Annotated in this window: 78 protein-coding genes, 6 tRNA genes and 1 pseudogene; 32 read left to right on the top strand and 53 right to left on the bottom strand. The window is 60.8% G+C overall.

Annotation, left to right across the window (positions count from 1 at the left end):
• On the top strand, positions 1–404 hold a 404-nt coding region (locus ACIOU9_RS15160), incomplete at its 5' end, for a hypothetical protein (RefSeq protein ID WP_402697428.1).
• Positions 405–445: 41 nt separating this feature from the next.
• Here ACIOU9_RS15160 and rlmB read toward each other — a convergent pair.
• The 4 genes from rlmB to ACIOU9_RS15140 all read right to left on the bottom strand — a co-directional run bounded on the left by rlmB (position 446) and on the right by ACIOU9_RS15140 (position 4,814).
• Positions 446–1,393 carry a 23S rRNA (guanosine(2251)-2'-O)-methyltransferase RlmB gene (gene rlmB, locus ACIOU9_RS15155; RefSeq protein WP_105658780.1) on the bottom strand — a complete coding sequence of 316 codons (948 nt, stop codon included), beginning with the start codon at positions 1,391–1,393 and terminating at the stop codon, positions 446–448.
• 50 nt (positions 1,394–1,443) lie between these two features.
• Complete coding sequence (gene cysS / locus ACIOU9_RS15150) at positions 1,444–2,895, bottom strand: cysteine--tRNA ligase (protein WP_332499016.1); 1,452 nt, start codon at positions 2,893–2,895, stop codon at positions 1,444–1,446.
• Positions 2,896–2,982: 87 nt separating this feature from the next.
• A complete protein-coding gene (gene ispD, locus ACIOU9_RS15145; RefSeq protein ID WP_402697426.1) occupies positions 2,983–4,209 on the bottom strand; it encodes a 2-C-methyl-D-erythritol 4-phosphate cytidylyltransferase in 1,227 nt (408 codons plus the stop codon).
• 119 nt (positions 4,210–4,328) lie between these two features.
• Positions 4,329–4,814: a CarD family transcriptional regulator gene (locus tag ACIOU9_RS15140; RefSeq protein ID WP_038993823.1), complete on the bottom strand. Its 486-nt coding sequence runs from the start codon at positions 4,812–4,814 to the stop codon at positions 4,329–4,331.
• A gap of 353 nt (positions 4,815–5,167) precedes the next feature.
• On the opposite strand from ACIOU9_RS15140, the gene ACIOU9_RS15135 reads away from it, so the two are divergent.
• Positions 5,168–5,707 (top strand): hypothetical protein, encoded by a 540-nt coding sequence (locus ACIOU9_RS15135; RefSeq protein ID WP_105658783.1) that lies wholly within the window; start codon positions 5,168–5,170, stop codon positions 5,705–5,707.
• 83 nt (positions 5,708–5,790) lie between these two features.
• Here the strand turns inward: ACIOU9_RS15135 and ACIOU9_RS15130 are convergent, their stop codons facing one another.
• Entirely contained in the window at positions 5,791–6,471 is a 681-nt protein-coding gene (locus ACIOU9_RS15130) for a response regulator transcription factor (RefSeq protein WP_105658784.1), read from the bottom strand.
• Positions 6,468–7,682 (bottom strand): cell wall metabolism sensor histidine kinase WalK, encoded by a 1,215-nt coding sequence (locus ACIOU9_RS15125; protein WP_388024205.1) that lies wholly within the window; start codon positions 7,680–7,682, stop codon positions 6,468–6,470. The genes ACIOU9_RS15130 and ACIOU9_RS15125 overlap by 4 nt, the downstream gene beginning before the upstream one ends.
• Before the next feature lie 227 nt (positions 7,683–7,909).
• On the opposite strand from ACIOU9_RS15125, the gene phoU reads away from it, so the two are divergent.
• Complete coding sequence (phoU, locus tag ACIOU9_RS15120) at positions 7,910–8,563, top strand: phosphate signaling complex protein PhoU (RefSeq protein ID WP_133835063.1); 654 nt, start codon at positions 7,910–7,912, stop codon at positions 8,561–8,563.
• A 425-nt stretch (positions 8,564–8,988) separates the two neighbouring features.
• Here phoU and ACIOU9_RS15115 read toward each other — a convergent pair whose 3' ends face one another.
• From ACIOU9_RS15115 to ACIOU9_RS15100, 4 genes are all read right to left on the bottom strand, one after another.
• Positions 8,989–9,291: a DUF4193 domain-containing protein gene (locus ACIOU9_RS15115; protein ID WP_038993831.1), complete on the bottom strand. Its 303-nt coding sequence runs from the start codon at positions 9,289–9,291 to the stop codon at positions 8,989–8,991.
• A 198-nt stretch (positions 9,292–9,489) separates the two neighbouring features.
• A complete protein-coding gene (locus ACIOU9_RS15110; protein WP_105658786.1) occupies positions 9,490–10,236 on the bottom strand; it encodes a phosphoglyceromutase in 747 nt (248 codons plus the stop codon).
• 128 nt (positions 10,237–10,364) lie between these two features.
• A complete protein-coding gene (locus tag ACIOU9_RS15105) occupies positions 10,365–10,682 on the bottom strand; it encodes a DUF2516 family protein (protein WP_105658787.1) in 318 nt (105 codons plus the stop codon).
• 70 nt (positions 10,683–10,752) lie between these two features.
• Positions 10,753–11,910, bottom strand: coding sequence for a trans-sulfuration enzyme family protein (locus ACIOU9_RS15100; protein ID WP_402697424.1), 1,158 nt, complete (start codon positions 11,908–11,910; stop codon positions 10,753–10,755).
• A gap of 147 nt (positions 11,911–12,057) precedes the next feature.
• On the opposite strand from ACIOU9_RS15100, the gene tmk reads away from it, so the two are divergent.
• From tmk to ACIOU9_RS15080, 4 genes are all read left to right on the top strand, one after another.
• Positions 12,058–12,711: a dTMP kinase gene (gene tmk, locus ACIOU9_RS15095; protein WP_402697422.1), complete on the top strand. Its 654-nt coding sequence runs from the start codon at positions 12,058–12,060 to the stop codon at positions 12,709–12,711.
• Complete coding sequence (locus ACIOU9_RS15090; RefSeq protein ID WP_332488258.1) at positions 12,708–13,862, top strand: DNA polymerase III subunit delta'; 1,155 nt, start codon at positions 12,708–12,710, stop codon at positions 13,860–13,862. Before tmk ends, ACIOU9_RS15090 begins: the two co-directional genes overlap by 4 nt.
• Before the next feature lie 23 nt (positions 13,863–13,885).
• Positions 13,886–15,421, top strand: coding sequence for an alpha/beta hydrolase (locus ACIOU9_RS15085; RefSeq protein ID WP_332595262.1), 1,536 nt, complete (start codon positions 13,886–13,888; stop codon positions 15,419–15,421).
• Positions 15,422–15,503: 82 nt separating this feature from the next.
• Positions 15,504–15,575: transfer RNA gene (locus ACIOU9_RS15080), tRNA-Thr, on the top strand.
• On the opposite strand, the gene ACIOU9_RS15075 is transcribed toward ACIOU9_RS15080, so the two are convergent.
• Positions 15,557–15,907: a tyrosine-type recombinase/integrase gene (locus ACIOU9_RS15075; protein WP_402697419.1), complete on the bottom strand. Its 351-nt coding sequence runs from the start codon at positions 15,905–15,907 to the stop codon at positions 15,557–15,559. The genes ACIOU9_RS15080 and ACIOU9_RS15075 overlap by 19 nt on opposite strands.
• Positions 15,908–16,452: 545 nt before the next feature.
• Positions 16,453–16,983, bottom strand: coding sequence for a hypothetical protein (locus ACIOU9_RS15070; protein WP_402697417.1), 531 nt, complete (start codon positions 16,981–16,983; stop codon positions 16,453–16,455).
• An 814-nt stretch (positions 16,984–17,797) separates the two neighbouring features.
• On the opposite strand from ACIOU9_RS15070, the gene ACIOU9_RS15065 reads away from it, so the two are divergent.
• Positions 17,798–18,550, top strand: coding sequence for a YqjF family protein (locus ACIOU9_RS15065; protein ID WP_105658792.1), 753 nt, complete (start codon positions 17,798–17,800; stop codon positions 18,548–18,550).
• A 79-nt stretch (positions 18,551–18,629) separates the two neighbouring features.
• On the opposite strand, the gene ACIOU9_RS15060 is transcribed toward ACIOU9_RS15065, so the two are convergent.
• From ACIOU9_RS15060 to ACIOU9_RS15040, 5 genes are all read right to left on the bottom strand, one after another.
• Entirely contained in the window at positions 18,630–19,472 is an 843-nt protein-coding gene (locus ACIOU9_RS15060) for an aldo/keto reductase (protein ID WP_332595330.1), read from the bottom strand.
• Between the two features lie 68 nt (positions 19,473–19,540).
• The gene (locus tag ACIOU9_RS15055) at positions 19,541–19,990 is read right to left on the bottom strand and encodes a hypothetical protein (protein WP_105662501.1); all 450 of its coding nucleotides are present in this window, start codon (positions 19,988–19,990) and stop codon (positions 19,541–19,543) included.
• Positions 19,991–20,143: 153 nt separating this feature from the next.
• Positions 20,144–20,335 carry a YbdD/YjiX family protein gene (locus ACIOU9_RS15050; protein WP_073707480.1) on the bottom strand — a complete coding sequence of 64 codons (192 nt, stop codon included), beginning with the start codon at positions 20,333–20,335 and terminating at the stop codon, positions 20,144–20,146.
• A 2-nt stretch (positions 20,336–20,337) separates the two neighbouring features.
• A complete protein-coding gene (locus ACIOU9_RS15045) occupies positions 20,338–22,572 on the bottom strand; it encodes a carbon starvation CstA family protein (RefSeq protein WP_388024215.1) in 2,235 nt (744 codons plus the stop codon).
• Between the two features lie 109 nt (positions 22,573–22,681).
• The gene (locus ACIOU9_RS15040) at positions 22,682–23,659 is read right to left on the bottom strand and encodes an NAD(P)H-quinone oxidoreductase (RefSeq protein WP_402697434.1); all 978 of its coding nucleotides are present in this window, start codon (positions 23,657–23,659) and stop codon (positions 22,682–22,684) included.
• A 62-nt stretch (positions 23,660–23,721) separates the two neighbouring features.
• Here ACIOU9_RS15040 and ACIOU9_RS15035 point away from each other — a divergent pair.
• A tRNA-Ser gene (locus tag ACIOU9_RS15035) sits at positions 23,722–23,809 on the top strand.
• A gap of 49 nt (positions 23,810–23,858) precedes the next feature.
• Here ACIOU9_RS15035 and ACIOU9_RS15030 read toward each other — a convergent pair.
• A complete protein-coding gene (locus ACIOU9_RS15030) occupies positions 23,859–25,874 on the bottom strand; it encodes an FAD/NAD(P)-binding protein (RefSeq protein ID WP_402697415.1) in 2,016 nt (671 codons plus the stop codon).
• Between the two features lie 56 nt (positions 25,875–25,930).
• On the opposite strand from ACIOU9_RS15030, the gene ACIOU9_RS15025 reads away from it, so the two are divergent.
• Both ACIOU9_RS15025 and ACIOU9_RS15020 read left to right on the top strand, forming a co-directional pair.
• Positions 25,931–28,018: a prolyl oligopeptidase family protein gene (locus ACIOU9_RS15025; protein WP_402697413.1), complete on the top strand. Its 2,088-nt coding sequence runs from the start codon at positions 25,931–25,933 to the stop codon at positions 28,016–28,018.
• Positions 28,019–28,081: 63 nt separating this feature from the next.
• A tRNA-Ser gene (locus ACIOU9_RS15020) sits at positions 28,082–28,173 on the top strand.
• A gap of 144 nt (positions 28,174–28,317) precedes the next feature.
• Here the strand turns inward: ACIOU9_RS15020 and ACIOU9_RS15015 are convergent.
• Together ACIOU9_RS15015 and ACIOU9_RS15010 are read right to left on the bottom strand one after the other, a co-directional pair.
• A complete protein-coding gene (locus tag ACIOU9_RS15015; protein ID WP_105658799.1) occupies positions 28,318–29,235 on the bottom strand; it encodes a hypothetical protein in 918 nt (305 codons plus the stop codon).
• Between the two features lie 30 nt (positions 29,236–29,265).
• Positions 29,266–31,386 (bottom strand): RecQ family ATP-dependent DNA helicase, encoded by a 2,121-nt coding sequence (locus ACIOU9_RS15010; protein WP_402697411.1) that lies wholly within the window; start codon positions 31,384–31,386, stop codon positions 29,266–29,268.
• Between the two features lie 167 nt (positions 31,387–31,553).
• Here ACIOU9_RS15010 and ACIOU9_RS15005 point away from each other — a divergent pair, with 167 nt between their 5' ends.
• From ACIOU9_RS15005 to ACIOU9_RS14990, 4 genes are all read left to right on the top strand, one after another.
• A complete protein-coding gene (locus ACIOU9_RS15005; RefSeq protein WP_166650881.1) occupies positions 31,554–32,987 on the top strand; it encodes a phosphomannomutase/phosphoglucomutase in 1,434 nt (477 codons plus the stop codon).
• Between the two features lie 12 nt (positions 32,988–32,999).
• A complete protein-coding gene (locus ACIOU9_RS15000; protein ID WP_105658802.1) occupies positions 33,000–33,470 on the top strand; it encodes a hypothetical protein in 471 nt (156 codons plus the stop codon).
• 77 nt (positions 33,471–33,547) lie between these two features.
• Entirely contained in the window at positions 33,548–34,006 is a 459-nt protein-coding gene (locus ACIOU9_RS14995; protein WP_332594999.1) for an Rrf2 family transcriptional regulator, read from the top strand.
• 147 nt (positions 34,007–34,153) lie between these two features.
• Complete coding sequence (locus ACIOU9_RS14990; protein WP_105658804.1) at positions 34,154–35,329, top strand: globin domain-containing protein; 1,176 nt, start codon at positions 34,154–34,156, stop codon at positions 35,327–35,329.
• Positions 35,330–35,397: 68 nt separating this feature from the next.
• Here ACIOU9_RS14990 and ACIOU9_RS14985 read toward each other — a convergent pair whose 3' ends face one another.
• The 3 genes from ACIOU9_RS14985 to ACIOU9_RS14975 all read right to left on the bottom strand — a co-directional run bounded on the left by ACIOU9_RS14985 (position 35,398) and on the right by ACIOU9_RS14975 (position 39,005).
• Positions 35,398–36,480 carry an alpha/beta fold hydrolase gene (locus tag ACIOU9_RS14985; protein ID WP_402697409.1) on the bottom strand — a complete coding sequence of 361 codons (1,083 nt, stop codon included), beginning with the start codon at positions 36,478–36,480 and terminating at the stop codon, positions 35,398–35,400.
• Entirely contained in the window at positions 36,477–37,004 is a 528-nt protein-coding gene (locus tag ACIOU9_RS14980; RefSeq protein WP_105658806.1) for a PadR family transcriptional regulator, read from the bottom strand. The genes ACIOU9_RS14985 and ACIOU9_RS14980 overlap by 4 nt, the downstream gene beginning before the upstream one ends.
• 168 nt (positions 37,005–37,172) lie before the next feature.
• Positions 37,173–39,005: a phosphoenolpyruvate carboxykinase (GTP) gene (locus tag ACIOU9_RS14975; RefSeq protein ID WP_105658807.1), complete on the bottom strand. Its 1,833-nt coding sequence runs from the start codon at positions 39,003–39,005 to the stop codon at positions 37,173–37,175.
• Positions 39,006–39,322: 317 nt separating this feature from the next.
• Between ACIOU9_RS14975 and ACIOU9_RS14970 the strand changes: the two genes are divergently transcribed.
• The 3 genes from ACIOU9_RS14970 (at position 39,323) to ACIOU9_RS14960 (ending at position 40,212) form a co-directional block, all read left to right on the top strand.
• Positions 39,323–39,399: transfer RNA gene (locus ACIOU9_RS14970), tRNA-Arg, on the top strand.
• Positions 39,400–39,458: 59 nt separating this feature from the next.
• A complete protein-coding gene (locus ACIOU9_RS14965) occupies positions 39,459–40,034 on the top strand; it encodes a GNAT family N-acetyltransferase (protein WP_332488285.1) in 576 nt (191 codons plus the stop codon).
• Between the two features lie 101 nt (positions 40,035–40,135).
• Positions 40,136–40,212 (top strand) — tRNA-Arg (locus ACIOU9_RS14960).
• 77 nt (positions 40,213–40,289) lie between these two features.
• On the opposite strand, the gene ACIOU9_RS14955 is transcribed toward ACIOU9_RS14960, so the two are convergent.
• The 6 genes from ACIOU9_RS14955 to ACIOU9_RS14930 form a co-directional block, all read right to left on the bottom strand.
• The gene (locus tag ACIOU9_RS14955) at positions 40,290–41,303 is read right to left on the bottom strand and encodes a LacI family DNA-binding transcriptional regulator (RefSeq protein WP_286134377.1); all 1,014 of its coding nucleotides are present in this window, start codon (positions 41,301–41,303) and stop codon (positions 40,290–40,292) included.
• A 100-nt stretch (positions 41,304–41,403) separates the two neighbouring features.
• Positions 41,404–42,822: a GH1 family beta-glucosidase gene (locus ACIOU9_RS14950; protein WP_402697406.1), complete on the bottom strand. Its 1,419-nt coding sequence runs from the start codon at positions 42,820–42,822 to the stop codon at positions 41,404–41,406.
• The gene (locus tag ACIOU9_RS14945) at positions 42,822–43,709 is read right to left on the bottom strand and encodes a carbohydrate ABC transporter permease (RefSeq protein ID WP_402697404.1); all 888 of its coding nucleotides are present in this window, start codon (positions 43,707–43,709) and stop codon (positions 42,822–42,824) included. The genes ACIOU9_RS14950 and ACIOU9_RS14945 overlap by 1 nt, the downstream gene beginning before the upstream one ends.
• Positions 43,702–44,865 carry a sugar ABC transporter permease gene (locus ACIOU9_RS14940; protein ID WP_332498826.1) on the bottom strand — a complete coding sequence of 388 codons (1,164 nt, stop codon included), beginning with the start codon at positions 44,863–44,865 and terminating at the stop codon, positions 43,702–43,704. The genes ACIOU9_RS14945 and ACIOU9_RS14940 overlap by 8 nt, the downstream gene beginning before the upstream one ends.
• A 96-nt stretch (positions 44,866–44,961) precedes the next feature.
• Positions 44,962–46,290, bottom strand: a complete 1,329-nt coding sequence (locus tag ACIOU9_RS14935) for an ABC transporter substrate-binding protein (protein WP_133835076.1) — start codon at positions 46,288–46,290, stop codon at positions 44,962–44,964.
• A gap of 327 nt (positions 46,291–46,617) precedes the next feature.
• Positions 46,618–48,534, bottom strand: coding sequence for an ExeM/NucH family extracellular endonuclease (locus tag ACIOU9_RS14930; protein WP_332498825.1), 1,917 nt, complete (start codon positions 48,532–48,534; stop codon positions 46,618–46,620).
• 221 nt (positions 48,535–48,755) lie between these two features.
• On the opposite strand from ACIOU9_RS14930, the gene ACIOU9_RS14925 reads away from it, so the two are divergent.
• Genes ACIOU9_RS14925 through ACIOU9_RS14915 form a run of 3 tightly spaced genes read left to right on the top strand, consistent with a single transcriptional unit; the run spans position 48,756 to position 52,480 of the window.
• Positions 48,756–49,538, top strand: coding sequence for an ABC transporter ATP-binding protein (locus tag ACIOU9_RS14925; RefSeq protein ID WP_332503553.1), 783 nt, complete (start codon positions 48,756–48,758; stop codon positions 49,536–49,538).
• A gap of 3 nt (positions 49,539–49,541) precedes the next feature.
• On the top strand, positions 49,542–51,872 hold the full coding sequence (locus ACIOU9_RS14920; protein WP_402697401.1) for a YhgE/Pip family protein: 2,331 nt from the start codon (positions 49,542–49,544) through the stop codon (positions 51,870–51,872).
• Positions 51,869–52,480, top strand: coding sequence for a TetR/AcrR family transcriptional regulator (locus ACIOU9_RS14915; RefSeq protein ID WP_332488299.1), 612 nt, complete (start codon positions 51,869–51,871; stop codon positions 52,478–52,480). The genes ACIOU9_RS14920 and ACIOU9_RS14915 overlap by 4 nt, the downstream gene beginning before the upstream one ends.
• Here ACIOU9_RS14915 and ACIOU9_RS14910 read toward each other — a convergent pair.
• The 4 genes from ACIOU9_RS14910 to ACIOU9_RS14895 form a co-directional block, all read right to left on the bottom strand.
• Positions 52,477–54,090, bottom strand: coding sequence for an ABC transporter transmembrane domain-containing protein (locus tag ACIOU9_RS14910; RefSeq protein WP_402697398.1), 1,614 nt, complete (start codon positions 54,088–54,090; stop codon positions 52,477–52,479). The two genes, ACIOU9_RS14915 and ACIOU9_RS14910, sit on opposite strands and share 4 nt — an antisense overlap.
• A gap of 8 nt (positions 54,091–54,098) precedes the next feature.
• Entirely contained in the window at positions 54,099–55,226 is a 1,128-nt protein-coding gene (locus ACIOU9_RS14905) for a DUF1611 domain-containing protein (RefSeq protein ID WP_402697396.1), read from the bottom strand.
• Positions 55,227–55,453: 227 nt separating this feature from the next.
• Entirely contained in the window at positions 55,454–55,981 is a 528-nt protein-coding gene (locus ACIOU9_RS14900; RefSeq protein ID WP_105658818.1) for a histidine phosphatase family protein, read from the bottom strand.
• Between the two features lie 69 nt (positions 55,982–56,050).
• The gene (locus ACIOU9_RS14895) at positions 56,051–56,836 is read right to left on the bottom strand and encodes a winged helix-turn-helix domain-containing protein (RefSeq protein ID WP_105658819.1); all 786 of its coding nucleotides are present in this window, start codon (positions 56,834–56,836) and stop codon (positions 56,051–56,053) included.
• 614 nt (positions 56,837–57,450) lie between these two features.
• Here ACIOU9_RS14895 and ACIOU9_RS14890 point away from each other — a divergent pair.
• Both ACIOU9_RS14890 and ACIOU9_RS14885 read left to right on the top strand, forming a co-directional pair.
• On the top strand, positions 57,451–58,191 hold the full coding sequence (locus tag ACIOU9_RS14890; protein ID WP_105658820.1) for a response regulator transcription factor: 741 nt from the start codon (positions 57,451–57,453) through the stop codon (positions 58,189–58,191).
• A complete protein-coding gene (locus ACIOU9_RS14885) occupies positions 58,188–59,699 on the top strand; it encodes a HAMP domain-containing sensor histidine kinase (RefSeq protein ID WP_332498820.1) in 1,512 nt (503 codons plus the stop codon). Before ACIOU9_RS14890 ends, ACIOU9_RS14885 begins: the two co-directional genes overlap by 4 nt.
• A gap of 35 nt (positions 59,700–59,734) precedes the next feature.
• On the opposite strand, the gene upp is transcribed toward ACIOU9_RS14885, so the two are convergent.
• Positions 59,735–60,382 carry a uracil phosphoribosyltransferase gene (upp, locus tag ACIOU9_RS14880; RefSeq protein ID WP_105658822.1) on the bottom strand — a complete coding sequence of 216 codons (648 nt, stop codon included), beginning with the start codon at positions 60,380–60,382 and terminating at the stop codon, positions 59,735–59,737.
• A 169-nt stretch (positions 60,383–60,551) separates the two neighbouring features.
• Between upp and tadA the strand changes: the two genes are divergently transcribed.
• On the top strand, positions 60,552–61,028 hold the full coding sequence (gene tadA / locus ACIOU9_RS14875; protein WP_105658823.1) for a tRNA adenosine(34) deaminase TadA: 477 nt from the start codon (positions 60,552–60,554) through the stop codon (positions 61,026–61,028).
• A gap of 94 nt (positions 61,029–61,122) precedes the next feature.
• Positions 61,123–61,213 (top strand) — tRNA-Ser (locus ACIOU9_RS14870).
• Positions 61,214–61,599: 386 nt separating this feature from the next.
• On the opposite strand, the gene ACIOU9_RS14865 is transcribed toward ACIOU9_RS14870, so the two are convergent.
• Genes ACIOU9_RS14865 through ACIOU9_RS14855 form a run of 3 tightly spaced genes read right to left on the bottom strand, consistent with a single transcriptional unit; the run spans position 61,600 to position 63,291 of the window.
• Positions 61,600–61,815, bottom strand: a complete 216-nt coding sequence (locus ACIOU9_RS14865) for a hypothetical protein (protein WP_133835086.1) — start codon at positions 61,813–61,815, stop codon at positions 61,600–61,602.
• A 21-nt stretch (positions 61,816–61,836) separates the two neighbouring features.
• Positions 61,837–62,529, bottom strand: a complete 693-nt coding sequence (locus ACIOU9_RS14860) for a hypothetical protein (protein ID WP_402697394.1) — start codon at positions 62,527–62,529, stop codon at positions 61,837–61,839.
• A gap of 12 nt (positions 62,530–62,541) precedes the next feature.
• Entirely contained in the window at positions 62,542–63,291 is a 750-nt protein-coding gene (locus ACIOU9_RS14855) for a hypothetical protein (RefSeq protein WP_133835084.1), read from the bottom strand.
• A gap of 218 nt (positions 63,292–63,509) precedes the next feature.
• Between ACIOU9_RS14855 and ACIOU9_RS14850 the strand changes: the two are divergent.
• A pseudogene (locus ACIOU9_RS14850) lies at positions 63,510–63,761 on the top strand (tyrosine-type recombinase/integrase); the annotation flags it as partial.
• A gap of 1,272 nt (positions 63,762–65,033) precedes the next feature.
• Here the strand turns inward: ACIOU9_RS14850 and ACIOU9_RS14845 are convergent.
• The 5 genes from ACIOU9_RS14845 to ACIOU9_RS14825 all read right to left on the bottom strand — a co-directional run bounded on the left by ACIOU9_RS14845 (position 65,034) and on the right by ACIOU9_RS14825 (position 68,099).
• On the bottom strand, positions 65,034–66,236 hold the full coding sequence (locus tag ACIOU9_RS14845; RefSeq protein ID WP_402697392.1) for a glycerophosphodiester phosphodiesterase family protein: 1,203 nt from the start codon (positions 66,234–66,236) through the stop codon (positions 65,034–65,036).
• A gap of 97 nt (positions 66,237–66,333) precedes the next feature.
• Positions 66,334–66,876 carry a YaeQ family protein gene (locus ACIOU9_RS14840; RefSeq protein ID WP_402697390.1) on the bottom strand — a complete coding sequence of 181 codons (543 nt, stop codon included), beginning with the start codon at positions 66,874–66,876 and terminating at the stop codon, positions 66,334–66,336.
• A gap of 53 nt (positions 66,877–66,929) precedes the next feature.
• Positions 66,930–67,085, bottom strand: a complete 156-nt coding sequence (locus ACIOU9_RS14835; protein ID WP_332504555.1) for a hypothetical protein — start codon at positions 67,083–67,085, stop codon at positions 66,930–66,932.
• Positions 67,086–67,547: 462 nt separating this feature from the next.
• A complete protein-coding gene (locus ACIOU9_RS14830) occupies positions 67,548–67,802 on the bottom strand; it encodes a hypothetical protein (RefSeq protein WP_402697438.1) in 255 nt (84 codons plus the stop codon).
• Positions 67,803–67,826: 24 nt separating this feature from the next.
• Positions 67,827–68,099 carry a hypothetical protein gene (locus tag ACIOU9_RS14825; protein WP_402697436.1) on the bottom strand — a complete coding sequence of 91 codons (273 nt, stop codon included), beginning with the start codon at positions 68,097–68,099 and terminating at the stop codon, positions 67,827–67,829.
• Between ACIOU9_RS14825 and ACIOU9_RS14820 the strand changes: the two genes are divergently transcribed.
• The 4 genes from ACIOU9_RS14820 (at position 67,983) to ACIOU9_RS14805 (ending at position 70,224) form a co-directional block, all read left to right on the top strand.
• A complete protein-coding gene (locus ACIOU9_RS14820) occupies positions 67,983–68,348 on the top strand; it encodes a histidine kinase (protein WP_402697432.1) in 366 nt (121 codons plus the stop codon). The two genes, ACIOU9_RS14825 and ACIOU9_RS14820, sit on opposite strands and share 117 nt — an antisense overlap.
• Entirely contained in the window at positions 68,333–68,596 is a 264-nt protein-coding gene (locus ACIOU9_RS14815) for a hypothetical protein (RefSeq protein WP_402697387.1), read from the top strand. The genes ACIOU9_RS14820 and ACIOU9_RS14815 overlap by 16 nt, the downstream gene beginning before the upstream one ends.
• Positions 68,593–69,276 (top strand): response regulator, encoded by a 684-nt coding sequence (locus ACIOU9_RS14810; protein ID WP_402697385.1) that lies wholly within the window; start codon positions 68,593–68,595, stop codon positions 69,274–69,276. Before ACIOU9_RS14815 ends, ACIOU9_RS14810 begins: the two co-directional genes overlap by 4 nt.
• A gap of 117 nt (positions 69,277–69,393) precedes the next feature.
• Positions 69,394–70,224, top strand: a complete 831-nt coding sequence (locus tag ACIOU9_RS14805) for a lysostaphin resistance A-like protein (protein ID WP_402697383.1) — start codon at positions 69,394–69,396, stop codon at positions 70,222–70,224.
• A gap of 95 nt (positions 70,225–70,319) precedes the next feature.
• Here the strand turns inward: ACIOU9_RS14805 and ACIOU9_RS14800 are convergent, their stop codons facing one another.
• The 4 genes from ACIOU9_RS14800 to ACIOU9_RS14785 form a co-directional block, all read right to left on the bottom strand.
• Positions 70,320–70,829, bottom strand: coding sequence for a hypothetical protein (locus tag ACIOU9_RS14800; RefSeq protein WP_332727684.1), 510 nt, complete (start codon positions 70,827–70,829; stop codon positions 70,320–70,322).
• A 36-nt stretch (positions 70,830–70,865) separates the two neighbouring features.
• The gene (locus ACIOU9_RS14795) at positions 70,866–71,318 is read right to left on the bottom strand and encodes an NUDIX domain-containing protein (protein WP_332503186.1); all 453 of its coding nucleotides are present in this window, start codon (positions 71,316–71,318) and stop codon (positions 70,866–70,868) included.
• 283 nt (positions 71,319–71,601) lie between these two features.
• The gene (locus ACIOU9_RS14790; RefSeq protein ID WP_402697381.1) at positions 71,602–72,189 is read right to left on the bottom strand and encodes a DinB family protein; all 588 of its coding nucleotides are present in this window, start codon (positions 72,187–72,189) and stop codon (positions 71,602–71,604) included.
• Between the two features lie 337 nt (positions 72,190–72,526).
• The gene (locus ACIOU9_RS14785) at positions 72,527–73,426 is read right to left on the bottom strand and encodes a DMT family transporter (RefSeq protein WP_402697379.1); all 900 of its coding nucleotides are present in this window, start codon (positions 73,424–73,426) and stop codon (positions 72,527–72,529) included.
• A gap of 122 nt (positions 73,427–73,548) precedes the next feature.
• Here ACIOU9_RS14785 and ACIOU9_RS14780 point away from each other — a divergent pair, with 122 nt between their 5' ends.
• Complete coding sequence (locus tag ACIOU9_RS14780; RefSeq protein ID WP_402697377.1) at positions 73,549–74,493, top strand: LysR family transcriptional regulator; 945 nt, start codon at positions 73,549–73,551, stop codon at positions 74,491–74,493.
• Between the two features lie 285 nt (positions 74,494–74,778).
• Here ACIOU9_RS14780 and ACIOU9_RS14775 read toward each other — a convergent pair whose 3' ends face one another.
• From ACIOU9_RS14775 to modA, 5 genes are read right to left on the bottom strand one after another with little or no spacing between them, the layout of a single operon-like run.
• The gene (locus tag ACIOU9_RS14775) at positions 74,779–75,657 is read right to left on the bottom strand and encodes an NTP transferase domain-containing protein (protein WP_402697375.1); all 879 of its coding nucleotides are present in this window, start codon (positions 75,655–75,657) and stop codon (positions 74,779–74,781) included.
• Entirely contained in the window at positions 75,654–76,901 is a 1,248-nt protein-coding gene (gene glp / locus ACIOU9_RS14770; protein WP_400342949.1) for a gephyrin-like molybdotransferase Glp, read from the bottom strand. Before glp ends, ACIOU9_RS14775 begins: the two co-directional genes overlap by 4 nt.
• Positions 76,898–77,650, bottom strand: a complete 753-nt coding sequence (locus tag ACIOU9_RS14765) for an ATP-binding cassette domain-containing protein (protein ID WP_400342951.1) — start codon at positions 77,648–77,650, stop codon at positions 76,898–76,900. The genes glp and ACIOU9_RS14765 overlap by 4 nt, the downstream gene beginning before the upstream one ends.
• Entirely contained in the window at positions 77,647–78,453 is an 807-nt protein-coding gene (locus ACIOU9_RS14760) for an ABC transporter permease (protein ID WP_332499125.1), read from the bottom strand. The genes ACIOU9_RS14765 and ACIOU9_RS14760 overlap by 4 nt, the downstream gene beginning before the upstream one ends.
• Positions 78,446–79,225: a molybdate ABC transporter substrate-binding protein gene (gene modA / locus ACIOU9_RS14755; RefSeq protein WP_400342953.1), complete on the bottom strand. Its 780-nt coding sequence runs from the start codon at positions 79,223–79,225 to the stop codon at positions 78,446–78,448. Before modA ends, ACIOU9_RS14760 begins: the two co-directional genes overlap by 8 nt.
• A 138-nt stretch (positions 79,226–79,363) precedes the next feature.
• On the opposite strand from modA, the gene moaA reads away from it, so the two are divergent.
• Positions 79,364–80,404, top strand: a complete 1,041-nt coding sequence (gene moaA / locus ACIOU9_RS14750) for a GTP 3',8-cyclase MoaA (RefSeq protein ID WP_402697373.1) — start codon at positions 79,364–79,366, stop codon at positions 80,402–80,404.
• On the opposite strand, the gene ACIOU9_RS14745 is transcribed toward moaA, so the two are convergent.
• Both ACIOU9_RS14745 and ACIOU9_RS14740 read right to left on the bottom strand, forming a co-directional pair.
• Positions 80,401–80,961, bottom strand: coding sequence for a DUF6036 family nucleotidyltransferase (locus tag ACIOU9_RS14745; RefSeq protein ID WP_133835083.1), 561 nt, complete (start codon positions 80,959–80,961; stop codon positions 80,401–80,403). The two genes, moaA and ACIOU9_RS14745, sit on opposite strands and share 4 nt — an antisense overlap.
• Entirely contained in the window at positions 80,958–81,554 is a 597-nt protein-coding gene (locus tag ACIOU9_RS14740; protein ID WP_133835082.1) for a helix-turn-helix transcriptional regulator, read from the bottom strand. Before ACIOU9_RS14740 ends, ACIOU9_RS14745 begins: the two co-directional genes overlap by 4 nt.
• Positions 81,555–81,594: the final 40 nt, after the last annotated feature.

The following is an 81,594-nucleotide window of genomic DNA, read 5'->3' as shown; positions in this document are numbered from 1 at the left end:
TTATGTATTCACCAAATAAAAATATTCGGTATCAACAAACTTGGCACACTATTGAGTTCTCAAACAACAAACACTCTCGACACCACAACCACCAAACCTTCGATGACTGCTTCGCTCCGGAGCAACTTTACAAGTTTACCACCAAGTTGACCGTTGTCAACTCGACATTTCAGTCTTGTTCACCCCGCCGTTTCCGTTTCGCCCTTTTAGGCTGTCCGGATCAGCGGCGCGAGATAAAACTCTACACGGGTTCAGCCACGACGCAAAATCGGCCAGTTTCCATGCTTTTCTGCGCAGAATCCCCGGAATCATGCGGATTCCCTGCGGTCCAAGGTGAATATCGCCTAAAAACAACGGAAAATTGTTGTTATGAAGCAGGTCACCCTAATGAAAAGGGGCCATAACTTGCCTTGGCAAGTCATGGCCCCTTCACGGTGCTTGGAGACTACTTGGACTGTCCAGCGCGCAAACGCGATACCTCGTAGAGCGAGATGCCGACAGCCATCGAAGCATTCAGCGATTCCATTGCCGAGTCGATTGGAATCGAAACGATGGCGTCGCAGTTTTCGCGGACCAGCCGGGACAGGCCCTTGCCTTCGGAACCAACCACGATGCACAGCGGGCCGGTAGCCAATTCGAAGTTCGGAAGCTCCATGTCGCCACCGGCGTCGAGGCCGATCACGAAAATGCCAGCAGCCTTGATTTCTTTCAGTGCGCTGGTCAGGTTGCTGCACTTGGCTACTGGTACGCGTACAGCTGCACCCGCGCTGGTCTTCCATGCCGAAGCGGTCATGCCGACGCTGCGTCGCTCTGGAATGATCACGCCGTCTGCGCCGAAGGCCGAAGCCGAACGGACAATCGCACCCAGGTTACGCGGGTCGGTGATGCCATCCAGTGCCAGGAACAGCGGCTGGGTCCGGGTGTATCCCTTGTCGAAGTCCTTGATGGCCTTGGTAGCCAGCTGGACTGCATCCTTGTATTCGTATGGCGGGATCTGCAGGGCCATGCCCTGGTGGATCGCGTCATCGGTCATGCGGTCGAGCTCGGGCTTGGATGCTTCCATCAGCGGGATGCCCAGCTCGGCAGCCAGCTTCAGGGATTCGCGGACGCGGTCATCGACGTCGATGCGGATGGCAACGTGCAGCGCCTTGGCAGGGATGCCGGCGCGCAGCGCCTCAACGACGGAGTTGCGGCCGGTGACGAATTCGGCGTTGACCTTGATGCGGTCGGTTCGGCGGCCGGTGCTGCGCTTGGCGGCCGAGCGCTCAGAGAGCTGCTTGGCACGGTAAGCCTTGTGGTACGGGCGGTCCTCCGCTTTGGGGGTCGGGCCCTTGCCCTCGAGGGAACGACGTCCCTTGCCACCACTACCCTTGGTTGGGCCCTTTTTGTTCATTGGTTCATGTCCTTTAGTTTTGAGTTCGTTGGTGCCGCGCGTGTTCGCGACTAGTTGTCCAGAGTCCAGCGAGCGCCATCGGCCGAGTCCGCCACGGTAATGCCAGCGGATGCCAGCGCATCGCGGATGGCGTCGGAGCGTGCCCAGTCCTTGGCAGCGCGTGCTTCGGCGCGTTCAGCCAACTGGGCCTGGATCAGCTGATCCAGGGCTGCGTGCTCTGCAGAAGATTTCGAGCTTTCATTGCTGCCGGCATCATCCAGGCCCAATACCTGGGTCATGGCCAAGACCTGGCCCAAGGCCTTGGCAGTGGCAGCGTCGTCACGGCTATCCAAGGATGCATTGCCCAGCCGCACGGTTTCATGCAGCGCGGCCAGCGCCATTGGAACGTTCAGGTCATCATCCATCGCGGTGCCGAAAGCTTCCGGAACCCCGGTGGCCACGATCGACTCGGCGACGGCACCCAGGCGGTAGCGCGCATTGGAGATGAAGGTGTCGATGCGTTCGACCGCTGCCCCCGCTTCGGTCAGCGAGTCCGGGCGGTAGTCGAGCATCGAACGGTACTGCGCCTGGCCCAGGAAGTAGCGCACCACGCGGGCGTCGGCCAGCGCGAGCATTTCTTCCGGGGAAATGGTGTTCCCAATGGACTTGGACATCTTCTCACCCTCATAGGTGACCATGCCGTTGTGCATCCAGAAGTTTGCAAAGCCGTGGCCAGCCGCGTTGGACTGGGCCATTTCGTTCTCGTGGTGCGGGAAGCGCAGATCCAGTCCGCCGCCATGGATGTCGAATTCGCTGCCCAGGTACTTGCCAGCCATCGCCGAGCATTCCAGGTGCCAGCCTGGGCGGCCGCGTCCCCAGGGGCTTGGCCAGGAAGCCGTCAGCGGATCGGTGCCCTTGTAGCCCTTCCACAGCGCGAAGTCGCGTGGATCCTTCTTGCCGCGCGGATCCGAATCCGGTGCGTCCTGCATATCGTCGATCTTCTGGCGGGTCAGTGCGCCGTACTGCTCATAGGAGCGCACGTCGAAATAGACATCTCCGGAGCTGTCGGCCGCCGGGTAGGCATGGCCGCGTTCGATCAGCTGTGCAATCAGCTCATGCATTTCGGTGATGTGGCCGGTCGCGCGGGGCTCGTAAGTCGGGCGTTGGACACCCAGAGCCTCGTAGGCCCGTGCGAATTCCTGCTCGAAACGGTACGCCAGGGCGAACCATTCTTCGCGCGGCTTGTAATGGGCATCCGCCTCGAAGTCCTCGGCGAAGGATTTCGCCGACTTCTCCAGGATCTTGTCATCGATGTCGGTCACGTTGCGGACGGTGGTGACGGCAAAGCCGCGGTATTCGAGCCAGCGCACCAACAGGTCGAAGACAATGGCGCTGCGGACGTGGCCCACGTGCGGCATGCCCTGCACGGTGGCGCCACAGTAGTACAGCTTGACTTCGCCTTCCGCCAATGGCTGGAAGTCGCGTACGGATGCTGTTTTGGTGTCATAGAATCGCAGGCTCACGCCTTTAAGGTTATCCGATGGATGCACCCTTTGTACTTCACTTGTGACACTCTCGATGATCGAAGCCCCGCGGTTGCGCCAAGGGGCCTAGCCCGATACCGGGTAGACCAGTGCGGTGGCATAGGCTGTCACGCCCTTGCCTTCCCCCTCGTAGCCCAGCCCGTCGCTGGTGGTCGCAATGACGCTGACTGGGGCGCCGATAGCCTCGCTCAGCACTTTGCTGGCTTCTTCGCGGCGCGCGGCAAAGCGCGGGCGGCGGCCAACGAACTGCACCGCGACATTGCCGATTTCGAATCCCGCCTCCCGCACCAGGCGGGCGGCTTCTGCAATCAGGCTCACACCGCTGGCCCCGGCGAATTCCGGTCGGTCCACCCCGAAGTGCGTGCCCAGATCGCCAATGCCCGCCGCGGAGAACAGCGCATCGCAGGCCGCGTGCGCTACCGCGTCGCCATCGGAGTGGCCCGAAAGCCCGGTGTCTTCCGGGAAGTGCAGTCCTGCCAGCCACATTTCGCGAGTCGGGTCTTCGCTGACCGCGTGAACATCGATGCCGTTGCCGACTCGTGGCAGGATCATGGTTTCTTCCTTTGCGCTTGGGGTGGCCGCGGGCTGGTTCGCCGCGAGCTTGCCTGCCGCGTCGAGATCTCCGGGATAGGTGACCTTCATGGCTTGCTGCGATCCCGGCACCACACGGACTTCGGCTCCGAAAGCCCGCACGATCGACGCGTCGTCGGTAACCTTCTCCAGTTCTGCCTCGGTGCAGCCATCCAGTTGGGCGTGGGCATCGCGCAACAGCTGCGCGTCAAAGCCCTGCGGGGTTTGCACCGCGCGCAGGATGGAACGTGCCGGGGTTTCCTTGATGATTTCGTGCTCGCCGGCGGCATCGAGCTCCACCACGCAGATGGTGTCGGTGACGTTCAGCGCCGGGATGACGGCGTTGCACTGCTCGTCGGCCAGAGCGCCAAGCACTTGTTCATGCAGCTTCGCCGGGGCAAAAGCACGGGCGGCGTCATGGACCAGAATGTTGGTGGCGGCGGAACTGGCTACAGCCAAGCCGGCACGGACCGACGCGGCGCGGCTGGCGCCACCGGGCACGGTGCGCACCTTGTCCCCGTACTGCGCCATGGCCGCGGCCAGGCGTTCGTCCTGCGGCGGGGTAACCACGATGATTTCGGTGATCTGCGGAATTCCCAGCGCCCGGTCCACGGCATGTTCAGCCAGGGATTTTCCGGCCACCTGGACCATCGCCTTGGGAAGGCCAGCGCCGAGGCGGGTTCCCATTCCAGCAGCCACGAGGATCAGGCTTGAGTTATGCACTTCGCTTTGCTTCACAGCGCCCAGCTTATCGTGCCGCGCGGTTCGGCCTTGGCCGCTTTAACGCCAAAAGCCGTGAAACGCTTGGGAGCGTTTCACGGCGATGCGTTACCGGAACGGGGCTAGGCCGAAGCCAGAACCTCGTCCAAGAGGCCTTCTGCCTTGGCCTCGTCCAGATCCTTGGCCAAGGCCAATTCACTGATCAATACCTGGCGAGCTTTTGCCAGCATGCGCTTTTCGCCTGCCGACAGACCACGGTCATTTTCTCGGCGCCACAAGTCGCGGACTACTTCTGCAACCTTGATGACATCGCCGGAAGCGAGCTTCTCGACATTTGCCTTGTAGCGGCGCGACCAGTTGGTCGGCTCTTCGGTAAATTCAGCACGAAGGACATCGAACACATGGTCCAAGCCTTCCTGACCTACCACGTCACGTACGCCAACAAGATCAACGTTCTCAGCAGGAACCTCGATGGTCAGGTCGCCCTGAGCCACCTTGAGCTTGAGATACATTTTCTCTTCGCCCTTGATCTTGCGCATCTTGATCTCTTCGATCATCGCGGCACCGTGGTGCGGGTAGACAACAGTCTCGCCAACCTCAAAAACCATGTGGATAAACCCCTTTCCCACGCCCTAGTCTACCATGTTTGCTATTCCGGATCCTGCGACTGTGCCCCATATAACCGCGAATTCACGCGGAAATGCCTCTTCCACTTGCAAGAGAAACATGCTATGAAGAAGGTAGGGCAGTCGACCGCGCACCAACCCCCTTCCCCGCATCGGTTGTCTACAACTTGTCGAAATGCGTGTGTTGCACGTCGCTAAATCGCGTCTTTGCGTGAAAAACAGCTAGGCTTAGAGGTAATCGTGGTCCAATTTTCGATTGCGCCTGCCCTAGGTGCATTCGATTAAGCAGACCACGAACCGAAGCAACTCATTTTTCTCACCGAGGAGTTAGTGTCGTGATCACCGCACGCATGACCGCTGGACGTCGCATTGCCGCGTCCCTCGCTGTGGCTGCCCTGGCATTCGGTGTCACCAGCTGTGGCGCCATCAACGAGCAGGCCACCAACACCGACTACGCCGCCAGCGATGGCGTCAACGTCGATGTCGCAGACGCAAAGGTCCGCAACCTGATGTTCGTCACCAACAGCGACGACACTGAAGCCCGCCTGATCGGCTCCGTAGTCAACGCCGGCGATTCCGCGCTGACCCTGTCGGTCAAGGCTGACAACGCAGCACCTGTCTCCATCCAGGTTCCTGCAGACGGCACCATCAAGCTTGAAGAAGACAAGAACCAGCAGATCATCAAGAACATGGGCATTGCAGCTGGCGAACACGCCGACTCGGTCTTCACCGTTGCCGGTGAGAACGTGGAATTCAGCGTTCCAGTTGTCGATGGCACCCTGGCTGAATACCGCGACTTCGTACCAGGCGGTGCTGACCAGTCGGTTACCGAGCACCTGATTCCAGAAGAGACCCACTCCACTTCGGGCCACTAAGCTTCGCGCAAGACAAAACAAGAGCCTCGGGCAGAATCGAAAGATTCTGCCCGAGGCTCTTGCCGTATCCGGGCTCTTTGGCTTTAGACCACGAACTTGTAGCCCAGCCCGCGCACGGTCACCAGGCGTTCGGGCACCGCCGGGTCGACCTCGATCTTGGAGCGCAGGCGCTTGACGTGCACATCCAAAGTCTTGGTGTCCCCCACGTAGTCGCTGCCCCAGACGCGGTCAATCAGCTGGCCTCGGGTGAGCACTCGACCGGCGTTGCGCAACAGCATTTCCAGCAGCTCGAATTCCTTCAGCGGCATGGATACCTCGGTGTTGTCGACCGAGACCACGTGGCGTTCCACGTCCATTCGCACCGGACCGGCGGTGACCACATTGCTGATCAGTTCTTCGCCTTCGCCCTGGCGGCGCAGCACAGCACGGATGCGGGCCAGCAATTCGCGGGAGGAGTACGGCTTGGTGACGTAGTCGTCGGCGCCGAGCTCCAGGCCGACGACCTTATCGATCTCCGAGTCCTTTGCGGTGAGCATGATGACCGGGACCTGGCTGTTCAGGCGGATCTGGCGGATCACTTCGGTTCCGGGCTGGCCCGGGAGCATCAGATCCAGCAGCACCAGGTCTGCGCCATGGCGTTCGAACTCGGTCACGGCCTTCAGGCCGTCGTCGGCGATCCGGACTTCGAAACCTTCGCGTTCCAGCAAGTAGGACAGCGGGTCAGAGAGCGATTCCTCGTCCTCAACGATCAATATGCGGGTCATCGGCGTCCTCCTTCACGATCGGACGCATTCGTCTCGATCGTTCGTTCCTTCATCGTCTGGCCGGCAAGCACATTGCTGGTCGCCGGTTCTTCGTCCGCTAGGGGAAGTCTTAGGGTAAATGTGGATCCGTGGCCCGGCTGCGACCACAGCGACACTTCGCCGCCGTGGTTGGCCAGCACGTGCTTGACGATGCTCAGCCCCAGGCCGGTGCCCCCGGTCTGCCTCGAACGTGCGGAGTCCACGCGGTAGAAGCGCTCGAAAACGCGTTCCTGCTCTTCGGCCGAAATCCCGGGTCCCTGGTCGGTGACCGAGATCTGCGCATAGCCATCACGCTGCCGGATGCCCACGCCTACCGTGGTGTTCTCCGGGGAGTAGCGGATGGCATTATCGATCAGGTTGCGGATCGCAGTCATCAGCAGGTCCGCATCGCCCAGGATCGGCTCCTCGAGATGTCCGCCTACGGTAATGGCGATACCCTTTTCCTCGGCAATCAGGTGGCTGCGGTCAACTGCCTCGGCCACGACGCTGTCGATATTCACTTCCTGGCCCTGCACGATGGCATCGGATGCCTGCAGGCGGGAGAGCTCGATAATGTCCTGGACCAGGGCGGCCAGGCGCCGCGATTCCTTGTCCATCCGGGTGGAGAAGCGGCGTACCGCCTTGGGGTCATCGGCAGCCTCGGTAATGGCCTCGGCCAGCAGGCCGATCGCGCCGACCGGAGTCTTCAGCTCGTGGGAAACGTTGGCCACGAAGTCGTTGCGCATCGCTTCGGTACGGGTGATTTCGGTACGGTCGTCGGCCAGCAGGAGAATGTACTCGTCGCCCAGCGGTGCCACGCGCACATGGACAATCAGCTGCCCGGCACCCAGCGTGGAGCGTTGCAGCTCGTACTGGCTTTCGGCAATCACGCCGTCGGCGCGAACCTGCCGCACCAGCGAGAGCAGTTCGTTGTGGACGAGCGTGTGTCCTCGCACCAGTCCGTAGGCATAGGAAGCGGGGTTGGCCCGGACCACCCCGTCGACGTCATCAAGGATCACGAAGGCGCGTCCAATGACCGACAGGACGGCGGCGGCTCCCTCGGGGAGCACGGGTTCGTCGACCTGTGGCAGCTTCGAGGAGCGGTTCTGGGAAAGCCGGAAGGCGATGACGCCAACGATCCCCAGAGCCAGGCCGAGGACGCCGGCTATAAGAGTCGAGATCACTTCGTTCACATCTTTAGACTAGCTTCACCTTTGGGTGGCACCGGCCCTAAATGACGTGATTTAGTCGATTTCGGCGCGCTGTTCACCAAACGTTCACCTTTCGTGGCATATTCGTTAATCACCCGCTGACAAGCTGGAGCAAGACCCTCCACCATGCCACAAAACTGTTTCGGGGCGGTTGGCTGCCACGGCAGTCCACCATCCGGCATGGATACCGACACTCGAAAGGAACTGCTGTGCGTAAGGTATTTCAAGCAGACCTGCAGCAAATTGGCGAAGAACTCATTGAGATGGCCAACCAGGTCGCAACCGCAATGGATCGAGCTTGGGATTCGCTAGCCAACGTCGACGTCGACCTGGCCCAGGAAGTCATCGCAGCGGACGCGAAGATCGACTTCCTGCAGAACCAGCTCGATGAGCGCGCTATCGATACCTTGGCTTTGCAGGGACCGGTGGCCAGCGATCTGCGCATGATCGTCGGTTCGCTGCGCATGAGTGCTTCGCTGGAGCGCATGGGCGACTTGGCACGCCACTTGGCGCAGCTGGCCCGCCTGCGCTTCCCCAACCCGGCAATCCCAGCCAGGATTTCCGACACCTTTGCCCAGATGGCAAAGATCGATATTGACATCGCCAAGGCCGTTGCGCGTTTGCTCGACACCCGCGATCTGCAGATCGCTACCGAAATTATCGAGCTGAATCACCAGCTGGATCGCTTGCACTCCAGCGTCTTCACCCTGGTCGCGGCCGACGACTGGGATGCCAATGCACCCACCACCGTGGACGTATCGCTGACCAGCCGCTACCTTGAGCGCTTCGGCGATCATGGTGTGTCCGTAGCTCGCAAGGTCACCTATCTGGTGACCGGCGAATGGGACCCCACCGAGATCTAGGTCCGCGGACCTAAGATATAAGGCTGCGCCTTGGCGCCTGCCATCCGGTACCACCGGATGGCAGGCGCCATTTTTGCTCTCCAGCTCATTCAGCACTGAAACTGGGTGTCCGGGGTCCGGGAAGCCTTCGCATCGCGGCGCGAACTGGGTACCGTGCCGTGGCCCACGGCCCCGTTGGCATGGCAGTGCTGCGCCTCGTCCGGCCATGCAGCTCCACGCGCTCCCGGTGAGCGCACGTCCAGCCATTGCCCCGGCAGGATGCCAACGGACGCACGACGCAGCGCTGGGCACCCCAGGGACCGCCGTTGGAGTCCGGTCCCATCCGGGGAATCCAGCCCGTTAAACCAGCAGAGGGCAGTCCACCGATCGGTGGACTGCCCTCGCAGGTTGTTGGCGCGCAAGTGGCGCCAGCGTCTAGCGGGCTTCTAGCCTTCGCACTCGACGCAGAAGCCTACATTGCCCTCTTCGCGCACCAGCTGCGAACGGTGGCGAATCAAGAAGCACGAGCCGCAAATGAACTCGTCGTCTTTCTGCGGAATGACCGTAACGGTCAATTCCTCGTTGGATAGATCCGCACCTGGCAGATCCATGCCATCGGTGTGGTCGGTCTCGTCGAGCTCGCGCACCACCGACTTGGCGTCCGGTGCGTTTGCGGACTTCACCGCATCCAGAGAAGCCTTACGTGCTTCAGCAACGTCTGGGCGGACTTCATCGTAATCAGTTGCCACGAATTGCATTCCTAACGTGAGCCATTGAGCCTATTCGAAATAGGAGATTACAGCATACTAATGCCAAAAATACAATCGTGCGCAGTTGTTTCGCTCACAGCCGGATGCTTGGCGTTACCTCGGCGTTAACAAGCGGACGGCGGCATCGCGAACTACTGGCGAGTAGCCAGCAGCCCCGATGCCGCCGAAAAGCGTGTCCTACTTGCGGCCTTGGTTGGCAACGGCCTTGATGGCGTCCGCAGCGGCTGCTGGATCCAGGTAGGTTCCGCCCTTGGTGATTGGCTGGAAGTTGTCATCCAGCTCATAGACCAGCGGGATGCCGGTTGGGATGTTCAGGCCAGCAATGTCTTCATCGCTGATGCCATCCAGATGCTTGACCAGCGCACGCAGCGAATTGCCGTGGGCGGTGACCATGACGGTCTTGCCTGCCGACAGGTCAGCCTTGATGTTGTTCTCCCAGTAGGGAAGCATGCGATCCAGCACGTCCTTGAGGCACTCGGTGCGTGGGGCGGAGTCGCCCAACGCCGCATAGCGCTCGTCGTTGATCTGGCTGAACTCCGAGGAATCATCCAGTGCTGGTGGCGGGGTGTCGTAGCTGCGACGCCATTCCATGAACTGCTCTTCACCGAACTCGGCCAAGGTCTGCGCCTTGTCCTTGCCCTGCAGCGCACCATAGTGGCGCTCGTTCAGGCGCCAGTCGCGGTTCACCGGGATCCACGAACGGCCAGCGGCTTCCAGGGCCAGGTTCGCGGTAACAATGGCGCGGGTCAGCAAGGAGGTGTGAAGCACCTCCGGCTTGTAGCCAGCTTCGGTCAGCAGCTGGCCGCCGCGGGCAGCTTCAGCACGGCCCTTCTCGGTCAGCGATACGTCGTACCAACCGGTGAACAGGTTCTTTTCGTTCCATTCGCTCTGTCCGTGGCGAAGCAAAATCAAAGTGTGGCTCATGTAATCCATCCTAACCAATGCGCAAGCCGGCTCGTGCGAAAGTTAAGGCCCGTGATTAAAGTGCGAAGACCTGCAGTCCGCCAAGATGCGGATGCAGGTCTTCGGGAAAACTTGGTGCCTTGGCACGCCTAGTAGTTGTACCAGCCGCCGCCCTTGCCGCTGACGGCAGGCTTGACGTCCGCGAGGTACACGCAGGCGATGCAGGCGCCGATCAGCTGCAGGAAGCCGATTCCGCCCTGGCTGAAGATGCCAAGCAGTGCCACGGCGGTGCTGGCGACGGTCAGTCCAAGCCAGAACCCCTTGGTGCGCTTGCCTTCCTGGGCGAAACGATCTGCGCCATGGCGCAGGCAATCAACCAAAGCCCAGACGGCGAGCGCAACGATGACAATGCTCAAAGCGATCATCATGTAGTACTCGATTATTTGGGCCATGCGCAACATGTTCATGCTTGTACTCTACCTTTTTGGCGCAAATGATGGGCGCTGTGCCACGCGCGGAAATCAGCGCCCGCGGGCATCAAAGCCGGTCCAGCGCTTGCTGCAGATCGGCCCAGAGGTCTTCCACCTCTTCAATGCCTACTGACAGTCGGATCAGGCTGGCCGGGACGCTGGCCGGCTCCGAAGCGTGGCGGGCCCGACGCTCGGCCAGGGACTCCACGCCTCCAAGCGAGGTAGCGCCGGTGATGAGCTGGAAGGCTTCCAGTACCCGGTCTGCTTCTTCGGCGGTGCTTCCCGCTTCAAAGGCGATCACCGACCCGAACCCGCCCATGAGTTCCGCAGCGCGTGCGTGGCCCGGATCGTTGGGCAGTCCCGGGTAGCGTACGGCCTGCACCTTGGGATGTGCCGCGAGGCGTTCTGCCAGCACCTGGCTGTTTGACTGCGAACGCTGAAGGCGCACGGCCATGGTGCGCACCCCGCGTAATGCGAGGAAGGTATCCATCGGGCCGGCGATCGCGCCATGCAAGGTCCGGTACCCATGCAGGCGGCTGTGGAGCTGCTCGTCGCTGGTGACCAGCGCGCCCATGATCACGTCCGAGTGGCCCGACAGGTACTTGGTCACCGAGTGCACTACAAGGTCGGCACCGTGGACCATCGGCTGCTGGAGCAGTGGGGTGGCAAAGGTGTTATCCACGATGCTCACGACGTTCTTCGCTTTGGCGGCAGCCAGCAGGGTCGGCAGGTCGGCAACTTCCAGCATCGGATTGGTTGGCGATTCCACCCAGAGCACATCGGCCCCCTCCAAGGCAGCGAGCACTTCTTCGGTGTTGGCAATATCCACCGGGCGAATGCGCAGCCGTCCCGCCTCTTGCAGCTCTGCGCTCAACGCCAGCGAACCGTTATAGGAATGCTGCGGCATCACCAGCACGCCGGCCTCTGGCACGATGCTCAGTGCGGCGGCAATAGCTGCCATGCCCGAGGAGAACACCAGGGCAGGCAGCGTTGCCGCTTCGAGCTGGCCCAGTACTTCTTCAAACGGATCCCAGGTCGGATTGGAGAAGCGCGCATATACGCGTTCACCCGGCACCGCCTGGCCTTTGGAGTGGTAGGTCGAGGTGAAGGTCACCGGGTGGTTGACTGGAGCATCGTACCCATGGGCCGGACGCCCACTGGCAACGAGCAAAGTTTTCGGATCCCAGGCCGGATTGGCGCCTGATTCTGCGGTGCGGGGGTTCATGGAAAAAACTCTACGCTTCCTTTGACGCTGCCAGCCGGTGGATTTCACTACATTTCATCTGACTGATCCACCACACTGGGTGCATTTTCGTTGCACATCCTGCCGTTGCAACGCACATCTTTAAATGTCCTTGGATAGGCTAGTGGGGTGAGTATCGAATCGAGTACCCCAACGCGTGGCTTGTTCATCGTTTTTGAAGGCGGTGACGGCGCTGGGAAGTCCACGCAGGTCGCCCTGGCCCAGCAGTGGCTGGAGTCCCGTGGCGCCAAGGTCACCACTACCCGTGAGCCAGGCGGAACCCAGATCAGCGAAGAGCTGCGTTCCTTGGTGCTCGAACACGGCCACGGCGAGATCGATGCCCGTACCGAGGCCCTGATTTACTCGGCGGCGCGTGCCGCCCATGTCCAGCAGGTCATCTCCCCCGCGCTGGAAGCCGGCACCCACATCATCTGCGACCGATTCGTTGATTCCTCGCTGGCTTACCAGGGCATGGGCCGCGCCCTCGGCTTTGATGCCGTCGCATCGATCAACGACTTCGCAACCGGCGGACTGAAGCCGGATGCCACCATCATTCTTGATATCTCCGCCGCGCAGGGACGTGCCCGGCGCATTGCGGCCAGCGGCGGCGTGGAGGATTCGGATCGCTTGGAATCCGAGCCGGATGATTTCCATGAACGCATCCGCAACGCCTTCCTCGACTTGGCGGCCCGTGATCCGCAGCGCTATCTGGTCCTGGATGCCACCGCCAGCGTGGATCAGCTGCACCAGTCGGTTGCGCAGCATTTGGCAGGCTTGCTGTGACCCGGCCAGTCTTCGCAGAACTTGCCGGGCAGGAACGTGTCATTGCCACGTTGACCGCTGAGGTTGATCGCGGCAACCCGACCCATGCCTGGCTGGTCACCGGTCCCCCGGGTTCGGGCCGTACCACCGCGGCGCGGGCTTTCGCGGCAGCTTTGCAGTGCACCCAGGCCCCGGCCGGCTGCGGGCAGTGCGCCAACTGCAAAATGGTCATGAATTCGGAGCACCCGGATGTGTCCTTCGTATCCACCGACAAATTCGAGTACCAGATTGCTGACGTCCGCCATCTGATTACCCGTGCACAGGAAAGTGCTGGCACCGGCCGCTGGCGCATCATCATCATCGAAGATGCCGACCGCATGTCCGAGCGCAGCACCAACGTGCTGCTCAAGGCCATTGAAGAACCGCCCGCCAAGATGATCTGGATCCTGAGCGCCCCGTCTCCTGCAGATGTTCTGGTGACCATTCGTTCACGGTGCCGCGCGGTAAATCTCTCCGTGCCGTCCACCCAGGATGTTGCGGATCTTCTGGTGCGCCGTGACGGGCTGGAACCGGAACAGGCGCTGTTCGCTGCCCGTGTCTCACAGTCCCACATTGGCGTAGCCCGTTTGCTGGCCCGTGACGAGCAAGCACGCATCCAGCGTGAAAAAGTCGTTACCCTGCCGTTGCGCACCACCACCTTGCCGCAGGCGATGGCCGCTGCCGCAGAAATTTCCAAACTGGCCAGCGAGCGTGCCGAGAACATTACCGGCACCGATCTGCAGAACAAGATTGCCCAGCTGCGCCACGCCAACGGCTTGGGTCCAGAGGAGAACATCCCCGCTGGATTGCGTGGACAGTTCAAGGCGCTGGAGGATGATGCCAAGCGATTCGCTCGGCGTGCGGCTTTCGATGCCTTGGACCGTACCCTGACAGACCTGACCACATTCTTCCGCGATGTTTTGAGCATCCAGCTGAAAACCGGAATTGAGCTGATCAACGAGCACCTGCGCGAGCAGCTCGAACGATTCGCAGCGGAACAGTCCAGCGAGAAGTCCTTGGCCCAGCTTGATGCCATCAATGAAACGCGCAGCCGCTTGGCTGCCAACGTCAACCAGCTCATGGCCCTGGAAGCACTCATGACCCGTTTGCTGCCTCAGCCGGGACGCCGTTAACCCATCACAAGGAGACACTAAAAGTGCCTGCACGCTCACCGATGATGCGCTTGGCCGCAGTGGGGACCGCTCTGGCTTTGACCCTGGCCGGCTGCTCTTCCACTACAGCGGATTCGCAGTCCGGCGCATCGGATGCGTCGCAGTCCGCGCCCAACGCCAGTACACCGGAAGGATTGGAATCCTTCTACAGCCAAGACCTCGATTGGGAAGAATGCGGCAGCATCATCGAATGCGCCACCATAGAGGTTCCGATGGACTATGCCGATCCCGAAGGCGAGAGCATTGATCTGGCGTTGAACCGCCGCGCCGTGGACGGGGCGACAGGCAATCTGCTGGTAAACCCCGGCGGCCCAGGCGGATCCGGCCTGGATCTGGTGGCGTCCTCGGTACCAGGCATGTTCAGCGCTGACCTGCAGCGCGCCTACAACGTCATCGGGTTCGATCCGCGAGGCGTGGGAGAAAGCTCCCCGGTCACCTGCCAAAGCGGTGCCGAGACCGACGAGGGACGCCAGGAAAACCTGCGGGCTTGGGTTCCTGAAGACCAGGACGAAATTGTCGAGGATACCGAGGACTACGCAGCTGACTGCGCGTCCAATACCGGCGATCTCCTAGGCCACGTCGATACCGTTTCGGCAGCGAAGGACATGGACGTGATCCGTGCTGTGCTCGGTGATGCACAGCTGGACTACCTCGGTTTCTCCTATGGAACTTTCCTCGGAGCAACCTACGCTGATTTGTTCCCTCGGAATGTGGGTCGCTTCGTACTCGATGGCGCCATGGATCCAACCAGCACAGCTTCGGACCTCACCTTGGCCCAGGCCGTTGGCTTCGAGAAGGAGATCGACGCGTGGCTCGCCAATTGCCTTGAAAGCGGTGAGTGCCCGTTCACTGGAACCGTTGAAGAGGCCAAGGTGCAGCTGCAGCAGTTCTTTGCGCAGGTGGAGAACGAACCAATGACTGCCAGCGACGGGCGTGCAGTGCCGATCATCGACTTCATCAACGGCTTCATCTTGCCGCTGTATGACGATTCCAGCTGGCCCATTTTGACCGATGCGATGAACGCTGCCGTCAACGACGCGGATGTGGATATGATCCTCGGCTTCGCGGATCTCTCGGCGGACCGCGAGGGCGACGGCACGTATGCATCGAATTCCACCGATGCTTTCACCGCCATCAATTGCCTGGACCGTCCAATGGACGCCAGTCCAGAAGCGATGCAGGCCGAAGCAACAGAGTTGATGCGTGCGGCCCCGACCTTGGGCAAGTATCTCGCCTATGGCGGCATCACCTGCGAGGCCTGGGACCACGAGGCCACCGGCAAGCCTGAAGTCCTCGACGCGGAAGGCTCGAATGAGATCCTCGTCATTGGCACCGTCGGCGATCCAGCTACCCCCTACGCATGGTCTGAGGCATTGGCGCAGCAGCTGGACAACGCGACCCTGCTGACCTATGAAGGCCATGGCCACACCGCATATGGACGCTCCAATGAATGCATTACCAAAGCGGTGGATGAGTACCTGATTGACGGCAAAGTCCCCGAAGCCGGCACCCGGTGCTGATTGGGCTTGATGATGTCGTCGCCGTTTTGACGTTCAGACAATTCCTCGGATAAAGTGACGTGGTGCCTGTTTGCAGGTACAGGCCTCCTTAGCTCAGGGGTAGAGCAGCTCCCTCGTAAAGAGCAGGTCGCCGGTTCAAATCCGGCAGGGGGCTCGGCCTAACGCCCTTGTCAGAATCATTATTGATTTTGGCAGGGGCGTTTTTTGCGCCCAAAAACCGTCTTGTGTGTGCAATGTGTGCACATCATCGTTCTTAGTATCCATCCGTTGCGACACCTTAGACGCCGCATTGCGCGAGGCATTCGACATGAAATGGCCGTAAAAGCTACTCGTGACCACAATATTCGAATGCCCCAGTCGCTTTGGAATGATCATCACATCAACGCCAGCTTGCGCCATGAGGGCCGCGTGTTCATACCTCAGTCCGTGCAATGTGGGAGCGGGCGCGCCCGCCGCCACGCGTAGCTTTGCGAAGAGCTCTGCCACGTAGGAAGGGATTCAAAGGTTGGCGGGTAGGCATCGTGAAGACATCGCGTTCTTCAATCTGGCTAATCTTCCAGCATATAAGGGCATCGACTACATCCAAGTCCATCTCAACGGATGACCTAGAAGCATCGGTTTTGACGCTTCCTTGTTCTACTGCCACACCTCGGACTTCAACCCATGAATTTTTGATGTTGATTGATCGGGGTATAGCCCAATGGCTCCACGCGTCGCTGGAGAATGTCAAAGACCGTCGTTAGCAAGGGGCTAGCGCCAATGACTTTGCATCTTTCATCCGCGGAACCCTCGAAAACATTGACGGAACGCGGGCAGCATGACCTGGGCGGCACTCCGAAACGGCCTTCAGGATTACCTATGAGCCGTTAACGCCACTAACAAGACGGTTGGCAAGGCCTACCCGAATCCATACCCGCGCGGCGGGAATTCCTCTACGCAGTTTGTCGCCCAGATACAAAGGATCCAAAACATCATTCGCAACTAACATGAAATCGCCCCCGCCAACGATGGGGGCGATTTTTCGTTTAAATCTATTGCTGGCCTGAGGTCATTTCGAGCCCGTTCTGCTCGTACCTGACTACAACCATTTTCGGGTCCAAATCTAATTTCGAGAGGTCTGCCATGATTTCCTGAGCCGCCATTAGACCTTCACCATCCCATTGAGGATCCCCTGAATAGTTCACTACCAGTTCGCCATTCTTTCCCGGCTCAAATGAAGTGATGTCGTAAAAAGGAACGACAATAGCGTCTGGACAATCGACACCTCGGTATTTCAGCCACTCTTTGCCAAGCTCATTAGCCCATGCTTGCCCTTTGGTTTTAGCTTCGGGCCACTGCCAAGCAATGCAATTTTTATCCCATGCATTTTCGGGCCGACCTGAATCTATAGCGCTTTGCTTTGCCTTCGCAATATCAGCTTCAGATAGCGCAGCAGGTTCGGCACTAGTGGACGCGCTGTGCGTTGCTGTGGCGCTTGGCGTGGCATCTGCCGATTGATTACCCGCAGAGCAACCAGCAAGAGCGAGAGTGGTCACCACAGCAGCGGCAAGCATTTTCTTCACTGGCTATTCCGTCCTTCTGTCATTGACTACAAGCATGATTGCGGCGGCCATGATAACTAGGCTAGACGGGAGACGTAGCCACCACGGCATAGGCAGGAACGCAACAGCCAGGGCAAGTGCGAAAATCATCAACGGTGTCTTTTTCATGCACGCTTCACCTTCAACGCCCGAACTAGGAGGGTACCGCCTATGGCTAAGGCTATGACGCCAGCCGGGAACGAAATCCACCATGGTTCAGGGATGAAGAAAGCGACCGCGCACGTTGCCATAAAGACTAGGGCGAATATTGTTTCTTTCATGCCTGCACTTTCTTCAAACGGTTTTACGGTGAGTCTACATAGAGCACTGGACAGGATAGGAGAGCAACTTCGAAAGACGCTACGCGCTAGCGTACGAACGGTCCTATGACGTGCTGGCTAATGCGTGTGCAAATGTATGCACACACTGCCGGGTAAATTCTGAGATGCCGTGCCCCCACAACCTAAATAGCCTTATATCTAGGCCAAATAGCACCTTGCGGAACACTCAATTATCGCTTTCGTCTTTCTCGTAAAGAGCCGGTCGCCGGTTCAAATCCGGCAGGGGACTCGTTTTCGCAATTTTCAATGGATTTTCATGACTGGTCCCGGGGTCTTCGATTCCCACGCAGTCCATTCTTATCCCGCATCTTGCCCAACGGCGCTTTTGGATATTCAATTAGGCCAGAGCCGGCAAACGATTCTTCACTCCGCGATCAGCAGATCATCGATCCTGGTTCGCGACCGGCAATAGCGGTATAAGCCTTCGACAGCAATTTCCAAGGAATTCCAAACTGATGCAATCCTTGCAGTACTCCCCTGAACCGCCATCGCTAGGCGGCAACGCGATCATGCGCCAACGGTGGAGCGAAGTAGCGTTCCTGCATTGGCGGGTTAGCCCGGATGAGGTGGCGCCGTACATGCCCGAAGGATGCCGGCCAGATATTGTCGCCGGCAGCGCTTGGGTGGGCCTCGTCGCTTTCCAGATGTCGCGCAGTGCGTTCTTCTCCGGTCCTGCGATTCCGTGGTTGGGTGACTTCCCGGAGATCAATGTGCGCCTCTATTCCGTTGATAATCAAGGACGCCGCGCAGTGGTATTCCTGAGCCTTGAAGCATCACGCCTGCTACCTGTGCTCATGGCGCGGGCAGTCTTCGGGTTGAAGTACCAGTGGTCGTCCATGAAGATCCTGAAGAAGGCCGGCACGATCAGCTATGCAACACGGCGCATCGGAAATCCGAGCGCACGTTCCCGCATCGTCGTGCGTCCGGTAGAAGCTTCTGCCAGTGCCGATCCAATTACCCCGGGTTCGCAGACCGCCATCGCGCTATCGGCACAGTGGGCGTTCCACCAGCGGCATCTTGGGCGCACCTTGCACTGCCGGAACCACCATGAACCGTGGCCGCTGCAACCTGCACAACTCGTTGAATTCGACGATGGCCTGCTGCGTGCCGCCGGTTTCGCCACTCTCGCTGATCGAGCTCCTGACTCGGTTCTGTACGCCGAAGGCGTCGATACGCTGTTCGCTGCACCAACCGTACTGGACTGCTAGAGGCCAGGCACAAGGCAGTTGCGGCAGAAGGCTCCCGGTTTCGGAAGAAACCGGGAGCCTTCTGTTCTGCCTAGCTTTTTTACTCGAAGTCGGCGGTTGCCGGGTCAGCCGAGATACGGCCTTCCGCTCCGCGGTCCAGGGTAGCGATGGCAGCCAGATCTTCTTCGTCCAGCTTCACGTTCAGCGATTCGAAGTTCTCGACGATGCGCGATTCGGTGGTCGACTTCGGGATGACCACGTTGCCTACCGCCAGGTGCCACGCGATGACTACCTGCGCCACCGATGCTTCATGCTTCTTGGCGATCTCCACCAGCACTGGGTCGCTGAGCAGTTCGCCGCCGTGGCCCAGCGGGGACCAGGACTGGTGCAGGATGCCGTGCTCGGCCTCGTAGGCGCGCAGCTCGCCCTGCGGGAAGTACGGATGGGTTTCGACCTGGTTGATCACCGGGCGGACGCCGGTTTCGGTGTAGAGCTCTTCCAGTGCTTCCTTGGTGAAGTTGCAAACGCCGATGGACTTGGCCTTGCCGTCCTTCTGCAACTGGATCAGTGCCTTCCAGGTGTCCACGTAGGTGCCGCGCTTGGGCTGCAGCCAGTGGATCAGGTACAGGTCGACGTATTCCAGGCCGAGCCGTTCCAGCGAGGCATCCGCTGCGGCGAGGGTCTTCTCGAAACCCTGGTCCGAGTTCCAGACCTTGGTGGTGATGAAGAGGTCTTCGCGTGGCACGGTGCTGGCTGCAACTGCGCGGCCGACGCCAGCTTCGTTGCCATAGATGCGTGCGGTGTCGATGTGGCGGTAGCCGGCGTCGATGGCCTGGCCAACGACTGCTTCCGCGTCCTCGTCGGCGACCTTCCAGACGCCATAGCCAAGCTGGTCGATGGTGTTTCCGTCAAGGAACTTCAGTTCAGGAATTGTTTGGGTCATGCAACTAATTTAGTCCACTGATGCGCCCTGCGCGGTGGAACACCACGCGAGCGATCGGGAAAACCCAATTATTCGCTGGAAGCGAGCAATTGCACGGCCCGGCTGACGTCTTCTTTCACCAGCATGGCACGATGGCGCACGGCTTCGATATCGATCGGCTTGCCGGCTTCGGCCTGCATGCGCATCATCGCTACGACCTGTGCGGTCGTCGCCAAATCGTTGGCGGCCTTAGTCAGCGAACGATGCGCCGCAGAGGTCAGCTGCGGGATCGTGTCGTCATTGCTCGGGGTGATCCGATGCGCCGCACAGCAAAGCTGGCGCACGGTCGGCAACAGCACAGCCATCTCATTGGCTTCTCGGACCAGCTGGTTGTAAACCTGGTCATCGTTGATGCCCTCTACCACCTGGAAGACCCGGTCCAATGACCGCTGGAAACGGTCATGGGCGCGACGCCAGACGCCCTCGCCAAGTTCGCGAGCAGCAGCACGCTCAGCGCGCAGTCGTGAAAAGAACGCCATTACACTTCTCTGCCGGTGGATTCCGATGAATTACTGGTTCTAGCCTACCGGGATCACCGCAGTGTTCCCGGCAGCGGGGTCGACATAAAACGAAACCGGCCGCGAGCCCCATCCGCTTTCGCCAATGGTTCTCACGGCCGGTACCAGTCGCGTTCAGCAGCAACGCCCTTCAGGATTCTTTTCCTGCCAGTCGGTGTAGTCCTTCCAGAATTCGCGCTCGGTCATTGGCTTGGCGCCAGGATGATTGCGTTCATGGTGTTCCAGGTAGTGTTGGTACTTGTCGGCACCGAGCACCCCGTCGACAAACTTCTTGGCTTGCCCAAGGCGTTCCAACAGCGTCGCCATGGCTAGTGGCCGCCTCGCTGGACTTGGGCTTCGGCAGGGATTTGCTTCCAAGCCTTTTCAAGTTCCTTTTCGGCAGGCGACGAGATCAAGCCGGCGGGTGCGTACATCTTCGATGGCACGGCAGGATCCTCGGTGCTGTTGCCACCACCGCTCTGCTTGGCCTTGGCGGTTGCGACAACCGCCGAAACCAGCACGATGGCGGTCAGTACCAGGAAGACCACGGACAGCCAGCCCTGGACACCGGTGTTGCGGACCACGGCCTCCATGGCTTCGACGCTGCCCGCCGAGCCGAGGGAAGTCTCGCCATTGGCCAGAGCTTCCTTGTAGGCGTTGTGGTTGGCGAAGTAGCCCACCTTGGTATCTGCGGAGAAGATCTTCTGCCAGCTCGCGACGAAGGTGATCACCACGGTGAAGGCCAGCGGCAGAGCCACGACCCACAGGTACTTGAAGTTGTTCTGCTTGGCGATGATGGTCATCACCACGGCCAGCGCTATCGCAGCCAGCAGCTGATTGGCGATGCCGAACAGCGGGAAGAAGGTGTTGATGCCGCCCAGTGGATCTGTCACGCCGAGGATCAGGATGTAGCCCCAGCCGGCAACCATGATCAACGTGCACAGCCACACGCCCGGACGCCACGAGGTGTCCTTGAACTTCGGGAAGAAGTTGCCGATGGTGTCCTGCAGCATGAAGCGTGCAACACGGGTACCGGCGTCAACCGCGGTCAGGATGAACAGTGCTTCGAACATGATCGCGAAGTGGTACCAGAAGCCCATCATCGCGGTGCCGCCGAACCACTGGTGCATGATGTGCGCAATGCCCACAGCCAGGGTCGGAGCGCCACCGGTACGCGAGACAACCGAGCTCTCGCCCACGTTATTGGCAAGTTCGGTCAGCTGGTTTGGATCCAGGCTAACGCCGGCCAAACCCAGCGAGTTCACGAATGCCGCCGCGGTTTCCACCGTGCCACCGGTAGCGGCAGCCGAAGAGTTCATCGCGAAGTAGATGCCGCGGTCGATGGAAATCGCTGCAACCAGCGCCATGATGGCCACCATGGATTCCATGAGCATGCCGCCGTAGCCCAGGAAGCGGGTTTGCTTTTCCTTCTCGACCAGCTTCGGCGTGGTGCCCGAGGCGATCAGTGCGTGGAAGCCCGACAGCGCACCGCAGGCAATGGTCACGAACAGGAATGGGAAGATGTGCCCGGCAACGACCGGGCCATCGGCACGGCCAGCGAACTCGGAGAAGGCCGGAACATCGATTTCCGGGCGGACGACGATGATCGCCACGGCCAGCAGGCCGATGACGCCGATCTTCATGAACGTCGACAGATAGTCGCGAGGAGCCAGCAGCAGCCATACCGGGAGCACCGCGGCGATGATGCCGTAGATGATGATGGCCCAGGCGATGGTGGTGCGATCCAGGTGGAAGAACTCGGCACCCCACGCAGACTCGGCAATCCAGCGGCCGGAAATGATCGCGAACATCAGCAGCACGAAGCCGATGATGGAGATTTCCAGGACCTTGCCCGGGCGGATGAACCGCAGGTAGATGCCCATGAACAAGGCGATAGGGATGGTCAGGCCCACCGAGTAGACACCCCACGCGGACTCGCCCAGTGCATTGACGACCACCAGCGCCAAGATGGCGGTAATGATGATCATGATAGCCAGGGTGGCGATCAGGGCAGCGGTGCCGCCGATCAGGCCCAGCTCTTCGCGGGCCATCTGGCCCAGCGAGCGTCCGCCACGGCGCATGGAGAAGAACATGACGAGATAGTCCTGGACCGCTCCGGCCAGCACCACGCCCACGATAATCCAGATGGTGCCTGGCAAATAGCCCATCTGCGCTGCGAGGATCGGTCCAACCAGCGGACCGGCGCCTGCGATGGCGGCGAAGTGGTGGCCGAAGAGCACGCGGCGATCGGTGGGAACGAAGTCACGGCCGTTATTGACCGATTCGGCCGGGGTGGCCCGGAAATCATCCGGTTTGGCGATCTTGCGCTCGATGAACTTCGAGTAGAAGCGGTAGGCAATCAGGTAGGTCGCAACAGCGGCGAAGACGAACCAGATGGCATTGATGGTTTCCCCGCGCGAGAAGGCGAGAATCGACCATGCGATTCCGCCGACCAGCGCGATGGCAACCCAGATGGCGATCTTGGCGGGGGTCCAACGCTTTTCTTCGCGTTCGGCAACCTCAGGATCGACACCCGCTGGTGGCAAGGTATTTTGGGTACTCAAATCGAGCAACCTCCTAGGAACAGTGCAAGTGATGTGCGCGACCAGCGGTTATTAGGCTAGTCACGCATTAATGACTACTGAGTCACCTTACAACTGGTTTCCCGCTGCTTTAAACCTCTATGACAACTTTTCCCGTATGTTCACCGGAATCGAAGTATTCGTGGGCAGCGGCCAGCTCCGGGAATCCAAAGGCCTTGGTGACGTTCAGTGCCAGTTTCCCCTGTTCCAGCAGCGGCATCACGCGGGTAATGGTCTGGCGAACGATCTCCGCCTTCTCATGCAGCGGGCGGGAACGCAAAGTTGTGCCGATGATCCGCGCCCGCTTGCTCATCAGCAGCCCCAAGTTCAGTTCTCCCTTGGCTCCGCCTTGCAGTCCGATGACTACCATCCGTCCGCCGACGGCGAGCGCCTTGACGTTCTCCCCCAGGTATTTGGCGCCCACGACATCCAGGATCAGATCCACGCCCCTGGCGTCGGTCAGTTCCTTGACGCGTGCAGAAAAGTCCTCTTCCCGGTAGTTGATCCCCTCGTCGGCGCCGAGGGTACGGCAGTAGTCCAATTTCTCTGCCGAGGAAGCGGTGACGATGACGCGGGCGCCAGCGGCTTTGGCGAGCTGTATGGCCATGGAGCCGATGCCGCCGGCTCCGCCATGGATCAACAACGCCTGGTCTTGGCCCAGTCCGCCTTCGATGAAGAGGTTGGAGACCACGGTGGCGGCGACTTCCGGCAACCCGGCGGCTTCGATGCTCGAAACCGTTTCAGGGATTTCGATGAGCAGTTCTGCCGGAACATTGACGTACTGCGCATACCCGCCAGCAGCGAGCAGGGCGGCAACTCGCGCTCCCGGTTTCCATCCGCTGACGCCATCGCCGATCTCCACGATGCTGCCCGAGACTTCCAGCCCGGGGATATCGTTGGCTCCGGGAGGTGGCGGATACACTCCCTTGCGCTGCTGCACATCCGCGCGGTTCAGTCCGAAGGCCTCGACCTTGACCAGCACTTCCCCAGCTGCGGGGACCGGCATTGGCCGTTGGACCAGTTCAAGGACTTCTGGCCCACCGGCACCGTTGTAGATATAGGCGTTCATAACGTCGTTCATGTCCTTCAATTCCTTTCAACAGGGGTTCATGCCGTATACTTTTTCGGGTTGGATGGTTGTCCGAGCGGCCGAAGGAGCTGGTCTTGAAAACCAGTAGGCGGCAACCCCGTCTCATGGGTTCAAATCCCATACCATCCGCGCTTTTCGAGTTTGGCGGGCTGATCCTTGGATCAGCCCGCCAAACTGCTTAATACTGCTCCGCGCTTAATCTTTCGTTGGCGATCAGCCCCGCCAGGCGAGCCACTTCGTTCACTACGTTGGCTGCGTCTTGCAAGGTTCGGGCCGCGGGGTGGCGCAGGTCGCCCGCTTGCGCGGCAATAGCGGTCCCCCACTGCGCTGATGACAATTGCAATCCCAGCACGAATAGCCCGCGGTGCGCCAGCCCATCGCTGTTGACCAGACGGTATGGTTCACCGACCACGTCGAAACCGGATCCAGGCAGGCTTTCGCCTTCCGTGTTCTTCCAAGTGTGCACGCGCGCTACGTGATCTCCCAAGAGCTGCTTTATCAGCGCCGCGTTATTTTGCAGCACGCGGTTACTGGGCATCATCGCTTCGCACATGGTCTTCGCAGTGTGCACCTCCGCATCTACCCAGGGCGAGGATGCGGTGAATTGCTCGGAAACCTCGTCGAAGCCGAACTCCGGGTCCGGACCAAGGAAGGTTACTATCCCGGCGCGCGAAAGCGCCAGCAGCTGTTCAATGCGTTCCAGCGGCGGGCCTGAGGACAGTCCTTCGACCAGTGGCTCGAAGTGCGCTTGGATTTCTTCAATGCGCGACTGCTCGTCGATCACGCCGGAAGCAATCAGCTCCTTGACCAGCATGCGTCCGGCATTCATCGTCATGATGGCGCATGACAACGGGTCTTCTAGCCCGCCGGTGCTGTGCCGGGCATTGCCCACGAGGTAGTCGCGTACTGCCTGCTGGTATTGCTCATCGGAGCTGAACCCGAGTTCTTCAAATGGCCTTGCCAGCTTTGGCACATCGAGCCACTGCAATTGCGGGAACTGCCCGACGAACTTGCGCAGTTCGCTAAGCCACACTTGGCTTCCTTCATGGTGCTCCGCAGAGAGGATCGCTTCGAGCTGATCAACGAATTCTCGCTCATCGAGACCTTCCGGGGCACCATGCGCGCGAGCGCAGGTGCTGTAGTAGGCGAACAAGATGTCCCGGTGCAGTTTGGGCCAAATATGGCGTGAGAACACCAAGGAGGAGGCAGGGTTGGTGGCGCGTGCTTCGGCAAGGCGCCCGATGTGTTCCGGAGCGTCGAAGTAGCGTAGTTCAATTTCATCAGGAATGAACTGCTCCACTACTGGCTTGCCCCAGTAGGGGGTACCTCGGCGCGAAGCTACGATCAGTGCCGGCTCCCGGCCTGAGCCGATGTACTGCAGGCGATGCCCCGGCTCGGTGCTGGCCTCACGGAAAATCCCGCCGCGGCCTGCCGTCAGCTCGGCCATGCCGTCAAAGAAATTCAACCCCAACCCGCGGATCAACGCAGGCTGGCCCTCCTTGAACTGGGAGTAGTCGAGGTCCGCTGGAACATTCGGTGGCAGGTAGGTGGCCCCGGCTTGGGAGGCAGCTTCCTTGAGCTGCTTCTGCCATGGGTTCAGTTCTGCCGGCTGGTGGCCCAAGGCCAGCACCACAGCGTCAGCGGCCAGCTGACGGGTTTCGGCACCCTCCAGGTTACTGCGGAAATCGATCTGATAGGCGTTGCCGACGGGGCGGACCGCAACGACTTCTGCGGCTACATGTTCGATGCTGAAATTCTCGTGGGTGGCAAGTATCGCTGCGCTGCGCTCATACACGTGCTCGAGGTACTCGCCATAGATTGCGCGTGACGGATAGGAGCCGGGTTCAATTTGCCCGATCAGCTTGGCATGCTCATCGGTGAGCTTGCGTCCATCGCCGCGCAGTGCGACGAACTGGCGAAAGCTCAACCCCGGTTCATCGCCCAACCGTTCGGGGGCCACTGTCGGAAATGATGACGGGGTGTTCATCAGGAAATGCTCCGACTGTTTCGGGTTCCACACGTGGCCGGAGCCCGGAGGGAACGGATCAAAGACCGTAACTTTCAGAACGGTGCCTTGGGCCGGGAGTTTCAACGCCAAGTTAGCGAGTCTTTCAACCACGCTCGTGCCGCGTGGGCCTGCCCCGACAAGGGCCAGGCTGAACTCGTTCTTTGGTGTTGCTATCTCGCTGTTCACTCCTCTAGGTTATTACCTTTGGAACAGGGCATGGGCCAGACGCATAGACTATGGCCATGACTGAGCATGATTCTGAGGTTGCAAGCGCTGATCCGTATTCCTGGCTTGAAGGAATTCACGACGAAACGGCACTCGAATGGGTGCGGGATCAGACCCAGCGTACCGAGTCCGAGCTGTACGACGACTCGTTCCATGCCACTGCGGAGCGGATCAAAACGGTCCTGGATGCCCAAGACCGCATTCCCATGGTGACCAAGCGTGGCGATCACTACTACAACTTCTGGCGCGATTCCGCCCATCGTCTTGGACTTTGGCGTCGCACCACTTGGAATTCCTACCTCAGCGACGACCCGCAGTGGGAAATCCTATTGGATCTTGACCTGCATGCGCAGCTGGAAGGCCACGAATGGCATTTCGCTGGTTCAGCACTCCTGCGTCCAGCGGCCGGTGGCGCCTACCAGCGGGCCCTGCTTCGCTTGAGTCCTGACGGCGGCGACCAGGTGCGCATTCGCGAATTCGATCTGGCCTCCAAGAGCTTCGTTGCCGGCGGTTTCGACCTCCCCGTTGCGAAGACCCAAGCCTCGTGGATTGACCACGATACCTTGCTTGTCGGTTCCGCCAGCAGCGAGCAGTTCACGACCCGTTCGACCTACGCGAATACCTTGCGAAGGCTCAGCCGCGGCATGGAGATCGAAGAAGCGCCAATTCTCTTCCAAGTCGATAGAGAACATGTCGCAGCCTTCGGCTACTTCGATTCGACTCCGGGATTCGAACGCGTGGTCACCACTGATGCCATCGACTTCTACAATTCCAATGCCGGTGTCCTCATCGACGGGGAACACCATCTGATCGATGTTCCAACCGATGTGCAGGTCAGCCTGCACCGGCAGTGGGTCCTCTTTGCTCCCCAAACCAATTGGGAGCACCAAGGCCAGAAGATCGCTGCGGGTTCATTGGCTATCGCCCGGTTGGATAGGTTCCTCGAGTCCGGCAGCATCGAGAAGGTTCTCTTCGTCCCGGATGCGCACACTGCGCTGGAATCACTGAGCTTTACCGCCAATTATCTGCTGCTCACCGTATTGCATGATGTGGCTTCGCAAGTGCGCATCATTGATCTGGCAGATCATTTCAGCCAGTCGGACATGCCGCTGATGGATCCAATGCTCAGCGTCTCGGTGGGAGCCGTTGATGATGAGGATCAGGAGCACGGCGATGACTATTGGATGACCATCACCGGATACATTACCCCTACTACCTTGTTGCGCGGCACAGTTGGTTCGGCAGCAAAGGTCGTGAAGAAATCGCCGGATCGCTTTGATGCCGGTGGTTTTGAAGTCACCCAGCATTTTGCGTCCTCTGCGGACGGCACCAGGGTTCCATATTTCCAGGTCGCGGCATCCGACCTGGTCCACGATGGGAAGAACCCGGTGCTGATGGACGGCTACGGCGGTTTCCAGCACAGCATGACTCCTGCCTATGCAGCCGCCATGGGCACCGGTTGGTTATCGCGGCGTACCGTTGAGGGCCGCAAACCGGTATACGTCATGGCCAACATTCGCGGTGGTGGCGAGTACGGGCCGGATTGGCATCGTGCTGCCCTGCGTGAAAAGCGCCATCGTGCCTACGAGGATTTCGCGGCCATCGCCCAGGACCTGGTGGCTCGCCGGGTGACGTCCCGCGCGCATTTGGCCGCGACAGGGCGTTCTAACGGCGGGTTGCTCATGGGCAATATGATCTCTGGCTACCCGCACTTGTTCGGAGCAATTTCCTGCGGCGTCCCGCTATTGGACATGCAGCGCTACACGCAGCTAGCTGCCGGCCATTCCTGGATTGCCGAGTACGGCGACCCGCAGGTTCCCGGGGACTGGGACTTCCTGCGGACTTTCTCCCCCGTGCATCGACTCACCGACCAGCCTCATCCAGCCAATGACTATCCGGCCTCGTTGATTTGGACCACGACTTCTGATGACCGTGTCGGCCCTTCGCAGGCACGCATCATGGCAGCCAAAATGATGGATCTGGGCATTGCCAATGTGCGGTACCACGAGCCACAGGGCGGTGGCCATGCCGGGTCAACGGATAACGAGTCAACCGCCAAAATGCTGGCGACCAGCTACGAATTCCTGTGGCGACAGGTGCGTTAGCTCTCTCGTTTTGGAACACGCGCCCATCTTCGGGTAGGCTAGATTCTGCTGGAAACAGCGGATGGACACGTGCCAGAGCGGCCGAATGGACTTCACTGCTAATGAAGGGTCGGGCTAAAACTCGACCGGGGGTTCAAATCCCCCCGTGTCCGCCAAGAACCCCCTACTCAGGTAGGGGGTTTTTCGTTCATATGGCACTTTTTCGACGAGAACGTTCCGAATACGGAAAATCCCCCGGATTCACCGATTTTTCGGTGGATCCGGGGGATTTTCAAAACTCCAGGACAGCAGTTTCTCCGCTACTGGTCGTCGCGCTTAACGAAGGTCCGCAGCATGTTCTGCACGATATCCTCTGGCAACGAGGTGTGGCGAACAATGATTTCCGACATCCGGTCCAGATCGGTATCGGCGATTGCGTCGAAGAGCGCTTCGCGGTCAGCTTCTGGAAGTTCGGCAGCATCGAAATGCACTGGACCATCCGGGCCCTGGCCTTCAAAGCGGAAGTCTGCAATATTGCCGTTGGCGCTGGCGCCAGACATGGGAGACGTCGCGATCATGCGTTCCAGGTCTTCGACCGGCAGATCCGTATAGCCGTGCAGGATCTTTGCCGCTTCTTCAAAATTGGAATCCCGCAGCATGGAGAATAGCTGGTCGTATTCATTTGCCGGCAGTTGTTCGCTGGAAAATTCGCGGTTCTCGCCATCAAGTTCGAACGCCATCTTGAAGTGCGTAGCACTTGGTTCCTGAAGGGAACTGAACTGCTCGCTCCATTCCTGGGGTACAACCCAAGTGTCATCGGCAGGTGCTGGTGTGGCATCCTCTGCGGCAGTGGCGGCCGCTTCACGATCTTCGCGCTCAACTTGAGCTTCGAGTTTGTCGCTCAAAGCCTTGATCTCGGCATCATCATTCGGCAATTCCTTGGCAGGGGCTGTCTGCGGGTACTTGTCGAGGCTGCGTACTGCAATCACGCAATCCTTGACCGAGTCGCCAGTAGCAGCGCGGAAATCCTTGACCGCGCCCATGACGTCGCCCTTGGCCAGATTGCGGTACACCGAATTGCGTGAAGCATCATCCAGCCTCGCGTTTGCCGCCTGCGCTGCTTCACGGGAAATCGCCTGCGCGATTTGCGCAGTGTTCTTCTTGCGCAGCGCTTGCAGACCGAAGTAGCCCAGGGCAATCACTGCGATGAGGACAACGAGCCAGATGAGAAATTCCATACTTCCAGACTACTTTGTTTAACTGTGCGATTACCCGGCTACGCCCAAAGTGAAAGGCATGACACCCGGTGCGCCGGCGATGCGCAGGGCCCGCCCAGCCATCGCCATGGACCACCGGGAATCAACCAGATCATCAACTAGCAGCACCGGCCCTGGAGCGTCGGCAATGAGCTGTTCGAGCTGCGTTGGAAGTTCAAAAGCATCGGCAACCGCAGCCACACGGAAAGCGGAATTCCCGCCCGGGCCATTCTGTGGTCCAGCACCGCGATATTCGAGCTGCCCCAGGTAGCGCAACCGTCCCACCTCAGCTAGGCCCTGAGCAAGGGAGGTGATCAGCTGGGGACGCTTATTCGATGGCATGGCTACAACGCCCACTGGACGTTCCTCCCAATTCCATTCGGCAAGCACCTTGATGCACGCATCGAACATCGCCTTGTCGATAGGGGAATCGGTGGGGTCGGCAAAGAGCTGGCGCAATCGGTTGCCCCACCCCAGGTCGGTCAGGCGAGCCAGCGCCCGGCCCGTGGCCACCTGCTCGTCAATAGCGATTTTGCCCTTGAGCGTGTACCCCAGCCGGTCCAGTCCCGAAGGGTACAGCTTGCGCGGTTCAATAGGAACTCCCACCCGTCCAAGTGCCGCCTGCGCGCTGTCCTTCGAATCGTCAGGAATATGGTCGTCAAACCAAACGCCAGCGCAGTTGTCGCACCGGCCGCAGGGAGCAGACTGGGGATCATCCAAGGCGTCGGTCAGAAACTGCATGCGGCATCCGCGAGTGTTCTCGTAACTGACCATGAGGTTTTGTTCATGGATTCGGCTCTGCGCCACTCGCTTGTACCGATCGGCATCATAGGTCCATGGCATGTCGGTGCGCATCCAGCCGCCGGCAACACGCTCCACCGCACCATCCACGGCCAGCACCTTCAGCAACAGCTCAAGTGGCGAGCGGCGAAGGTTCACGGCGCTTTCCAGCGCCGGGACGCTCATCGCACCGTCGGTCTTGGCCAAGGCCTCGAGCACCTGGGTGGCGCGTACCTGGTCCGGCATGGAGCTGGTGGCGAAGTATTCCCAAATTTCCGAGTCGTCGGGCCCGGGCAGCAGCAGGACATCTGCGTTGATGCTCCCACGCCCGGCACGGCCCACCTGCTGGTAGTAGGCCACGGGCGAGCTGGGGGCACCGATGTGCAAGACGAAACCGAGGTCTGGCTTGTCAAAGCCCATGCCCAAGGCGCTCGTGGCGATCAGCGCTTTCACTTCGTTATTCTTCAACGCTTGTTCAAGGCGTTCGCGTTCTTCCAAATCGGTGCGCCCGGTGTAGGCAGCAACTTCGTGCCCGGCATCCTTGAGCAGGCGAGCAATATCCTCGGCCGCAGAAACCGTCAGGGTGTAGATAATGCCCGAGCCCTTGAAGTCCTCGATGTGGCTGAGCAACCAGGCTAACTGCATGCGCGGCGAAGCCAGACGCAGGGCACCTAGGCGCAGCGAGTCGCGAGCCAGGGTGCCGCGCAGCGTGAAGACCTCCTCGGTGCCGCCGGCCAGCTGTTCGGCAACGTCCTGGACTACTCGGCTGTTCGCTGTTGCAGTGGTCGCCAAAACCGGGAGGCCCTGAGGCAATCGGGCGATCAGGTCCCGGATGCGGCGGTAATCCGGGCGGAAATCGTGGCCCCAGTCCGAAATGCAGTGCGCCTCGTCGATGACCAGCAGGCCCAAGCGCTGCATCAGCATCGGCAGCTGCTGCTCGCGGAAGGATGGATTGTTCAAACGCTCCGGGGACACCAGCAGCACATCGAGCTCATTGCGTTGCAGCTTTTCGAGGATTTCACGCCATTCGAGCACATTGGCCGAATTGATGGCCGCAGCGCGGACTCCAGCACGCTCCGCGGCCGCAACCTGGTCGCGCATCAATGCCAGCAGCGGGGAAACGATCAGTGTTGGCCCGTAGCCCTGTTCTCGCAGCAGCAGGGAAGCGATGAAGTACACGGCGGACTTGCCCCAGCCGGTACGCTGGACGACCAGTGCGCGGCGCCGCTCGGCCACCAGTGCGCTGATCGCTTCATACTGGCCATCATGGAACTGCGCGTCCGGGTTTTGCACCAGTGCGCGCAGTTTCTGCAGTGCCAGCGTTTTCAGATCCACTTGCGTTGAGCCATCCATGCCTCCAGTATTTCAGTTCCTGCCCACGATTTAGCCCGTGGCGTCCGCTAATTGTGGATGAGCTCTCGCAAGCTGCGGTGCCGGCAGGGGAAAATAGCTGAAATGTTAGGCATTTCCCATCCGCAATCGCCTAGTTCTCAATGATTTGAATCAGTCAAACCGGTAGGCTGAAAGGCGTGAGTGAAGAAATTGATCTTAATCAGAGCTTTAAGGCCTACGACGTACGCGGCGTAGTCGGCGAGAACCTGGATGCCGAAGCAATTGAAGCCATCGGCGCGGCCTTTGTCGACGTCCTGTCCCTGTCCGGCAAGGAAGTACTGGTTGGCGGTGACATGCGCCCGTCTTCCGCAGAATTCGCCCAAGCCTTCGCTCGTGGCGCCACCTACCGCGGCGCCAACGTGATCATGCTCGGATTGATCTCCACCGATGAGCTGTACTTCGCATCGGGCAAGCTCAATGCCGCCGGTGTTGTCTTCACCGCCAGCCACAATCCCGCCCAGTACAACGGCATTAAGATGTCCAAGTCTGGCGCCCGCCCGATTTCTTCGGCTACCGGTCTTTTCGACATTCGCGACCTGGCCCAGCAGTACCTTGACGAGGGACTGCCGGTCTCCGGTGACGCCCCGCAGGGCAGCATCAGCGAGCGCGACGTGCTGGCCGACTATGCAGCATACCTGCGAGAATTGGTGGACTTGTCGGGCATTCGTCCGCTGAAGATCGTGGTGGATGCCGGTAACGGCATGGGCGGCATGACTACCCCTGCAGTTCTTGGGGGTACGGTGCTCGCTGAGCTGCCGCTCGAAATTGTTCCGCTGTATTTCGAGCTGGATGGCACTTTCCCCAACCACCCGGCCAATCCGCTGGAACCGGAAAACCTCAAGGACCTGCAATCCGCAGTACTGGAGCACGGGGCCGATCTCGGCCTGGCTTTCGACGGCGATGCCGACCGCTGCTTCGTGATCGACGAGCGCGGGCTGCCGCTGTCCCCTTCGGCTATCACCGCACTGGTCGCGGTGCGCGAAATCGCCCGTGTGCAGGCAGCTGGCGAAGAGTCCCCGGTGATCATCCACAACTTGATCACTTCCAAGGCGGTGCCTGAATTCGTCGCCAAGTCCGGAGGCGTTCCGGTGATGACCCGCGTAGGCCACTCCTTCATCAAGGCTGAAATGGCTTCGCAGGGCGCGGTCTTCGGCGGCGAGCATTCCGCCCACTACTACTTCCGCGACTTCTACAATGCCGATACCGGCATGCTCGCTGCCATGCATGTGCTGGCCGCCTTGGGCGAGCAGGAACTGCCGCTCTCCGAGCTGGGTGCCGAATACGAACCCTACGCTGCCACCGGTGAAATCAATTCAGAGGTCGAGGACAAGGCAGGTGCCACTGCCCGGGTCGTGTCGCATTTCCAAGACCAGCCAGTAGAAGTGATCACCATGGACGGCACGACCATTTCAGCGGCCGATGGCAGCTGGTGGATCAATCTCCGCCCATCGAACACCGAACCATTCCTGCGTTTCAACGGCGAAGGCCGGACCGCAGAAATCATTGAGCCCATCCGCGATGCCGTTCTGGCTATCGTGCGTGAAAAGAACGTCACCAACTAGCAAAGGGAAGACATGAACCTCGAAGAACTGGATGAGGGCGTCAAGGACGCGCTGAACAAGGTCTTGGGCACCGCCCTGGGCGTGGCCCGCGAACAGCTCGAAGAGCAGGGCGTGTTCCTGCCTTTCGCGATCGCGCTGGAGCCGAAGGAAGAGGAAGACGAGCCGGAGCTGCGCTTGATCGCTGTTCCGCCAACGGATGATCCTGAGGATCCGGAAGCCGACATCGACACCGAAGCCATGGTTGCGGACCTGATGCAGGTGCTGAACCAGCAGGGCACCCACTTCCAGGCGATCGCCGTCGCCTCGGATGTGCTGCTCCAGGAAAACGACCAGGACGCCATCCACATTGTGGCCGAGCACCGTGTCGGTGCGGCCTTGGCCATCGTGCAGCCGTACACCATGCCTGCAGAGCCAGGCGGCGAATGGATCTTCGACGAGCCAGCGGCAGAGTCGGCGGAAGCCATTTGGGCCAACGCGCTCTAGACCGCAGTTGGTGATTCCGGGGTCGGCATAGTCACTATGCTGACCCCGGAATGCTTTTCCCACGTAAAGTAGGAATCATGAAACTCAGTGCCTTCACCGACGTATGCTTGCGAACCGTCATGGTCCTTGCAACGCCCGGCACCGGGCAACTGACCAGCCGCCAGATCGCCGAGTCCGTGGGGGTTCCCTACAACCACGTGGCCAAAGCCGTCCTGGAACTGCGCACGCTGGGAATCCTGCAGGTCACCCGCGGCCGCAATGGCGGCGCGCAGCTGAGCGATGGAGCACTGGATTTTTCCCTCGGCTCACTGCTGCGCAAGTTGGACAAGCGCACCGATATTGTGGATTGCTCCGATCATGACGCGCAATCCAACTGCCCGCTTTCGGGCAACTGCCGCTTGCGGGCAGTCTTCCGGCAGGCTCGCGAAGCTTTCTACGCTTCCCTGGACCCGCTGACCATCCAGGACATCTGCCCGGCATCATCCGCGATGCCCTTCACGGCGCTCCCCTTCCCGACGGTGCGCGCCCTTTCCTGATTCCCCTGCGTCCCCCCGGGGGTCGCATCGCCGATTTCTGTTACGAATACCGGCCGGTGGATTTGCAATCCTTTTCTACTAGGCGTAGAAATGAATCATAAATCTTGTATCTGTAATACAAGTTATCGCCTACGCCAAGGAGACCCGATGCTGTCCACGAAGTCCTTCCCGGTCGTTGAAGCCACGTTGCCAATCATCGCAGAGCGCATTTCCAGCATTACCCCGAACTTCTACAACCGCCTGTTCACCGCGCACCCGGAACTGCTCGACGGAATCTTCTCCCGTTCGAACCAGAAGAACGGCACCCAGCAGCAGGCCTTGGCGGGATCCATCGCAGTCTTCGCAACCTACTTGGTCAAGTACCCGGGCACCACCCCGGAAACCATGCTCGCGCGCGTAGCCCACAAGCACGCTTCCCTCGGTGTCGCCGAGGAGCAGTACCCCATCGTCTACAAGCACCTCTTCGACGCCATCGCCGAAGACCTGGGCGAGGCGCTGACTCCGCAGATCGCCGAGGCCTGGACCGAGGTCTACTGGCTGATGGCCCACGCGCTGGTCAAGATCGAGAAAGGCTTGTACGCGCAGCAGGCCAACGCCGAGATCTACACCCCGTGGAAGCTTGTCGAGCGCATCGAAACCGGCGTTGATTCGGTCTGCTTCAGCTTCGAGCCAGCTGACCGGACCCCTGCCACCGTCGCCAAGCCGGGCCAATTCGTTTCGGTCCGCATGCCGATGGCCGACGGCCTGCGCCAGGTTCGCCAGTACACCTTGAGCGGCGACATCGAGCGAACCGACCGCCGCACCGTCACGGTCAAACTGGATGTGAACGGCGAATTCTCCCCCGTGATCCACCATGGCCTGAAACTCGGCGACGTGGTGGAACTATCGAATCCGTATGGCGACCTGGTCATCGATGACGATGGCTCGCCGCTGGTGATCGCCACCGCCGGAATCGGCTGCACCCCGAGTGCGGCCGCGTTGCAGACCCTGGCCGCACGCGGCTCCACCCGCAAGGTCACCGTGCTGCACGCAGACCAGACGGCCACCGCCTGGCCATTGCGCGAGCAGATGCTCGAATCCATCGGCAAGCTGCCAGAAGCCACCATCAGCACCTGGTTCGAACGCGGGGAATTGCCGGAGGGGCTGAACGCCACGTCCGGCTACATGGATCTCGCCGGCGCACTGACCGGGAATGCCCAGGTCTACTTGTGCGGCCCGCTGCCATTCATGCATGCAATGCGCAACCAGGCGCTGGAAGCCGGCATCCCGGCCGAGCGTATCCACTACGAAGTCTTCGGCCCGGATGTATGGCTCGCCGCCTAGCTTCCTGGTGACAGAGCCGTGCTGCAGGTGGATCCATGGGGAATCCGCCTGCAGCACTTTTTTTGCCTTTATTTTCCGGTATCCGCAGGAGGATCCGGCTTGCCACCCTGTTTCGGTGCCTTCTTCTTCAAATCGAACTTTTTCGGGTCCAGCTTTCGAGGATCGATTTTCCCGGCGAACCTGCCAGGCTTCTTCTGCCCGGCTTCTTGAACTGGCGGCGCGGGCTCCCCGGCTTCCAGGTCCTGATTCGCCGGCGCTTCAGCGGCTTGTTCCACCGGTGTTGCTTTCGCGCCGGGTGCCGGCTTCGCAGCCTGCGGATCAACTAGGATCTGGTGCAGACCCGCATCGGAAATCCACTTGCGCAGCACCGAGTTGAACAGGATCGGGTTCTCGATATTCCATTGGTGGTGCATGCCCGGAACCACGCGCGTGATCACCTGCGGGAGCCTTGCGCGCAGCGCGTCAAAGGATTTCTGCACAACTTTCGGCTCCTTGGCTCCAGCGAGGGCCAGTACCGGGCCCCGGTAGGAGCCGAGCTTCTGCGGCAATCCCCCCGGGTCCATCTCGTCCATGATGGCCCGCATGTTCTCGGCTTTGAGCTTCACGCCGTGCTCGGTGAACAGCTCGCGCTCATCATCCACCATTCCGTAGGCACCAGCCTGGAAACGCCAGAACCACTCGCTGCCAATGAGCTTGAGCTGCATCCGTTGGAAAGCCCGGGCCGCCTGGCCCACACCGGTCACCGGAGTGCCGGTAATCAGCACGGAGTCAACGAGCTCCGGATGCCGTGCGGCCACGTGCAAAGCAATCACTCCGCCCAGGGAAATGCCAACCAGGTGCACGCCGCCTTCGGAAACCTCGTCGGCGATCAAGGCTGCGACATCATCGGCGGCGGATTCCAGGCCATCCCAGGTCTCCTCGAACCGGGCGCCAAAGGCCGGCAGGTGCAGAGTCAGGATGTTGCAGTCGCCAAAGGCCAGAACCTGCGGGTCCCAGCTCCAGTTGCCGACGTTTCCGCCGTGGAGGAAGACCAGGGTCTTCATCGACCGTTGCCCATCGTGATGCCGCCCGGGATGCACTTCCGGATAATCGGTGGCATCGCGCCCGGCACCGCTTGCAGGGGTCTTGTTCTGGTCTTTGGCTGCAGTCATGGCAAGTACTCCAATACCGCGTCGAGCCATTCCAGCTCCGCGGCTTGTTGTCGGATTGCATGGTCAAGTGTGGCAGCCATCAAGAAGCTGCGACGGTCCGCAGCGGCTCGCATGTCAATGCCTTCGCGCTGGGAGAGGTAGTCATCGAGGATGAACTGCGTGGCTTGGCGGCGTTCCTCCAGCAAGCTCTGGATATCATCGCGTTCGAGTTCGGCGGCGAAGAACACCTGCCCCATGAAAGGATCACGCTCGGGAGACTGCACCGCACCAGCAGAAAGCCACTGGGCCAGTGCCGCACGTCCCGTTTCCGTGATGTGGTGTTCCTGGCGGTCAGGGTAATTCGACTGCGCGACGGTGCGCACGGTGGCATACCCCTTGTCCACCAGCTGCGCCAAAGTGCGATAGATCTGCGCCTTGTCTGCGTTCCAGAAGTGGTTAATAGAGGAGTCAAAGTGCTTCTTGAGCTCGTAGCCAGTCATGGGCGACAAGCACAGCAGCCCGAGAATCAATCGTGCCAAAACCATAGAGCAATCTTTTCATAAATAGTTGATTTTGCACCCACTTTGCCCCGGCGTGTGGAAACTGTACCCGGATTGTGACAATTCCTCCGTGGCGCACGAGAAAGCCCCGGTGACTGGAATTCCAGTCACCGGGGCGTTCCCATGTGCGGATCTGCTGGAGATCCTAGTCAACTATGCGTTCAGGCGATCCTTCAAGCCGTCGAGCTCTGCACGCAGCGAAGCCGGCAGCGCATCGCCGAACTTGGCGTACCACTCTTCGATGGCCTCGACTTCGGTAGCCCATTCATCCTTGTTGACGGCTACTGCCGCTTCAACGTCGGCTGGGGTGAACCCTTCAAGGCCAGCCAAATCCAGGGACTCGCCGGTCGGGACGTTTCCGATGATGGTTTCCCGGGCGTCCGCGGTGCCTTCGATACGCTCGACAGCCCACTTGAGCACACGCGAATTGTCGCCGAACCCTGGCCACGCGAAGCCACCGTCAGCCGTGCGGCGGAACCAGTTGACCAGGAAGATCTTCGGCATCTGCTCTGGGTTGAGCTTGTTCGAGATCTTGTCCCAGTGGTTCAGGTAGTCGCCTGCGTTGTAGCCGATGAATGGCAGCATCGCCATCGGGTCACGGCGAATCACTCCGGTCGCACCTGCAGCGGCTGCGGTGGTCTCGGAGGAAAGGGTCGAACCCATGAAGATGCCGTTGGTCCAGCTGCGGGCTTCGGTCACCAGCGGAATGGTGGTCTTGCGGCGGCCGCCGAAGAGGATCGCATCGATCTTCACGCCGTTAGGCGAGTAGTAGTCCTCGGAAAGCATGTCGACCTGGTCGATCGGGGTGCAGAAGCGCGAATTAGGGTGCGCTGCCGGACGGCCGGATTCAGGAGTCCAGTCGTTGCCCAACCAGTCGGTCAGGTGCGCAGGAGCCTCGTCGGTCATGCCCTCCCACCAGACGCCGCCGTCATCGGTCAGCGCAACATTGGTGAAGATGTTGTTGCCCTTGGAGATGGCGCGCATCGCGTTCGGGTTGGTGGACCAGCCGGTGCCTGGCGCCACGCCGAACAGGCCGTATTCGGGGTTAACGCCGCGCAGCTCGCCGTCCTTGCCGATGCGCATCCAGTTGATGTCATCGCCCAGGGTCTCAGTCTTCCAGCCTTCAATGGTTGGATCCAGCAGCGCCAGGTTGGTCTTGCCGCAGGCCGAAGGGAATGCCGCGGCAATATGGTACGACTTGTTCTGCGGGCTGGTCAGCTTCAGGATGAGCATGTGCTCTGCGAGCCAGCCTTCATCGCGGGCCATCGCCGAGGCGATGCGCAGCGAGTAGCACTTCTTGCCCAGCAGCGCGTTGCCGCCGTAGCCCGAACCGTAGGACATGATGGCGCGCTCTTCGGGGAAGTGCACGATCCACTTGTCTTCGTTGCATGGCCAGGCAACATCTTCCTGGCCCGGCTCCAGGGGTGCACCTACCGAGTGCAGCGCTGGAACGAAGAATGCGTCCTCGGCTTCCATCTTGCGCAGTACTTCATTGCCGATCTTGGCCATGATGCGCATCGAGGCAACGACGTAGGCGGAATCGGTGATCTCCACGCCGTAGGCAGGCACTTCCGCGTTCAGCGGGCCCATGACGAATGGGATGACGTACATGGTGCGTCCGCGCATCGAGCCATCGAACAGGCCGCTGAGCATGGACTTCATCTTGGTTGGGTCTTCCCAATTATTGGTGAAGCCTGCATCTTCTTCCTTTTCGGAGCAGATGAAGGTGCGCTCTTCGACTCGGGCCACATCCTTGGGGTCCGAGAAACCAGCGTAAGAGTTAGGGAAGTTCGGATCGGTCAGCTTGACCAAGGTGCCGGCTTCAACCAGCTCGGCAGTCAGGCGATCATTTTCTTCAGCTGACCCATCAACCCAATAAACACGATCCGGCTTCGTCAGTGCGGCAACTTCCTCAACCCAGGATGCCAACTTCTCGTGCGAAGTAGGTGCTGCGCTGATAACGTTCTGATCCGAGCTCGTGCTCATTATCCATTCCCTCCATTGGGCTGAACTTGCAATAAATCAAGGCTATTAGGTGCTCAACTCCAGCGCCGTGTGATCGAAACCTCATGAAAGTGAAACCCGGAGGACCAGAAGGAAAAAATTCCCGAAATTCCGGGGGTTGGTCTAAACGAATTGACTCGATTATGTGACGAAGGTCACGTAGACCGGTACCCTTTCAACGTCTTCACATAACCTTATGTTCATCTGGACCCACTAGCTTTGCCCGTCGATTTGTACAGCGCGAAATCGACCTGTATAGTTATTCGAGGTTCGTGAGAACAAGCCACACAAAAGAATATGCGCCCATAGCTCAGCTGGATAGAGCGTCTGTCTACGGAACAGAAGGTCAGGGGTTCGAATCCCTTTGGGCGCACCAACTGAAAAATTCCCACTCGCTCGAGTGGGAATTTTTTGTTTCCCCCAAAGGATTGCCCGATGACACAGCTTGCTCTAGGCGGCCAGCTCAGCCTGCGCCTGCTGGAAGTCGCCGACGCAAAGCAAGTCGCTGAGTCCTACCAGCGCAATCGACAGCACCTGGAGCCCTGGGAGCCGGCTCGCCCCGCAGAATTCTTCACCGAGACGCGGCAAGCGGCACACCTCGCAGCCGCCTCAGAAGCGCGCCGAAGCGGATTGGCCTTTCCCTTCGGGCTCTTCGAACGGGATGCGCTCATCGGACGCTTTAATATCAGCGGAGTGGCCCGTGGCGCATTCCAAAGCGCCAGCCTGGGCTACTGGATCGATCATGAATACACCGGGCGGGGCTTGGCTTCCCGAGCCGTGGCCACCTTGCGCACGGTGGCGCTCAACGATCTGGGCTTGCACCGGCTGGAAGCCAGTACGCTCCCCCACAATTACGGCTCGCAGCGCGTTCTTGAAAAGAACGGCTTCGTCCGAATTGGCATGGCGCCGAACTATCTGGAGATCGAAGGACGCTGGCAGAACCACAACCTCTACCAAGCGATCTTGCACGATCATTCGGCTTCCAATCCCAGTGATTCCGTAGTCGACTAGTTATTTTGTGAATCACGGCACTTTTTGCTGTTTTGGTTCTTGCTCCCCGGAAATCTCGTGTAAAGTTATTCAAGTCGTCAAGACGGCTAATAAATGAATATGCGCCCATAGCTCAGCTGGATAGAGCGTCTGTCTACGGAACAGAAGGTCAGGGGTTCGAATCCCTTTGGGCGCACCAACTGAAAATTCCCACTCGATCGAGTGGGAATTTTTTTGTTAAATCCCGGCGGGGAACGGCAGCGGTGCCGCAACAGACTAGTGCGAAGCGCGCAACACCAATTTCGTGTCCATGATGCTCCACTCGGGTACCTGTTCTCCGTTGATGCGTTTGATCAACAGTTCCGCCATGATTTCGCCCTGGCGCTCCGGGTTCTGCGCAATGGTCGTCAACGGCGGTGTCGAGCTTCGCGCGAAAGAGTCATCATCAACGGACGTTACCGAAATGTCCTCCGGCACTTTCACACCAGCTTCCCCTAGGGCCTGCAAAGCTCCGAAGCCCATCTGGGCACTGGCGGCAAACAGGCCGTCTACCGCAACATCCGCGTCCAGCAGCTGCTGCATGATGCGCCGTCCGCTAGCCGGGGTGAAGTCGCCGATCTCAATAGCCGCAGGCTCCAGGCCCGCGCGTTCAACTGCCTGCTTGAATCCCACCAAACGGTCCAGTCCCGCGCCCATGTCCTGTGGCCCGGCAATAATTGCCAGCTTGGTGCGCCCCTGGCCAAGGATGACCTCAGTCGCTTGCCTGGCGGCGGCGATGTTGTCGATATCGACAACATAGATGTCCTTTTGATCGGTGCTCATGGTGCGTCCGCCATAAACCATGGGCAACACAGTTCCGAGATCCGCATAGGAACGGTCATCCGCGTGGTGCGAAAGCACCAGCGCGCCATCCACATTGCTGCCTTGCAGGTAACGGGTAGTTTTCACCGGATCCGCTTCGGTGGACAGCAGCAAGGTGAGCATGAATTCGGTATCGGCCAGGTACTGGGCAGCGCCCTGGACGACCTTGGCGAAGTACGGGTCTGCGAAGAACTTCGCCGTGTTCTCGGGAACCACCAAGGCGATGGAATTGGTCCGGCCCTGCGCCAGGGAACGGGCGGCACGGTTAGGCACGTAGTTCAATTCGCGGATCGCCAATTCAACAGCCTTGCGAGCCCCTGGCTTCACCCGATCCGAGCCATTCACTACACGGGAGACCGTGGCCCGTGAGACACCTGCGCGTTCTGCCACCAACTCGAGGGTCGGTTTCGGGCTCCGCGCTTCGTGCATGATCATGATCTTTATCCAGGTGCCTTGCAGTAGTCCGTCGGTGAAACACGATGATGGTCCGCAGCACCATCGGCAGGCTGCGGACCATCATGCTCAGGTGTTATGCCATTGTACGGTTTGCGGCAATCAACCCTGCGTAGGCCTTGCCACTATTCTTAATCGTTCGCACCTGGGTCTGGTAATCGACGTGGATAATGCCAAAGCGCTTCGCGTAGCCCCAAGCCCATTCGAAATTGTCCAGCAAAGACCAGACAAAGTATCCGCGGACATCCACACCGTCTTCTATCGCGCGGGCCACAGCATCAAGGTGGTTGAGGATGTATTCCTCGCGTTCGGGATCTTCAACGGTTCCGGCCTCCGTCACCGTATCGGTGTAGGAAGCGCCGTTCTCCGTGATGTACAGCGACGGAAGGTTAGCGTAGTCCCGGTTCAACCGGTTCAACAGCACGCGCAGCCCTTCAGGATTCACTTCCCAGCCCATGGCCGTGCGCGGCAGGTCGCGTGCCGGGAAGGTCACATACTCGCTGCCGACAAAAGGCGAAGACTTCGGCGAATCGGTAGGCACCACGGGTTGCGGCTGGCCGGCGGGCAGCGGATGGCCTGAAACGTTGTCATCGTGGTAGTGGTTCACGCCCAAGAAGTCGATTGGCTGCGAGATGATCTCCAGGTCCCCTGCTTCAATGACTTCAGCCAGCCCCAAACCCCGGACGTCTTCAAGTAGGTCTTCGGGATAGGAACCGCGCAGGACAGGGTCCAGGTACATGCGGTTCCACAATGCGTCGACGCGGCGCGCTGCTTCCAGATCCACCGGATCGCCGGGATTATTCGGGACCGCATTGGTCAGGTTCAGCGTGATGCCGATATGCTCCGCGCCCAGTTCGCGCAGTCGGGCGGTGGCCAACCCGTGGGCCAGATGCTGGTGGTGCACCGCTGCCAGCGCCGCTTGAGGTTCTTGGCGTCCCGGGGCATGCTCGCCGGCGGCGTAGCCAATCAGCGAAGAGCACAGCGGTTCGTTGAACGTCGTCCAGTGCTTCACGCGGTCGCCGAGCTTTTCATGCACAGTCTCCGCGTATTCGAGGAATTTGTAGGAGGTCTCGCGGTTGGTCCAGCCACCGCGATCTTCCAATGCCTGCGGCAGATCCCAGTGGTAGAGCGTCAGCCACGGCAGGATGCCATTCTCCAGCAGCTCGTCGACCAGCCGGGAGTAGAAATCCAGGCCTTCGGGGTTCACGGTGCGGCCCCCGGGGACCACGCGAGCCCAGCTGGTGGAGAACCGGTAGGAGTCCAGGCCCAGTTCGCGCATGAGCTGCACATCTTCGCGGTAGCGGTGGTAGTGGTCCACTGCGACTTCGAGGTTCTCACCTCCTGCGATGGCCCCTTCCTTGCGGGCGAAGGCGTCCCAGACCGAATCTTCCTTGCCGTAGGAATGGCCAGCGCCTTCGATCTGGGCTGCTGCCGTAGCCGAGCCCCACAAGAATTCCTTAGGCCACGCGAATTTTTGGGATAGGTGGTTCATCATTAGCCCTTTACAGCTCCTGCCATAATTCCGGATACAAGTTGTTTGCCTGCAAGTATGAAGAGCACCAGCAGCGGGATCGTGGCCAGCAGGGCCCCAGTCATCACGATGGTGTAGTCAACGTATCGGGCAGACTGCAGTTGGCTCAACGCCACCTGCAAGGTTGGGTTCTGCGGTGCCACCAGCATGGGCCACAGGTAGTCGGTCCAGGCGGTCATGAAGGTGAACAGCGACAGGATCGCCATCGCCGGGCGAGCCGCTGGAACCCCGACATGCCAGAAGGTGCCGATCATGGAGGCGCCATCCACGCGGGCGGCCTCAATCAGTTCATCGGGGATGTTCTCCACCAGGTACTGGCGCATGAAGAATACGCCGAAGGCAGTGACCAGGGTCGGGATGATGATGGCTCCCAGCGAGCCGGTCCAGCCGAATTGCTTCATCATCATGAACATCGGGATGATGCCCAGCTGGGTGGGCACGGCCAAGGTCGCGATCACGAAGACCAGCAGCCCCTGGCGTCCGCGGAAGCGCAATTTGGCGAAAGCGTAGCCTGCCAGGGTGGAGAAGGAAACCACCGAGAAGGTGATCACCGAGGAGACGATGATGCTGTTGCCCAGGGCCGCCCAGAAATCGACGGAGTCCAGGACCTCGGCGACATTGGTCCAGAACTGGCCGCCTGGCAGCAGCGGCGGGTACGCCGAGGCGAACACCGCACCGGTGGAGGAACCGATGACGAACGAGTACCACAGCGGATAGGTGCTGCCGATGAGGAAGGCCAGCAGGATTCCGTAGGTGAGGAAGCCAGGACGGCGGTCCATGGAGAAGTTATTGCCGCGGCGCTGGGGCGCACGGACCTGGCGCGCGGGGCGTTCCACTGTTGCATTACTCATTTGCTGCACTTCCGCTCTGCGTTCCGTTGGCCGGCTTTGCTGCTTTGGCTTGGGCTCGGGCAGCTGCCCGACGTGCCGCTCGGGTTCTGCCAGTGCTGCCGGCGCCCTTCTTGTCGGCCGAGGAAGCGATGGATCCGGAGATCAGGAAATTGATCACGCCGATCACGATGATGATCAGGAAGAGGATCCAGGCCACGGCCGAAGCGCGTCCGAAGTCCCCGCGATTGAATGCCAGGTCCCAGAGGTAGAGCACCGTGGTCTGGTACTGGCGGTCCGGGCCGCCTGGAACCGAGCTGCTGGGGTTGAACAGCTTGGGTTCGGTGAAGATCTGCAGGCCGCCGATAGTGGCAGTGATGATCACGAAGATCATCGTGGGGCGGATGCTGGGCAAGGTAATCGAGAAGAAGCGGCGGATCACGCCGGCGCCGTCGATGGCCGCCGATTCATGCAGTTCGCGTGGCACCGCCTGCATGGCTGCCAGCAGGATCAGCGCGTTGTAGCCGGTCCAGCGCCAGTTCACCATGGTCGCAATAGCCATATGCGACGGGAAGACCTCGGTCTTCCACGCGATCGGGTCGATATTCACGGCGGCCAGCAGGTTGTTCAGCACGCCATACTGCTCGTCGAATGCCGAGGAGAAAATCAGTGTGACGGCCACCGGCGTGACCACGTAGGGAACCAGCACGCTCATGCGCCAGAAGGTCTTGGCGCGGATGTTCTGGTCCAGCATGGCCGCGATGAACGTCGCGATCACCAATTGCGGGATGGCCGAAAGCAGGAAGATGCTGAAGGTGTTGAACAGGGAATTCCAGAACAGCGGAGAGGTCAGTTCGGCTTTGTAGTTTTCCAGGCCGATCCAGGCTCCTGCTCCGCCGAGCAGATCCCAGTCATTGATCGAGACGACGAACGTGTAGATCAGGGGGAACAGGCCCACCAGGCCGAAGAGGATGAAGAAAGGCGAGATGTAGAGATATGGGGAGTACTTGAAATCCCACCGCCCGCGAAGGTGCCGGCGGCGCGTCTTGCGCTCGTCCCTGGTCTCGGCCGGCTTAGCCCCGGCCGGAGCATTGTTCCCCTTGTTCCAACGCTGGGGCTGCGGACTGGGCGCGCTGGCGTCCCGGTCTTGTTCCGGGGCATCGTGTGTTGTGGTGCTCATCAGTGGCATCTTTCCTGCTGCAGTAGCTGTCCAGGCATGGGCCGCAACCTCGTTGCGTGCCGCGGCCCTTGCCTGGATTCGAAGCGGGCTACGGGATTACTTGATTTCCAGTTCCTGCAGGGTGGAGAGGGCCTTGTTCCAGGCGGTCTCGCTGTCGCTGCCAGCATCGATCGCCTTGATAGCCGGGCCGAAGACCTGCTCCTGGATCACCGAATCCTGAGGGCCCTTGTACTGGGCCTGGACGCCGTTGGCGCGGTTGCCCAGGATTTCGCCCACCGGTGCGTTATTGAAGAATTCGCTCATCTCATTCGTGCCGGTCACTGCATCGGACTTCTGCGCTTCCAGGTTCGAAGGGAACGTGCCGGCTTCCTCGAATGAGGTCGCCTGCGACGATGCGCTGGTCAGGTACTGGGCGAGCTTCGCAGCCTCGGCCGGGTGCTCGGAGGTGGTCGGCACGGTCAGGAACGAGCCGCCCCAGTTGGCCGCGCCGCCCGGGAAGACATCTGCGAAGTCCCAGCCTGCGCTGGAGTCTCCGCCGGCACCCTCAACCTGGCCCTTGACCGTGCCAAGCATCCAGCCCGGGCAAGGCATGACGGCGAAGGAACCGTCAACGAAGGCCTGGCCCTTGCCCCAGTCCCACTGGGTCTGGTTGGCCGACAGCCCCTTGGACGCAGCATCGGAGAGCAGGTCCCAGCGCTCGCGCAGTTCGGCGTTGCCCTCGATATTCAGTGATCCGTCAGCCTTGTAGTAGCCCTCGTCGAGCTGATTGACCATGGAATTCCAGACGAAACCGGACTGGTCGTAGAAGGCCTTGTCGGTCTTCTTCACATACTCGTTGCCTGCCTTGAAGAAATCTTCCCAGGTTGCGTCGTCGCCACCAAGCAGCTCGGCAACTTCTTCGCGCTCGCTGGGCATGCCAGCGTCCTTGAACAGCTTGGCATTGAAGCAGATGCCCATCGGCCCAATGTCCGTACCGTAGCCAATGACGCGGCCTTCTGGGTCGGTGGCCTGCTTGACCTTCCAGTCAACCCAATCCCCCGCTACCTCATTGGCACCGAACTCGCGCAGATCGGTGAAGGAATCTGCAACCGACATCACCTGGCCCAGCCAGCCTTCTTCCACTGCTTGGACATCTGGCAGGCCAGCACCCGCAGCCTGCTTGGTCTTCCAGTCGGTCAACGCGTTGCCACCGGTGTCGATGTTGGTGGCTTCGATGGTGATTCCAGGGTTTTCCTTCTGGTACTTCTCGTACAGCGGGTCCAGTCCCTGGGTGCCGAAGGTCGTCACGGTCAGCGTGACCGGGTTATCAGCCGAGGCCGGCTGGGCATCCTTGCTTGCGTCGGCTGCGCAGCCGGTTGCTACCAGGGCGATGCTTCCGGCAACGGCCGTGGCCAGTGCCAGTGGGGATTTGCGTGAGGGTTTCACGGTGACTCCATTTCGGATATGAATCGTGCGAGCGGGCGAGCGCCAACAAGTTTGAGAGCGCTCTCAAAATACGGCAAAAAAGAAAATTCCTGCGATTTCCTGGATGCCTGAAACAATGAAAGCGACTCTGCCAAACATTTTGTGAGCGCTCTCACAAATCTTCTCCAACAATTCTCCACGATGGAAGTTTTCTGTCAAGCCTTTTCCCCAAAGAATTCTCCGCCCCGCAGCCAGCACCCCTTTGGGTTCCCCAAAGCGGGTTAAAAGAAGGTGGCCAGGCGCTCTTCAGGGAAGAAGAGCGCCCGGCCACCGCGCAGGCGGGAAAAGTCAGTTTTTCTTATCCAGCTGCAGTCCGACGAGCACCGGGTCGTGATCCGAGGAACGGTACTGGTCAGCCGCGAACAGGTTAGTGATGTTGTTGTTGTAGCGGCTGTATTCGTAGCCCACGGATTCAAGGGCGTTGATGTTCCAGATGTCTTCTCCAGTCACCTTGCCCGCCAGCTTCTCCGAAGCGAAGATGTGGTCCAGCGAGCCCACCAAGCCGTCGTAGAGGTAGCTCTGGGAATCGGCTGCGGCGCCCAGGTCCACGTAACCGGCTTCAACCAGAACCTGCATCGGATCTTCAGCCGAATAGGAGTTGAAGTCCCCCGCCAGCAGCACCTGGTCGGTATTGCGCGATTTCTTCAGCTCGTCCGCGAAGCCAACCAGCGCTTCCGCTTGGCCGACACGGGCTTCGTTCCAAGCGCCCTGGCCATCGCCGCTGTCGGCATTGCCCGATCCATCAGCAGGATCCGAGCCCTTGGACTTGAAGTGGTTGGCAACGACCAGGAAGCGGGTGTTCTGGTTTCCGCCAACACGCTGGAAAGCCTGGGCCAATGGATCCCGGGCGTTCACGAATGCTGGATCGTCGAGGATGACCGACTCGTCGATGGGCTTCACGGCCTTGTCGCGGTAGATGATCGCGGTGCGGATAACATCTTCGTCAGCGGGCACAACGGACGGGGTCGGGACATAGCTCCAAACCTTCTGGCCAGCTTCCTGGTTCAACTCGTTGACCAAGTGAGCCAGGGCGGCATCGCGGTTCTGTCCGAAGCGTGCCGAGTTCTCGATTTCTTCCAGGACCACCACGTCTGCGGTGAACTTGCCCAGTGCGGCAACGATCTTGGACTGCTGGCGCTCAAAGCTTTCAGCGGTCGCCGCGCCGCGCGCATCGCAACCACCGCGGACATTGATCGGATTGCCCTCGCGGTCGGTGTAGTACGAGCACCCATCGAGCATGTCGCCGGTAGTGGTGAAGTAGTTCAGCACGTTGAAGCTGCCAACGCTGACATTGCCGCCCACCTCTTGCGGAGCGTCGTTGTCGACCTGCTCGAAGTTCACGGCGATATCAGCATCATCGGCGCCGACCACCTGGCCCTGCGGCTGCAAACGCCACATATCGTAGCGGTAGTCCAAAATGACCGGTGCGATGAAGGATGCGTCAGCGCCTACGGTGACGCGCTGCTGCGCGTCGATGTACGGCAGGGCGATCTGCTTGTTCTTGCTGGTGGAGAAGTTCAGCGTGGCCCCGTCATCGACCACGATCGAGCGCTGCTCGTTTTCCGCCGCGAGAGCCTTGGCCTGGGCACTGCCCGGCTTGAAGACATCGGTTGGCTGGCGCAGCAGCCGTTCGCCGGGCAGGATCTCGCTGGTGCCCATGGCCAGGCTCAGCTCGCCGTACTGGTTCAGCGAGTAATTGTCCGAGACGGTGAACTCGCCCTGCGGCTCGATCAGCATGGATTCAAAGCGCTCGCGCTCGGCATCGCTGCTCGGCAGCGAAATCGCCAGCGGCTTGACGCCCTGCGCCGGTTCATCGAGCACCTCGACGCTGCCGGCCTTGAGCTGGGTCAAGCCATAGTATTCGGACACTTCGCCAGAAACCTGGACATGGTCGCCGACGCTCACCGAGGAAACCTCGTCCGGCGCGTACACGAAGATCGCCGAGCTCGCCTGGCCCGAGGCATCTACGCCGCTGCCAGCGCTCTGCAGATAGAAACCGCGGAATCCGCCGTCGGCGTAGGCTCCGGTGACAACACCGCGCACAGTTGCGTCCTGGCCAGCCATGGGTGAGCTGTCGCCGGTCCCCTGGATCTGTTCGATGGGGGTGATTTCGGCAGTATCGGCGTGCGCCGCCGAGAAGCTCGAAACCGCAAGCGCGGTTCCCAGCACCGCGGCAGCGATGCGAGTGGGACGTCTATTGATCATGTTTTTCCCTAGGTAGATATTCAAGCAGCGGCGGCCCTGCCGCGTGCATGGGCCTGGTTCCAAGGTAAGCAAAGCCCGATTAACTGCACCTGAACTCTGCCCCGCTTTTTCGTGACGTACCCAACAACCATCAAAGGTCATCAAACGCTTTACGTCCAGTAGTGATTAAAGGAATCTTTTCACTAATTGAACTGACTGGTCAGTTCAATTAGTCTTTAACTGTGCTTACCGCAGATTCCATTACCGTCAAGGGACGCCACGACCAGCTCGTGGGGCCCACCTCCGTGCAACTGCAAAGAGGTGAACTGCAGCTGCTGGTATCCGAGCCGCAGATTTCCCGGACCGCGCTGGCCCTTGTACTGAGCGGACGCATGGCACCCAGCTCCGGGACGGTGGTGTGGAATGCGGATCCGAAGCTGCGAACCCTGCGCAAGCACAGCGCTCTGGTCGATTCGCCGGGGATCAATGAACCCGAATCCCACTTGAAGGTTTGCGATCTTGTCGCAGAAGATCTGGGGCTGATCCCGGGGCCAAGCTGGCGCAAGCCCGGCGCCAGGAAGTGGATGGCGCAGCATGGATTCGACGATATCGCCAGCTGCTGGAGCGATGCCATCGATCCGGGGCGCCTCTTCGAGCTCCAGCTCCTGCTGGCTGCCGAGAATCCCCGTCTTGAATTGCTCATCGTCGATTCACCGGACCGGCACGATCTGGAAGACGAGCATTGGCTCGAGACCCTGGAGAACTTCGCTTCCTCTCATCGGGAATTCGCAGTCCTGGCTATCGTCAGCCGGCTGCCCCAGTGCTGGCAGCAGCAAACCGGGCAGGCCGCCGACCCGGAACCCGCAGTGCTCCCGCTGCCCGATCCATCCACCGGGTTCATCCAAGGCGAACTCGATCTGGGCCTGGATCATCTGGCCAAGGCCAAGGGCATCGCGGACAACCACGACTTCTTCCTCCCAGCCGACGAACTTGCTGACGCTGTTCAGTGCGAAGCAAAGGAATAGACCATGACAACTTTGCGACTTGCCCTCTCCGAGCTCAAGCGGATGAGCCGCGGCACCTTGCCCAAACTGGCGCTCATCGCGGTCACCTGCGTTCCGCTGCTCTATGGCGCGCTCTACCTCTACGCCAACTGGGACCCCCAGGGAAACCTCGACAAGGTCACGGCCGCCGTGGTCAATCTGGATGAAGGCGCCGAACAGAACGGCGAGAAAACCCGAGTCGGCGACGACGTCGTCGAGGAATTGGAAGACGACGGCACCTTCAGCTGGGCGCACGTGGATTCCAAGGCGGAAGCCGAGCAGGCCGTGGCCACCGGCCAGTACGCCTTTGCGCTGATCCTGCCCGAGGACTTTTCCTCGGCCCTGGTCTCGCCGGGCGATTTCGATGATGCCGAACAGGCCAACATCGAGCTGCTGACCAACGATGCCAATAACTTCATGGTGTCCAACTTCGCCAAAACGCTGGCTACCACGGTGCGCACCTCGGTCGCCCAGGAAGTGGGAACCGAAACGGCTTCGGCGATGATCGCCGGATTCGTGGACATCCACGATTCGATGGGCGAAGCCGCAGACGGCGCCGGGAAGCTCTACGATGGCACCCTGCGACTGGGCGATGGCGTGGTCACCTTGGCCGATGGCACCACCAAGCTCGTCGATGGCAGCACCGAGCTGAACTCGGGCACCAAGACCCTGAAGAATGGCACCGCCGACCTGTCGGGAGGGTTGGGCCAACTGGTCGACGGCCAAACCCGGCTGCGCGACGGCAGCGCCGAACTGGCCGACGGCACCGCGCAGCTGGCCGACGGCAGCAAAGAGCTGAGCGACGGTCTGCACACCTTGAAGACGCAGACCAAAGCGCTGCCCGGTTCCGTCTCGAAGCTGGATCAAGGCGCCGCCAGCGCGAAAGAAGCCGCCGACCAGCTTGCTGCCGGTTCACAGCAGGTCGCAGACGGCAACCAGCAGCTGGCCAGCACGGCAGATGAGGCCATCGCGGTAATCGACCAGCTGCAGGCCAACACGAAAACGCAGCTGGATAGCGTCAAGGAAGATACGCAGCAGCGCCTGGACGAGTTGGTCAGCAGTGGCGTGCTCACCCAGGACCAGGCTGATTCCATCCAGAGCACGGTCAGCCAAAGCGTGCAGAATTCTACGCTCGGCAATGCCTTGGATACCAAAGTGACCCAGGTCAATACCGAGTTATCTACCCTGCAAACGCAGCTGCACACCCTCGCCGACGGATCGGCGCAGGTAGCCGAAGGAAACCAGCAGCTGGCCACCGGCCTGGGCACCCTCGCGGATGGCACCAAGGCGTTGGATGACGCCATGCCTGCACTCGCGAAGGGCATCGGCTCGGCAGCCCAAGGCTCGGCGAAGCTCGCCTCCGGCGCCGCCGAAGCCCACACCGGGGCAAAGACCCTGGCCGAGGGCCAGCAGTCCGCATTGAATGGCGCCACCAACGCGGCTGACGGCGCAAGCCAACTGGATCAGGGTGCCGGCACGCTGCTCGCCGGCACCGGAGCCCTGCACAACGGACTGGTGCAGCTCTCCTCTGGAGTCGGCGAGCTCTCGGACGGCACCGAAGAACTGCAAGACGGTTCAGATGAATTGGCCGCCGGCCTGGAGGACGGCACCGGGAAGGTGCCGAACCCCGATAAGTCCACCAGCGGGCAACTGGCCGAAGTCATGGGCAATCCGGTAGCTGTCTCCAATAGCAAGCAGGCCGAAGCGCAGGCTTACGGCGAAGGCCTTGCCCCCTTCTTCATGACCCTGGCGACCTTTATCGGCGTGCTGATCCTGACCCAGGTGATGCGCCCGATGACCAAGCGCGCGCTGGCTTCCAACGGCAGCAACTGGAAAATTTCCATCGGCGGCTGGTTGCCCTTCGCCGCCATCGCAGTGCTGCAAACCAGCCTGCTCTACGCGGTGGTGCGATTCGGGCTGGGACTGCATGCCGCCCACCCGTGGCTGATCTGGGCTTTGCTGGCCGGTTCTGCCTTATGCTTCAGTGCGCTGATCCAGGGGTGCTTCGCGCTGCTGGGCACCGCTGGAAAGTTCGTGGTGCTGGTACTGATGGTCCTGCAGCTGGTCACCTCAGGCGGCACCTTCCCCTGGGAGACCTTGCCTGATTCGCTGCACCTGCTGCACCGGATCCTGCCCATGAGCAATGTGGTGATCGGCATGCGCCACCTGATGTACGGCGCGGATCTGGGAGTGCTGCCATCGGTTGCCGGTTCGTTGCTGCTCTACACCGCCATTGGACTAGTCTTGAGTATGCTTGCGGTACGCAAGAACAAGACCTGGAGCTTGAAAACACTGCAACCGGAGCTGAAAGAATGACAACGCCAACGGGCCAACGCCGCCGTGTGCGGGCCACGGATTCGAAGGAGAAGCTCTTCGAAGCGGCCATGCAGCTGCTCGGTTCGCGCTCCCCCGAGTCCGTCTCGGTGGACGAGATCGCGGCCGCGGCCGGCGTTTCCAAGGGCACGGTCTACTACAATTTCGGTTCCAAAGACGAGCTGGTCAGCCAGATCCTCAGCTACGGCGCGCACAAGCTCATGGGCGAACTGGCACGTGCGGCCTCCGGGGAAGACCCCTACCTTGCGCTGAGGCAGATGGTGGAATTCTCCATGGACTTCGTCGCCAGCTACCCCTCCTTTGCCCATCTGTGGATGCAGGAGCAGCTGAGCGCGGACACCGCCAATGCGTTCGCCAGCACCCCGCTGCACACGCAGGTGACCGGGCTGATCATCGAGGTGCTCGAACGCCTGGTCGTGCTCGAGCCCGACCAGAAGCTCTCGGTAGCCACCAGCATTTTCGGTGCCGCCTTGTTTACCGCCCGGATGCGCGCCTCGGGACAGACCGGCCTGGATCGCGGGCAAACGGTGCGCGCCGTGCTGCTCACCGTGGACGGGCTTCGCGCTACCCGTCCGGCGGCCGGCTCCTAGGCCTGCGCGTCCCAGCTGGCGGTTTCCCTGATGCCAGGCAGTCCGGCGCTGAAGAGCAGCACCCCGGGATAGCCGTTGAGCAGTTCGGCCACGTCTCCGTAGGCTCCATCGGGCAAGCGGGTCAGCAGCGAATCGACCACCAGCAATGGCGGTTCGCGCAACAGCGCCCGTGCCACCAGCAACGATGCTTGCTGCCCGGAACTAAGCGGTTCGCCGCCCCGGCGCAAGCGGGCTTCCGCCCCACCGGGCAAATCGGCCATCTTCAAACCGCAGGTTTCAGCCAGCGCCACGGCCTTGCGCAGCGAAGCGCCCGGATGGCGATACCGCAGCGCACGGGCGACACTTCCGCGCTCGGGAACCATGGATTCCAATGCGGAGCCCACGAGCTTGCGGCGGCCGGCAGCAGGCAGATCCTCGCTGCGCCCCTCGGCGATCCACACCCCGGCCTGCGGGTCGGCGCCGTGCACCAGCGCGCCGGTAGCAATGGCCGAAAGCAGCGCCGCGCATTGGCCCTGGCTTCCACGCAGCGCAATTCGCTCCCCGGGCTGTGCCCGCAGGGTGGAAAACTGGTCGGCCATCCCTGCGGGCACCTGGATGCGCACCGAGGAAGGCTGGAGCATCAGCTCCTTGGCATCGCGGGTGCTTGCCGAAGATTCTTCGCGGGCCCGCCAGCGTTCCTGCTCGGCCAGCAGCGGCGCGATGATTCGCCGGCCCGCCTTGTAATTCTGCCGGTACTCCACCACGCGGCCCCACTCGCCCAGGGTTCCTGCGCAAATTCCCATCAGCGTCAGGGCGGTCGCCACGGCAGCTGGCGGAAGCTGCGCCATCGAGGCCGCTGCCACAACCAGCGCGGTACCCAGCAGCGGAATGGCCAGCGCCCCGCCACGCAGGGCGGCGGCGAACCGGGCGCGATGCACCGAAGCATCGATCACCTTCTGCGAGGAGTCCTGCACCCTTTGCACTTCACGTTCCACGCCGCCGCCGGCCGCAATAGCTGTCCGCGCCGCGACGGTATCGGCAATGCGCGAGGCCAGGCTCCCACGGTGCCGGCGCAAGGTCCTGGCGCTCAGGAAAGTACCCCCGGCCAAGGCCGCCAGCAGGACGCCCTCGAGCACCAGGGTCGCGGCCAAGCTCAGGGCCAGGAGCGGATGCAGGAACCACAGGCCCGCACCGCTGACAATCAGCAATGGCAAGCCGGCGACCAGCGGGACCATGCCCTGCACAATCCAGTTGCGGATCGAGGACAGGTCGTTGGTGGAACGGGCGATGGTGATGCCCATGGACGGACCGCGTGCACTGCGCAAAGCGTGCGTGACCAGCCCGCGGCGCAGCTGGGCCACATAATGCTGGCCGAGCTTCTCGGCCAGCACCCGTTCAGCGTACTTGGCCAGGAAGAAGCATCCCACCAAGCCCAGGACCGCGCCAAGAGCTGCCCAGCTGATGCGGGTCGAGAGCTGTCCGATCAGCCAGCCGATGGCAATCGAGAGCAAGCCGGCGAGAATGCCCAGGCTGAGCAATCCGGCCAGCAGCATCCGCCGCCCGGGCGCTACCAGGGCCGGCAGGCGCCCAGGCTGCGCCGGCTGCTCAACGGCGATCTTCTGGTCCAGCATCTTGGCTCCTAGCGGGTTGGCAGCAGGGCGGCGGCAACCTCTGCCTGGCACAGGTCGAAGGTCCCGATGACCGGGGTGGACAGCTGCGCCTGGGCTTCCATCGCGGCCAGCGGGGAGGCCGTGAGCACCCCGGAAACCGCGGCAACATCCAGGCCTGCTTCGCGCAGGATTCGCTCTCCGGCCTGGGCACCCAAAGCGTCCTGGGCGCTGAACAGCACGCGGTCTACATGCTCGGCGAAAATCGGGTCGCGCAGCAAGCGGGAAGTTTCGCCCTGGAACAGCCCGTCGGCGATCTCGATGACCACTGCGTCTGCGCCGGTGGCGCTTTGCTCGCGGATCATCGCCACCAGCAGGTCGCGCACGGTTTCGTAGTCCAAGCGGTAGGTGGTTGGGAAGCCGAAGTCGGTGAAGTCGCAGACGCTGAAGGCGCCGGCATCGGTGAACAGGTTCGGATCATTGCCGGCACCCGTGCCGGTGGCCTTGCCTGCGGCAACTTCCATGCCGGAGTTGACCAGTCCGTTGACCAGGCATCCCAGGGTGGTGGACTTGCCGGAGTTCATCGAGGTGCCCAGCACTGCGATCACCGGCGGGCGCGGCGCGGCAACCTGCGCTGCGCGCGGCGATGCGTTCTCGATGCCCAGTGGAGCGAAGTCCACCAGGTTCACGACCTTGCCGTGGCGCATCAGCAGGCCTGCGGGCTGCAGCTGTGTCGCCATATCGATCGAGGCGTGCTGTTCGATGACTTCGCTGGCGACACCGCCGCCTGCAACCAGCTGGCATGGACCCAGGTTATCCGGCACATGGGCCAGGAACTGGTCTGATGCGTAGCGGTGGCCGTAGGCGACCATGATTTCCTGTCCGACGAACATCAGCTGGCGTCGGGAAACCGGGGACTGCAGGCGCGTGTGCTTGCCTAGCTCGGTCACAGCCGCGATGACGACGTCACCGGCACGCGGCACCATGTTTGCGCGGCGCACGATCTCGAAATCCTGCGGATTGCGCTGCAGCTCGGCTGCAACGAAGCGGGTGGTGTAGGCAGCGCGGATGGTGCGGGCGCGCTGTGCATCGATCTGCTGCTGCACTTCATTGCGCGCTGCGGGGGTCTGCGTTGGAAGTGATTCTGCGATGATGGCCATCTGCCTATTCCTCTTTCAGTGTTTCCGGCCCGCCGTTGCGGTTTGCCGGTGCTGGCCGTGCTGCCAACGATTCCCAGTGAAACGAGCAATGGTTAACTGAAAGTGAACGGTTCATGAGGCGGCGAGGTGTATTCGATGAGAGGCCTATCATCTGCTTCTCATAAAGGCAGATCACCGCTTATTTACGGGCTGACTAGTGCATTAGAAAAAACTTGATGAGACTTCTCTCATGCGGGCCGCGGTGCGGTGAAATGCGTGACGCGCGCATCACGGGCATCCAGGTGCGAGTACGGATGCTTGGTTTCCAACACCGTGGTTCCCAGGGTCGGATAGTTCATCGCCAGCTCGTAAACGGCTTCTTCATCCGAGTCCATTGCCGCCAAGCGCAGCGCCAATTCCTGGAGCACCGGCTGGTGCCCGATCACCAGCAGGTTGCTGACCGTATCGGGAACTTCATTGATGATGGAGCACAGCTGCGAGACTCCTGCGGTGAAAATGCGCGAATCGACATAGGGGGTCGGGCCCTTCTCGCCGAGTTCGGAAAGCACCCAGGCGCAGGTGGAGCGCGCACGCAGCGCGTCGGAGCAGATGATGTAGTCCGGTATCAGGCCATTCTCCACAAGCCAGGCTCCGGCGGCCGGGGCTTCGCGGTGCCCGCGGGCCGCCAGCGGCCGGTCGTGATCCGCGACGCCCAGCGGGTAGTCGGCTTTGGCGTGGCGCATCAGCATGAGCTTGCGGGAATGCATGGTGTTCATTGTTCCAGCTTAAGACAGCAGTGGCGGGCAAACCGAACCCGGTTTGCCCGCCACTGCTGCCAGCTGATGCTAGATGGAGTATTCCGGAGCTGCCCAGACAACAACTTCTGGGTGCTCGTAGAAGCGGTAGCCCTGGCCACGTACGGTGCGCACGGTATTGGCCAGGCGTCCCAGCTTGGAACGCAGACGACGGATATGCACGTCGATGGTGCGTTCGTTAGGGACTTCTTCGGCATTGCGCCACAGGTTTTCCAGCAGCTCTTCGCGGCCTACGGTGCGGGTGCCGTTTTCCACGAGGAAGTTCAGCAGCTCGAATTCCTTGAAGGTCAGGTTCAGGGTTTCGCCATCCAGGTAGACTTCGCGGCGCGAGAGGTCGATCAGCACGCCAGATGGGCGCGGAGTGGATGGACGGGCTTCAGCGCGTGGCCGGCGGGAAATCGTCGGATCGCCCAAAGCCTGGCGAACTACATCGATGGGCTCACCCTGGGCGCTAGTTGGAGCCAGTGCCACGGCGGCATGGGTCTGCGCTTGCGGCGACAAGGTGGCCAGGAAGGCGCGGACCTGGGTGGCCAGCTTGCCCAGCGAGGTGCCCTGCGCCTGGGCGGCAGTTTCATCCAGGCCCACGTAGAGCACGAAGCCGCGTGCGGAGGTGTCGGCGCTTGGCTGGCCTGTTGACTGCACTGGAGTGCTAGCCGGCTGATGCGATGCATCACGTGTTTCATGAACATTGGAAACCGCGCGCAGCGGACGGTAACCCGCTGGTGCATAGCTGCCAGAAGCTGAACGCTGCGCAGCTGCTGCGCGGTTCTGCGCATTGCGAATTGAAACGTGGACGTATCCGGAACCAGCCGACATAATCTTTTCCTCTTTTAGTGCGAAGGCCAAGTGGTTTGGCGCTCATGCTTCGGGTTTTGCTTGCGCTGTTCGCGGCCTTCGTCCACGTTCAGCAGTTGGGTTTCCCGTCAATAACTCCCAAAATCGGATTACAAATCACTCATAATTCGGCTTGGAGGCCATGGACGCCGAGCATTCGTTGAGGACGATCTTGGGCAACTCGATGTTGGAATCCGAGGTGCTTTTACCGTCCTGCGCCGTACTCACACCTCTAGTTTCCTCGTAACATTGGCAACTTGCAAGTAACAATGAACACCTGCGTCCACATAGTGAGACGAATGTTTCCAAACGTGACGCGCAACACTTTAGACAATTCTAGGCTACCTAAGCGCTTAACTAAACAATATGGTCAACATATCAATAGAACTTCGTCATTATGTCCGGTCCATTCATAGGCCTGAATATTCATTCATCACTATGGTCCGTCCACGCTTCAATCATTCGTCGTTCTTGGGGGTTGACCAAATTAACCACTATCGGTTCGGGTTTTCCCCGCATAAAATCGACTTATAGTCATAGCTGACACACAGCAAAAACATATTCTCGGCCCATGGCAATAGGACAAGCTGATTAACATGAATGAATCACGATTCTCCCCTTCGCAATTGCCCCGGCTGACTCACCCTGATGGCACGGCAATCAAAGTTCTCGTGGTCGATGATGAACCTTCATTGGCGGAATTGGTCGCCATGGGAACCCGCATGCTCGGCTGGGAAGCCACGATGGCCCACGATGGGCCCGAAGCAGTAGCCACCGCTCGCTCCCTAGCGCCGGACGTACTGGTTCTCGACTGGATGCTGCCTGGGTTCGACGGCCCCGAGGTGTTGCGCAAGGTGCGCACCCACTTCCCTGAAATCCCCGTACTTTTCCTCACTGCCAAGGACGCGGTTGAAGACCGTATCGAGGGCCTGGGGGCCGGTGCAGACGACTACGTCGCCAAGCCCTTCAGCCTCGAAGAGGTCCTGATCCGATTGCACCGACTCGTGGAACGTTCCGGTGCGGCCACTGCGGATTCCGCTGAATTGGTCGTCGGCGATCTGGTGCTGAACATGGACTCGCACGACGTATCCCGCGCAGGCCGCGAAATTTCGCTGACCGCCACCGAATTCGACCTGCTCAGCTACCTGATGAACAACGCCCGCCGCGTGGTATCCAAGTCGCAGATCCTGGACAACGTCTGGCACTACGATTTCGACGGCCAGGCGAACATCGTCGAACTGTACATCTCGTACCTGCGCAAGAAGATTGACGTTGACGCGGAGCCGATGATCCACACCGTGCGTGGCGTTGGCTACGTGCTGAAGCCGGCTGCATGAGTTTCTTTTCCCCGAACACCAGGGTGAGCTCGCCGCACGCGCTGCAGCGCAAACTGCTGCTCATCCTGCTGACCTCGGTCACCGCCGTATCTGTCTTGCTCGGCCTGCTCTATAACGCGGGCATGCGCCAGACCTTGATGGACCAGCTCAACAGCCAGCTGCGGCTCACCACCGAACGCGCGCTGAATTATTCGCAGGGTGCACCAGCGGTGAACTCCCGGCTTGATGCCCCCGGCCAGTCCGCCGGCACGCTGACCGCGCGGTTCGTCGACAAATACGTCTTCAACGGCGGTGTGCTGGACGAACGCACCGGCGTGCTGAAGCAGCTGAGCCAGGAAGATGCCATCCCGATGGTGGATCTGGAGCTGAGCACGTTGCGTGCCGGCGGGCAGTTCAAGCCGGTACGTGCCCACCTGACTGTGGGCGACTATTACCTCGTCGCAGTCAAGGACTCTGGATCCAACGGCATCCTGATTGTCGGTTTGCCCCTGCACAGCACCGATCTGGCGTTGCGCGGTATGGCCTGGCTGACGCTGTTCATCGCCTTGATCCTGATCGCCGGTGCGGGCCTGGCCGGTTCGTGGCTGATCTCCCGCTCGCTTGCCTCGCTGAAGCGCGTGGCCACCGTGGCTGCTTCGGTTGCCGCCGAAGAGCTTGATTCAGGAAAGGTGGACCTGACCCAGCGCGTCCCGGCGCAAGATGCAGTCCCCGGTACCGAGGTGGGCAATGTCGGCAATGCGCTGAACGCGATGATCAGCAACGTCTCCACCGCACTGACCGCCCGCGAGAAGTCCCAGGCCCAGATGCGCCAATTTGTCGCCGATGCCTCGCACGAACTGCGCACTCCGCTCTCGGCGATCCGCGGCTACACCGAGCTGCTCTCGGCCACTGAGCATTTCTCCCCGGACGGGCAGCGCTCGGTGGACCGCGTTCTGCAGCAAAGCAGCCGAATGAGCTCACTGGTTGAGAATCTGCTGCTCCTGGCTCGGCTGGATGAGGAGAATGCGTTCAAGCGCAGCGAAATTGACCTGTGCTCGCTGACATCGGATATCACCGAGGACTTCAAGCTCACCGCGAACGACCACCATTGGGAGTTCGACTGCCAGGCGCCGCAGACCATTGTCAATGGCGACTCGGCCTCGCTTCGCCGGGTGATCACCAACCTCTTGGCCAACGCCCGCAAGCACACGACGGCCGGAAACACCGTCACCGTTTCGGTGGACCAAGACGAAGACACCGATGAAGCCATCATCCGGGTTCACGACACCGGTGAGGGCATTGCCCCAGAATTCCTGCCTCGGGTCTTCGAACGTTTCACCCGCGCCGACAAGGCGCGTTCTGGCTCCGATGGCACGACCGGGCTGGGCCTGCCGATCGCCAAGAGCATCGTCGAAGCCCACGGGGGCACTGTCACGGTCACCTCCCAGCCAGGAGATACCGTCTTCGAGGTCCGGCTTCCGTTGGACACGCCCGAAACCGGTGAAGAAACGCCGAAGGCTGCGGTGTAGTCACCGCAGCCTTCGGGCACATCGCTTAGCTGGAACTAGGCAATGGGCGGGGTCACGCCATACAGGCGGTCGCCGGCATCGCCCAGGCCTGGGATGATGTAGGACTTCTCGTCCAGCTTTTCGTCCATCGCTGCCAGCACGATGTGCACGCGATGATCGCCACCGTGGATTTCCTTCAGACGCTCGATGCCCTCAGGGGCAGCGATCAGGCAAATGCAGGTAACGGATTCTGCGCCGCGTTCGAAGATGAACTTGATGGCCTCGGCCAGGGTGCCGCCGGTGGCCAGCATCGGATCCAGCACGAACACTTGGCGGCCGGCCAAGTCATTTGGCACGCGGTCAGCGTAGGTGATGATGTCCAGGGTTGCCTCGTTGCGGGCCATGCCCAGGAAGCCGACCTCAGCGGTCGGAACCAGGCGGGTCATGCCTTCGAGCATGCCCAGGCCGGCGCGCAGGATGGGGACAACCAGCGGGGTCGGCTTGGCAATGGAGGTACCGGTGGTGGTGGCGACCGGGGTCTGCACCTCAACGTTTTCGGTTTTCACCTCGCGGGTTGCCTCATAAGCCAGCAGGGTGACCAGTTCGTCGGTCAGCTGGCGGAAAATCGAGGATGGGGTGTTCTTATCACGAAGAACCGAAACCTTGTGTGCCACCAGTGGGTGGTCGACTACCTGTACGCGCATAAGTAGAAATCTATCAGCACCGACTCAGGCAAATCGAGAGATATCCCCGATTTCCCGCCGTTAAGGCACTTTGGTGTGCCCAAGGAAACAGCAAACTTCAGTGCAGTGCGCAGTGCACCACACTCCGGGCGCCCGGCTACCGTCCCAAAACACGTAAAGTGAAAGCACTATGGTGCACGAATTTGATGCTTGGATGGACCTCGCCTTGGCTGAAGCGCGCGAAGCGCTGGCCACTGATGACGTACCCATCGGCGCCGTCATCCTCTCCCCCGAAGGCGAAGTCCTGGCCACCGGACGCAACGAGCGCGAGGCCATCAAGGACCCCACGGCGCATGCCGAGGTGGTCGCCATTCGCAATGCGGTCAAGGCCTTGGAAGCCAAGGGACAAGATGATGGCTGGCGCTTATCCGACTGCACCTTGGTGGTGACCCTTGAGCCCTGCGCCATGTGCGCAGGGGCAATAGTCCTTTCGCGCATTCCCAAATTGGTCTTCGGGGCCTGGGACGAGAAGGCCGGCGCGTGCGGCTCGGTCTTCGATATCGTCCGTGAACCGCGATTGAACCATTGGGTCGAGGTGTACTCGCGGGTCAAGGAAGAAGAATGCGGTGACCTGTTGCGTGAATTCTTCCGGAGCAAGCGCGGCTAGAACCCGACGTTGATGTGTTTCGGAACACTTCAGGCCAAAAACAGCGCTCTCGTTTTTGTTTTCGCCTGATGTTCGTTATAGAGTTATCAGGTCTGGTGACGTGTCCGAGCGGCCGAAGGTGCAACACTCGAAATGTTGTGTACGGTAACCCCGTACCGTGGGTTCAAATCCCACCGTCACCGCCAATGAAAACCCCTGGTCAGCCAGGGGTTTTCTTCTTTTAAAGATCTGACATGGTGCACTTATGGTGCGTATTTCACCGGAGGGTAGTTACGACATGCCCATCCTTCGTTGTGAACACGGCTACCACCACCATGCAGGCCCGCACGCCTGCGACTGGGTGAACCACAACGAAGAATGACCATACTGGGCATCGCGCAAGCAGGACGAAAAAGATCTCTAGCCTCCCGCCGGCTGCCGCACCTGCTGCGCGCGCTTGCCCTCAGGAAGCCGGGCACAGAGAAAGATCCCCCTGCTGCTGTATGCGGCAAGGGGATCTCTTCGGGTTAGGCTCAGCGGATCTGGACATTGCTCGTCTCGGCTCATTCGACGAACGAGCCGGCGTTACCTACTATCGTGAAGTGCTGGTCTTCGAGTGGTGGCGGTAGTTGGTGAACGCCAGGATCAGCGCTGCTAGCAGCAGTACTCCGCCAACAGCCCATCCAACCACGGCGTAGTCGGTAAGCTGAGGGACCCGTGGCAGGTTGATCGCGGCTACCGCAAGGAACAGAAGCACCACTACGGTGCTCTTCCTGGCGGCAGACGAATTGCTAGGTTGCTTTGTCATTTGCCGTTTCCTTTCTCGTGCCTAGCTGGCACCGCTCAGGCACTGTCCTACGGATGCGCCAGCAACAGCGGTGAAACCAGCCACGCAGATGATGCAGCCTGTTCCCACGGTAACAGCACAGAACGCCGCACAGGTGGAGATGATCACGAGCGCCGCCATGGTGGAGATGCCCAGCGCGTTGAGGCACTTGATCACACCTTCGTTGCCAGCGGCCGCAACGCCCACCGACGAGCCTTCAGGAGACATGGCGCTCAAAGCTTTCGCAGCCTGAGCTTCAGCTTCGGGAGTAGCTTCAACAGTCCACTGCTTGAGCAAACTCCCATCGACCCACTGCTTCACATCGGCAGTGCTGTCGCTGGTGTACGTGGCTTGAACCTGTGCGAAGCTCTGGACAACGTCTCCAGCAGCGTCGACGACGGCAACGGCGAAGGAGCCCTCGTCGTGGCCGTCCCCAGACGTAGCCGTTGCCACCATCAGCGAACTGGAGCCATTGATCCGGGCGACGTTTGCCTGCTTGATATCGACTTCTGCGCCGTTTCGCAGCTGAGCATCGAAGCTCGGCTCAGCTATTGCGATCGCTCGCTCAACAGTTGAATCCGAAAGCGGCCCGTTGGTTGAGAACGAGCTTTCGGAAGCGTTGACCGGACTAGCAACCGCGAAGAGCATCGCCCAGCCTGCAACCATCGCGATGATTGCTTTCGAAATCTTTTTCATGTTGACCACTTCCTATTTCTGGGCCTGGTCGATGCAATAGCCGACCTGGCCGCCCCAGACGCCCGCAGCTGCCGCGATGCAGCCCACGCAGCCGAGCCCAACGGTTCCTACGCAGACCGCCGCGCAGGCGATAGTGATGGCGGTAATAACCCAGCCAGGGATGCCCGCGTTGGCAAGGCAGTTATTGAGCTTGTCCCAGAAACCGGCATATGTGGTGACGTTGTTTGCCGCGTCAGCAGTGGTCAATTGCTTGTCCATGGTCAGATTTCCATCAACCCACATGCGGGCATGACCAGATGCATCGTCGCCAACGAAAGCCATCTCTGTGCGCTGCGCAACGTTGCCTGAGTTGTCCAGGAGTGCACCGACTGTGGCGAGCTGGACGCCGTCGCCGACGAGCGGGTAGCTCACATACGATGTCCCGTCTGACATCGACCATGCTTGGACGCCGGAACGGTCAACTTTCAGACCTGAGAGCGACTCTGTTGGAAGATCGGCATTCTTGGCCAACTGGAGGGCCTCCGACTTCGACAGAATCTCGGCATTCTCGCCAAAGCTGGCGATGCTGGTCACAGCCGGAGACGAAGCGGCCGCCGCTGGCTTAGTCAAAGCCGTACTCAGGCTCAGGACCAGGGAAGCGATTGCCACGAACGCGATCGCGAGGTACGTGACCCCGGAGCTGGATTGTTGTCTTGATGTTGGGATTGGAATGCAGTGGTCTTCATTTGACCTGACCGCAATCGAGTGAAGTTTGAGCTTCACGACTATCACCTTTTGAATGAATCGAAATCTACATCTTCGTAAAGATCGGCGCATCATCTGCCGTGCCAAGCGGGGGTCGACCGAAATCGAGCCTCCGCAACAAAAGTCCTCGGTCTGGATCGAATTGCCTCAGATACGAGCACGTTTAATAATCACCATTAAATAAGAACGGCGTAAATACTACTTAAGTAGGAGGGGCGAACCCGGGCAACGCCAAGACCGGATGGTTCACCGGAGCCGTGAAGCGAGCCCAGGCGTCCGACAAGTCGTTCCGCAGGGTCACGCCCCACGACCTGCGGCACACGGCGGCATCGCTGGCAATCAGCGCCGGGGCCAACGTCAAGGTGGTACAGCGCATGCTCGGCCACAAGTCGGCCAAGGTCACGTTGGACACCTACGCGGCACTGTTCCCCGACGACCTCGACAACGTGGTCGAAGCCCTCAGCAAGCAGCGCGCCGAACAGCTCTAACGGTGGTGCACTGTGGTGCATTTTGGTGCAGGAATACCTGTGGGACGTGGTGCGCACCTGTGAGCCTATGAGCCCAGATGCCAGTAAACACAAGGGATATTCGGGAGCTAGCAGTAATGACGCGGATAGGATAATGGGTTCAAATCCCACCGTCACCGCGTTGAATAGCCCCGGAATCCTTGTGATTCCGGGGTTTTTCTTATCTCAGATCGGCTTGTTGCCTTAAACTCCGGATCTGTTGCATTAAAGATAGAACAACCGGGTTAAAGGTAGAAGTGGCGACGGTACAACGACGAGAGCTAAAGCACGGTTACAGTTATCGAGTCGTTTGGCGGGAACCGGATGGAACTCTCCAACAACGTACATACAACAATGACGAAGACAAGGCGAAAGATCGCAGTCGCAGTTTCGCTTGCACTTACGGATCACCAAACTGACGGCATCCATGACCGTCGTTCTCATACTAGCTGAATCCAAACAGCTAGTGTCCGCGTTCCAAGCTGGCGGTGGTCCCGGAGCCTACTACAACACCGGAACCACCGATAGGGGTTCCCAGCTACAGTTGCTGCCAACAAACGGTAAGCAAGAAGGCAAACAAACGGTGCAACCGATCACAGCGGACCCTTCCCGGTGCATTGGGTCAGGCCGCCTATCAATCACCCTAGCGTCGAGCGAGGTGTAGGCAAAGAGGCTGGTCTGATTCATTGGGAATCCACAACAGATTCAAATCCCGACCCGTACTGGGGAGTGCGGCCTTGTTGCTCGTGAGAATCCACCCGCGTGTTGTCACTTAAACTAATCCAGCCCTCGCTGATTCGATCAACAACGAGGGCTGGTTGCGAGTTTTGCGCTGGGCGATGGATCCCCATCCATCTCCCCAAAGACTTCCGATTCCCCAAAAAACGTTAGTCCGGCGTGAAACCTATGCACAGAATACTTCGTCAAGCCCATAACGCCTAGAGAATTTTTGGAATTGGGAAAAGTTTTTATTTTATCCCCGCCCACTTCACCTTTCACTCTCCTGCAACTACAGTAGCTATTGGCCTAGGCCAATTACGAAAAGTCACCAGTCAGGCATTGAGTTCGTTTCCCCAAGAGCGGCCTCACGCTGGTGAAACCCGTCAGCGTCCCCCAAGTGCTGGCGGGTTGCCTGCCTTAATACGGAAAACCGCCCCATTTTTGTGGACTGCTCCCCGGAAGTAGTACTGGTTTCCCTATCCAAATTCTGGGGAGCAGTCCACAATGGTTCCCGGGGGTTCGCTCTACCTAGAGCTAGTTCGCGAAGGTATCGGTGAGCTTGCCCTTGGCATCCCACAGCGCCAGCGAGTCGCCACCGTTGTTCAGGATTCCCGGTCCGTCCACGTAGTAGGCTTCTTCGCTGTTGGTACCCGGACCCGAGTACACGCGCAGCTGATCGCCTGTCTCCAGCTCGTATCCTTCGCCAATTTCCAGGATGTTGTTAGCGGCATCGCGAATGATGTAGCCGCTGACATCGATGGTGCGCTTTCCGGTGTTCTCCAGGATCACGTGCTCGCCATTTTCTGGGGCGATGTCATCTCCCGGCACGTCATTGATCGCGTTGGCAATCACCACGCCATTGTTGGCAGGGAAATCCTTCTGGCCAGCGATGTGGCGGTTCACCTGTGCTGGGAAGTCGCCGGTGATTCGCTCGACACCCAGGGCCAGTGCAGCATCGGCTGCTTCGACGGCGTTGACGGTGTAGACGCCCAGGCCCAAGCCTGCGCCCTTCACGCGCTGCGCACCGGCGGCGTCAAGGGTGCGGTAGCTAGTGCCGAAAGAATCCGCGTAGGTCGCGTAGGTTGCCAGTTCCGCCGCAGAAGGCACGGTTCCGGTCAGCTGCTGCAGTGGTACTTCAGGTGCCAGTTGGGCAAAGATCTGGTTGGATGCTGCGTCGAAGCTGAGGACCTCGATCTTGTTGGCCTCTGCCAGTGCCTTCCATTCAGGATCCTCAGCCAGCGCGTCGGCTACCAGCTTCTCCACGCCAGGGGACTTGGCTGGATCCTTGATTTCGATGAATACTCCCGTGCCACCGGTCAGTGCACCTGGAACCTCATCGAAATGGGGAATTTTCGTTCCCTCGAACTCGTCTGAGAAGTAGGAACCGGCATCGAGCTGCTGCAGTTCTTCCCAGGTAAATGACGTGATGGGGTCATTGACGCGGTCAGGGAAGACCTCTGCCACGTTCGTGGTGCGGGAGGGCGTACCGTCGTGGAAGATGAACGGTACTCCGTCCTTGGACAGCTGCACATCAATTTCGATGAATTCGGCGCCGGACTGGCTGCCTGCCTTGATGGCAGCCAAGGTGTTCTCCGGTGCCACGCCTGCTGCTCCGCGGTGGCCGATGATCAGTGGATCAGATCCAGTCGGTTCGATCTGAGCAGCCACGGCGGGAGCTGCCAGGGTGACGGCCAAAGCCAGAGTTGCCGTGCCAAGGGTGATATTGCGCAGTTTCATGGAGCACTTCCGTCGGTGTCATTGGTGTACACCGGCCATGTTTCCGCGCGCTGATGACTGCGACCCCACACTGAGCTGAATCAGAGATTAAGCTTTTCTACTCAATCTCATGCGTGCTGAACTGGGTTTCTTGATTCGTCCCGTTCAATTCAAGGTAGATTTGCCCCTCGGTCACCGAGACGGACATGGCATTGCGGCGCGTCAATGCTTGGGCCGCTGCATCAATGAATTTGGGGTCGAAGGAGCGCACCATGATCTCCTGCGACTGGTGGATCGTTTTGCCACGCCAAGAAGCCAGGAGCTTGGCAGGATCGCGGTGCGTGTAGACGGCGGTGCGGTCTGCCCGCTTGCTGCCCAAATGCAGACGCTGGGCATCAGGGGCGCCGACTTCAATCCACGCGGTAATGAGTCCGGTCAGGTCCTTGACCAAAATGGCTGGCTCTTCCCCGGTGGAAACGCCTCCGGCCGAGAAGGCGATGCCTTCTTCATATTCGAGGCAGTAGGCCAGCACACGGGTGACCATGTAGGCATCGGTTTCTGATGGATGCTGCGCAACACGGAGCGAAAGATCCTCGTAAACCCCGCGATCTACATCAGCAAGTTGAACTTCAAAGGTGTGTATAGTCGCGCCGATAGCCATAGTTCTCGAGTTTACCGTGAACGCCGCAGCTCCATCGACGAGAGGTACGTTGGCTAGGCTTTCGCCTCGCGGCTTCGAGCCACGAAGAAACCTGCCAGCGATGACAAGCTGGCCACGGCCGCAAAGATGCCAACCATCGGATTCCCGCTAAAGGAAAGTACCGAAAACGCAGCAAAAAGAATGGCAGAAACAACGAACAGGGTCTTCATAACTAAATCCTATTTGATACAGCTCACGGATAAAAGATTTATTCAGCGGGTGGCAGCTTTCCGCTCACCCCCTTGGCCACGGGCAAAAGAGTTCAACAGTATTGGGCATGCAGCTACCGGAACTACGCTCAGTATCATCTGGCAGCCCACTTTGCACTATCCACCGTCGAGGATCGAAAGGCCCCGTACGAGGTGCGCGCATACCGCGTGGTGCGCTTATCCCAAGCAGACGGTCCGGCTGCCGACGCCACGGTTCCCCCTTGGGCTTCACGTCCCGCCGGCATGGTCTTCTTTAAAGCCCACCGGCCACCTGCTGGAGATACGGTGCCGGAGAGTTGCTGGATAATCTTTCGCCCGTGGCAACGCTGGGCGCACGTGTACGATTCTGGGGTGAAGACTGTGCATTGGCCGCTGGCCGGATTCAAGTGGGACGCCGTATCCGCTGCGGTGCTCATCGGCTTGTCATTCGTCCCCGGGGTGGCACGGTAGGGCCTTGAGCTGGCGGACTCCCCCGATCACCCGCTGAATCTGCTTGGCATAGCGCTCATAGGGCTCCAGGGCGGCTCGGTGGCGGTACTGCGCCGCTGGCCGCATTGGTCTTTGGCCCTCGCCTTTTCGTCTTTTGCCGCTTACCAATTGCTCGGGTTCCCCACCACGTTCGCGGCGCTCGGCCTGCTGGTGGCCCTGGTAGGCGCCGGCGCGCTGGCGCAACGGCACCGGCCGCTGACCGTATCGCTGCTCCTAGCCAGCTACGTCCTGCTTGTCGCGGCCCTGATTCGGATTGACCCCACGCTCACGGTACCCGACGCCTTCGCCTTCGGAGCGATGCTGGCGGCGCTGTGGATCTTCGGTTCCTGGCTTCGCTCGCAGTCCGCGATGCGCCGGCGCCACGCCGAAATGCTGGAAAGGGAGATCATCCTGGCCGAGCGGACGCGCATCGCGCACGAGCTGCATGATGTGGTCACGCACCATGTCACGGCGATGGTGGTGCAGACCGAGGCCGGAGGGTTCCACCCGCAGCTCGATGCCAAGACGCAGCAGCTGCTGGCTTCCATCGCCGACGGGGGCCGGAAACGCTGGCGGACTTGCGCAGCCTGCTCGGGGCACTGGACGGGAAAGCGGAAAAGTCGCGGGTACCCGCCGAGCAGCAGGCCGCCGAGGTCATCGCCCGGGCACGGGCTTCCGGCCAGAATGTGGAATTCGCGGAGCAAGGCGAGCCCTACCCGCTCACCGGGGCTACGGGACTGGTGGTTGTCCGGGTAGTCCAGGAAAGCCTGACCAACGCGCTGAAGCATGCGCTCGATGGCGCCGCAACGGTAGGCATCAGCTACGGCAAGGATGAGATCATGGTCGAGGTGGCCAGTTCCGGCCGCCGTGCCAGGGGCTCGGCATCGAACTCTGGAGGCCGGGGGATCATCGGGATGCGAGAACGCGTGGAACTGGCCGGTGGCCAATTGCAGGTCGAACAGCTCGCTGAGCAGTTCGTGGTCAAAGCGAGGATCCCTCGATGACCTCCACTCCAGCGAACACGCCAATCCGCGTGGTCATCTGCGATGACCACGAACTTGTGCGCACCGGATTTTCCACCATCATCAACGCCCAACCCGATCTCGTGGTTGTCGGCGAGGCGGCGGACGGAGAGGAAGCGGTACGAGTCACCCGCCGTGAGCGCCCGGATGTCGTGGTGATGGATATCCGCATGCCGCTGCTGGACGGAATCGAAGCGACCCGGAGAATTGCCGGGCCGCAGGCCTCCGACGCGGCGCGGGTCCTGGTGGTGACGACCTTTTCCCTGGACGGCCTGGTGTATGACGCACTGCGCGCCGGCGCGAGCGGCTTCCTGCTCAAGGATGCCCGGCCCGCGGAGCTGGCCGCGGTCATCCGGAGCATTGCCGCCGGTGACTCGCTGATCGCCCCGGCGCTGACCCGCTCCTTGATCGGCCGCTTCGGCGACCGGCTGCGGCCCTCGGCAAAGGACGCCGCCATCTTCGAGGCGCTGACCGCGCGCGAACGCGAAGTGCTGCAGCTGATCGCCGAAGGCCTGTCCAACGCGGAGATCGCAGCGCAACTGGTGATCAGTCCCGAAACGGTGAAAACCTATGTGTCTCGCATCTTGTCGAAGCTGCAGGTGCGCAACCGGGTGCAAGCTGTCGTGCTCGCGCACAAAACGGGATTCGCCGACTGGTCCTGACGCGCCGGTCCCCCGAACGGGGGATCCCAAGTGCCTGCCCGCGGGTGATTTGCCCCGCGCCCCAACGCCGTAGCGTCTTGTTCACACCCACTATCGGGTAGCGAACAAGGAGCAAGAATGACAGAAGCTACGCAGAAATCGCCCTCCCTTAGGCAAAAAACCTGGATCTCCACAACCCTGATGGTCACTGGAATGGCCATAGCAATGCTGATGGCCAACGCCCTGGCCGCGTGGCCGCGCAATCCGGTGGCAGCCTTGATCATCGGACCCATCCTGGCCGCGGCAATGATCGGCCTGTTCAGCATTGCGGGACAACGAGCCGAACGCCGCAAGGCAGAAGAATTCCCGAGGCACAACGCCGTCCGCCATGTGCTGGTCGGAACGGGGCTCGGGGTGCTGATGTCCGGGGCCACAGTGGGCCTCCTTGCCCTCTTCGACGCGTACACGATCACCGGCTGGGGCTCCGTTTCCGGCATGCTGGCCGTCGCCGGAATGATGTGCGCGGTTGCGGTGTCGGAGGAAGTGTTCTTCCGCGGCGTGGTCTTCCGCCTGCTGCGTGGACGTTGGGGTACCACAGTGGCGCTGAGCGTCTCGTCAATCCTCTTCGGGCTCGTCCACCTGGTGAATCCGGACGCGTCGCTGTGGGGTGCCTTCGCCATCATGATCGAAGCTGGAATCATGCTCGGCGCCGCCTACCTCGCCACCGGATCGCTTTGGCTGGCGATCGGCGTGCACTTCGGCTGGAACTTCGCGACCACCGGCCTTTTCGGCTCGGTCACCTCGGGATCCGAGGCGCGCGATTCGCTGGTCACCGCAGTGACCAGCGGACCGGACTGGCTGTCCGGAGGAGCCTTTGGACCCGAAGCCAGCATCGTGGCAATCGTGGTCTGCTCGGTGGCAACGCTCGTGTTCTTCGCTGTTGCCCGTCGCCGTGCCGCAACCGTCTGAAGATTCCCGGCCTGCACCCCAATGCGCGTCACGCATTCGGGCTGCAGCCGAGGATCCACCCGTACAGCTCAAGCTGGCTCGGGACAGCCTGAGGGCTACTTGCGCTCGGGATTTTGCGGATCAAACACCGTTTGCGACAGCGGCGCATAGGCGTACCAACCAGGATGCTCCCCACGCAGAGCCCTTTCCCGGGCTTCGGCAACGTCCGCTTGGAACTGGTTGTTTTCCACGACAAAAGCCTCGAAAGCTTCAGCAGCCTGCGGATTCTGAGCTGTACCGCTCGCCTGGAAGCTGCGCGCAGGGCAGTCATCGTCTTGAGCGCTCAAATCGATGATGAACTTGTTGCCGAGTTCATCGGCTACACGCTGTGCCAGCAGTAATCCTTGGGCATAGAACTCGCGACCGAGCTCCGCTGAGTTCCATTCGTAGTCACGGTCCAGGCCTTCATAGAAGAGCTCTTCCCATCCGGCAAGATCGGCTGCCAGTTCGGGCGACAGCCCTGCCGCGTCATAGGGAACCGGGTCTGGAAACCATAAAACTGTATCCGCATGGTCCGGAAACATTCGGACCGTGCGGGACTCGGATTCGTCCATGGAACTGTTCATGGATAGATCATACCGATGACGATGCGGCGTTCCTGCTCAGCTGAGGACAGGGTTCGACTCGTCGCTGAGTTTCCCGAGCATGGCACCGAGCCCGGCTGCCAGGACGTGCGCCTGTGCCAGTGGTAGCCACCAGCATTCCCAGGACTCGGGTGTGCCGCCATGCGAGGGATCTTGTTCACCGGCTATCCAACGCCGTGAAAGATCTTGCCGGGGAACACTGAGTTCGAAGAAGTGCCGGTTAGCAATTTCGTCTCTCATGGGCCGTAAGTCATAGGCCATCGTTCCAAGGTCTCGTGTAACGAAGCCTTCTATTCCAGTCTCCTCGAAGAGCTCACGTACGGCCGCTCGACCGGGGGTTTCACCCGGCTGGAGGGTTCCAGCCGGCACTTGGACTCCGGTGACATGCATAGGGTGCTGCAAATGCGTGAAGACCAGCAGGTGATCGTCTTGGACGACGTAGCAAACTGCTTTTTCTATCACGCTCGGCATTGCTTGATAATACCAACAGCAGCGGCTGGCCTGGCCGGGAGCACAGTCCGTTCCTCATCGGTTTCGCGCCAGGAGCCATGCATTCGGCATCGGGCATTGCCGCTAGCGCTAGGTCGATGCTGGGTTTGAGCTGCACGTGGTTCCCCACCATTGCAGCCGCACAATCGACGAACTGAAGTGCCGGGGAGCCACAGGTCCCTTATTTCAAAATGTCCAGCAGGGTTCTGGTTCGGGGATCTCCGCCGCAAGCCTGCCGGACGACAGAATCAGCACGCCGGAAGAACTAGGCGTTCTCGGCTAGCTTTTTCATCTGCAAGCGTTGTTCTTCCCACTGGTCGGCAGTGAGCTCTGGCAGGTTAGGTGCCGATGGCCGTAGACCGACGAAACCGTCCAGCTGCTCCCGGACGATATCCAAGTGCCCGGCATGCCGGTGCGACTCTGCGATCATATGCACCAGGAGCCGTTCCACCGTGGTGTGCCGATGCTTTCCCCACCATGGCACTACAGCCGGTGAACCCAGCTCCAGCTCGTCAAGCACTCCATCGGCTGCGGCAATCGCTTCCTTGTAGAACATGACTGCATCATTCAGAGTCATCCCCGGTGGCGGGAGGAAGTCTGCTTGCGCGTCATCGGAATCGGAGATGCTCCGGATAACCGGATTCTGAATTTCGCGGCCCAGGCATTCGATGAAATACCCGGATTCGGTGACGGCCAGGTGGAGCAGCAGCCCCATGGCGTGGGTACCTGTCGAGGTCATGGGCGTTCGCGCTTGGGCATCGCTCAGGCCTTCGCATTTCCACAAGATGGCTTCGCGGGCATCGTTGAGATATTCGCGCAGCAGCGCGCCGCGGTCACTTTTATCAATTGGCATGAGCCGAGTCTAATGCCGCGATGGAAACAGGAAAATAGGCCGCTGCAGGACGGTGCACAGCAGTGACCGCTCGCTCTGACGCCTAGGTAACAAGCCCGAGCATCAAGGTGACGTTCGCAGGACGGTTTCAGGGAAATCCGGCTACTTGCAAGATCGAAAGGTGGGGACATTACGCCATTATCCAGTCCGGCCTCGGGTGCAGGTCCAAGGAGAGCCGTGGTTTCCCCCGTAACGGCGGCTACAGGTTGCACGCGCAAACGCAGAATACGAATAGGAGTACATCCCGTATGTGCAGCATTCGCAGCTCCCGGGACAGGATGGATATCGCCTTGCCGGGTCAGTTGCCGTCAGCTGGCCCAATCACCGGTGCCAAGCCTTCCTTGGCCGTTGGGCCGCTTCCGCGCCAGCGTTGTTCAGCACGCGCACCCCACCACGTGGCCCCCAGGAGTACAGCGGCGCCCGCATATCCGAGTGCGCCTATCGGATCTGAGGCCAGGAGCACTCCTGCCAGCAGTGCCCATCCTGGTTCTGTGCCAAGAAGCATGCCCGCACGTGACGCCGAGGTGTGCTTAGTGGCCCACAGCTGCCCAAGAAAAGCAAAGATGGTGCAGCCCAGGCACAGATAAGCGATGGTGAGCCAATTTTCGATGCTGAAACCCGGAAGATGCTCCAGCAACGAATTGCCACCCCACGCGGCGAATATCGCAGCTCCGAACACTATCTCGACCGTGGTTAGTCCCAGCACATCAGCGTTCCTGCCAATGGTAAACCGTGCCTCGGCAACTCCGAGCAGGGCCCGGGTTACCGCCGCAAGGAGCATCAAGCCATCGCCCAGATTGGCCCCGGAGAATCCCTGCCCACCCACGAGCAGCGTAATCCCGAGTAGTGCAAGAATAACGCTGGAGACCAGAGATGGGGAAAGCCGTCTTCTCGTGAGTGCGGATTCGAACAACGGTGTGAAGAGAATGGAAAGGGCAATGATAAGTCCGGCATTGGTGGCACTTGTGAGCGTGACACCAATGGTTTCCAAAGCGATAGTCGCCGCTCGCATGGTCCCGAGCAGGACTCCGGGCAAAGTCGAGTCCCGGAGCCGCATGTTGGAGCGGGCGAGATTCACGCAGAGCAAGATTGCCGCTGCGGGCAGGAAACGTGCGCACATCACCGCGGCAGCAGACGAGGCCATCGCGAGATCTTGGGTTGCCAGGTAGTTCCCGCCCCACATGATTGCGATGATCATCAGGATTATATCGGGAAGAAAGCGATGGGCTACACTAGGATTTTCTGGCATGCTTTCACTTTAGGAAGGCAAACCATGCAGAACAACGGCCAGTGTCTTCACGATCCCGTAAGCTAAGCTTCATGGAAGTGCATCACCTGCGAACCCTGCGCGAGCTCAGGGACCGGGGCTCAGTAACTGCAGTAGCCCAGGCTCTGCACCTTTCGCCGTCTGCCGTATCCCAGCAGCTTGCCGCGCTCCAACGCGGGATGCCAGTTGCCCTGACCGAGCCGCGCGGCCGCGTGCTGGTGCTCACCCCCGCCGGGGAGCGGTTGGCCGACGCCGGCGGAGAAGTATTGGAGTCTCTCGCACGCGCAGAGAATTCCGTCTCCGAATACCTGCTGGCCCGTCAAGAGCCCGTTTCGGTCACCGCTTTCCACAGTGCCGGACTGGCCTGGTTTCCGCCGCTCATCGCCAGCAGCCTGAGTGATCCAGACGGCCCCATGGTGCATTGCCGGGACGAAGACGTGTCTATCAACGGGTTCGTCGATCTGGTCGGGAACTATGATCTGGTCATCGCCCACCGCCCGCTGGCCTCAGCTGCATGGCCGGGCAACAGGGTGCACGTCACGCCCGTCCTGCAAGAGCCGATCGACGTGGCACTCCACCGGGAACACCCGTTAGCGCACCAGGAAACGGTGCGCTTGGCCGATTTGGTGGGCGAAACCTGGGTCGCAGCACACGAGGGATTCGCACTGGAACCGTTGCTGGTCCAAGCGATGTTTGCCAGTGCCGGAAACCCGATTCAGATCGCGCATCGCGTCAATGAGTTCAACCTGGTGGCGGCGATCATCGCCGAAACCCGCATGCTTGGGTTGCTGCCTCGATATACGGGGCTGACCCCATATTTCCGCGAGCACGTAGTGCTGCGTCCCCTGGCAGACCTCTCCCTCAGCCGCCATATCGACATCTTGACCAGGCCCGAAGCACGGACCCGGGTGAGCACGCGCACCGTGATTGACCGGATCATCAAGATAGCCGACCGGACTCGCCTCCACGCAGAAGAAGCGTTGCCGAAAGGCCACTAGCGTTGCTGCAAGCAAATGGCGCATTCTGGTCGTCTGCTCGTCCTGCGAGAAAATCGCGACCAGGAATCGGGCGATTACTGAATCCCGGGTATTCAAATTATCGAAGCTTCCTTGATTCCCTGCCTAAGTCAGGGCTCGGCGAAAAGGCGCACGCCCCGAAGCACTCCCAGGATCTGTAATTAGCGGTCAGTCCGGCAACAAATCGAAAAGGGCCACTCTTCAATTCGCTCCAACCTTGCGCACCATTTCACTGGTATTGCACTGCGGTCTCAAAGGATTCATGGCTTACGTTGTTCCTTCAGGATGCTCATCAGCCCAGCGGTGGGCACGCGAGACCAGTTGCTCGGACAAGCCAGGCAAGTCTCCCTTGCCGCTGCCCAGCGCAAGTCCGAGCAGGAAAGTGCTCAAAGGCGCTGCCGGCCGGGCTACTTCGTGAGCTACATGTTTGGCTGCATCAAGCACGGTAGCGATATCCACTTCGCCGGAGTCCAAGCCCAATTCCTTGGCGGCTGCTTCCAGCCAATCGTTCAGTGCTTCGGGTGGCAAATGCTGTGCCATGGCTTTCCTTCCGTTCTGGCGGGCGCTTTCCAGTGCCTGCGGGGTATCAATGTCGCTGCTGGTTTCATCATCCACCGGTACCCGCGCCAGCTGCAGCTGATTCAAGGCTCGGCGCACCGGGGCATTGACCAGGTTCCCGCCCAGCTCTGCGCAGACCGAAGCCAGTGCCGAGGTGCGATAGATTCCAGCCAGCCATTGGGTGTGGCCTTGCGCGTCAACCAGCAGCAAGCCATCGGCTGCGCGTTGCCCAAAGTCGTTGATCAACGCAGTGGCCACCGCGACCGGCCGTTGCAGGTCGCAGGCCAGAACCATGGTCCATTCACTGCCTGCGCTGGCAGCTAGTTCTGCAAGCCCGGCAGCGATGCCTGCCAAGGGACCAGCGAATGGCGGATCCTCCCGGAGAACGGAATCGGCCTTGGCACCAGCGGAATCCGGGCCGACCACAACGACGCGTAGTGCGCCGGTTGTGCGGGCCGCGGCGACCACGCGGTCAACCAGGCGCTGTCCGTGCAGCTCTATTTCGGCTTTGCCTTCGCCGCCCAGCCGAGAGCCCCTGCCGCCGGCGAGCACCAGGGCATTGAAGTTGGCGAGCTGCCGCGTGCTCATGGGATCATCCCCAGTACCTCGACTTCATCGCCGGGGTGGATCTGGTTGACGCCAGCCGGGACCAGCGCGTAGCCCTGGGCAGCGCCGAACCCGCCCACCGAGTGGGAAATGCTGCTGGCGTGAACCGCCGGGGCGCACCGCAGTTGCTCACCATGCTCGAGGACTACCGGGATGACCTGCATGCGTGCGGCGGCGGCTTTCCATCCCACCGCGGCGATGGCGCGCAAAGTCGGGCGCAGCACCTCGCGGTGGCCTTGCATGGCCCGCAGGCACGGGCGCACGAACAGCTCGAAGCTGACCGCTGCGCTGACCGGGTTGCCGGGCAAGGCGAAGACCATCGCACCGGCCTCCAAACGGCCCGCGCATTGCGGCTGGCCGGGGCGGATCTTCACCCGGGCCGCCTGCACTGCCGGTTCGGCTTCCAGCACCTGGCGCATCACATCGTAGGCGCCGGGACCTACTCCCCCAGTGCTCAGGATGGCATCATGCGTGGAGCCGAGCACGTCCAGCTGTTCGCGGACCGCTTGAGTGTCATCCACGCAGTGCACCACGGTAGCTGCCTGGATGCCGGATTCAGCCAAGAGCCCTGCCATGAGCAGCGAATTGGTTTCCGGGATTTGCCCGCGCGAGAGCCTTTCACCGGGCGCAAGCAATTCCGCCCCGGTGACCAGCACGGCCACCTTGGGCTGTGTGCGCACCGACAGCTTGCTGGCACCGGCTGCCGCCAAGGCGGAAAGACGGGCCGCGGTGAGCTGCTCGCCGGCATAGGCCACCAGGTCACCGGCGGCCTTGTCCTCGCCGCTGCGGCGGATGTCCTTGCCTGCTGGCACCGGCACATGGATCTGCACGGTGGCGGCATCCCAGCCCTCTGCTGCCGCTGACGTATCCTCGATGCGCACCACGGCGTCAGCATCCGTCGGGATCGGGGCACCGGTCATGATCTTCACGCACTGGCCCGGTTCCAGCTTCGGGTCCCAGCCGCTGCCCGCGGGCACTTCGCCGATGACTTCCAGAGCAATTGGCGCCACAGCGGTGTCATCCGAACGCACCGCATAGCCGTCCATCGCCGAGTTGTCCCACAACGGCAACGGGTGCGTGGAGGTGGCATCCTCGGCCAGCACCGCGCCGTGCAGCGCAGCGAAACCGCCAGCCACCTCGATCTCCTGCGGGGCCAACGGCACCACCTGCGACAGCAGCCGCGTACGGTGCGCTTCAAGTTCCACGGGTTCATTGCCGGTGATCATGATTGCTCTTCCTGGATGTTCCTCGGGTGCTGCGCTGGCAGGGTGGCCACCACTGCGCGCACAAAGCGGTTGGCCGGGTCGGCGAAGACCTGCTCGACGGTTCCCTGCGCAATGATGCTTCCCCGTTCCAGCACCAGCAGGTCATCGGCGAGCGCCAAGGTGTCGGCGGCCGAATGCGAGACGACGATGGCGCTGGTCGCGGTGCGTTCCAGCTCTTCGCGCACCAATGCGCGCATGTCCATGGCGGCTTCGACATCCAGCGAGGCGAAGGGCTCGTCGATCAGCAGGATCTTGGGCTGGGCGGCCAAGGCCCGGGCCAGCGCAATGCGTTGGCGCTGCCCGCCGGAGAGGGCCTCGGGCCGGTGGGTGGCGATTTCTTCCAGTCCCAGCCGCCCGATCCATTCGGCGGCCACGGCCTTGGCGGCAGCCTTGTCCAGTCCCCCGGCCCGGGCGCCAAAGGCGATATTCTTCAGCGCATCCAGGTGCGGGAACAGGTGCGGGTCTTGGCCCAGCAGGCCCACCTCGCGCAGGTGCGGCGGGCGGTGCTGCTTCGCGTCAGCCAGCAGGGAACCGGAAAGCTCGATGCGCCCCTCGGCAATCTTCTGGATCCCGGCAATCGCATGCACAATGGTCGACTTGCCCGAGCCGCTAGGGCCCATCATCGCCAGCGTGCTGCCGGCAGGCACTTCGAATTCAACGGCCACGTCGAATCCGGTGCGCGGCACGCGCAGCGCAACCTTCAATGTCATTTCAAGGCCCCCGGACGCCAGGCGCGCACCAGCAGCAGCACCACTACCGCGGTGGCCAGGAGCAGGATCGACAGGGCAACGGCCGAGTCGCGTCCAGTTCCAGCCCCGTTGAACGCGGTGTAGATGGCCAGCGGCATGGTCTGGGTAACCCCCGGCGCGTTGCCGGCGAATAGCGCGGTGGCCCCGAATTCGCCGATGGCCCGCGCGAAGCACAGGATCACGCCGGCCACCAGTCCGGGGGCGGCCAGCGGCAAGGTGATGCGGGTGAGTACCATCCAGCGCCCGGCGCCCAGGGTGGCGGCGGCTTGTTCGTACCCGGCGCCAGCGGCCCGCAGCGATCCTTCCACGGAGAGCACCAGGAAGGGCAGGGCCACGAAGCTCTGGGCAATGACCACCGCGGCGGTGGAAAAGGGCAGGGTAATCCCCCACAGGGAATCGATGAACTGGCCGATGGGGCTGGTGCGCCCGAAGAGGAAGAGCAGGGCCACGCCGCCGACCATGGGCGGCAGCACCAGCGGCACGGCGATCAAGGCCCGCAACAGCTGGGCAACCCGGGCCGAACTGCGGGCCATCAGCACCGCCAGCGGCACGCCGAGCAGCACGCACAGGGCGGTGGCAGCCACCCCGGTGCGCAAGCTCAGCCAGAGCGCCGAGAGGGCTTGGGGGCTGGTGGCATCGGCCACCAGCGTGGACCAGCTGGCACGGGTGAGAAGCGCCAGCAGCGGCAGCACCAGCAATCCCACGCCCAGCAAGGCCGGGGCAATGGCGAAGCCTGGAACCCGTACCCCGGTATCGCTAGCCATTGGCCTGCGCAGCCCCGGTGCCGAAACCGTGCTCTGCCAGGATTTCCTGGCCGCGCTCGCTGATCACGAAGTCCACGAACGCCTGCGCGCCGGGGTTCTGGCCCAGCGTGGCGATCGGATAGGTGTTCACGACCTCGTCGGCTCCTTCCGGAACGATCGCGGCGACGTTTTCGTCACCCAGCACATCGGTGGCGTAGACCAGTCCGGCATCCGCTTCCCCGGCGGCCACCTTCTGCAGCACCGCGGTGACGTTCTGCTCCTCGCTGGCCGGGACCACTTCGACGCCCTGGGCCTGGAGCAGCTGGCGTGAGGCCGAGCCGCACGGCACCTGCTGCGCGCACAGCACCGTGGTGGCCGCGGCAAGGTCTTCCAGCGAATCGATATCCGCCGGGTTCTCCTGCGGTACCGCGATCACCATGGTGTTGCTGGCGAAGATCACCGGCTCGTGGCCGAACCCGGCTTCGGTCACCTCCAGCATGTTGCGTTCATCGGCCGAGGCGAAGACATCCACGTGTGCGCCTTCAAGGATCTGCGTGGCCAGGGTCGAAGAGCCGTCATAGGAGATGCTGGCGATCTGCACCTCCGGGTGCTCAGCGGAGAATTCCCCGGAGATCTGCTCGAAGGCGCTTTGCAAGGAGGCCGCCGCTGAAATGGTGATGGGTTCGGACGCGGCCTGATCGGAAGAGCCGCTGGCCGAACAGCCCGCCAAAGCCAGCACGGCCGCCGCGAGCCCGGCAAGGGCTCGGAACCGTGAAAACGGGCGGTGCTGCATGGGATCTCCTTGAAATCGGGGGCTGGTGCCAATGCTACCGTCGCGCCAACCGGGGCCGATCCATTTTGCGTACTTGATTTGTTACTTTCAGGTTAACCGTCTTCCACGCAACGGTGCCGGGGGGCTACTGTGGAGTGTATGAAAGCACAAGCGGCCGGCACCCTGGGCGATGCCCGTGGACGGCCCCTGCATGACCTGCGGATTTCGGTGACAGACCGCTGCAATTTCCGCTGCGTCTACTGCATGCCCAAGGAGATCTTCGGCCGCGACTTCGTTTTCCGCGAGCGCTCCGAGCTGCTCAGCTTCGAGGAGATCCAGCGGCTGGCCCGCGTCAGCGTTTCGCTGGGGGTCACCAAGCTGCGGTTGACCGGCGGCGAGCCGCTGCTGCGCCGCGGCATCGTGGACCTGGTGGGCATGCTCGCCAAGCTGCGCACCCCCGAGGGCCAGCCGGTGGATCTGGCAATGACCACCAACGGGTCGGCGCTGCCGGTGCTTGCACCTGCGTTGAAGGAAGCCGGGCTGAACCGCGTGACCATCTCCCTGGATTCCTTGGATGACGAGAAGTTCAAGGCCATCAACGACGTGGACTTCCCGGTCTCCCGGGTACTGCACGCCATCGACGTGGCCCGTGAAGTGGGCCTGGGCCCGGTGAAGATCAATACCGTGGTCAAGCGCGGGGTCAATGACTCGGAGATCCTGTCGCTGGCCGAGCACTTCCGCGGCAGCGGGGCGATCCTGCGCTTCATCGAATACATGGATGTGGGCACCACCAACGGCTGGAAGCTGGATGAGGTGCTGCCCTCCTCCGAGGTCGTGGCCATGGTCAACGAGCGCTGGGCACTGGAACCGGTCACCAAAACCGAACCGGGCGAAACGGCCAACCGCTGGCGCTACAAGGACGGCGCCGGGGAGATCGGCGTGATATCCAGCGTCACCAATGCCTTCTGCGGCAATTGCTCGCGCGCCCGGGTCTCGGCCGAAGGCCAGCTTTACACCTGCCTGTTTGCCGGCTCGGGCTATGACCTGCGCCAGCTGATGCGCGACGGGATCAGCGACGAGGATCTTGCCAAGGCGCTGACCGGGCATTGGCGCAAGCGCGATGACAATTATTCCGAGCTGCGTGCGGCGCTGACCCCGGGCAACCGCAAGCGCATCGAAATGTCCTACATCGGGGGCTAGGGGTTCTTGTTGCTTCTTAGACGCCGTGCGACGGTTATGGCCTCTTCTGCGACAATCTCATAATTTTGCCGACTCCCAGACAACGGAATTGAGTCTTCTCCATACTTGTCATAGGCGAGTTCAAGTAATTCGCTGGTGTCGCTGAGTCTTAAAGCGTTGACCAGGTGCCCTAAATCAAGAATGTCTTTGTCGCGCTCCGCCGCCAGCTTCATGGCGGTCAAAGTCGGCAAATCAGCAACTTCGACTGCGGAAAGAATAGAGTCCGGCGCGGGAGCCCAAGAGGCATTGTCGGGGATGAAAGCGGCTGCACTAGAGTTCAACCACTTTTTAGGCAAGCCGTGTTCGGCCGCCATCGCCTCTATGATTTTTTCGACTTCTGTCCGATGCGAGTAGTAAGCATCGATATCTTCCGTAGCACGATCAATCAGGCCGTGAAGAAGCATAGCCGAGCCCCCGACGACTCTAATTCTCACGTTGAGTCCCTGTTCGTTCAGGCGCCGTTCGAGTTCTGCGAGCAGGTCAACGACTCTGTTTCTTCCCAAGCCCGTTCTACTCATGCTGTTCCCAAGCTCCGTTGTCGAATCCACACATTCAGTTCTTGAAGTGCTGGAGGCGTCTCAGCGCGAATTAGCTCCTTCATCTTCTCCCCTACCGGATACAACTTTTCCGAGAGGAACACGGGTTCCGTTGGTCGCACAATGTCCGAGGTCCACTGCGGGACTGGCGTATTGGTCTGGCCCGCAATCCACTTAGTTATGGCCGCCAGAGCCACTTGGTATTGCGAGTCCTCCAATTCAGGCGACTGTGCCAAGAGTGGACGCCCGGCTTCAAGAGATTCAGTCGAATATTCACTGATGAGACGCAGTGCGAACTCGAAATTTTTGGCTTCCAGGGTCTGTCGGAAGTCCTCAGCTATTTCAGCGCCCCTGTCATTAATAATGCGTAGCCCAGGCTCCTCAAACCCAAGTCTCTTCAGAACCCTAAGCACTAATCCCAGAGCCACCGTTTCTTTCCCTGCTTCCAAGTCAACGATGAACTTACGCGAAACCCCTACCGAATTTGCCAAGGCAGCTTGGGTCAGCCCTAGGAAACCACGTTGGGTCCGGATCTTATCCGCCAGGCTTCCGACAGTGAACGATGGGGTTTTCATAATCAAATGATGTCACCGTACGGTGACTTTGTCTAGAAGT

It is taken from the genome of Glutamicibacter sp. NPDC087583 (genome assembly GCF_044743685.1).
Lineage (GTDB): Bacteria > Actinomycetota > Actinomycetes > Actinomycetales > Micrococcaceae > Glutamicibacter.
Note: the sequence above shows the minus strand (reverse complement) of the source record. Positions and strands in the feature narration are given on the sequence as shown.

Excerpts from the sequence above, each read along its gene's own strand:
- rlmB (WP_105658780.1), bottom strand. The coding sequence starts at position 1,393 with ATGAACAAAAAGGGCCCAACCAAGGGTAGTGGTGGCAAGGGACGTCGT.
- ACIOU9_RS15140 (WP_038993823.1), bottom strand. The coding sequence starts at position 4,814 with ATGGTTTTTGAGGTTGGCGAGACTGTTGTCTACCCGCACCACGGTGCC.
- ACIOU9_RS15130 (WP_105658784.1), bottom strand. The coding sequence starts at position 6,471 with ATGACCCGCATATTGATCGTTGAGGACGAGGAATCGCTCTCTGACCCG.
- ACIOU9_RS15110 (WP_105658786.1), bottom strand. The coding sequence starts at position 10,236 with ATGAGCCACACTTTGATTTTGCTTCGCCACGGACAGAGCGAATGGAAC.
- ACIOU9_RS15105 (WP_105658787.1), bottom strand. The coding sequence starts at position 10,682 with ATGAACATGTTGCGCATGGCCCAAATAATCGAGTACTACATGATGATC.
- ACIOU9_RS15100 (WP_402697424.1), bottom strand. The coding sequence starts at position 11,910 with ATGAACCCCCGCACCGCAGAATCAGGCGCCAATCCGGCCTGGGATCCG.
- ACIOU9_RS15065 (WP_105658792.1), top strand. The coding sequence starts at position 17,798 with ATGCAATCCTTGCAGTACTCCCCTGAACCGCCATCGCTAGGCGGCAAC.
- ACIOU9_RS15060 (WP_332595330.1), bottom strand. The coding sequence starts at position 19,472 with ATGACCCAAACAATTCCTGAACTGAAGTTCCTTGACGGAAACACCATC.
- ACIOU9_RS15055 (WP_105662501.1), bottom strand. The coding sequence starts at position 19,990 with ATGGCGTTCTTTTCACGACTGCGCGCTGAGCGTGCTGCTGCTCGCGAA.
- ACIOU9_RS15050 (WP_073707480.1), bottom strand. The coding sequence starts at position 20,335 with ATGGCGACGCTGTTGGAACGCCTTGGGCAAGCCAAGAAGTTTGTCGAC.
- ACIOU9_RS15040 (WP_402697434.1), bottom strand. The coding sequence starts at position 23,659 with ATGAACGCCTATATCTACAACGGTGCCGGTGGGCCAGAAGTCCTTGAA.
- ACIOU9_RS15025 (WP_402697413.1), top strand. The coding sequence starts at position 25,931 with ATGACTGAGCATGATTCTGAGGTTGCAAGCGCTGATCCGTATTCCTGG.
- ACIOU9_RS15015 (WP_105658799.1), bottom strand. The coding sequence starts at position 29,235 with ATGGAATTTCTCATCTGGCTCGTTGTCCTCATCGCAGTGATTGCCCTG.
- ACIOU9_RS15010 (WP_402697411.1), bottom strand. The coding sequence starts at position 31,386 with ATGGATGGCTCAACGCAAGTGGATCTGAAAACGCTGGCACTGCAGAAA.
- ACIOU9_RS15000 (WP_105658802.1), top strand. The coding sequence starts at position 33,000 with ATGAACCTCGAAGAACTGGATGAGGGCGTCAAGGACGCGCTGAACAAG.
- ACIOU9_RS14995 (WP_332594999.1), top strand. The coding sequence starts at position 33,548 with ATGAAACTCAGTGCCTTCACCGACGTATGCTTGCGAACCGTCATGGTC.
- ACIOU9_RS14990 (WP_105658804.1), top strand. The coding sequence starts at position 34,154 with ATGCTGTCCACGAAGTCCTTCCCGGTCGTTGAAGCCACGTTGCCAATC.
- ACIOU9_RS14985 (WP_402697409.1), bottom strand. The coding sequence starts at position 36,480 with ATGACTGCAGCCAAAGACCAGAACAAGACCCCTGCAAGCGGTGCCGGG.
- ACIOU9_RS14980 (WP_105658806.1), bottom strand. The coding sequence starts at position 37,004 with ATGGTTTTGGCACGATTGATTCTCGGGCTGCTGTGCTTGTCGCCCATG.
- ACIOU9_RS14975 (WP_105658807.1), bottom strand. The coding sequence starts at position 39,005 with ATGAGCACGAGCTCGGATCAGAACGTTATCAGCGCAGCACCTACTTCG.
- ACIOU9_RS14965 (WP_332488285.1), top strand. The coding sequence starts at position 39,459 with ATGACACAGCTTGCTCTAGGCGGCCAGCTCAGCCTGCGCCTGCTGGAA.
- ACIOU9_RS14955 (WP_286134377.1), bottom strand. The coding sequence starts at position 41,303 with ATGCACGAAGCGCGGAGCCCGAAACCGACCCTCGAGTTGGTGGCAGAA.
- ACIOU9_RS14950 (WP_402697406.1), bottom strand. The coding sequence starts at position 42,822 with ATGATGAACCACCTATCCCAAAAATTCGCGTGGCCTAAGGAATTCTTG.
- ACIOU9_RS14945 (WP_402697404.1), bottom strand. The coding sequence starts at position 43,709 with ATGAGTAATGCAACAGTGGAACGCCCCGCGCGCCAGGTCCGTGCGCCC.
- ACIOU9_RS14940 (WP_332498826.1), bottom strand. The coding sequence starts at position 44,865 with ATGAGCACCACAACACACGATGCCCCGGAACAAGACCGGGACGCCAGC.
- ACIOU9_RS14930 (WP_332498825.1), bottom strand. The coding sequence starts at position 48,534 with ATGATCAATAGACGTCCCACTCGCATCGCTGCCGCGGTGCTGGGAACC.
- ACIOU9_RS14920 (WP_402697401.1), top strand. The coding sequence starts at position 49,542 with ATGACAACTTTGCGACTTGCCCTCTCCGAGCTCAAGCGGATGAGCCGC.
- ACIOU9_RS14915 (WP_332488299.1), top strand. The coding sequence starts at position 51,869 with ATGACAACGCCAACGGGCCAACGCCGCCGTGTGCGGGCCACGGATTCG.
- ACIOU9_RS14910 (WP_402697398.1), bottom strand. The coding sequence starts at position 54,090 with ATGCTGGACCAGAAGATCGCCGTTGAGCAGCCGGCGCAGCCTGGGCGC.
- ACIOU9_RS14905 (WP_402697396.1), bottom strand. The coding sequence starts at position 55,226 with ATGGCCATCATCGCAGAATCACTTCCAACGCAGACCCCCGCAGCGCGC.
- ACIOU9_RS14900 (WP_105658818.1), bottom strand. The coding sequence starts at position 55,981 with ATGAACACCATGCATTCCCGCAAGCTCATGCTGATGCGCCACGCCAAA.
- ACIOU9_RS14895 (WP_105658819.1), bottom strand. The coding sequence starts at position 56,836 with ATGTCGGCTGGTTCCGGATACGTCCACGTTTCAATTCGCAATGCGCAG.
- ACIOU9_RS14890 (WP_105658820.1), top strand. The coding sequence starts at position 57,451 with ATGAATGAATCACGATTCTCCCCTTCGCAATTGCCCCGGCTGACTCAC.
- ACIOU9_RS14885 (WP_332498820.1), top strand. The coding sequence starts at position 58,188 with ATGAGTTTCTTTTCCCCGAACACCAGGGTGAGCTCGCCGCACGCGCTG.
- upp (WP_105658822.1), bottom strand. The coding sequence starts at position 60,382 with ATGCGCGTACAGGTAGTCGACCACCCACTGGTGGCACACAAGGTTTCG.
- tadA (WP_105658823.1), top strand. The coding sequence starts at position 60,552 with ATGGTGCACGAATTTGATGCTTGGATGGACCTCGCCTTGGCTGAAGCG.
- ACIOU9_RS14865 (WP_133835086.1), bottom strand. The coding sequence starts at position 61,815 with ATGACAAAGCAACCTAGCAATTCGTCTGCCGCCAGGAAGAGCACCGTA.
- ACIOU9_RS14860 (WP_402697394.1), bottom strand. The coding sequence starts at position 62,529 with ATGAAAAAGATTTCGAAAGCAATCATCGCGATGGTTGCAGGCTGGGCG.
- ACIOU9_RS14845 (WP_402697392.1), bottom strand. The coding sequence starts at position 66,236 with ATGAAACTGCGCAATATCACCCTTGGCACGGCAACTCTGGCTTTGGCC.
- ACIOU9_RS14840 (WP_402697390.1), bottom strand. The coding sequence starts at position 66,876 with ATGGCTATCGGCGCGACTATACACACCTTTGAAGTTCAACTTGCTGAT.
- ACIOU9_RS14835 (WP_332504555.1), bottom strand. The coding sequence starts at position 67,085 with ATGAAGACCCTGTTCGTTGTTTCTGCCATTCTTTTTGCTGCGTTTTCG.
- ACIOU9_RS14820 (WP_402697432.1), top strand. The coding sequence starts at position 67,983 with ATGCTGGAAAGGGAGATCATCCTGGCCGAGCGGACGCGCATCGCGCAC.
- ACIOU9_RS14810 (WP_402697385.1), top strand. The coding sequence starts at position 68,593 with ATGACCTCCACTCCAGCGAACACGCCAATCCGCGTGGTCATCTGCGAT.
- ACIOU9_RS14805 (WP_402697383.1), top strand. The coding sequence starts at position 69,394 with ATGACAGAAGCTACGCAGAAATCGCCCTCCCTTAGGCAAAAAACCTGG.
- ACIOU9_RS14800 (WP_332727684.1), bottom strand. The coding sequence starts at position 70,829 with ATGAACAGTTCCATGGACGAATCCGAGTCCCGCACGGTCCGAATGTTT.
- ACIOU9_RS14795 (WP_332503186.1), bottom strand. The coding sequence starts at position 71,318 with ATGCCGAGCGTGATAGAAAAAGCAGTTTGCTACGTCGTCCAAGACGAT.
- ACIOU9_RS14790 (WP_402697381.1), bottom strand. The coding sequence starts at position 72,189 with ATGCCAATTGATAAAAGTGACCGCGGCGCGCTGCTGCGCGAATATCTC.
- ACIOU9_RS14785 (WP_402697379.1), bottom strand. The coding sequence starts at position 73,426 with ATGATCATCGCAATCATGTGGGGCGGGAACTACCTGGCAACCCAAGAT.
- ACIOU9_RS14780 (WP_402697377.1), top strand. The coding sequence starts at position 73,549 with ATGGAAGTGCATCACCTGCGAACCCTGCGCGAGCTCAGGGACCGGGGC.
- ACIOU9_RS14775 (WP_402697375.1), bottom strand. The coding sequence starts at position 75,657 with ATGAGCACGCGGCAGCTCGCCAACTTCAATGCCCTGGTGCTCGCCGGC.
- glp (WP_400342949.1), bottom strand. The coding sequence starts at position 76,901 with ATGATCACCGGCAATGAACCCGTGGAACTTGAAGCGCACCGTACGCGG.
- ACIOU9_RS14765 (WP_400342951.1), bottom strand. The coding sequence starts at position 77,650 with ATGACATTGAAGGTTGCGCTGCGCGTGCCGCGCACCGGATTCGACGTG.
- ACIOU9_RS14760 (WP_332499125.1), bottom strand. The coding sequence starts at position 78,453 with ATGGCTAGCGATACCGGGGTACGGGTTCCAGGCTTCGCCATTGCCCCG.
- modA (WP_400342953.1), bottom strand. The coding sequence starts at position 79,225 with ATGCAGCACCGCCCGTTTTCACGGTTCCGAGCCCTTGCCGGGCTCGCG.
- moaA (WP_402697373.1), top strand. The coding sequence starts at position 79,364 with ATGAAAGCACAAGCGGCCGGCACCCTGGGCGATGCCCGTGGACGGCCC.
- ACIOU9_RS14745 (WP_133835083.1), bottom strand. The coding sequence starts at position 80,961 with ATGAGTAGAACGGGCTTGGGAAGAAACAGAGTCGTTGACCTGCTCGCA.
- ACIOU9_RS14740 (WP_133835082.1), bottom strand. The coding sequence starts at position 81,554 with ATGAAAACCCCATCGTTCACTGTCGGAAGCCTGGCGGATAAGATCCGG.